This is a genomic window from Streptomyces sp. NPDC002057 (genome assembly GCF_040296665.1).
Classification (GTDB): domain Bacteria; phylum Actinomycetota; class Actinomycetes; order Streptomycetales; family Streptomycetaceae; genus Streptomyces.
The window spans coordinates 1-91,667 of the sequence record NZ_JBEOXR010000032.1; the positions used below are offsets into that span (position 1 = coordinate 1).

Annotated in this window: 87 protein-coding genes, 1 pseudogene and 1 riboswitch; of the genes and pseudogenes, 48 read left to right on the forward strand and 40 right to left on the reverse strand. The window is 73.6% G+C overall.

Annotated features, from left to right (window positions below):
* Together ABT129_RS23460 and ABT129_RS23465 are read left to right on the forward strand one after the other, a co-directional pair.
* Positions 1–719: VWA domain-containing protein (locus tag ABT129_RS23460; RefSeq protein WP_351904822.1), on the forward strand; the 719-nt coding region annotated here is incomplete at its 5' end.
* A gap of 122 nt (positions 720–841) precedes the next feature.
* Positions 842–1,426 (forward strand): nucleosidase, encoded by a 585-nt coding sequence (locus ABT129_RS23465; RefSeq protein WP_351904825.1) that lies wholly within the window; start codon positions 842–844, stop codon positions 1,424–1,426.
* A 23-nt stretch (positions 1,427–1,449) separates the two neighbouring features.
* On the opposite strand, the gene ABT129_RS23470 is transcribed toward ABT129_RS23465, so the two are convergent.
* The gene (locus tag ABT129_RS23470; RefSeq protein WP_351904828.1) at positions 1,450–2,712 is read right to left on the reverse strand and encodes an alpha/beta hydrolase family protein; all 1,263 of its coding nucleotides are present in this window, start codon (positions 2,710–2,712) and stop codon (positions 1,450–1,452) included.
* A 489-nt stretch (positions 2,713–3,201) separates the two neighbouring features.
* Between ABT129_RS23470 and ABT129_RS23475 the strand changes: the two genes are divergently transcribed.
* The gene (locus ABT129_RS23475) at positions 3,202–4,329 is read left to right on the forward strand and encodes an LLM class flavin-dependent oxidoreductase (protein WP_351904831.1); all 1,128 of its coding nucleotides are present in this window, start codon (positions 3,202–3,204) and stop codon (positions 4,327–4,329) included.
* Entirely contained in the window at positions 4,326–5,693 is a 1,368-nt protein-coding gene (locus ABT129_RS23480) for an NtaA/DmoA family FMN-dependent monooxygenase (RefSeq protein ID WP_351904834.1), read from the forward strand. The genes ABT129_RS23475 and ABT129_RS23480 overlap by 4 nt, the downstream gene beginning before the upstream one ends.
* Before the next feature lie 69 nt (positions 5,694–5,762).
* Here ABT129_RS23480 and ABT129_RS23485 read toward each other — a convergent pair whose 3' ends face one another.
* From ABT129_RS23485 to ABT129_RS23500, 4 genes are all read right to left on the reverse strand, one after another.
* Entirely contained in the window at positions 5,763–7,739 is a 1,977-nt protein-coding gene (locus ABT129_RS23485) for a CocE/NonD family hydrolase (protein WP_351904837.1), read from the reverse strand.
* Positions 7,740–7,916: 177 nt separating this feature from the next.
* The gene (locus ABT129_RS23490) at positions 7,917–9,020 is read right to left on the reverse strand and encodes a PP2C family protein-serine/threonine phosphatase (RefSeq protein WP_351904840.1); all 1,104 of its coding nucleotides are present in this window, start codon (positions 9,018–9,020) and stop codon (positions 7,917–7,919) included.
* 1 nt (position 9,021) lies between these two features.
* A complete protein-coding gene (locus tag ABT129_RS23495; RefSeq protein ID WP_351905061.1) occupies positions 9,022–10,704 on the reverse strand; it encodes an MFS transporter in 1,683 nt (560 codons plus the stop codon).
* Positions 10,705–10,715: 11 nt separating this feature from the next.
* Positions 10,716–11,324: a TetR/AcrR family transcriptional regulator gene (locus ABT129_RS23500; protein ID WP_351904843.1), complete on the reverse strand. Its 609-nt coding sequence runs from the start codon at positions 11,322–11,324 to the stop codon at positions 10,716–10,718.
* 400 nt (positions 11,325–11,724) lie between these two features.
* Between ABT129_RS23500 and ABT129_RS23505 the strand changes: the two genes are divergently transcribed.
* From ABT129_RS23505 to ABT129_RS23540, 8 genes are all read left to right on the forward strand, one after another.
* Positions 11,725–12,309 (forward strand): TMEM165/GDT1 family protein, encoded by a 585-nt coding sequence (locus ABT129_RS23505; RefSeq protein ID WP_351904846.1) that lies wholly within the window; start codon positions 11,725–11,727, stop codon positions 12,307–12,309.
* Positions 12,310–12,505: 196 nt separating this feature from the next.
* Positions 12,506–13,123 (forward strand): TetR/AcrR family transcriptional regulator, encoded by a 618-nt coding sequence (locus ABT129_RS23510; RefSeq protein WP_351904848.1) that lies wholly within the window; start codon positions 12,506–12,508, stop codon positions 13,121–13,123.
* A complete protein-coding gene (locus tag ABT129_RS23515; protein ID WP_351904851.1) occupies positions 13,107–14,762 on the forward strand; it encodes an acyl-CoA dehydrogenase family protein in 1,656 nt (551 codons plus the stop codon). Before ABT129_RS23510 ends, ABT129_RS23515 begins: the two co-directional genes overlap by 17 nt.
* Positions 14,763–14,817: 55 nt before the next feature.
* Positions 14,818–15,030 (forward strand): hypothetical protein, encoded by a 213-nt coding sequence (locus ABT129_RS23520; protein WP_351904854.1) that lies wholly within the window; start codon positions 14,818–14,820, stop codon positions 15,028–15,030.
* Positions 15,030–16,463 carry a hypothetical protein gene (locus ABT129_RS23525; protein WP_351904859.1) on the forward strand — a complete coding sequence of 478 codons (1,434 nt, stop codon included), beginning with the start codon at positions 15,030–15,032 and terminating at the stop codon, positions 16,461–16,463. Before ABT129_RS23520 ends, ABT129_RS23525 begins: the two co-directional genes overlap by 1 nt.
* 145 nt (positions 16,464–16,608) lie before the next feature.
* The gene (locus tag ABT129_RS23530) at positions 16,609–17,847 is read left to right on the forward strand and encodes an AAA family ATPase (protein WP_351904862.1); all 1,239 of its coding nucleotides are present in this window, start codon (positions 16,609–16,611) and stop codon (positions 17,845–17,847) included.
* Between the two features lie 32 nt (positions 17,848–17,879).
* Positions 17,880–19,157 (forward strand): vWA domain-containing protein, encoded by a 1,278-nt coding sequence (locus tag ABT129_RS23535; RefSeq protein WP_351905064.1) that lies wholly within the window; start codon positions 17,880–17,882, stop codon positions 19,155–19,157.
* Between the two features lie 184 nt (positions 19,158–19,341).
* Complete coding sequence (locus ABT129_RS23540; protein ID WP_351904865.1) at positions 19,342–20,637, forward strand: M20 metallopeptidase family protein; 1,296 nt, start codon at positions 19,342–19,344, stop codon at positions 20,635–20,637.
* A gap of 11 nt (positions 20,638–20,648) precedes the next feature.
* On the opposite strand, the gene ABT129_RS23545 is transcribed toward ABT129_RS23540, so the two are convergent.
* Positions 20,649–21,536 (reverse strand): LysR family transcriptional regulator, encoded by an 888-nt coding sequence (locus ABT129_RS23545; RefSeq protein WP_351904868.1) that lies wholly within the window; start codon positions 21,534–21,536, stop codon positions 20,649–20,651.
* Positions 21,537–21,662: 126 nt separating this feature from the next.
* On the opposite strand from ABT129_RS23545, the gene ABT129_RS23550 reads away from it, so the two are divergent.
* Both ABT129_RS23550 and ABT129_RS23555 read left to right on the forward strand, forming a co-directional pair.
* Positions 21,663–23,003 (forward strand): MFS transporter, encoded by a 1,341-nt coding sequence (locus tag ABT129_RS23550; RefSeq protein WP_351904871.1) that lies wholly within the window; start codon positions 21,663–21,665, stop codon positions 23,001–23,003.
* Complete coding sequence (locus ABT129_RS23555; RefSeq protein WP_351904874.1) at positions 22,993–23,313, forward strand: cupin domain-containing protein; 321 nt, start codon at positions 22,993–22,995, stop codon at positions 23,311–23,313. Before ABT129_RS23550 ends, ABT129_RS23555 begins: the two co-directional genes overlap by 11 nt.
* Before the next feature lie 9 nt (positions 23,314–23,322).
* Here the strand turns inward: ABT129_RS23555 and ABT129_RS23560 are convergent, their stop codons facing one another.
* Complete coding sequence (locus ABT129_RS23560) at positions 23,323–23,826, reverse strand: tetratricopeptide repeat protein (protein WP_351904877.1); 504 nt, start codon at positions 23,824–23,826, stop codon at positions 23,323–23,325.
* Between the two features lie 169 nt (positions 23,827–23,995).
* Between ABT129_RS23560 and ABT129_RS23565 the strand changes: the two genes are divergently transcribed.
* Positions 23,996–25,606 carry an extracellular catalytic domain type 2 short-chain-length polyhydroxyalkanoate depolymerase gene (locus tag ABT129_RS23565; protein WP_351904880.1) on the forward strand — a complete coding sequence of 537 codons (1,611 nt, stop codon included), beginning with the start codon at positions 23,996–23,998 and terminating at the stop codon, positions 25,604–25,606.
* Positions 25,607–25,839: 233 nt separating this feature from the next.
* Positions 25,840–27,246, forward strand: coding sequence for a threonine/serine exporter family protein (locus tag ABT129_RS23570; protein WP_351904883.1), 1,407 nt, complete (start codon positions 25,840–25,842; stop codon positions 27,244–27,246).
* A gap of 25 nt (positions 27,247–27,271) precedes the next feature.
* Here ABT129_RS23570 and ABT129_RS23575 read toward each other — a convergent pair whose 3' ends face one another.
* Positions 27,272–28,612: a L,D-transpeptidase gene (locus tag ABT129_RS23575; RefSeq protein WP_351904886.1), complete on the reverse strand. Its 1,341-nt coding sequence runs from the start codon at positions 28,610–28,612 to the stop codon at positions 27,272–27,274.
* A gap of 145 nt (positions 28,613–28,757) precedes the next feature.
* Positions 28,758–29,243 carry an SRPBCC family protein gene (locus ABT129_RS23580; protein ID WP_351904888.1) on the reverse strand — a complete coding sequence of 162 codons (486 nt, stop codon included), beginning with the start codon at positions 29,241–29,243 and terminating at the stop codon, positions 28,758–28,760.
* 179 nt (positions 29,244–29,422) lie between these two features.
* Between ABT129_RS23580 and ABT129_RS23585 the strand changes: the two genes are divergently transcribed.
* The gene (locus ABT129_RS23585; protein WP_351904891.1) at positions 29,423–30,031 is read left to right on the forward strand and encodes a PadR family transcriptional regulator; all 609 of its coding nucleotides are present in this window, start codon (positions 29,423–29,425) and stop codon (positions 30,029–30,031) included.
* A gap of 108 nt (positions 30,032–30,139) precedes the next feature.
* Positions 30,140–30,589: a peroxiredoxin gene (locus tag ABT129_RS23590; RefSeq protein WP_351904894.1), complete on the forward strand. Its 450-nt coding sequence runs from the start codon at positions 30,140–30,142 to the stop codon at positions 30,587–30,589.
* 6 nt (positions 30,590–30,595) lie between these two features.
* On the opposite strand, the gene ABT129_RS23595 is transcribed toward ABT129_RS23590, so the two are convergent.
* Entirely contained in the window at positions 30,596–30,796 is a 201-nt protein-coding gene (locus ABT129_RS23595; protein ID WP_351904897.1) for a hypothetical protein, read from the reverse strand.
* A gap of 201 nt (positions 30,797–30,997) precedes the next feature.
* Here ABT129_RS23595 and ABT129_RS23600 point away from each other — a divergent pair, with 201 nt between their 5' ends.
* The 5 genes from ABT129_RS23600 (at position 30,998) to ABT129_RS23620 (ending at position 34,995) form a co-directional block, all read left to right on the forward strand.
* Positions 30,998–31,399 (forward strand): SHOCT domain-containing protein, encoded by a 402-nt coding sequence (locus tag ABT129_RS23600; protein WP_351904900.1) that lies wholly within the window; start codon positions 30,998–31,000, stop codon positions 31,397–31,399.
* Positions 31,400–31,436: 37 nt separating this feature from the next.
* Positions 31,437–32,369 (forward strand): hypothetical protein, encoded by a 933-nt coding sequence (locus ABT129_RS23605; protein WP_351904903.1) that lies wholly within the window; start codon positions 31,437–31,439, stop codon positions 32,367–32,369.
* Positions 32,370–32,405: 36 nt separating this feature from the next.
* Positions 32,406–32,849: an RrF2 family transcriptional regulator gene (locus tag ABT129_RS23610; RefSeq protein ID WP_351904906.1), complete on the forward strand. Its 444-nt coding sequence runs from the start codon at positions 32,406–32,408 to the stop codon at positions 32,847–32,849.
* Positions 32,850–32,919: 70 nt separating this feature from the next.
* Positions 32,920–34,107: a globin domain-containing protein gene (locus ABT129_RS23615; RefSeq protein ID WP_351904909.1), complete on the forward strand. Its 1,188-nt coding sequence runs from the start codon at positions 32,920–32,922 to the stop codon at positions 34,105–34,107.
* 120 nt (positions 34,108–34,227) lie between these two features.
* The gene (locus tag ABT129_RS23620) at positions 34,228–34,995 is read left to right on the forward strand and encodes a rod shape-determining protein MreC (RefSeq protein ID WP_351904912.1); all 768 of its coding nucleotides are present in this window, start codon (positions 34,228–34,230) and stop codon (positions 34,993–34,995) included.
* A gap of 41 nt (positions 34,996–35,036) precedes the next feature.
* Here the strand turns inward: ABT129_RS23620 and ABT129_RS23625 are convergent, their stop codons facing one another.
* From ABT129_RS23625 to ABT129_RS23660, 8 genes are all read right to left on the reverse strand, one after another.
* Entirely contained in the window at positions 35,037–36,674 is a 1,638-nt protein-coding gene (locus ABT129_RS23625) for a helix-turn-helix domain-containing protein (protein WP_351904915.1), read from the reverse strand.
* 165 nt (positions 36,675–36,839) lie between these two features.
* Complete coding sequence (locus tag ABT129_RS23630; protein ID WP_351904918.1) at positions 36,840–37,211, reverse strand: peptidase inhibitor family I36 protein; 372 nt, start codon at positions 37,209–37,211, stop codon at positions 36,840–36,842.
* Positions 37,208–37,921 carry a hypothetical protein gene (locus ABT129_RS23635; RefSeq protein WP_351904921.1) on the reverse strand — a complete coding sequence of 238 codons (714 nt, stop codon included), beginning with the start codon at positions 37,919–37,921 and terminating at the stop codon, positions 37,208–37,210. The genes ABT129_RS23630 and ABT129_RS23635 overlap by 4 nt, the downstream gene beginning before the upstream one ends.
* A 376-nt stretch (positions 37,922–38,297) precedes the next feature.
* The gene (locus ABT129_RS23640; RefSeq protein ID WP_351904924.1) at positions 38,298–39,083 is read right to left on the reverse strand and encodes a polysaccharide deacetylase family protein; all 786 of its coding nucleotides are present in this window, start codon (positions 39,081–39,083) and stop codon (positions 38,298–38,300) included.
* 196 nt (positions 39,084–39,279) lie between these two features.
* Entirely contained in the window at positions 39,280–39,657 is a 378-nt protein-coding gene (locus tag ABT129_RS23645; RefSeq protein ID WP_351904927.1) for a hypothetical protein, read from the reverse strand.
* 344 nt (positions 39,658–40,001) lie between these two features.
* Complete coding sequence (locus tag ABT129_RS23650; RefSeq protein ID WP_351904930.1) at positions 40,002–41,549, reverse strand: ATP-dependent DNA ligase; 1,548 nt, start codon at positions 41,547–41,549, stop codon at positions 40,002–40,004.
* Positions 41,550–41,707: 158 nt separating this feature from the next.
* Entirely contained in the window at positions 41,708–42,877 is a 1,170-nt protein-coding gene (locus ABT129_RS23655) for a DUF6397 family protein (RefSeq protein WP_351904933.1), read from the reverse strand.
* 167 nt (positions 42,878–43,044) lie between these two features.
* Positions 43,045–43,458, reverse strand: coding sequence for a roadblock/LC7 domain-containing protein (locus ABT129_RS23660; RefSeq protein WP_351904936.1), 414 nt, complete (start codon positions 43,456–43,458; stop codon positions 43,045–43,047).
* 152 nt (positions 43,459–43,610) lie between these two features.
* Between ABT129_RS23660 and ABT129_RS23665 the strand changes: the two genes are divergently transcribed.
* Positions 43,611–44,036, forward strand: coding sequence for a PPOX class F420-dependent oxidoreductase (locus ABT129_RS23665; RefSeq protein WP_351904939.1), 426 nt, complete (start codon positions 43,611–43,613; stop codon positions 44,034–44,036).
* Positions 44,037–44,087: 51 nt separating this feature from the next.
* Here the strand turns inward: ABT129_RS23665 and ABT129_RS23670 are convergent, their stop codons facing one another.
* From ABT129_RS23670 to ABT129_RS23690, 5 genes are all read right to left on the reverse strand, one after another.
* Positions 44,088–44,705: a GTP-binding protein gene (locus ABT129_RS23670; RefSeq protein ID WP_351904942.1), complete on the reverse strand. Its 618-nt coding sequence runs from the start codon at positions 44,703–44,705 to the stop codon at positions 44,088–44,090.
* Positions 44,686–45,102 carry a DUF742 domain-containing protein gene (locus ABT129_RS23675; RefSeq protein ID WP_351904945.1) on the reverse strand — a complete coding sequence of 139 codons (417 nt, stop codon included), beginning with the start codon at positions 45,100–45,102 and terminating at the stop codon, positions 44,686–44,688. Before ABT129_RS23675 ends, ABT129_RS23670 begins: the two co-directional genes overlap by 20 nt.
* Positions 45,103–45,115: 13 nt before the next feature.
* Complete coding sequence (locus tag ABT129_RS23680) at positions 45,116–45,550, reverse strand: roadblock/LC7 domain-containing protein (protein ID WP_351904948.1); 435 nt, start codon at positions 45,548–45,550, stop codon at positions 45,116–45,118.
* Positions 45,547–48,621, reverse strand: coding sequence for a sensor histidine kinase (locus ABT129_RS23685; protein ID WP_351904951.1), 3,075 nt, complete (start codon positions 48,619–48,621; stop codon positions 45,547–45,549). Before ABT129_RS23685 ends, ABT129_RS23680 begins: the two co-directional genes overlap by 4 nt.
* Positions 48,622–48,920: 299 nt before the next feature.
* The gene (locus ABT129_RS23690) at positions 48,921–49,754 is read right to left on the reverse strand and encodes an MHYT domain-containing protein (RefSeq protein WP_351904953.1); all 834 of its coding nucleotides are present in this window, start codon (positions 49,752–49,754) and stop codon (positions 48,921–48,923) included.
* 172 nt (positions 49,755–49,926) lie between these two features.
* On the opposite strand from ABT129_RS23690, the gene ABT129_RS23695 reads away from it, so the two are divergent.
* The 4 genes from ABT129_RS23695 (at position 49,927) to ABT129_RS23710 (ending at position 54,123) form a co-directional block, all read left to right on the forward strand.
* Complete coding sequence (locus tag ABT129_RS23695; protein WP_351904956.1) at positions 49,927–50,535, forward strand: class I SAM-dependent methyltransferase; 609 nt, start codon at positions 49,927–49,929, stop codon at positions 50,533–50,535.
* 148 nt (positions 50,536–50,683) lie between these two features.
* Positions 50,684–52,582 (forward strand): bifunctional serine/threonine-protein kinase/glutamate ABC transporter substrate-binding protein, encoded by a 1,899-nt coding sequence (locus ABT129_RS23700; protein ID WP_502981881.1) that lies wholly within the window; start codon positions 50,684–50,686, stop codon positions 52,580–52,582.
* Positions 52,583–52,706: 124 nt separating this feature from the next.
* On the forward strand, positions 52,707–53,042 hold the full coding sequence (locus ABT129_RS23705) for a hypothetical protein (RefSeq protein WP_502981878.1): 336 nt from the start codon (positions 52,707–52,709) through the stop codon (positions 53,040–53,042).
* Positions 53,043–53,283: 241 nt separating this feature from the next.
* A complete protein-coding gene (locus ABT129_RS23710; RefSeq protein ID WP_351904959.1) occupies positions 53,284–54,123 on the forward strand; it encodes a hypothetical protein in 840 nt (279 codons plus the stop codon).
* Between the two features lie 60 nt (positions 54,124–54,183).
* On the opposite strand, the gene ABT129_RS23715 is transcribed toward ABT129_RS23710, so the two are convergent.
* Complete coding sequence (locus tag ABT129_RS23715) at positions 54,184–54,780, reverse strand: HD domain-containing protein (protein WP_351904962.1); 597 nt, start codon at positions 54,778–54,780, stop codon at positions 54,184–54,186.
* Positions 54,781–55,114: 334 nt separating this feature from the next.
* Here ABT129_RS23715 and ABT129_RS23720 point away from each other — a divergent pair, with 334 nt between their 5' ends.
* Entirely contained in the window at positions 55,115–56,491 is a 1,377-nt protein-coding gene (locus ABT129_RS23720) for a tannase/feruloyl esterase family alpha/beta hydrolase (protein ID WP_351904965.1), read from the forward strand.
* 52 nt (positions 56,492–56,543) lie between these two features.
* Here ABT129_RS23720 and ABT129_RS23725 read toward each other — a convergent pair whose 3' ends face one another.
* Positions 56,544–57,089 carry an MOSC domain-containing protein gene (locus ABT129_RS23725; protein WP_351904968.1) on the reverse strand — a complete coding sequence of 182 codons (546 nt, stop codon included), beginning with the start codon at positions 57,087–57,089 and terminating at the stop codon, positions 56,544–56,546.
* Between the two features lie 160 nt (positions 57,090–57,249).
* Positions 57,250–58,338 carry an acyl-CoA desaturase gene (locus ABT129_RS23730; protein ID WP_351904971.1) on the reverse strand — a complete coding sequence of 363 codons (1,089 nt, stop codon included), beginning with the start codon at positions 58,336–58,338 and terminating at the stop codon, positions 57,250–57,252.
* Between the two features lie 311 nt (positions 58,339–58,649).
* Here ABT129_RS23730 and ABT129_RS23735 point away from each other — a divergent pair, with 311 nt between their 5' ends.
* Together ABT129_RS23735 and ABT129_RS23740 are read left to right on the forward strand one after the other, a co-directional pair.
* On the forward strand, positions 58,650–61,544 hold the full coding sequence (locus tag ABT129_RS23735) for an SCO1167/SCO6262 family helicase (RefSeq protein WP_351904974.1): 2,895 nt from the start codon (positions 58,650–58,652) through the stop codon (positions 61,542–61,544).
* On the forward strand, positions 61,541–62,887 hold the full coding sequence (locus ABT129_RS23740) for an SWIM zinc finger family protein (RefSeq protein WP_351904977.1): 1,347 nt from the start codon (positions 61,541–61,543) through the stop codon (positions 62,885–62,887). Before ABT129_RS23735 ends, ABT129_RS23740 begins: the two co-directional genes overlap by 4 nt.
* Positions 62,888–62,909: 22 nt before the next feature.
* On the opposite strand, the gene ABT129_RS23745 is transcribed toward ABT129_RS23740, so the two are convergent.
* From ABT129_RS23745 to ABT129_RS23765, 5 genes are all read right to left on the reverse strand, one after another.
* A complete protein-coding gene (locus ABT129_RS23745) occupies positions 62,910–63,824 on the reverse strand; it encodes a hypothetical protein (protein WP_351904980.1) in 915 nt (304 codons plus the stop codon).
* A 513-nt stretch (positions 63,825–64,337) separates the two neighbouring features.
* Positions 64,338–65,192 (reverse strand): bifunctional 5,10-methylenetetrahydrofolate dehydrogenase/5,10-methenyltetrahydrofolate cyclohydrolase, encoded by an 855-nt coding sequence (locus ABT129_RS23750; RefSeq protein WP_351904983.1) that lies wholly within the window; start codon positions 65,190–65,192, stop codon positions 64,338–64,340.
* A 29-nt stretch (positions 65,193–65,221) separates the two neighbouring features.
* Positions 65,222–65,330, reverse strand: a riboswitch (ZMP/ZTP riboswitch).
* 132 nt (positions 65,331–65,462) lie between these two features.
* Positions 65,463–66,065 carry a GNAT family N-acetyltransferase gene (locus ABT129_RS23755; protein WP_351904986.1) on the reverse strand — a complete coding sequence of 201 codons (603 nt, stop codon included), beginning with the start codon at positions 66,063–66,065 and terminating at the stop codon, positions 65,463–65,465.
* Complete coding sequence (locus ABT129_RS23760) at positions 66,058–66,675, reverse strand: hypothetical protein (RefSeq protein ID WP_351904989.1); 618 nt, start codon at positions 66,673–66,675, stop codon at positions 66,058–66,060. The genes ABT129_RS23755 and ABT129_RS23760 overlap by 8 nt, the downstream gene beginning before the upstream one ends.
* Positions 66,665–67,303, reverse strand: coding sequence for a TetR/AcrR family transcriptional regulator (locus ABT129_RS23765; RefSeq protein WP_351904992.1), 639 nt, complete (start codon positions 67,301–67,303; stop codon positions 66,665–66,667). The genes ABT129_RS23760 and ABT129_RS23765 overlap by 11 nt, the downstream gene beginning before the upstream one ends.
* A gap of 184 nt (positions 67,304–67,487) precedes the next feature.
* On the opposite strand from ABT129_RS23765, the gene ABT129_RS23770 reads away from it, so the two are divergent.
* A complete protein-coding gene (locus tag ABT129_RS23770; protein WP_351904995.1) occupies positions 67,488–68,168 on the forward strand; it encodes a Rossmann-fold NAD(P)-binding domain-containing protein in 681 nt (226 codons plus the stop codon).
* A gap of 251 nt (positions 68,169–68,419) precedes the next feature.
* Here ABT129_RS23770 and ABT129_RS23775 read toward each other — a convergent pair whose 3' ends face one another.
* Positions 68,420–69,004, reverse strand: coding sequence for a TetR/AcrR family transcriptional regulator (locus ABT129_RS23775; RefSeq protein WP_351904998.1), 585 nt, complete (start codon positions 69,002–69,004; stop codon positions 68,420–68,422).
* Between the two features lie 115 nt (positions 69,005–69,119).
* On the opposite strand from ABT129_RS23775, the gene ABT129_RS23780 reads away from it, so the two are divergent.
* The 3 genes from ABT129_RS23780 (at position 69,120) to ABT129_RS38080 (ending at position 70,853) form a co-directional block, all read left to right on the forward strand.
* Entirely contained in the window at positions 69,120–69,995 is an 876-nt protein-coding gene (locus ABT129_RS23780) for an NAD(P)-dependent oxidoreductase (protein ID WP_351905001.1), read from the forward strand.
* Positions 69,996–70,028: 33 nt separating this feature from the next.
* Positions 70,029–70,514, forward strand: a complete 486-nt coding sequence (locus ABT129_RS38075) for a transposase (RefSeq protein WP_502981879.1) — start codon at positions 70,029–70,031, stop codon at positions 70,512–70,514.
* Between the two features lie 99 nt (positions 70,515–70,613).
* Positions 70,614–70,853 (forward strand): hypothetical protein, encoded by a 240-nt coding sequence (locus tag ABT129_RS38080; protein ID WP_502981880.1) that lies wholly within the window; start codon positions 70,614–70,616, stop codon positions 70,851–70,853.
* 15 nt (positions 70,854–70,868) lie between these two features.
* On the opposite strand, the gene ABT129_RS23790 is transcribed toward ABT129_RS38080, so the two are convergent.
* Positions 70,869–71,822, reverse strand: coding sequence for a nitrilase-related carbon-nitrogen hydrolase (locus tag ABT129_RS23790; RefSeq protein WP_351905004.1), 954 nt, complete (start codon positions 71,820–71,822; stop codon positions 70,869–70,871).
* Between the two features lie 280 nt (positions 71,823–72,102).
* Entirely contained in the window at positions 72,103–73,047 is a 945-nt protein-coding gene (locus ABT129_RS23795) for a carbon-nitrogen hydrolase (RefSeq protein ID WP_351905007.1), read from the reverse strand.
* A 127-nt stretch (positions 73,048–73,174) separates the two neighbouring features.
* On the opposite strand from ABT129_RS23795, the gene ABT129_RS23800 reads away from it, so the two are divergent.
* From ABT129_RS23800 to ABT129_RS23825, 6 genes are all read left to right on the forward strand, one after another.
* Positions 73,175–74,197: a LacI family DNA-binding transcriptional regulator gene (locus ABT129_RS23800; RefSeq protein ID WP_351905010.1), complete on the forward strand. Its 1,023-nt coding sequence runs from the start codon at positions 73,175–73,177 to the stop codon at positions 74,195–74,197.
* 73 nt (positions 74,198–74,270) lie between these two features.
* The gene (locus ABT129_RS23805; RefSeq protein ID WP_351905013.1) at positions 74,271–75,242 is read left to right on the forward strand and encodes a dimethylarginine dimethylaminohydrolase family protein; all 972 of its coding nucleotides are present in this window, start codon (positions 74,271–74,273) and stop codon (positions 75,240–75,242) included.
* 203 nt (positions 75,243–75,445) lie between these two features.
* Positions 75,446–75,784 carry a thioredoxin family protein gene (locus tag ABT129_RS23810; RefSeq protein ID WP_351905016.1) on the forward strand — a complete coding sequence of 113 codons (339 nt, stop codon included), beginning with the start codon at positions 75,446–75,448 and terminating at the stop codon, positions 75,782–75,784.
* 208 nt (positions 75,785–75,992) lie between these two features.
* On the forward strand, positions 75,993–76,556 hold the full coding sequence (locus ABT129_RS23815; protein WP_351905019.1) for a hypothetical protein: 564 nt from the start codon (positions 75,993–75,995) through the stop codon (positions 76,554–76,556).
* 217 nt (positions 76,557–76,773) lie between these two features.
* On the forward strand, positions 76,774–77,211 hold the full coding sequence (locus tag ABT129_RS23820) for a VOC family protein (RefSeq protein ID WP_351905022.1): 438 nt from the start codon (positions 76,774–76,776) through the stop codon (positions 77,209–77,211).
* A 158-nt stretch (positions 77,212–77,369) separates the two neighbouring features.
* Complete coding sequence (locus ABT129_RS23825) at positions 77,370–78,356, forward strand: endonuclease/exonuclease/phosphatase family protein (protein WP_351905025.1); 987 nt, start codon at positions 77,370–77,372, stop codon at positions 78,354–78,356.
* A gap of 50 nt (positions 78,357–78,406) precedes the next feature.
* Here the strand turns inward: ABT129_RS23825 and ABT129_RS23830 are convergent, their stop codons facing one another.
* On the reverse strand, positions 78,407–78,703 hold the full coding sequence (locus ABT129_RS23830; protein WP_351905028.1) for a DUF2188 domain-containing protein: 297 nt from the start codon (positions 78,701–78,703) through the stop codon (positions 78,407–78,409).
* Between the two features lie 155 nt (positions 78,704–78,858).
* Here ABT129_RS23830 and ABT129_RS23835 point away from each other — a divergent pair, with 155 nt between their 5' ends.
* Entirely contained in the window at positions 78,859–80,817 is a 1,959-nt protein-coding gene (locus tag ABT129_RS23835) for an acyl-CoA dehydrogenase family protein (protein ID WP_351905030.1), read from the forward strand.
* A gap of 39 nt (positions 80,818–80,856) precedes the next feature.
* Here the strand turns inward: ABT129_RS23835 and ABT129_RS23840 are convergent, their stop codons facing one another.
* Both ABT129_RS23840 and ABT129_RS23845 read right to left on the reverse strand, forming a co-directional pair.
* The gene (locus tag ABT129_RS23840) at positions 80,857–81,738 is read right to left on the reverse strand and encodes a diacylglycerol kinase family protein (RefSeq protein WP_351905032.1); all 882 of its coding nucleotides are present in this window, start codon (positions 81,736–81,738) and stop codon (positions 80,857–80,859) included.
* Positions 81,739–81,799: 61 nt separating this feature from the next.
* Complete coding sequence (locus ABT129_RS23845) at positions 81,800–83,398, reverse strand: FAD-binding oxidoreductase (RefSeq protein WP_351905034.1); 1,599 nt, start codon at positions 83,396–83,398, stop codon at positions 81,800–81,802.
* Between the two features lie 73 nt (positions 83,399–83,471).
* On the opposite strand from ABT129_RS23845, the gene ABT129_RS23850 reads away from it, so the two are divergent.
* The 5 genes from ABT129_RS23850 (at position 83,472) to ABT129_RS23870 (ending at position 89,366) form a co-directional block, all read left to right on the forward strand.
* Entirely contained in the window at positions 83,472–84,071 is a 600-nt protein-coding gene (locus tag ABT129_RS23850; protein ID WP_351905037.1) for a TetR/AcrR family transcriptional regulator, read from the forward strand.
* Positions 84,068–85,630, forward strand: coding sequence for a glycerol-3-phosphate dehydrogenase/oxidase (locus tag ABT129_RS23855; protein WP_351905040.1), 1,563 nt, complete (start codon positions 84,068–84,070; stop codon positions 85,628–85,630). Before ABT129_RS23850 ends, ABT129_RS23855 begins: the two co-directional genes overlap by 4 nt.
* Before the next feature lie 144 nt (positions 85,631–85,774).
* Positions 85,775–86,434, forward strand: coding sequence for a TetR/AcrR family transcriptional regulator (locus ABT129_RS23860; protein ID WP_351905043.1), 660 nt, complete (start codon positions 85,775–85,777; stop codon positions 86,432–86,434).
* 152 nt (positions 86,435–86,586) lie between these two features.
* Positions 86,587–87,960, forward strand: a complete 1,374-nt coding sequence (locus ABT129_RS23865) for a GH1 family beta-glucosidase (protein WP_351905046.1) — start codon at positions 86,587–86,589, stop codon at positions 87,958–87,960.
* Between the two features lie 14 nt (positions 87,961–87,974).
* Positions 87,975–89,366, forward strand: coding sequence for an MFS transporter (locus ABT129_RS23870; RefSeq protein ID WP_351905049.1), 1,392 nt, complete (start codon positions 87,975–87,977; stop codon positions 89,364–89,366).
* 100 nt (positions 89,367–89,466) lie between these two features.
* On the opposite strand, the gene ABT129_RS23875 is transcribed toward ABT129_RS23870, so the two are convergent.
* From ABT129_RS23875 to ABT129_RS23885, 3 genes and pseudogenes are all read right to left on the reverse strand, one after another.
* Positions 89,467–89,886 carry an ATP-binding protein gene (locus ABT129_RS23875; RefSeq protein ID WP_351905052.1) on the reverse strand — a complete coding sequence of 140 codons (420 nt, stop codon included), beginning with the start codon at positions 89,884–89,886 and terminating at the stop codon, positions 89,467–89,469.
* A gap of 127 nt (positions 89,887–90,013) precedes the next feature.
* Positions 90,014–90,442 (reverse strand): nucleoside deaminase, encoded by a 429-nt coding sequence (locus tag ABT129_RS23880; RefSeq protein ID WP_351905055.1) that lies wholly within the window; start codon positions 90,440–90,442, stop codon positions 90,014–90,016.
* Positions 90,439–91,024, reverse strand: a pseudogene (locus tag ABT129_RS23885) (LLM class oxidoreductase). The gene ABT129_RS23880 and the pseudogene ABT129_RS23885 overlap by 4 nt, the downstream one beginning before the upstream one ends.
* 94 nt (positions 91,025–91,118) lie before the next feature.
* Here ABT129_RS23885 and ABT129_RS23890 point away from each other — a divergent pair.
* The gene (locus tag ABT129_RS23890) at positions 91,119–91,589 is read left to right on the forward strand and encodes an Lrp/AsnC family transcriptional regulator (RefSeq protein ID WP_351905058.1); all 471 of its coding nucleotides are present in this window, start codon (positions 91,119–91,121) and stop codon (positions 91,587–91,589) included.
* Positions 91,590–91,667 lie beyond the last annotated feature (78 nt).

Genomic DNA, 91,667 nt, shown 5'->3' on the forward strand with positions numbered 1-91,667 from the left:
GTCGGCGAGGCGCTCAAGGCGGAGGCCGACGGGCTCGTCAAGGTCACCGGCCTCTGGTCGCACCTCGCGTGCTCGCGGCCCGGCGGCGCCGGGCCGCGCGGGGGGAGATCGATCTGCGGCGGACGCTGCGCCGCTCGCTGTCGACCGGGGGCGTGCCGGTGCGTCCGGTGCTGCGGCGGCGCCCTCCCCGACGGCCGGAGCTGGTCCTGCTCTGTGACGTGTCGGGGTCGGTGGCCGGGTTCGCCCAGTTCACGATGTTGCTGGTGCAGGCCCTGCACGACCAGTTCAGCCGGGTGCGGGTGTTCGCCTTCGTCAACCGGGTGGACGAGGTGACGGGGCTGATCGCCCGGGGCGCGGCGGACCCCGCCGGACTCGGTGACCGCATCCTCGCGGAGGCGGAGCTGACCGGCTGGCACGGGCAGAGCGACTACGGGACGGCGCTCGGCGAGTTCGCCGACCGGTACGCGGAGGCCCTCGGCCCGCGCACGGTGGTCTTCGTCCTCGGGGACGCCCGCACCAACGGCTCCGACCCGAACCTCGCGGCGCTGCGGCGGATCGCCGACCGGGCCCGCCGGGTCCACTGGCTCAACCCCGAGCAGCCCTCGCTGTGGGGCACGGGCGACTCGGTGGCTCCGGCCTACGCCGGGCTCGTCGAGATGCGCCCGTGCCGTAACGCCCGTCAGCTCGGGGCGCTGATCGGCAGGCTGCTGCCGGTGTGAGGCACCGCGCGTGCTCGGTGAGGCGCTCGTGGGGCGCGGACCGTCGCCGCGGTGCGCGCCTTCCGGCCTCGGCCGGGGACTCGGCTGTACGGCGGGCGGCGCCGCGAACTAGCGTGACCCCCATGGAACTCTTGGGAGCGATCACCGCCGACCGTCCACTGCTCGTCCTCGCCGTCAAGGAGGAGGCGCAGTTCCTGGACACGGATCTGCCGGTGCTGCTGACCGGCATGGGCAAGGTGAACGCGGCGACCGCGCTCGCGTCCGTTCTCGGACGGGGTCCGCGACCGTCCGGGATCGTGAACCTGGGGACGGCCGGAGCGCTGCGGCCCGGTATGACCGGGACCCATGTGATCGGCACCGTGGTCCAGCACGATTTCGACGGCCGACTGCTCGCCACGCTGACGGGCGAGTCGTACGGCGCTCCGCTGACGCTGCCGGACGGCGGTGACACGGTGCTGGCCACCGGGGACACGTTCATCTCCGACGAGACCGCCCGCGCCCGCCTCGCGGAGCAGGCGGCCCTCGTCGACATGGAGGGGTACGCCCTCGCACACGCCGCCGGGATCGCGGGGGTGCCGCTGCGGATCGTGAAGCACGTCAGCGACGAGGCCGGGGAGGGTGCCGCGCGCACCTGGCGTGAGTCGGTCGCCGAGTGCGCGCGGGTCCTGGCCGACTGGGCGGAGGCGAACACCCCGTACCGCTCCTGAGCACGGGGCCTCGCACGGCCCGGTCAGCGGTGCTGGAAGTGGACCTCCGGGTTCGCCGGGGACGGGCCGTCGAGCACCGGGCGGGAGAGGCCGCGCAGGTGCTGGTCGAAGAAGGCGGCCACGTACGTCCGGGTGACGCCGACGGCGCGGTCGGCGGGCAGTTCGGGCTCGGGCAGGCCGAAGTGCCGTGAGATCACGGGCCCGTCGGAGAACGAGAAGTGGTCGGACCCGGCCACCGTGACCCAGCGCTTCCACCCGTCGAGCGCGGTCCACGTCGCGTCCCAGGTGGTGTCGATCCCCCCGGGCTGGTGCATGTCGTCGTGGGTCCCGAGCATCATGAACGGGCGGCCGCGCAGGCCCTCCGCGGGGAGCTGCTCCCAGAAGGAGCCGTCCATGTTGATCCCGGCGTCGATGCGCCGGTCGGCCACCATCGCGCTCGCCGCGCTCGCCCCGCCGATGGAATGGCCGGCCATGCCGATCCGGCGCTCGTCGATCACCTCGGAGTACCGCCAGACGGGCCGGGGCCCGGTGAGGCGGTCCAGGACGTACCTCATGTCGGCGGCGCGGGTCGAGGTGACCACGCTGCCGTGCACCCCGTCCTCGTCGAGTGCCTTGCAGGCGACGCAGGTGAGGGTACGGCCGCCGGGGAGGCTGATCCCGTACGACTCGTAGGCGTGGTCGACGGAGGCGACGACGTAGCCGCGGGAGGCGAGGTCCTCGGCGAGATGGGTGAGCGTCCAGCGGGAGACGCTGAAGCCCGGCGAGAGCAGCACGAGGGGGCGCCGGCCCGGCGCGGGGCGCGCGTCGGTCCTGCTGTGGGTGCGCGTTCGGGCGAGTACGTCACCGGAGACGCCGGGCCCGAGCTGTTCGGCGAGCAGCCTCGCCTCCTCCCGCGTGGCGTACGGGGCGGTCCGTCCGCGGCCGTCGCGCGCGGCCGGGTAGTGGAGCGTGACCATGAGCGCGCGTCCGTCGGCGCTCGGAACCCACGGGTCGGTGCGGGACCGGTCGACCAGCGGCAGGATCGTGCTGCCGATCGCGTACGGCCCGGTGGGCGCGGGCAGCGAGGCCCGGGTGACGCCCGGTGTGACGGCCGGGGCCGGGGCGGTGTCGCGCACGAGGGCGAGGGGCGAGCGCGGGGCGGATTCCCAGGCCGTCGTGGCGCCGGGAGCCGAGACCGCGGCCGGTCCGGGGGCGGCGGAGGCCGGGCCCGCCGTCGCGAGGGCGGCGGGTAAAGCGAGGGAGCAGGCGAGGAGAACGGCCGCTGCCGCTCTGGTGTTTCGGATCATGAGGTCACGCTAGGGGCGGGGAACGGTCGACGCGTCCCACTGCGGGCCAATGTTCCGTCCGACCAGCGAGGGATGCGCACGACGGCTCCGCGGTGGTGAAATGTCGCCGCTCCGGGCCTCCTTGCGCGCCCCGGGGGTCAACTCCCGTGCCCTCTGGGTCCGTCCGCCCGACCACCCCCCGGAACGGCCTTGACAGCGCCGAAGGCCGCCTGCCTAAGCTGAGGCTCCCTCCGGACACGGACGGGACCGGGCAGGACCTGCGGGGAGGCGGACGTGCGCGTAGCGATCGCGGCGCCGCGTGGCCCCCGGACCGGCCTCCGGGTGGCCCGGCTGTTCTGCCGGCGGCACGTCGACCTCTGCCGCACCTGCTCGGCCATCTGTCCTTCCTTCCGCGCCTGACCCCGCCCCGCGTGGGTCCGCGCTCCTGCCGACATCCCGCAGCGGCCCCGTGGGCCCGCCGCGCGCTCCTGTCTTCCGGAAGGACCTCCCATGCCCCGCCCCGCCCTGCGCCTGGCCGTCGAGATCGACGGTGACGGCGCCCATCCGGCCGCGTGGCGCCGTGCCGCGCACTCCCCCGGCGAGCTGCTGACCCCGCGTCGCCTCGCCCGGGTCGCGGCCGTCGCCGAGAACGCCGGGTACACCCTGGTCACCCTGGACGACTCGATCCTGCCGCCCGGCCGGGGCGCCGATCCGGTGGGCCGGATCGGCGCGGTGGAACGGGCCGCCTTCGTGGCGGCGTCCACGAGCGTCATCGGGGTGGCTCCGGTGCTCGCGACCACCTACGCCGAGCCGTTCCACGTCTCCTCGCAGCTCTCCTCGCTCGACCACGTCTCGGCGGGCCGGGCCGGCTGGGTGGTGGGGGTCGAGGACGACGCCGAGGCCGCCCGGGCGTGGGGACGGCCCCGGGTCGAGGGATCCGAGGCGCTGGCCCGCGAGGCCCGCGACGGACTCCGGGTCGTACGGGATCTGTGGGACTCCTGGGAGGACGACGCGGTCATCCGGTCGGTGTCCACCAGCCGCTACCTGGACCGGTCCCGGCTCCACTCCATCGACTTCACCGGTGAGACGTACTCGGTGAAGGGCCCCTCGATCGTGCCGCGCCCGCCGCAGGGGCGGCCGGTGGTCCTCGCCCGCCCCGGTCTCGTACCGGCCGAGCTGACCGATGTGGCGCTGGTCGGCGGTGGCACCGCGGCCGAGGTCGTGGACGCCGCCGCGGCCGCCACGGCCGACGGCGCGTCACCGCTCGCCTTCGCCGAGATCGAGGTGGCCCTCGACACCCCGCGCGAGACGGCGCGGGAACGGATCACCGACCTGGAGCGGTACGCCCCGTGGGCGCCCCGCCCGGACCGGCTGCGGTACACCGGCTCCCCGGCCGGTCTGGTGGAGCTCCTGGCGGAGCTGAGCGGGCGGGTCGACGGGGTGCGGCTGCGTCCGCTCGTGCTCGACGAGGACCTCGCCGTGCTCTCCCGGCTCGTGCTGCCCGAGCTGTTCGTCCGGCGGCTCGCGGCCCGGCCGCTGCCCGCCACCACCCTGCGCACCTCCCTGGGCCTGGCCCGGCCCCTCAGCCGCTTCACGACCGACGGCGCCGCCGCGCTCGTCCGGGAGGAGAACCGATGACCCGCACCGATCCGGCCGACGTTCCCCGCCCGGACGCCCAGCTGCACTTCGGGGTCTTCTTCCAGGGCGTCAACCACTGGACGATCTGGTCGGACCCGTCGAGCGGCTCCCAGATCGACCCGGCCTCCTTCCTCCGGGTGGCGCGGACCGCCGAGCGCGGGCTCTTCGACGCCTTCTTCCTCGGGGACGGTCTGCGGCTGCGCGAGTCGGAGGGCGGCATCCACGAACTGGACGTCGCGGGCCGCCCGGACTCGATCACCCAGCTGTCGGCGCTCGCCGCCGCGACCGACCGCATCGGGCTCGTCTCCACCTCCAACACCACCTACAACGAGCCGGTCGATCTCGCCCGGCGGCTCGCCGGTCTCGACCTCCTCTCGGGCGGCCGGGCCGGCTGGAACGTGGTGACCACCCACAACGCCTGGACCGGGGAGAACTTCCGGCGCGGCGGCTACCTCGACCACGCGGACCGCTACCACCGCGCCGAGGAGTTCCTGTCGCTCGCCCGCGCCGTCTGGAACAGCTGGGCGGAGGAGGCGGCGGCCGATTCCGCCGACGCACGCTCCTGGTCGGTGCCGGAGGCGGTGGGACGCGTACGGCACCGGGGCGCCCAGTTCGACGTCGACCTGGCCCCGACCCTGCCGCGCAGCGCCCAGGGGCATCCGGTGATCTTCCAGGCGGGCGACTCGGGGGACGGCCGCGAGTTCGGGGCGCGCAACGCCGACGTCATCTTCTCCGCGCACGGTACGGACTTCGACGACGCGCTCGCCTTCGCCGAGGACATCCGGCGCCGGCTGCGCGCGGCGGGCCGCGCCGAGGACGCGCTGCGGATCCTGCCGGGGACGGAGATCATCATCGGAGTGACCGAGAAGGAGGCGGAGGAGAAGGCCCGCTGGGTCCGCCTCTCCCAGGTCACGCCCGCGGTGGCGCTGGGCATCGCGAGCCGGCTGTGGGGCTTCGACCTGTCCGGGCGCGACGCCGACGGGCCGCTGCCCACCGAGGATCCGGTGGTCGCCCAGGACAAGGGGACGTTCGGGACCCGTTGGGTGGAGGATCCCCGGGCGGTCGTGGCCAGGTGGCGGGCGAAGGCCGAGGCCAACGGCTGGTCGCTGCGCGAGACGGTGATCGAGCTCGGTCCGCAGCAGCGCGGGCACGTGGGCACCCCGGGCGCGCTCGCCGAGAAGTTCGCCCGGTTCGTGCGGCACGGGGCCGTCGACGGCTTCAACGTCACGCCGTACCTGGTTCCGGACGGGCTCGACGACATCGTGGAGCTGCTCGTGCCGGAGCTCCAGGAGCGGGGCGTGTACCGGTCCGCGTACACGGGCACGACGCTGCGGGAGCACCTGGGGCTCCCCCCGGCGGTGTGACACGACGGCGGACGGGTGCGCGGCCTGGGGGGGGGGCCGCGCACCCGTCCGCCGTCCGCTCGCGGGAGGTCAGCCGAGCGGCAGTTCCAGGAAGGACGGCTCGCCCTCCGGGGAACCCACGACGGTCTGCGTCCAGGTGACGGACGCGTCGCCGTACAGCGGGTCCTTGCTGTCGACGACCAGCATCAGCCGGTGCCCGTCGGCGATGTCGTACGCGGCGGCCTGGAGGTTCCAGGTGACGGTGGTGTCCTGTTCGGGCGTCAGGCCGTACACGTTGAGCGGCTCGTGGCTGATGATCCGGGCCGTGTCGTCCTCGGACACGTCCAGGAGGTGGGCGTAGAGGCTGGCGGAGGTGGCGGTGGAGCGGACGGTGAGCCGCAGCCGCGGGATGCCGCGGACCCGGCGGCCGGCGGCCCCCTCCCCGGCCGCCCTCTCACCGGCCGCGCTCTCCCCGGCCGGCCTCTCGGCGTCGGGCGAGACCAGCGGATCGGTCGTCCAGGCGACCGCGTGCCTGCGGTCGATCTTCCGGGTGTCGTAGATCTTGGGATTGCCCGCCCACTCCGCCTGACCGGTCTTCATGATCGCGTCCATGGCCGTGGCCTCGGTGTCCACGCCCGCGAGGAACGCCCGCCGCCAGCCGGTCACCTCCACCTCGGGCGCCGCGCCGCCGGTCGGGACGAGCCGCCCGTCGGCGCCGCCCGCGCCGTCGCCGGTGAGGCCGAACACCTCCGTGTCGCGGGTGACCTCGCTCCAGTCCGGACTGGTCTCCCGGCGGGCGGGCGTGACGATCCGGTTCTCGCCCGTCGGCTCGCCGGTCCCCGGGTCCAGGACCGGTTCCGTCCCGTACGTGAACATCACCTGGTTGCAGACCTGCGGCCACTCCTCCACCCCGTTGCGCTCGCCCTTGAGGTGGTGGTCGAGCCAGGCGTACGCCTCCGCCATGGGGAGGTTGACCTCGCCGGGCGTGGCGGGCGGGCCGATGAGCGCGGGCCCCTCGGGCGCGGCGTGGTCGCCGATCCACAGGTTGAGCCGCTTGGGCACGTCGAGGCCGATGAAGGTCTCCAGGGTCTGGTTGACCGCGAAGAGGCTCTCGTGCCAGGTGTTGGAGAAGAAGGTGGGCGTGCCGTTGTCGTTGGTCAGGTGGAGGTACGACTCGGGCGCGCGGAGCCGGCCCCACTCGACGACGGTGTCCAGGTTCCGGTCGGCCTGGAAGTCGGCGAGGATCCGCTGGTTGTCCTCGTCGAACTTGGTCTCCACCGGCCCGCCGGTCAGGGCGAGGAGGGCCTTCACGGCCGCGAGGTGGCGGGTGTTGTGGTCGTACAGGCTGGTCGCGAGGTTGCCCCAGGTGCTGAGGGCCACGACGGCGGCGACCCGGTCGTCGTGGGCGGCGACCAGCTGGCTGATGCCGGAGCCGTAGGACTCGCCCATGAAGCCGATGACGCTCGGGGCGAAGCGGTCGACGGCGAAGTCGACGACGGCCGAGCCGTCGGCCCAGTCGTGGGGTCCCGCGACGTCGACGAAGCCGCTGGAGGTGGACGGCAGACCGGGGATGCCGAGGCCACGGGGGGTGTAGGCGAGGACGTGGTAGCCCTTGCGGGCGAGGACCAGGTACGACCAGAGGAACAGCGGCCAGCCGAAGGGGGTCCAGCCGGCCGGGACGACGACGAGCGGGTGCGGGCCCGGGCCGAGCTGGCGGAGGCTGAAGGCGGAGAGCTCGACGCCTTCGGCGGCCCCCTCGACGCGGTGGTAGGCGGGCAGCGCCAAACCGCGCACCTCCCGGACGACCGCGGCGAGTTCGGCGGGGAGCAGCGCGTCGGCGCGGTCGGTGGCGTCGGTGCTGTCGGTGCCGCCGGTCGTGCCGCTCAGGAGCGCGTTGGCGAGGGTCTGGCCGAGCCGGACGGCGCCGGGATCCACCGTTCCGTCGGCGGCCCAGAGGCCGCGTCCGGCGATCCTGGAGGTCTCGGCGGCGGTCAGCGCCGTCGTGACGTCCGGGAAGCCGGGGAAGTGTTCGGACGAGCCGGCGGTGAAGGGGTTCTCCTGGGGCACGTGCACCCGTTCCTCTCGACTGGACTGGTGACTGTCCGCGATGCGGACGGTCGCAAGCCTCACGTATCCGGGACGGAGCGACCAGAGCGCACGAAGAGCGCACGTGTCACACAACCGGGCAGGAACGACACAAGACGCCCCGAACTCGATGTTTGGTGACGACGAGGACGGTTCAGGTCAGCGGGCTTCGGGCGGAAAGACCACGAACAGGGCGGCCACGTCGTCGTCCAGGCCGTCGGCGCCGTAATCGGCCAGGTCCTTGTGCAGGAGCTCCGGAAGCTCCTTGGCCGGTTCCCGCGCCCAGCCGCGCAGGCGCAGTTCGAGCGGGTAGAAGGTGCCGGTCCGGTCGCGGGTCTCGCTGACGCCGTCGGTGTAGAGGAGCATCCGGTCCCCCGGGCCGAAGGGCACCTCCTCGATCCGGTGACGGGGGTCGCAGAGTCCCGCCAGGTTGACGGGGAGCGAGGGGTCGGCGAAGTGCACGGGCTCGACCGCGGAGCCGCGCTGGACGAGCGGGGCGGGATGGCCGCAGCTGAGGAGCCGTGCGACGTCCCTGCCGTCGGGGAGTTCCACCAGGACCACGGTGGCGAAGCGTTCGGCGGCGTCGGAGTCCGGGTCCCAGGCGCCGTAACGGGCGAGGCCCTCCTCCAGCCGGTCGGCCAACGCCGCCAGGTCCGGTGCGTCGACGACGGCGGCGCGGAAGGAACCGAGCAGGACGGAGGCGGTCTCGACGGCGCCGAGACCCTTGCCCTGGACGTCGCCGAGCATGATCCGCACGGCGCCCGGGACCCGTACGGCCTCGTAGAAGTCGCCGCCGATCCTGGCCTTGGCCGCGGCCGCCACGTACAGCAGCCGCAGGTCGAAGCGGCCGAGGTGGGCGGGGAGCGGGCGCAGCACGACCCGCTGCACCACCTCCGCGACAGCGGTCAGCTCCCTCAGGTCCTGCTCGTACCGGGTGCGGACGCGGCTGACCCAGGCCGCGACGGCGGTGACGCCGGCGAGTACGGCCTCGTTCGCGAGGAGTTCGGCAGCACCGACGTCACCCCGGCTCAGCAGCGCACGGGCGGCCATGGCGAGCAGCCCGATGCCGACCGTCCCGCGCACGCTCCACGTGACGGCGGCGAGCGCGGGTGCGGCGACGAGGAGCCGGTCGAAGCGTTCGCGGTCCGGGGTGATCAGATCGGCGACGACGCACAGGACCAGGATCAGGAAGGGCAGGGCGCGACCGAGGTTGAACTGGGTGCGTCTGGCTGTGCCGGGACGGCTCCGGTTGCCTGCGGGCATTTCATGATCGTACGCAGGCTCCGCGGTCGGGCCCGGGTGACGTCGTCCCCGGGCGTGTCCGTCCCCGGTCCGCCGCGCCGGGGAGGGCGAGCGCGGCCGGGACGGCGAGGGCGGCGATCACGGCGAGCGCGGGTACGGCGACGCCCGCGGCCGGAACGAATCCACCGAGCGGGACGAGGGCCAGCAGCAGCGTCGCGACGGCGACCCCGAGGGCGGGTCCGATGTTCATGACGGTCTGCTGAAGGCCACCGGCGACCCCCGCGTGTGCCTCGGGGGCCCGGTGCACGACGACCGACGTCGCCGTGACCATCACAACGACGAACCCGGCGCCGAGCAGAGCGGCGCTGACGCCGACGGGGGCCGGGCCGGCCGTCGCGTCGAGCCGCGAGAGGAGCAGCACCCCGAGGCCGAGGAGGAGGGCGCCCGTGGTCGCCGTGCGCCGGGGGCCGAAGCGGCGCTGGAGCGGCGGGCAGAGCGGCGCGCCGAGCACCATCAGGACGGCGAGCGGCAGCACCCGCAGCGCGCAGTCGAGGGGGTCGAGCCCCTGGACGTCCTGGAGGAAGTACGTCACCACGAAGAGCGAGCCGAAGAGGGCGGCCGAGGCGGCGAGGAGGACGGCCAGGCCCGCGACGACGGGGACGCTCCGCAGCAGCTCGGCGGGGAGGAGGGGGCGCGCGGCCCGGCGCTCGTGCCGGGCGAGGACGACCCCGGTGACGGCGGCCCCGGCGCAGGCGAGCAGTCCGGGCACCGCGCCGCCGGGCCGGGCCGCCTCGACGAGGCCGTGCACGAGCAGACCGAGCGCGGCGGCGAGCAGCAGGGCACCGACGGGATCGAGCGCGGAGAGGCCGGCCGGGGTGGGGCGGGGGGCGGTCGCCGCCGGCCGGCGGGGAGCGCTTGGCGCGGGCGCGTGCGACCGCGCCGGGGCGTGCGACCGCGCCGGGGCGTGCGACCGGCTCGGCGCGTCCGACCGGCTCGGGACGTGCGACCGCTTCGACGCGTCCGACCGGCTCGGGACATGCGACCGCATCGACGCGTCCGACCGGCTCGGGACATGCGACCGCATCGACGCGTCGGTCCGGATCGGCTCGTGGGATCTGTTTCCCTCGGCGGGCGCGGCCGGGCGCCGTGTCCCGCGCTCCCCGGCGGCCAGGGCGAGCAGGCCGATCGCGAGGGTCGGGGGTACGCCGAGGAGGAACACCGAGCGCCAGCCGTACGCCGAGACCAGCGCGCCGCCGATCAGCGGTCCGGCCGCCGCGGCGAGGCCGATCGCGGCGGTGCGCACGGCGATCGGGGTCCCCAGCCGCTCGGGCGGGTAGGCCGTCCGCAGCATGCCGAGGGTGGCGGGCTGGAGGAGCGCGCCGCACACGCCCTGGAGCACGCGGAGCGCGATCACGGCGCCGATGCCGGGCGCCAGGGCCATGCCTGCGGACGTGGCGGCGAAGCCGAGGGCGCCGACGGCGAAGACCCGGCGGTGGCCGTAGCGGTCGCCGAGCCGGCCGGCGAAGACCAGCAGGCTCGCGACCGCGACCAGGTAGCCGGTGCTGGTCCACTGCACCTGGCCGAGGCCGGCGTGCAGGTCGCGCTGGAGGGCGGGTTGGGCGACGGTGAGCACGGTGCCGTCGAGGGCGACGACGGCGGCGCCCACGACGCTGCACGCGAGGACGGGACCGCGCCGGGCGGTCACGGGGCGGGCGGTCACGGGGCGGGCTGCGCGGGGCCGAGGTGGGCGTCGAGCGCGGCAGCTAGCAGCGGGGCGGGGTCGTCTCCGCCGGTGGCGAGCCGGAGGCTGCCCCAGTGCCGGAGCTGGGCGATGCCGTGGAGGTTGGCCCAGAGCGTTCCCGCGACGACGACCGGGTCGGCGGTGGGGCGGACGAGGGCGACGAGCCCTGTGAGGCGGGCGAAGAGGGGCAGGCTCGTCTCTCGCAGCCCCAGGCGGCCGCTCTCCAGCAGGTCGTGCCGGAACATCAGCTCGTACATTCCGCGCCGGGTGCCGGCGTAGTCGAGGTAGACGCGGGCCAGGAGCGCGATCCGTTCGCGCGGTGCGGCGGTCTCCCGATCCTCGGCCGCGACGCGGGCGGCCAGTTCGACGAAGCCCTGGCGGGCGATGGCCGACAGGAGGTCGAGGTGGGTCGGGAAGTGGCGGCGGGGGGCTCCGTGGGAGACGCCGGCGCGGCGGGCGATCTCGCGCAGGGAGAGCGCCTGGGCACCCTCGGCGTCGACGAGCTCGACGCCGGCGCGGACGAGCCGGCCGCGCAGCCCGCCGCCGTCCTCACCGTGCGCGACTCCTTCGCCGTCCGCGTGCACGGGACCCTCGCCGTCCGCATGGGCGGCGCCTTCGTCGACTGCGTGGACGGCACCTTCGTCGGCTGCGTCAGGTCCTTGACGATCTTCTGCTTCCTCATGCATAGACACTGTCTACCAAGAGGAAGTAGACAGTGTCTACCCGAGCTCGCGCCCTGGTCGGCTACACTGAGGGGCAGCGAAGGGGAGTAGCCCTGCGAACCGGTCGTCGACATACTGGAACCCTCGGGTTCCCGGTGACCGGGTCCACGCACGACGTGGACGGGCGAGACCTTCGGCCAGGCATCAACCGCGTCCGTGCTTCCGTGGGCGCGGTCCGTCATGCCGGGCCGAGTGGTCCTCCCGTCGCCCACCGAGGCGCCGTGCCGAGTCCACGGGCCCGGACCGAGCAGAGAGCCCCGGTATGCACCTCGACCCCTTGGCGATCCTCACCGCCTTCGGGCTGATCTTCCTCGCCGAGCTTCCCGACAAGACGATGTTCGCGTCCCTCGCCATGGGCACGCGCATGCGTCCGCTGTACGTATGGATCGGCACCTCGACCGCCTTCCTGGCCCATGTCGCCATCGCCGTGGGAGCCGGCAGCCTGCTCGGGCTGCTCCCCGGCTGGTCCGTGAAGCTGGTCTCGGCCCTGCTGTTCGGCTTCGGCGCGTTCATGCTGCTGCGCGGCGGGGGCGACGACGACGAGGCCGACGAGGGAGGCCGGACCGTCACCGGCTTCCTCCCCGTCTTCTCGACCGCCTTCATGGCCGTCTTCATCAGCGAGTGGGGTGACCTCACCCAGATCACCACCGCCAACCTGGCCGCCACGAACGGCACCTGGTCGACGGCGATCGGCTCGCTCGCCGCCCTGATGAGCGTCTCCGCGCTCGCCCTGGTCGCGGGCCGGTTCATCGCGAAGCGCGTTCCGCTCAAGACCGTCCAGCGCATCGGCGGTGTCTGCATGCTGGGGCTCGCGATCTGGTCCCTGACGGAGGTCTTCACCGGCTGACGCCGTTACACCCTCTGACGGCGCACGCCCCCACCCCTCCAGGTGGGGGCGTGCGCCGTTCCGCGGCCCCGTCCGAAAGCTGACTCCCCACCCCTTGCGGTCCCGTCCGGCAGCTCCTTCCCACCCCTTGCGGACTCGCCCGGAAGCCGCCTCCCCACCCCTTGATGAAGCAGTGAATCACTGCTTCACTCCTTCCATGCCCTACCGACGCACCCCCGCCGTCCAGGCCCGGCTCGACGCCCAGCGCGCCTCCGTCGTCGACGCGGCCAGGGAGCTGCTCGCCGAGCAGGGCTACGCGGGATGCACGGTGGCGGCCGTCGCCGCCCGGGCCGGAATCGCCACGGGCAGCGTGTACCGCCACTTCCCCAGCAAGGCCGAGCTCTCCGTGGTCCTCTTCCGGACCGTGGTGAGCCGGGAGGTCGCGGCCGTCTCCGAGGCGGCCGGGCACCCCGGGCACCGTTCGGCCGCCGAGCGGGTGGTCGCCGTCATCGAGACCTTCGCCCTGCGCGCCCTCAAGTCGCCGCGCCTCGCCTACGCGCTCCTCGCCGAGCCCGTCGACCCCGCCGTGGACGCCGAGCGGCTCGTCTTCCGGCGCGCGTTCCGGGACGTGTTCGCCGCGCGCGTCGAGGAGGGCGTCCGCTCGGGCGAGCTCCCGCCGCAGGACCCGGTCCTGACGGCCTCGGCGCTGGTCGGCGCGGGCGCGGAGGCGCTCGTCGGCCCGCTCGCGGAGGGGTCCGTCGGGCCCGGCACCGTACCCGCACTCGTCACCTTCACCCTGCGAGCACTGGGAGTTCCCGATGCCGACCACGCATGAGGTCACCAACCAGGCACCACCCCTGACCGGTTACGACGTCTCCGCCGACCCCGCGCTCCTGGAGGCGCTGCACCGGGAGGGCGCCGGCTGGGCCGAGGCCGAGGTCCGCGAACTGGGAGTGCGGGCCGGCGGTGCGGAGGCCCAGGAGTGGGGGCGGCTCGCCGAGCGCCACTCCCCCGTCCTGCACACCCACGACCGGCACGGCCACCGGATCGACGAGGTCGAGTTCCACCCGTACTGGCACCGGCTGATGGACGTGGCCGTCCGGCACGGGCTGCACGGAGCCCCCTGGCGCGACGAGCGGCCCGGAGCACACGTGGCCCGCGCGGCGAAGGTGTTCGTGTGGGGCCAGGCCGACGCGGGGCACCTGTGCCCGGTCTCCATGACGTACGCGGCGGTGCCCGCGCTGCGCGCCCAGCCGGAGCTCGCCGAGGTGTACGAGCCCCTGCTCACCTCGCCGTCGTACGACTTCGGGCTTCGGGTGCCGACGGAGAAGCGCGGGATCATCGCCGGGATGTCGATGACCGAGAAGCAGGGCGGTTCGGACGTCCGGGCGAACACGACCCGGGCGGTCCCGGCGGGCGAGCCGGGTCTGTACGCGCTCACCGGTCACAAGTGGTTCACGTCGGCGCCGATGTCGGACGTCTTCCTCACCCTCGCGCAGGCGCCGGGCGGTCTCTCCTGCTTCCTGGTGCCCCGGGTGCTCCCGGACGGCAGCCGCAACGCGATCCGCCTCCAGCGCCTCAAGGACAAACTGGGCAACCGGTCCAACGCCTCCTCCGAGATCGAGTACGAGGGCGCCCTCGGCCGGCTGGTCGGCGAGGAGGGGCGCGGAGTCGCCACCATCATCCGGATGGTCAACATGACGCGGCTCGACTGCGCCATCAGCTCGGCGTCCGGGATGCGTCTCGGGCTCGTCCAGGCCGTGCACCACGCCACGCACCGCGAGGCGTTCGGGGCGCGCCTCGTCGACCAGCCGCTGATGCGGAACGTCCTCGCCGACCTGGCGGTCGAGGCAGAGGCGGCCACGGTCGCGGCACTCCGGCTCGCGGGGGCGGTGGACCGGGCGACCCGCGGCGACGCGGAGGAGGATCAGCTGCGGCGGCTCGGCCTCGCGGCCACCAAGTACTGGGTGTGCAAGCGGGCGCCCGCGCACGCGGCGGAGGCGCTCGAATGCCTGGGCGGCAACGGCTACGTGGAGGACTCGGGCCTTCCGAGGCTCTACCGTGAGTCGCCGCTGCCGTCGATCTGGGAGGGCTCGGGGAACGTCGCCGCGCTCGACGTGCTGCGGGCGATGGCCCGTCAGCCGCAGGCGGTGGAGGCGTACTTCGCGGAGGTCGACCGGGGCGCGGGCGCCGACCGGCGCCTGGACGCGGCGGTCGCGGGTCTCCGCAAGGACCTGGCGGGGCTCGGCGACCCGGACGCGGCGGCCTACGGGGCGCGGCGGCTCGTCGAGCGGCTCGCCCTGGTGCTCCAGGGTTCGCTGCTCGTACGGCACGGGCACCCCGCGGTGGCGGACGCGTTCTGCGCGTCGCGGCTCGACGGCGACCGCGGGCTCGCCTTCGGCACGCTCCCCGCGGGCGTGGACACGGCGGCGATCATCGCGCGGAGCGGTCCGGACGCGGTGAGCGCGGGTTAGGAGCCTGCGGTGGTGGTCTCGCCGGAACTCCGGCGGGGCCACCGCTCGTGGCCGGGTGGCGGAGGTGCTGATCGGCTGGTCGGTTGATCGGCTGGGCGACCGATCGGCCGCTCGATGGCTCGGCGACGCGGCTGCGGCCGCAGGTGCGGCTGCGCACAGCGTCGCGAAAATCCCTTGGCTCCGCGACGTGCGCGTCGATAAGATCATCGCGATGAAGACCTACTCCGCGATCAGATCGGGGGTCCCGTCCGCGCAAGGTGAGTGCTGATGCTCACTTCCACCGCGAACGGCGATACCCGCCTTTCCCTCTGGCTGCGCGTGCGTGAGTTCGCCGTGCCGCCGTCCATGATCGAGACCGCTGCCCTCCGTCGCTCCGTCGGGGACTGGGCGGGCGCGTGCGCCGCCGCCGGCATCGACGTCGATCTCGACCTCGGCTCCACCGCCCGCTCGTACGGCCGGGAGTTCACCGCCCTGGTGAGGGCCGATCTCCGTCGGCTCGCTCCCGACCTGCTGCGCTGGCACATGCCACGGATCGCCCCCGACGGACTCCTGCGTCCGGGCCTGACCGTGCCCCTGGCGCGGTACGACGCCGCCGGGGACGGCACGTCCCGTCCGGTGCACCTCGTGGTGCGGACCCCGCCCGCGTGGGCGGACGCCGGCCAACGGATGAGCCTCGCCCTGTGGGACCGGTCCCGCGACGGGCCCGCCGAGCGCCGCCACCCGCACGCCCGCCCCGGCCCCCGGTACCGCCTGGACCTGCACCGCCATCTCTGGGACGCGGACCGCAGCGACGAGCTGCGCGTCCGCTCGGGAGCCGAGGGAGCTGCGGGAGTCGCGGTGACCGGGGAGGCCGAGGAGCCCGTCGCGGCCCCGTCCGTGGGGATCGAGCGGGTGCCGGGTCGTGCCGTCGACCGCTGGGCGTCGGAGGCGGGCATACTGCTCCGCTCCACGGGGCACTCCGTCGGACGCGTCCGCGTCCGGCTCGGGGCACGGGAGCAGATCCTCCTCGACGTGGACGCGCGCGGCGACGGCTCCTCGGCGACCGCACGGCTGCTCCACCCCGCCGCGACGGCGACACCGGTGTCGGTGTCCGGCGCGCGGACGCTGCCGCTCCTGCCGGACGCCGCCACCTGGGCGCTCCCTGACCTTGAGCTGCTGCGCGCCGGTCTGATCGAGGCCGGACGACTGCATCCGCTGGTCGCCTCCGCCCTCGTCCCCGACCGTCCACCGGGCGAACACCCGTCCGCGACGGCGGACCGGCCGGGACAGCCGCGTGTCGTGGAGTGCCGGGGGGCCCGGCACCGGATCGGCCTCTCCGACGGCGTCCTCGTCCCGCTCGACCACGGCTCCGCCGAACTCCGGCGCGAGGAGCTCCTGGTCGCGTTGGGCGGGCCGCCCCTGCCCTGTCTCCGGGTCATCGACGAGGCGCACCGCCGGCCGGACTGTCTCACCGGCGTCCGCGAACGCCTGGACCACGGCGACACCGCCGGCGCGCTGGCCGTCGTCGAGGGCCTGCTCGGTCCCGGCGCCGTCCTGCGCAACGGCGCGCTCCGGGACGCGCTGGAGACGGCCGCTCGGCGCCGGATCACGTACGGACTCTTCAGAGCGGGCCTCTACGGCCCGGGGCCCGGTCGTGCGCGGCCGGGTCCCGACCGTCCGCAGAACCACCGCAGCCACCCCCGCCACACTCTCGCCCGCTGACGCGCGCGGCCCGGGCCCGATCCCGGCCGCCCCGTCCCACCCCGCCCCTTGCCCTCACCGGACCCGGACCCGTACGTGGCCATGGCCATGGCCCTGGCTTTCTGCTGCCTTCCGCCGGTCCCCGCACACCCACAGGTGATCACTCATGCCCCTGCACACCCCGTCCGACTCCCCGCTCGACGTCGCCGGTGAACTCCTCTCCCTGCTGCGCGAGTCCACCACCGAGCCCCGCCCCGACATCCAGCTCGAGGCGCTGACCCTCGCCGTCGCCGCCGACCTGCCGGTCCTCCTGTGGGGTGAACCGGGCATCGGCAAGACCGCCGCCCTGACCCAGCTCGCCGAGTCCCTGGACCTCCCGCTTACCACGGTGATCGCCAGCGTGCACGAGCCGTCCGACTTCGCGGGGCTCCCCGTGGTCGGCGACGATCCCGCCGAACAGGGCGTCCCGATGGCCCCGCCGGACTGGGCGGTGCGGCTCGTGCGGGCCGGCCGGGGGCTGCTGTTCCTGGACGAGCTGTCCACCGCTCCGCCGGCGGTGCAGGCCGCCCTGCTCCGGCTGGTCCTTGAGCGGCGGATCGGCGCGCTGCGTCTGCCGTCGGGGGTGCGGATCGTGGCCGCAGCCAACCCGCGGGGCTCGGCTGCCGACGGCTGGGAGCTCAGCCCGCCCCTGGCCAACCGCTTCGTCCACCTCCGGTGGACCCACGACCACGACGTCGTCGTGCGGGGCCTCGGCGGGACCTGGCCGCGGGCGACGCTGCCGCACCTCGACCCGGAACGCCTGCCGCAGGCCGTGGAGTACGCCAGGCGAGCGGTGTGCGGACTCCTCTCCGTCCGCCCCAAGCTCGTGCACCAGCTGCCCAACGGCGAGGCCCGGCGGGGCGGCCCCTGGCCCTCTCCGCGCAGCTGGGAGATGAGCCTGTGCCTCATCGCCTTCGCCACGGCGGCCGGTTCCTCGCGGGAGGTGATCTCGCTCCTCGTCAGGGGGACCGTGGGGGACGGACCGGGGCTCGAACTCCTCGCCGGTCTGGACCGGATGGACCTCCCGGACCCCGAGACGCTGCTCGCCGACCCCGCGGGCGCCGCCCTTCCGGTACGGGGTGACCTGCGCCAGGCCGCGCTCGACGGCGTGGTGGCCGCGGTCGGGGCGCGCCCCGAGAAGGCGCGGTGGGACGCCGCCTGGGCCCTGCTGGCCAGGGCGGTGGAGACGGGCGCGCCGGATCTGGTCGTCGTCCCCGCGACCACGCTCGCCGCGCTCCGCCGTGAGGAGTGGGACGTGCCGCCCGCCATCGATCGGCTCGCCGGGGCCGTCTCGATGTCCCGGCGGGCCGACGAGGCGGCCGCCCTGGTCGCGAGCGCGTCGACCGCGACGTCGGCCGCGCGATGAGCACGGTGAGCGCCGTGACGGCGGTGAGCGCCATGAGCGCGGAGCGCGCTCCCGGCCCGGTGAGCGCCGCGAGCACGGACACCGAGGGGTCACTCGACCTCGACAAGCTCTTCGCCGCCCGGCTGGTCGCCGTGCGGGCCCGGCCCTATCTGGCGACGGCGTTGTTCGCCCTGCACGTCGTGGAGTCGCGGAGGGTGCCGACGATGGCCGTCGACCGGTACTGGCGGTGCTACGTGTCGCCGGGCTTCGTGCTCCGGACCCCGGTCGAGGAGCTGGCCGGGGTGTGGGTGCACGAGGTGTCGCATCTCCTGCGCGACCACCACGGGCGCGGTGACCGGGTGGCCCGGGAGCGCGGCCTCACCGGCCCGGGGGACAGGCTGCGGATGAACATCGCGGCGGACTGCGAGATCAACGACGACTCGTTCGGGGACGGCCTGGTCCTGCCCGACGGCGCGGTCACTCCGGACGCCCTCGGTCTTCCCTCCGGGCAGCTGATGGAGGACTACCTGCGTCAGTTCGGCCTCGGCCCCCGCACCCAGGACTTCGCCTGGCTGGACTGCGGCAGCGGCTCCGACGGGCTGGACCGGGAGTGGGATCTGGGTCCGGACGGCGCGGACGGACTCAGCGAGCAGCAGCGGGACGCCGTCCGCTTCCGGGTGGCGCAGGCCGTCAACGGCCGCCCCGGGCACACCTCCAAGGCCTGGAAGCGGTGGGCGGAGGAGGTGTTCCACCCGCCGCAGCCGTGGCGGGACCTGTTGGGGGCGGCGGTCCGTGCGGCGGCTTCCGGATCGGGCGCGGGCCAGGACTACAGCTACGGCCGGCCGTCGCGGCGCTCGGCGGGGGTGCCGGGCGCCGTGCTGCCGAGCCTGCGACGCCGACCGCCCCGGGTGTCCGTGATCGTGGACACCTCCGCGTCGGTGAGCGATGCCGAGCTGGGCAGCGCACTCCTGGAGGTGACCGCGATCTCCCGGGCCGTGGGCGGTCGCCGGGACCTGGTCACGGTGATGTCCTGCGACGCGGCAGCGCACACCGTGCATCCGCTGTGCCACGCCGAGGGCATCACGTTGGTGGGCGGGGGCGGTACGGATCTCCGTACGGGATTCGCGCGGGCCCTGCGTACGACGCCGCGGCCGGACGTCGTGGTGGTCCTGACGGACGGCCAGACGCCCTGGCCCGAGTCCAGGCCGTCCTGCCGGACGGTGGTGGGCCTGTTCCCCCGCGAGAGGTCGGCCGGTTCGTGGGACGAGGACGATCCGGACTACGTCCCGGACGCGCCGCCCGACTGGGCGCGGGTGGTGACCATCGGTTAGGGCGTGCGCGGCGGAGGGACGCGCCGCGGGCGTCCCCGCCCCGCCCGGGCGCCGCGCTCTCGCGTACGGGCGGTGCCGGCGGGCCGCGGATGGCAGCCTGAGGACACACGTGGCCGTGGTCGGGTCCGCGGCCACGTCCGTTTCCGAGTCCGTGGCCGTGGCGGCCGGAGGAGAAGGAGTCCCGTTGGGCAGCGAGGCGATCCACGACGAGTTGGACGAGCGGGCGGCCGGGGTGGCGGATCGGGTGGTGGCCTGGCGGCGCCATCTGCACCGGCATCCGGAGCTGTCCAACCGTGAGGTGAACACCGCCCGCCTGGTGGCGGACCAGCTGCGCGCCCTCGGCCTCGACGAGGTCCGCACGGGCATCGCGGGACACGGGGTGGTGGGTGTCCTGCGCGGCGGGGCCCCGGGTGAGCGGGTCGTGGCGCTGCGGGCCGACATGGACGCGCTGCCCGTCCAGGACCTGTGCGGGGTGGAGTTCGCCTCCGGGGTGGTCGACGCCGACTACCCGGGCGGCCCGTTCCCCGTCTCGCACGCCTGCGGACACGACTGCCACACGGCGGCGCTGCTGGGCGCGGCGACGGTGCTGGCCGGGGTGCGCGACCGCTTGCCGGGGACGGTGCTCTTCGTCTTCCAGCCCGCCGAGGAGGGCGCTCCGGTGACCGAGGAGGGCGGGGCGCGGGCGATGGTCGAGGCGGGCGCGTTCGCCGACCCGGTGCCGACGATGGCCTTCGGGCTGCACGTGACGCCGCATCCGAAGGGGTACGTGGGGTACCGGATCGGCAATCAGTACGGCGCCTCCACCCTCGTCCGTATCGTCGTCGCGGGCAGGCAGACCCACGGTTCCACGCCGTGGGAGGGAATCGACCCGATGCCGGCGGTCGGGGCGGTCCTGACGGGCATCGGGCAGCTGTACCGGCAGGTGTCGGCCTTCGACCCGGTCACGGTGTCCATCGGGCACGTCGAGGACGTCGGACGCTTCAACATCGTCGGGGAGACGGTGACGTTGTGGGGCACGGTCCGTACGGCCGTGGAGGCGGACATGGAGCGGGTCCAGCGCCGGCTGACGACGCTCGTGGAGCATTCGGCGGCGGCGTACGGGGCGGCGGCCACGGTGGAGTACCTCCAGTCCGTGCCGCCCGTGCACAACAGCGGGCCGTGGGTCGAGGCGGGGCTCCCGACCTTCCGCAGGGTGGTGGGCGAGGAGCGGGTGGTGGAGACGGGAGCGACCCTCGGGTACGACGACGTCTCCGAGTTCGTGAGCCGGTTCGGCGGCCTGTACGTGATGCTCGGCGTCCAGGACGCGACCCTGGACGCGGACGGCCGGCCGGTGCCCGTACCCGGTGGTCGTGGTCTGGTGACCAACCACAACCCGCACTTCTACGCGGACGACGACACCCTCGTCACCGGCGTCCGGCTCCACGCGCACGTGGCGTACGACCATCTGGCGGGGGCCCTCGTCCCCGGGGGCGGCGGCTGATCCGTCGACGGTCAGGTCCGCGGGGTGCCGACCGCCGTCACGAAGGCCCGGAGCAGGGCGGATTCGGCGGCGGTCGGCCAGACCAGGCCGTATTCGAGGGGCGGCGCGTCGCGCAGGGGAACGTACGCGATGCCGGGCCGGGGGTGGTAGCGGGCGCCCAGGGCGGCGCCGGGGGCGACGCCCCGGCCCGCCGTGACGTGGGAGAGGACCTCCTGCCAGGTGGCGGCGACGGGGCCCCTCCCGACGGCCGCTCCGGAGGGGGTGTGCCGGGGGTAGTGGTGGTCGAGCCAGTGGCGCGGGTTGTCGCCCCCGGTGGTGATCAGGGGCAGCCCGGCGAGGTCCTCTGCTCCGAGGGAGGGGCGGCCGGCCAGCGGGTGGGCGGCGGGCAGCAGCAGGACGCGGTCGTCGCGGAGGACGACGGGGCCGGTGGTGAGCTCCGGCTCGCGGACGGGGAGGGCGGTGAGCTGGATGTCGAGTTCGCCGTCCTGGAGGGGCCGTACGCCTCCGTCGAGCGGGACCTCGCGGACGGTGATCTCGCAGCCGGGGTGGCGGGTGAGGAGGGTGTCGGCGGCCGCGGTGAGGAGTTCGCCGCCCCAGGGGGTGGCGAAGCCGGTGCGCAGTCTGCCGTGGACTCCGCGTCCGGCCTCGGTGGCACGCTCCAGGGCCGCGCGGATCCGCCGGTGGGCGGGGAGGAGGTCCTCGTACAGGCGGCGTCCGACCGGGGTGAGGGCGACGCTGCGGCTGGTGCGTGCGAAGAGCGGGGTGCCGACGCGGCGCTCCAGCTTCTTCACGGTCTGGCTGACGCGGCCGGTGGAGACGCCGAGACGCTCGCCGGTGCGTCCGAAGTGGAGTTCCTCGGCGAGCGTGAGGAACGTTTCCAGCTCGTACCGTTCGAGCACCGGTCCTCCTGCGTCGTTCCGATTGTTGAGCGCGGCTCAACGCCGATTTCATGATGACAGCTTGTTCCGCCGGGGCGGCGGCGAGGAGCCTTGAGGCGTCCCCCTCCCCCGTACGGAAGAGCCTCCGTGGACCCACGCCGCCCGGCCGCCCCGCCAGTACCCACCACCGAGCCCGCGGCAAGCTCCGAGGCCGCCCGGCCCGTGAACGTTCCGCTCCTCGCCGTCGCGGGCGCGGTCACCGTCGCCAACATCTACTTTCCGCAACCGCTCCTCGCGGCCGTCGCCCGGGGGCTCGACGTGTCGGAGCGGACGGCGGGGCTCGTCGCCCCGGCCGCGCAGATCGGATACGCGCTCGGCATCCTGCTGCTCGTGCCCCTGGCCGACACCGCGCGGCTGCGCCGCCTCACCTCGGTCCTGCTCGCCCTCACCAGCGGCGCGCTGCTCCTCGCCGCGGCGGCGCCCGGCGTGGTCACCCTGACGCTCGCGACGCTCGCCCTCTCGACCACGACGGTGCTGCCGCAGATCCTCACCCCCGTGGCGGCCGTCCTCGCCGGTCCCGGGCGGCGGGGCCGGGTCGTGGGCCTGGTCGGACTCGGCCTCACGCTGGGCTCGACCCTCTCCCGTACGGTCTCGGGCGCCGTGACCGACGCGAGCGGCAGCTGGCGGGTCGCCTATGTCGTGGCCGCCGTGGCGACGGCGGCGCTGCTGTGTGTCCTGCCGCGCGGCCTGCCCGAGCGTCTCGGCGTGCCCGGCCGCACCTCGTACGGGGCTCTCCTGGCCGGACTCCCCGGGCTTCTGGCCGCGCACCGCGAGCTCCGGGTCGCGGCGCTGCTCGGGGCCAGTGTGTTCGCCGCGTTCAGCGTCTTCTGGACGGTGCTCGCCTTCCACCTGGCGGCGCCTCCGCTCGGGTACGGGCCGGGCGCCGCCGGACTCTTCGGGGTGCTGACCCTGCCCGCCGCGCTGCTCTCGGCGACCGCCGGGCCGCTCACGGACCGGTACGGGGCGCCCGTCGTGAGCGCCGTCGGGCTGGCGTCGGCGGGGCTCGGCCTCGGCGTGGCCGGCCTGGCCCCGGGCTCGCCGGCGGCCCTGGTGGCCGGGGCGAACCTGCTGGTGGCCGGGGTCAGCTCCTGCCAGGTGGCCAACCAGGCGCGGATCTTCGGGATCGGCGCGGCGGTGGCGGCCCGGGTCAACACGGTCTTCATGCTGGCCACGTTCGGCGGTGGGGCGCTCGGCTCCCTCGCCGGGTCCTGGCTGTACGCGGAGCACGGCTGGCCGGCGGCCCTGCTCGCCGCCGGGGTGTTCGTCGCCGTCGGCGGTCTCGTGGCGGCGTCCTCCGTGCGGCCGGTACGCCCTGTACGCCTGGTACGGGCCGTACGGGCGACGGTCCCGAGTTGCGTCCCGGACGGCACACGGGAGGCTGGTGGGGTATCCGCCCGCGCACCCCGCAGGGAGAGTCATGAAGCTTGACCTCGCCGCCCTCGCCGACGAGCACCTGGCCGCGGCCCGTGCGGCGCCGCACGGGCGCAGCGCCCATCGAGTGCTGCACGACGGGGTACTCCGGCAGACCGTCATCGCGCTGACCTCGGGCACGTCCCTGGACGAGCACAACGCGCCGCCGGCCGCGAGTCTCCAGGTGCTGAGGGGCCGGGTGGACCTGACGGCGTCCGGGCGGTCGGAGGAGCTCGCGGCGGGCACGCTGCGGATGATCCCCAAGGAGCGGCACGGGCTCACCGCCCTGGAGGACGCGGTGGTCCTCCTGACGGCGGTGAACGACTGACCACCCGCGTCACTCGGTCGCGTCGAGGTCCTCGGCGTAGTGCTCGATGGCCCGGCGGTACCGCTGTACGGACGGGTCGTCGCTGGTGGTGGCGAGCAGCCGGAGCAGCAGTCGGACCGACTCGTGGTGCCGGCCCGTGTTGTAGAGGGCCATCGCGAGGAAGGTCCGGAGGGAGCCTTCGTCCGGGAACTCCTCGACGGCCCCGGTCAGGAGGGTGACGGCGTCCTCGTGACGGCCGAGCACCCGGTAGGTGCTGCCGAGGCCGAGGAGCGCCCCGCGCCGTGCCTCGGGGCCGAGCCCGGCGCCCGCGAGAGCCCGTTCGTAGTGGGGCACGGCCTCCGACTCCAGACCGAGGACATCGTGCGCCCAGGCCGTCTGGTACGCGATCTCCGCGTCGTCCGGGTACCGGGCGGCGAGCGCGACGAGCCGCTCGCGGGCCTCCTCCGGCCTGCCCCCTTCGCGCAGCGCGACCGCCTCGGCCAGTGGCCCGTTCCTCACGTCGTGAATGTCCATGACAGCATCCTCGCAGCTCGCGCCGGACGCTCCCACGGCGGCTGCCAGGTGACGGGCCGCCATACCCGGCGGGCCGGATTGTGGCGTCCTCGCCCATGGAGGAGGACTCCGGACCGCCCGTAGCCTCCCGGCCGACCCTCCGTCAGGAACGAGCCAGCCGGGAGCCCCCATGCGTTCACCCCGTCCCACCCGCCGCCGAGGGCCACGCCGGTTCGCGGCGCTGCTGCTGTGCGCCGCCGCGGCCCTTCTGCCCGCCGCGCCTCCGGCCGGGGCGGCCGCTCCGCCGCCGGTGCCCGGCACCCTGCAGTCGTACGACATCGGCTCCGTGTTCAGTGCGGGGGTGTCGTCCGGCGGATACATGGCGACCCAGCTGCACGTGGCGTACTCGGGTACGTTCGAGGGCTCCGCCGCCTTCGCGTCGGGCCCGTACGACTGCGCCCGCGGCCAGCTCGCCACGGCGCTCAATGCCTGCATGGACACGACGCAGAACCTTCAGCTCGCCGCCCTGGAACAGGCCACCCGCGACCGGTCGGCGCAGGGTCAGGTGGACCCGGTGGCGAATCTGGCCGGTGACCCGGTGTACGTGTTCAGCGGCTCGAACGACTCGACGGTGAAGCGGCCGGTGGCGGACGCCCTGGCCGACTACTACGGGCGCTTCGGTGCCCGGGTCCGGTACGACCGCTCCACGGCGGCGGGCCACGCGTGGATCACCCCGCTCGGCCCCAACTCCTGCACCGTGACGCAGACCCCGTTCCTCAACAACTGCGGGATCGACGCGGAGGGAGCGCTCCTCGGGCACCTCTTCGGCTCGGTCGCGGCGCCCGGTGCCGGCACGGGCGGATCGCTGATCCGCTTCGACCAGAACGTGTACGCGCCCGGCGGCTCGGCGGCGGCCCTCTCGATGGGGGCGGAGGGCTTCGCGTACGTACCGGCGTCCTGCGCCGAGGGGGCGCGCTGCCGGCTGCTCGTCGCGCTGCACGGGTGCAAGCAGGGGTACGCGTACCAGGGGTTCGGGACCCGGTTCGTCGGGGGCGCGTACCTCAACGAGTACGCCGACACCAACGACATGATCGTGCTGTATCCGCAGGCGGCGCCCACCACGACCCTGGAGAACCCGAACGGCTGCTGGAACTGGTGGGGCTACCTCGGTGACACCGCCTACGCGCGCCACGGCGGGAAGCAGATCGAGGCGATCATGGGGATGGTGCGGGCCCTGCGGGGCACGGGGACCCCTCCGCCCGCCGCGGGCCGGACGGTCCTGGCGAGCACGGACGCCGAGGACGGGTACGTGAAGGCGGCGCCGGACGGATCGGGGGCCGCGGTCGGCACCCTGGAGGACGTGTCCGGGCTGGCGCTCGGCCGGGGCACGGACGGCAAGGTGAACCGGTCGGTGGTCTCCTTCGACACCTCGCGGGTTCCGGCGGGCAAGGAGATCACGCGTGCCTGGCTGACCGTCAGCAGGGCCAGTGGCTCCGGCGATCCCTGGACGTCCCCGGCGGGCAACCGGCTCCAGGTGGACCTGCGCACCGGCTGCTTCGGGGGTTGCGCGGTGGAGCCGGGTGACTGGTCGGCAGCGGCCTCGGTGGCGGGTGCGGCGCGGATCGATCCCTTCTCCTCCGGGAGCGCGGTGTCGACGGACCTGTCGGCGGAGGCCCTCGCGGCGCTGAACCGGGGCGGGGTCACCCAGTTCCGGCTCGGGTTCGCGTCGGCTCCGACGGGAACGGCGTACCTCTTCGTGAACCGGGACACGCCGGTGACCCTGACGGTCGAGTACCGGTAGCGGGACGGGCCCGGGGCTGTCGGCAGGGTCCGGTGGCGCGGGGGCTGCGGAGTCCCGGGCGCCCGGCCCTGCGGGGTCCCGGGTGCTCGGGCCCTGCGGAGTCCCGGGCGCCCGGCCCTGCCGAGTCCCGGGCACGGGGGCGGCGGGGGACTCCTCGGCGCCCGGCCCGCGGGCGGCCGGGGCCCCGTGGCGCACAGCCCGCAGGTGCTCGACAGCACTGCTATTTTTCCCGAATGCGCCTTTCCTCCCGTGTCGATGTGCGGGCTCTCGCCCGCAGGGCGGCCTCGCTGAGGCCACGGCGGCGCGGTGGCGACTCGGTCACCCTGCCGGAGGCGGAGGACGCCGGCCGGGAGCGGCTGCGGGACCTGGCCGCGCTGCTGTGCGAGCTCGGCGCCGAACTCCTGCGGGCCGGCGAGCAGACGGCCGAGGTGGAGCGGGTGCTGCACGACGTGGCCGCCCGCTACGGGATGCGGGTGCGGTCCTTCGTGGTGCCGACCGGGCTCTTCGTCCGGGTCGGGGGCGGCCCCGACGGCCGGGGCGGCGAGCTGGACTTCGCCCCGGTCGAAGGGCCCGACCTGCGCCTCGACCAGGTCGAGGCGCTGCAGTCGCTGGTGACGTCGATGCGCGCCGAGGAGATGCCGTTCGAGGACGTGTCCCGTGCGCTGCGGGAGCTCAGGGAGCGCCCGGAACGGTTCAGTCCGTCCGCGACCGTCCTCGGCTACGTCCTGCTCACCGTCGGCCTCGGCTCGATGCGGCACGCGACCGTCCCGGCCGTCGTCGGGTACGCGGTGCTCGGCCTGGGCGTCGGTCTGCTGCGCCTCTTCGGCGACCGGCTCCCGGCGGCCCGCACCGCCCTGCCGGTGGTCGCGGCGATCCTGGTCACGGCGGCGTCGCTGCGCTGGGCGGGGCCGCTGCTCCACGAGGCGCCGACGGTCCTGTACATCCCGCCGCTGATCGCGTTCCTGCCCGGTGCGGCGCTGACCCTCGGCGCCGTCGAACTCGCCACCGGGGCCGCCCTTTCGGGCATGGCCCGGCTGGCCGGCGCCGTGAACGTCCTGCTGCTCCTGGCCCTCGGCATCCTGGTCGGCACCGAACTGGTGCGGGCCCGCCCGTCGTCCGGGCCCGCCTCCGAAGCGCTGGGCAGCTGGGCGCCCTGGGTGGGCGTGCTGCTGCTCGGCTTCGGCTTCCTGCTGTACTTCTCCGCCCCGCCGCGGGTCACCGTCTGGCTCCTCGGCGCGCTGCTCGCCGAGCGGTTCGTGCAGTCGGTGGCCGCGGAGTTCGGCGGGGTGACCTTCGGCGCCTTCGCGGCCGGGATGCTGCTGCCCCCGATGACGCGCTGGATCTCGCGCCACTCGCACACCCCGGACCAGGTGGTCTTCCTGCCCTGCTTCTGGCTGCTCGTACCGGGTGCGATCGGGCTCACCGGCGTATCGGAGATCATCGTGGAGGGCGACACGGGCGGCGGCCTCGACAGTCTGGTGGGCACGGTGATCACCGTGGCGGCGATCGCCCTGGGCGTCCTCGTGGGCGCGGGGCTCCAGCGGCGCCCCCGGCTGAGCATCGGCGAGCCCGCCCCGGCGTCGACCCCGACCGCGCCGCCGGAGCGGCCGGAGCCGGAGGAGGCCGCGCCGGGCCGGTGAGCCGGGGTGCGGCGGGGTGCGGGGTTCAGAGTGCGGGGCGCAGGACGGCCGCGTCCGTTCCGCGGCGGGGTTCGGTCGCGGTCGGGTCGAAGGCGCTCCCCCGCAGCCACTCGGGCCAGCTGAGGTTCCAGTCGCCGAATCCGTTGTCGAAGGGGCTCATGGGCTCGCCGTACCCGTTGACCACCCGCACGAGGTCTCCCCGGCGGACGGTGTCGAACAGCCAGGCGGCGTCCGCGGTGCTCATGCCGGTGCAGCCGTGACTGACGTTCTCGCTGCCCTGGGCGTCGAGCGACCAGGGGGCCGCGTGCAGGTACTCGCCGCTCCAGGTCACCCGGGTGGCCCAGCGGACCTTCAGGTCGAAGTAGTCGCGGCTGCCACGGGCGATGCCGATCGAGTCGCCGCGCATCCGGACGAGCGGCTCCTTGCCGAGGACGACCTTGATGCCTCCCCGGGTGCGGTAGCCGGCCTTTCCGGTGGTGACCGGGATGGTGCGGAGCACGTGTCCGTCGCGGAGCACGGTCATCTCCAGGGCGGAGACGTCGGTGACGGCCTCGATCCGGGCCCCGGTGGTGAAGGTGAGGGGCGCTGAGCGGCCGCCGTGGAGGCCGCCGATCCGCGCCCCTTCGAGCCCGCTGCGGACCCTGACCGTGGTGCGGGCGGGCCAGTAGTCACGGGGCCGGTAGTGGAGGGTGGAAGGGCCGATCCAGTGCCAGGCGCCTTCGACCCGCGGTTCGGTGCCCACGTGGAGAGCGCGTTCGACGACACGGCGCGCCTCCGGGTCGTCCGCCGGTACGGGGTGGCTGAGTTCGGCGGTGACGGGCTGCCCCACACCGTACGTACCGCCGTCGTCCGGGCCGAAGGTGACGGTCAGCCGTTCCCCCGCGGGCGCCGGGACGGTGCGGAAGTCCAGCCGGACGCGGGAGCGGCGGGGTCGTTCGGCGCCGCCGCGTTCGACGACGAGGCGGGCGGTGTAGCCGGCGCCCGCCGGAAGGGGCGCGGCGCTGGTCCAGCGGCTGCCGTCGGCGCTCGGTCCCCCGGCGATCCGGCGGCCGCGACGGTCGGTGACTGTGACGTCGGCGAGGGCTCCCGGGGTGCGCAGCGCGAGTTCCACGGGCCCGGAGGCCCGGGGGTCGAGCGTGAACGGTCGCGCGGTCAGGACGGGTCCGCCGCTGAGCACGACGGTGTGGCGGGCGGCGGAGCACAGGCCGACGGGGCAGCCGTCCACCGTGACGACGGCGGTGGAGTCCGGCGCCGTGGCGGGTCGCACGTCGGGCTGGGCGGGCGACTGGGCCGCGGTGCCGACGAGGACGGTTCCGGCGGCCAGGGACAACGCTCCCCACCCCCGTACGTATCTGCGTGACGACACGTCGGACACCCTCCCCTTTCTGACGACGGTGTCGGCGGGCGATGCCGACCGCAGCATCAAAACTGATGAAAGGACAGAACGATGATCATGTCGACGGGCGTGGCGGCGGAGTGGCGGGCGAGACGACTCGAATGGGTCAGCCCGGTCAGCGGGGCGGCTCCGGCAGTTCCTCGCCCGTCTCCAGAAGGGACTTGAGACTGGAGATCAGCGCGGGCCAGCCCTCGGCGATCAGCCCCTTCATCATGCCGCCGGGCCGCAGCTCGCTGTGGGTGACCGTGAGCTTGACGGTGTCACCCGAGGGCTCGATCACGTAGGTCGCCGTGGACCGGGGCTCCTGGGCGAGGCGCTCGTAGACGTCCTGGTCGAGGCGTACGGCCTCGGCCCAGGCCGGGGTGAAGGTGTGCCAGGTGTACGAGAGGAGGCGGCCCGGCTCGGCCGCGAGCACGACCTGCTCGGGATCGGCGGTCCGGCGCCCGCCCTCGTCCCAGACCATGGGGGCGCCCGGAGTCCACTCGGTCTCGAAGGCCACGCCCCAGTAGCGGCGGGTGAACGCCGCGTCGGTGAGCGCTTTCCAGAGCTCGTCGGGGGTGGTCCGGATGTAGGTGGTGTAGACGAACGTGTCGCTGTCCATCGCGCTGCCCCTCGGATCTGCCGTCCCCTCCGTCCAGCCTAGGCAGGCGCCGGACGGACGTGCCAGCGAGGGAGCCCGTCCGGCCGGTGGATCGCGTGGACCACCGGCCGTTGGATCGTGCGCGCGTCGAGTTGATTAGGTGCGGAGGAAACTATTCAACGTGCTGCTAGCGTGTCCGGATGTCCCTCAAGCACGCCGTCCTCGCAGCTCTCCTGGAGGGCGAGGCCTCCGGATACGACCTGGCCAAGATCTTCGACGTGTCCGTCGCCAACTTCTGGGCAGCCACCCCGCAGCAGCTCTACCGCGAGCTGGACCGGCTCGCGGAGGCGGGCCTGATCACGGCTCGCGTGGTGGAGCAGGAACGGCGCCCCAACAAGCGGATGTTCAGCCTCACGGAGCCCGGACTCAGGGACCTGTCCACCTACACGTCGACGCCGCCGCGCCCCAGCGCCGTCCGGGACGAGCTGATGGTCCAGGTGCAGGCCTGCGACGAGGGCGACACCGCGGCCGTCCGCGGGTTCGTCGCCCAGCGGATGGAGACCGCCCGGGCGAAACTGGCCCGCTACGACCGGCTGCACGAGTGGATGCTCGCCGGCCGGGACGAGGAGACCTACCTCGCGGAGACGGATCGGGTGGGTCCGTACCTCACGCTGATGCGCGGCCGGTTCTTCGAGGAGGAGAATCTGCGCTGGGGCGAGCGGGCGCTCGACGTGCTCGACCGGCGCGCCGCCGCCCGCGGCGGGGTGAAGGAGGCGGAGGCGCGGGCACGGGCGGCACGCCAGGGATGACGGTGGCGCGTCCGAGAGGTGACGTCACCTCCTACGCTGCGGTAACGTCGCCGCCCGGCCATCGGAGGCTCCGGTGGCTCACCAGGTACGGATCGGGGACGGACTGCTGTGAACGTCGGTGACCTCGTCGAGGACTTCAGCCTTCCGGACGAGACGGGCGCTCCGCGCTCCCTGACCGGCCTGTTGGCCGAGGGTCCGGTCGTCCTCTTCTTCTACCCGGCCGCGCTCACCCCGGGCTGCACCGCCGAGGCCTGCCACTTCCGCGATCTCTCGGCCGAGTTCCGCTCCGTCGGCGCGCTGCCCGTCGGGATCAGCTCGGACGGGGTGGAACGGCAGCAGGAGTTCGCCGAGCGGCACTCCCTCGGCTACCCCCTGCTGTCCGACCCCGACGGCGCGGTGCGTGACCTGTTCGGCGTGAAGCGCGGGTTCTCGCTCGCGCCGACGAAGCGGGTCACCTTCGTGATCGGCCAGGACCGGCGGATACGGGAGGTCGTGCGCAGCGAGCTGCGGATGAGCGCCCACGCCGACCGCGCGCTCGCCGCGCTGCGCCGCGGCTGAGCCCCCTCAAACGCCGAACAGTTCGGCCTTGGCGGCCGCGAACTCCTCGGGGGTGAGCAGGCCTTCCTCAGCCGGTTCACCCAGTCGGACCAACCGGTCGGTCACCGTGGGCGCGCCGCCTGGAGCGGGAGCCGGAACGGCGGCCCGGGACGGTGGTGCGCTCGGCACGGGCGGCGGGGCGGGCACGACCCACTCCATCGGCCCCATGGCACTCCGTTCCTCACGTCCTCGTGCGGTGCGCGGCTCCGCCCGTGGTCCCGGTGCCGCGCGGTTCGCGGGATCCATCCGAACACGGCGGCGGCACGGTCGCACGCGGAGCGGTCACGACATGCGGCGGCGTCCGGGCTGGGTGAGACTCGCTCCAACGCACGGCCTCTCCCGGCCGGCGCCGGAACGGAGAGTGCCGGAATGGACGACTACCCCCTCCTCAACGTGTTCTGGACCATGCTGTGGTTCTTCCTCTGGATCATGTGGCTGTTCCTGCTCTTCAAGGTGATCACCGACATCTTCCGTGATCACGACATGAACGGCTGGGCCAAGGCCGGCTGGCTGATCTTCTGCATCCTGCTCCCCTACCTCGGCGTGCTGGTCTACGTCATCGCCCGGGGCAAGGGCATGAGCGCGCGTGATGTCAAGCAGGCCAAGGCGAGCGAGGCCGCCTTCCAGGACTACATCCGCAAGACCGCCGGCACCCAGGGGGCGGGCGGCGGCAGCTCCACCGATGAACTCGCCCGGCTCGTGGAGCTGAAGGAGAAGGGCGCGATCACGCCCGAGGAGTACGAGAAGGCGAAGGCCAAGGTCCTGGCCTGAGGCTCCGGAGGAGGACGGGAAGGAAGCGCACACGCCAGTGCGGAAGAGGACGCGGGCGGCTCCGGCCGCCGGGCTCGCCGGCTCCCTGCTGAGGGAGACCCTGGCGGAGCCCGGCAGGCTCCCGGAGTCGCTCGCGTCCTGCGCGCTGCGACGGCTGGGCCCGGGCGCCGGCGCCACGGTCGCCCGCCTCCGCAGCGCCCACCCCGACGCCGACCCGGCCGCACTGCGCGCCCTGCTCGTCACCCGTGGACGCCGGTCGGTGACGACGGAAGGGGCTTTCGTCGGCGGGCCGTTCCTGCTCCTCATCCCGGTGGCCTTCTGCGGAGCCCTCCTCTCCCAGGTGCGCACGGTGCTCGAACTCGCCGCGACCGAGGGGAAGGACACGACCGACCCCGAGCGGGCGGCCGAACTCCTCGTCATCCAGGGGGTGTACGGCGACACCGCGACCGCCCGGGCCGCCCTGGGCACGGCCGGAACCGGGGTGCGAGCCGAGGGTGGCCGGGGGCGGCCGGCGGCGTTCCGGTACCTGATCGTGCGGATGGCGCGGCTCCTCGGTCTGGTCACACCGGACGACGGTGCCGGCCGGTGGGTCCGCGTCGGCAGGTGGTCGCTCCTCGGCGCCGTGTTCCTGGTCGGCCTGGTGGTGCCGTTGGTCTGGCTGCCGTACATGGCCTTCCAGTACTACCGCGGCACCACGCGGCTGACGGACCGGGCCACCGTCTTCTACGTCGGCTCCCCCGATCTGCGCTCCTCGCGCGGTGTCCGGCTCGACCCCGCTGTGGCTCTGGCGGGGCTGCGCGCGGTCGGTTCCGCGCTGCTGCCGGCGGTCGCCCTCCTCCTGGTCGTCGTCACGGACACCCGGATCGCGGGCGCCCGGTGGCCGGTCGTGGGGATCGTCCTCACCACCGGTTGCCTGGTCTCGGGCGGCTGGTGGCTGTGGCGGCACCTGAGACGACACCCCACCCCTTAATACGCCTCTCGGATACGGCTTTGATACGGTCATGGCGTGAGGCTGACGAAGTTCACCGACCTGGCGCTCCGTGCCGTGATGCGCCTGGCGGTCACCGCTCCGGAGGAGTCCGTCACCACCCGCGAGGTGGCGGAGTCGATGGACGTGCCCTACGCGCACATGGCGAAGGCGGTCACCCGGCTCCAGCATCTGGGCGTGGTCGAGGCGCGACGGGGCCGCGGCGGCGGCCTGGCCCTCACCGAACGGGGCAGGCGCTCCTCGGTGGGATGGCTGGCCCGCACCCTGGAGGGCGAGGAGGAGGTCGTCGCCTGCGAGGGCGACCCGCCGTGCCCGCTGCGTAGCGGATGCCGTCTGCGGGGGGCGCTGCGGCAGGCGCAGGAGGCGTTCTACCGCGCACTCGACCCCCTGACCGTCGCCGAGCTCGTCGAGTCGCCGACCGGCCCGCTCCTCCTCTCCCTCACCCCACGCCCCACCCCCTGAACCCACCCGCCCCACGGGTACTCATCCACACCGTTAAATACGCAGATCATCTACCAGATTGCGAGTTCCCATGCTGTCCGAGCACGCCGTCCCGGTCGTCCGCGCCACCCTGCCCGCCGTCGGCGGCGCACTCGACCGGATCACCGCGCGGTTCTACGAGCGTCTCTTCGCCGCCCACCCCGAACTTCTGCGTGACCTGTTCAACCGGGGCAACCAGGCCGGCGGCGAGCAGCGGCAGGCGCTCGCGGGCTCCATAGCCGCCTTCGCCGTCGCCCTGGTCGAGAAGCCGGACGTGCGTCCCGATGTGATGCTGTCGCGGATCGCGCACAAGCACGCCTCGCTCGGCGTCACGGCCGCGCAGTACAAGACCGTCCACGAGCACCTCTTCGCCGCGATCGTGGAGGTCCTCGGCGACGCCGTGACCCCCGAGGTGGCACAGGCCTGGGACGAGGTGTACTGGCTGATGGCCAACGCGCTGATCGCCCTGGAGACCCGGCTCTACCAGGAGGCCGGCATCACCGAGGGCCAGGCCTGGCGGTCCATGGAGATCACCGAGCGACGGGACGAGACGTCCGACACGACCTCCTTCGTCCTGCGGCGCACCGACGGCACCCCCACGGAGGCGTTCCGGCCGGGCCAGTACGTCAGCGTCCGGGTCACCCTGCCCGACGGCGCCCGGCAGATCCGCCAGTACAGCCTGTCCGCCGCTCCGGGGCGCCCGGGCCGGCGGATCACCGTGAAGCGGGTCGACGGCGACCCGGCGGGCGAGGTCTCCTCCTGGCTGCACGCCCACGCACGCGCGGGAGACACCCTGGAGGTCTCCGCCCCCTTCGGCGACCTGGTCCTGCCCGAGGGGGAGACTCCCCTGCTGCTCGCCTCCGCCGGGATCGGCAGCACCCCGATGCTGGCCATGCTCGACCACCTGGCGGCCACCGGATCGACCCGTCCGGTCGTGGTCGTGCACGCCGACCGCGCCCCCGGCTCCCATGCGCACGCCGCCGAGCTCCGGGAGCTCGTGGACGCGCTGCCGCAGGGCACGCTGCACCTCTGGTACGAGGAGCCGGGCGACTCCGGGGCCCGTCCGGGCCGCGCGGACGTCACCGCGCTCGACCTGCCGGCCGGGGTGACCGCGTACCTGTGCGGGCCGCTGCCCTTCCTCCGCGCGGTCCGCGGCGACCTCGTCGGCCGGGGCGTCGCCGCCTCCGACATCCACTACGAGGTGTTCGGCCCCGACCTGTGGCTGGGCGGCGAGAACTGATCCGCCTTCATCGCTGCCCCTTCGATCCATAAGCTCCATAGCGTTCCTGCCAGGGATACTGCATAGTGAGGGCCCATATCGGCCTCGCAATCAGCGAGTCGCGGCGAATGGACGGAAGCGATGGGATCGTTCGGATCAGCAGGCGGCGGCCGGGGCACGGGGCGGCCGGTGCACGGGATCGCCCTCGACATCGGCAGCTCCCGTACCCGCGCCTGGTCGCCCGGGGCGGGCGTCTTCGCGGACGTGCCGAGCGGTCCGGTACGACGCGGCCGCGTGACCGACGCAGACTCCCAGCTCCGGCTGCTCCGCCGTCTCACCGCCGTCGCACCCGGCGACGGCGGGCACGACACCGTCGTCATGCTGACCCACCCGGTGCTCGCCGCTCCGGAGGAGCGCGCGGCGGCACGGCGGGTCGTGGACGCGCTGGGCCCGGCACGGGTCATCGCCGTGGACAGCGCACGCGCCGCGGCCGCCTACGCGGCGCCGCCCGGCGGCGGCCCGCTGCTCGTCGTCGACCTCGGCGCGCAGCTGACCGAGGTCACCCTCGTCGTCGACGGCCTCGTCCAGGACGCCCGGCTGGCCGAGGTGGGGGTCGACGACCTCCCGGAGTCGGGAGGCGGGCCCGACGCGGTGGTCGGCACGGCCGCCGACATGGTGAGCGACCTGTGGCGACAGGACCGCACCGGCGCCGTACGCGGTGCGCTGCGCCGCGGCGTCCTGGTGACGGGCGGCGGCGCCCTGTGCCTCGACGTGACCGGCCGACTGGCCCATCTCCTCCGCGCCCGGCTCCGCCTGGCGAACGACCCGTCGACCAGCGTCGTCCGCGGCGCCGGTCTGATGCTCGCCTCGGCCCTGCGCCACCCGGGGAGCGCCCTCACCCGGGCCTGACACGGCCCGGGACGAGGTCGGTCACAAGGCCGCCCGGACTCTCAGTCCTCGTCCTGCGCCGTGTAGACGTCCTTGACCTTCACCTCGGTGACGCCACGGCCCTCGGGGAAGACCCGGCGCCAGTCGCCGATGACGTGCAGCTCGTCGGTGCCCATGGCACGGACCACGGTCAGACCGGCGTCGTACGCCTTGTAGGCCTTCGTCCAGAGGTTGGCGAAGGCCTGGGAGCGGATGATGTGCATCCAGTCCGGGCGGTACAGCTCCCGGTTGAAGTTCGACTCCCCCATGGTGGCGACGAACTTGGAGTACATGGCCTTCACGTACTCCATCGTCACCTCGTCCTCGGCCACCAGGGCCTCGGCCCGGGCGTCACGGAGGGTGTTGCGGAACTTCTCCAGGAGGTTCTCGGTCGCACCGGAGGTGAACGACTCGTGGACGACGGGCGGTTCGCACAGTCCGTACGCCGGTGAGGAGAGCCGCAGCAGGAGCCGGAGGGTCGGCTCGGTGATCCACAGGGGACCCGGCTCGTCACGGGAACCGAGCGGATGGGGCAGGTGCTCGCCGTGCTCCCACTCGGGCGGGGTGACGAGGTGCACCCCCGCCCTGCGCCGGTCGTGCGCGCCGCCCGTGTGGTGTTCCAGGGCGCCGAGCGGCAGATGGGTCTTGAGGGCGCTGAGGTAGGCGCCGTTGATGTCGAGGGCCGTGATCTCCTGGGGGCCGGCCGGCAGCGCGGGGCGGGTCCACTTGGGCCGCGCCTCCCAGATCTCGTCGGCGCCGCGCGAGGTCTTCTTCCGGAGGACGGCGGGGATCGGCGGGTGACCGACGATCTCGTAGCGGGCGCCGGTGCGGCACATGTCCAGCAGGGCCATGGCGTCGGGAATGGCGGTGCGCACCAGGTCCGCGGTCGCGGCCTCGGTGTCACCACCGTGCTTCTCCAGCGCTCTGCGGACGGCTTCCTGGACGGTACCCAGCGGGGTGGGCGCGGGCTCCTGGAAGGCGCGCCGACTCGTCGTCGCGGGAGCACGCTCGGCTCCCCCGGGAGCCGCAGCGCTTCCGGCGCCCGAGGGAGCCTGGCGGGCCGGACGGGCGGACCTCTCGGCGGGGGCGGGGGCCTGACGGGCGGTCGTATCGACGGGGGCGGGCGTCTCGACGGGGGCGGGCGCGGCCGCCCGTGTGGGGGTCGGGGCCGGGGCCGACCGCTCGGGGCCGCCGCACTCCGCGGGGTCGAGGTGCTGGGCGAACCCCTCGACCTCGTGGCGGGCCGGGTACCCGCACAGGACACACGGCTGGGGTACGGCGAGCTCGGCGACGTCGTCGTCCGGCTCCGCCCCGGCAGCGGTTTCCGGCGCGGTCGACGACGGGGGTGGGACCGGCGCGTCCGGGGACCCCGGCGCCGGCGTCCGGGACTCCGGGGTGACGGTCGGCGTCGCGTCGGAGGTGTCGAGCCTGGCTCGGAGGCCGTCGAGCAGGTAGGCGTAGCGCGTCCGGGTCTCGCCGACCGGCTCGCGGCCCGATTCCCAGGCGGTCAGGGTCGCCGGGCTGATGCCCAGCGCTCTGGCCACCTGGACCTTGGTCAGCCGGGCGGTCTCCCGCAGTCGTACCCGTTCCTCGGGGGCGGGGAGTTCCGCCTCCGGTGCGACGCCCGCGAGGAGTGCGTCGACCGCGTCGAAGTGCTTCACTGCCGCCCTGCCTCCACAACCCGCTCCACGTCCGCCACCCTACCCGTCGCCCCGCGCCGTGGGCGGCTGCGGAGGCGGGCGGGTGGGGCGGCGGTCCGTGGAGGGGTCACGGAGTGGATCGCGGGGTGGGGGGCGGGATGGTGGGCGGGTCGGTCGTGGGGTGGGTCAGCAGCCCATCGACCACGTGTGGGAGTCGCCCCGGTCGTTGGCGGCGCCGTTGTAGCCGACCTCCTGGCCCGGAGCCAGACAGACGGTCACGCTGCCGCCCTGCCAGGCGCTCTCGTAGACCTTGACGTGGTCCTTGATTCCGGGTCCCGAGATGCCGTGGTTCGCCCAGGAGGAGTCGGTGTCGGAGATCCAGCTCTCCCACCAGCCGTCGTCCCCGCTCCAGTTGGCTCGCTGGCCGCCGAAGTTGGAGTTCTGCCAGACACAGAACTCGCCGCTGGGGCATTCGGCGGCCACCGCCGAGCCGGCGAGGGCGAAGCCGGCGGTGGCGGCGAACAGCGCTGCGGCGGTGGTGACGAGAAGTCGCTTCACGAGAGGGTGGGGCCTTTCTGCGGGTGAGTGGGCGCGGGCAGTTCGACTGCCCGCCGCAGCGCGCGGTCGCGCAGCTGCCGGTAGGTGGCGAGCTCCTCGCGGCGCAGGGCACGCACCGTGGCCAGCTCGGCGGTCTCCAGCCGCTCGCGCACCTCGTCGAGTCCGCTCTCGCGGGCGCAGCGGGTGGCGACGGCGGGATCGGGGCGGTCGGGGCGGGGGCTGCCCGGTGGGGTCACGCACCGCGTCCAGCGGGCGAGTGCAGCGCGGTGGACGGGGTCGTCGCTCATCCGGGCCTGTGCCTCGGCGCGGAGGTTGTCGACGACGACCTGGGCCCGGAACCATCGGCGCTGGTCGCCGTAGAGCCGGTGGCGGGCGGTGGCGAGGCAGCCGTCCTCGTGGGCGGTGACGGTGGCTCCCGTGGCGAGGGTGACGGAGAGTTCCCGGGGGCCGGCGCCGAAGAGCGCCGCCTGGAGGGTGCGGTCCTCGTCCGGGGCGCGGGGCCTGGACGCCAGGGAGAGGCCCCGGCCCTTCAGGCAGTCCACGACGAGCCGGTGCTCGGCCGTCTTGAGGAGCGCGTCCTGGGCCGCCGCGCCCGACGGGACGGCGGGGGCGTCGGGTGCTCCGGGACCGACGGCGGCGCAGCCGGAGAGCAGGAGCGCGGCAGCGGCGGTCAGAAGGGCGTGGCGGGTGCGCGGGGTGGGGCGGAGCATGGGTCCCCCTTCGATCGTCCCTGGTCGGAGCCGTCGACGGATGATCGACTCGACGGCTCGGGATGATCACTGCCCGAGGCTGGAGCCACCATGCCGGGGCTCACTCGAACGGGTCGAACGCGCCGGGGTACGCGCCCCTCGGGCGCCGTCGGCGTGCCGTGCGAGAGGGTGACCGGGAACGACAAAGCCCCGGTTGGACGGGGGATTCCAACCGGGGCCGATCGCCGTGACGCGAAGGGCGGTCACCTCTGGGGGGGACCTTGGGGACCGGGCCCCTTCGCAGTCACATAGGTAAGAACGGCGGACGGATCCCGAATGTTCCGAGCCTTCCCGCCTGGGCGGTGTGAGTCACCTCACCCGATTTCGGTAGGTCTTGTCAGTCCTTCTCGGGGCGGTAGACGGCGCCCGGCTCCGCCTTGCCCGGGGCGAGGAGTTCCGGCACCGACACGAAGGTGTAGCCCCGCCGCTTCAGCTCGTCGATGATCGGGGGAACGGCCGGGACCGTGCCGTCGTATATGTCGTGGAGCAGGATGATGCCGTCCCCGTGCGCCTGGTCGAGCACGCGCTGCCGTATGAGGTCCGAGTCGGTGGTGGAGTAGTCCTTGGCCGTGATGCTCCACAGGATCTGCGCGAGTCCGAGCTCCCGGCTGACGTCGGACACCGTGCCGTCGGTGCGGCCCTGCGGCGGGCGCATCAGGGTGGGCTTCCGGCCGGTGATCCTCTCGACGGCGTCCTGGGTGCGGGACAGTTCGTCACGGACCTCCGCCTCGTCGAGGTCGGTGAGGATCTGGTGCGTCCAGGTGTGGTTGGCGACCTCGTGCCCCTCGTCTGCTATGCGCTTGACCACCTGGGGGTAGCGGTCGACGTGCTTGCTGCCGAGCAGGAAGAAGGTGGCGGGGACCTGCTTCTCCTTGAGGATGTCCAGGAGCCGGGGGGTGTCCTTGCCCGGCCCCGCGTCGAAGGTCAGCGCGATGCACTTGACCTTGGCGCAGTCCACCCGACGGGCGGTGCCGCCCGCCTTGTCGTCCGATCCGCCCTCCCCCCGGGCGTCCTGCGGGGTGACGGTGTCGACTCCGCAGCCGCCGAGGGTCAGCATCAGCGCCGCCGCGGCAAGCAGGACAGTGGCCTTACCCGTGCGTCGGCCCAGCCTGGATCGGAACATGGTGGAACCCGCTTTCCCCGGTGGTGTCTTTGATGCGGCCGGAAAATCGCCTGGTCAGGGCGTTACTCAGGGCCGATCAAGCACTCTACATACGGTGTATACCGGGGGTGTCGGCGGGGTCCTTCAACCGTTCACGGGCACACGTCGACCCCGGACGGCGCCCGTCCGCTCCGTCCGGGGGGTTCGTGCCTCCCGCTCAGCGGGAGGCGAGCAGCAGCCGAGCCTCGGTCTCCTGGTCACCGGAGACGGACTGCAGGGACTGGATGTCGAAGCCGGCGGCGAGCACCTTCTCGACCTCGTCGACGGCGCGGTAGCCGCCGGTGAGCGTGGCGCCGACCGGGGAGGTCAGCGGGGTGGGACGCACCTCCTCGTGGCGTCCGCCCGCCGTGTCGAAGGTGGCCGTCCAGACGGTGGGGGAAGGCCCCGTGGCCGTCTGCGGGCTCGGGGTTCCCATGTCCTCCAGCTGGTAGACGCCGTCGAGGACGTCGAAGACGGCCTGGGCGTCCTCCCGGCAGCAGTCACTGAGCTGCACGGTGACGTCGGTGTCGATGTGCAAGTCGTACACGTCGCTCATCTCCTCGCGGCCCGCCGGTCGCTCGCGGTGCCCCCGCCCTGGTCGTGCCGGCGCTCGTGTGCCACGTCTCCAGCATCCCTCTCGGGGCGTCCTCCCGCGAGGCCCGGGAGCCCCACGAGGCCCGGGAGCCCTACACGGCTCGGGAGCCCCACGAGGCCCGGGAATCCTCTCGGGGAGCCCCGCGAGGCCCGGGAAGCCCGTCTACGGCCTGGGAGAACCCGCGTCGGCCTTGAGAGACACGCATCGGCCCGAGAGACCCGGCATCTGCCCACGGAGGCCACCAGGGCGCCGGAAAAGGCTGGCGAAGACGCACGAGAACCCGGTACTCCCCCGTGGCTCCGCCCTCACCCACCGCCGATGATCTCCTCGACGGTGGCGGCGTCCGCGGCCGACTTGTCGGGGCGATGGCGTACGACACGGGCGAAGCGGAGGGTGACACCGGCTGGGTAGCGCGTCGAGGCCTGGAGTCCGTCATAGGCGATCTCGACGACGAGTTCGGGCCGTACCCGCACGGTGAATCCGTCGTCCTCCACGGCCAGTTCGCCGAGCCGCTCGCTCTGCCACCGCAGCATCTCGTCGGTCAGTCCCTTGAAGGTCTTGCCCAGCATGGCGAAGCCGCCTTCGGCGGTGCGGGCGCCGAGGTGGAGGTTGGACAGCAGCCCGGTCCTGCGCCCGTGGCCCCGTTCGACGGCGAGAACGACGAGGTCGACGGTGTGCACGGGCTTCACCTTCAGCCACGTCCGTCCTCTGCGTCCGGCCACATAGGGCGCGTCCACCGCCTTGACCAGGACCCCTTCGTGACCGCGGGCCAGCGTGTCGGTGAAGAACCGCTCGGCGGCCGCGCCCTGCGCGGCATCGGCGGGATCGGTGACCGCCATCCGTCGGACGCGCTGGGACTCGGGGAGCAGCCGGGCCAGGACCTCGTGCCGCTCCCGGCCCGGCCGGTCGATCAGACCCACCCCGTCGACCGCGAGAACATCGAAGAAGACCGGTGTGAGGGGAAGGGTGGCGCGCGCGCCGGCCACGTCCGTGCGGGAGCCGACCCGGGAGGCGATCGACTGGAACGACACGGGACGACCGGTGCCCGGATCGAGGGCGATCACCTCGCCGTCCAGGATGAACGCGTCGGCCGGAACGGAGCGGGCGGTCGCGACCACCTCGGGGAGCCGGCCGGTGATGTCGTCGAGCGAACGCGTGTGGACACGGACCTCGTCCCCCTGCCGATGGACCTGGATGCGGATGCCGTCGAGCTTCTCCTCCACCACACAGGGCCCGAGGGCGGCGATCGCCTCGGTGACGGAGGCGGCGGTGTGCGCCAGCATGGGCTGCACGGGGTTGCCGACCCGGAGGGTGAAACGCCGCAACGCGGCGGCGCCCTCCGCCAGGACGGCCTGCGCGACCGGTGGCAGCGACCCTTCGAGCATCACGGCGCGACGCAGCTCCCCCGCGGGCACCGCGGCGGCCTTGGCGACGCCTTCCAGGGCGACGGCGTCCAGGGCGCCCTGGCGCACCTCCCCGGTGAGCAGCCGCAGCAGGAGCTGCTGCTCGTCGTGGGTGGCGGCGGCGAACAGGGCGTGGACGAGCCGGGTCCGCTCGGCCCGGGAGCCGGCCCCGCCCACGGCGGCGAGTTCCGTCATCACCTCGTCGGCCCGTCCGAGGGTGAGCTCCGGCCGCTCGGCGGGCGGGACGGCGGGAGGGGCCACCTCCTTGAGGACGCTCCACCCGACCCCGATCCTCCCCTGCGGGAGCCGGCCCGAGAGGTACGCGATCACGAGGGGGCTCTCCTCGGGCTCCGCCTCCACGAACAACTCGGCGAGGAGGCCGATCTTGCGCGAACGCGCGGAGGTCGCGGCCACCTCCCGGGACACCTCGGCGACACGGGCGAGCAGCATGGGCCCATCCTCCCCACACCCGTCCCACGCCGCACGCCGACGACGCTCCGACGTGAGGGCATGCGGTGGCGGGGCCGGGGACATCAGGCACGTCAGGGTCAGGACTGGCGGTGTCAGGCAGGTCAGGGGCGGGACCGGCGGTGTCAGACACGTCAGGGTCAGGGCCAGGAGACCGGGCGCCTCCGCCCCTTCGCCCGCCCGCCCTCCGTAGCCGCCCGGCGGCGGAACCGGTCGAGCAGCCTGGTGCGGCCCGGACGGGCCGGTGGGCGCCCGATCCCCTCCGATCGCTCCTCGGGGAGTGGCACCGCCGAAGGAACAGGTGACGCCGGGAGCACAGCAGGCACAGGTGGCGCAGGTGGCACAGGTGGCACAGGTGGCAGCAGCGCCACCTCGGGCGGCGGCGATGCCTCCGGTCCACCGCCGCCCCACGACGCCGGCACCGCCGCCCCGAGCGGCACCGGTGCTCCGGGCCGCCCGGTCCTCTGCCGCCGCACGGGTGAGACGGACGGCACGGGCGCCATCGTCAGGACGGGCGGCCGGGGCGACGCGAGGGCTCCGCCACCGCCCGGGTACGGCGCCGGCCGTTCCGCCCGGGCCTCGTCCACGGCGAGGGCCAGGCTCAACCGGTGCCAGAGGATCTCGTCCGGGTCGTCGGCCCGCGTGAGCCGCTCGGCGATGTCGTGCGCCGTCGCCCGGACCGGCATCCCCGGCGGCGGTGGCGGGCGCAGCCGGTCGAGGTGGGCGCGCTCGAACGGGTCGTCGACGACCTCGGCGACCTGGAGCGGATCGAGCAGGGAGGCGATGGCGGCGGCTCGCGCCCAGGGGTCGGCCGAGGCCCTGAGCAGCACGCCGAGCCTGCGGACCCGCCAGTTCCGGGGCCTCCGGTCCTCGTGCGCGGCGAGGCGTTCGCGGAGTTCCCCTGGCAGTCGGCCGGTGAGCAGGGCCGGGCAGGTGAGGCCGAACTCGGCGACGTCCTCCGCGAGATAGGTCCACACCACCGCCCGGTAGCGGTTGAGGGAGAAGCCCACCGGGCTGATATGGCCCGTCCGTGCCAGCCGGGTGAAACGCTCCGGGGTGATCTCCAGGAGCGCGGCGGCCTCCCCGGTGCCGACCGCGCGCACCCGGTCGCGCAGGCCGGCGGGAAAGTCCGGCGCGGCCCTGAGCCGGTCGAGCTCTCCCCGCTCGACCCGCCGCCGCCCGCCCTCTCCCACCGGCACCGTCCTCACCAGGCCGAGCTGCAGGGCCAGCCGGAACTCGTCGCGCCCCAGTTCCAGTTCCTGCGCCGCCCGCCCCGGTGTCACCGTGCGCGCCCCTTCGTCCGCCGTCATCCCGCGGCCCTCCCCCGTACGTCGTGTTCTCTCCGTGTCGTGGATCCCTCGGACCCACACCAAGAACGTAACGCAGAGTGACGGATCATGCGCGGCCTGTGGACAACCACCTGTGGACAACGCCCTCAGGGCGTCGACCACGAGATCACCGGGGCATCACCGCGCCGTCAGAGAACACCGCCGCCCGGAAACCCGGGCTGCCGCGCCTCCACGCCGAGGTGCTCGCCGACACGGTTGACCAGGAGCGTCATCTCGTACGCCACCTGACCGACGTCCGCCTCCGCCGCGCTCAGGACGCACAGGCAGCTGCCTTCGCCCGCCGCCGTCACGAAGAGGAGCGCCTCGTCGAACTCCACCATCGTCTGCCGCGCCCTTCCGGCCCGGAAGTGCCGGCCCGAGCCCCGGGCGAGACTGTGGAGTCCGGAGGAGACCGCCGCCAGGTGTTCGGCGTCCTCGCGCGCGAGTCCGCTGCTCGCGCCCGTCACCAGTCCGTCGTTCGAGAGCACGAGCGCGTGCCGTATGAACCCGACCCGGTGGGTCAGGTCGTCGAGAAGCCAGTCCAGTCCCTTGTCCAACGCCATCAGTGGTCCTCCCCCTGGGTGGTGCGTCCCCGTCGGTCCGGACTTCCGTGGTGTCCGTGCCGCCATGGTCCGCCGTATCGCCGCAAGCCTTACGCACTGTCGTGAACGGGGCAAGCACTGCACCTCGCCCGCGTGTGCCGCACGATGGGGGCATGACGAGGATGACCGATGACGAGTGGCGGACCTTCGTGTCCGCGGGGACCCGTACGGGCAAGCTGGCGACCGTGCGCGACGACGGCAGTCCGCACGTCGTGCCGATCTGGTTCCTCCTCGACGGCGACACGTTCGTCTTCAACACGGGCAAGGGAACGGTGAAGGGCCGCAACCTCGCCCGCGACGGCCGGGTTTCCCTGTGCGTCGACGACGACACCCCGCCGTTCGCCTTCGTGACGCTCAGCGGCCGGGCCGAACTCAGCGAGGATCCCGAGCAGTTGCGCCACTGGGCCGGCCGTATCGGCGCCCGGTACATGGGCGAGGACCGCGCGGAGGAGTTCGGGGAGCGGAACGGGGTCCCGGGCGAGCTCCTCGTCCGGGTACGCATCCACAAGGTGATCGCCGAGGGCGGCGTCGCCGACTGATCACGGCCGACCGAGCACACGGCCGCGACCACGCGGGCGCGGCCGGGCCGCTCAGCCGACCGTGTCCAGGAGCCGGGCGGTGTGCATGCGACCGGCGTACTCGACCAGGCGGATCAGCACCTCCTTCCCGGAGTCGCGGTCGCGCGCGTCGCACAGCACGACGGGCGTGCCCCGGTCCAGGTCCAGCGCCCGGGAGACGTCGGCCGCGCCGTAGGTACGCGCGCCCGTGAAGCAGTTGACGGCCACCACGAAGGGGATCTTCCGGTGTTCGAAGTAGTCGACCGCCGGGAAGCAGTCCTCGAGTCGTCGGGTGTCGGCGAGGACGACGGCTCCCAGAGCCCCCTGGGAGAGCTCGTCCCACAGGAACCAGAAGCGGTCCTGGCCGGGCGTCCCGAAGAGGTAGAGGGAGAGCCCGGAGCGGATCGTGATGCGGCCGAAGTCCATGGCGACGGTCGTGGTGGTCTTCTGGTCGACTCCCCCGGTGTCGTCGACCGACTCCCCGGCGCGGCTCAGCCGTTCCTCGGTGCGCAGCGGGCGGATCTCGCTGACCGCGCCGACGAGGGTGGTCTTGCCCACGCCGAATCCACCGGCGACCAGGATCTTCAGGGCGAGGGCGGTGGTGTCCGCGCCGTCGCCGTCGCCGGTGTTCTCAGAGCGCTCGTAGGCCATCGATTACTTCCCTCAGGATTCTTTCGTCAGGGAGCTGAGCGGGCGGAACGGGCCTGCTGACACGGACGAAGCCCGCTTCGAGCAGGTCGCCGAGGAGGACCCGGACGACGCCGACGGGCAGGTCGGCGTCGGCGGAGAGTTCGGCCACCGACTGCGTCTCGGCCCGGCACAGGGTGAGCAGGGACCGGTGCTCGGGACCGAGGAGGGACTCCTCGGCCGGCCCCGGCGGGTCGTCGTCCACGACGACGAGCGCGATGAGGTCGAACCGGACGTTGCTGGGCCCCGGCTTGGTCCGTCCGCCGGTCATCGCGTACGGGCGTACGAGCGGTCCGGCGTCGGCGTCGTACCACTGGCTGCCCGGTACGGACGGGCCGCCGCCGGTGCTGTCCTCGTTCATGGGTGTCTCCGGGTCAGCCTGCGGCCGGCGGGGTCACCGTGAGCCGCGGCGGGGTGTGCAGGTGCTCGCCGACACGCTTGACGAGGCGGGCCATCTCGTAGGCGATGAGGCCGATGTCCGCGGTCACGGAGCTGAGGACCGCGAGGCAGGAACCGTCGCCCGCCGCGGCGACGAAGAGGAACCCGTCGTCCATCTCGACCATCGTCTGGCGGACTCCGCCGGTGTGGAACTGGCGCCCGGCGCCCTTGGCGAGGCTGTGGAAGCCGGACGCGATGGCGGCCAGGTGCTCGGCGTCCTCGCGGCTGAGTCCGCTGGAGGCCCCTACGGCGAGTCCGTCGTTGGAGAGCACCACGGTGTGGCGGACCTCCCGGACCCGCGTGACGAGGTCGTCGAGGAGCCAGTCGAGTTCGCCGGACCGGTGATGAGAGATCCTCTCGTGGTCGATCATGCGTGGTCTCCTTCGGAGCGGTGGTCGTCGGGGGGAGTCGTGCCAGGTCCGGCTCCTTGGCCCTGGCCGGTACCAGAGCCGGTACCTGTGCCTGTGCCTTGGCTGATGCCGGTGCCTGCGCCTTCGCCGGTGCCGGAGCTGTGGGCCTGGCCGGTGCCGGTGGCAGTGCCGGTTCCGGTGCCGAGGGGGCGTCGGGCGCCCGGGGCGGCGCCGCCGCCCCGCTGCCAGCCGTCCTGGTAGGCCGCCATCCGGTCCCGTACCTGCTCCGGTGTGCGGGCGTCCGTCCCGGGCGCGGACGGCACGAACACCGGTGCCGGCGCGGGCGCCTCGCGCAGCTGCGGGACCAGACTCGCCTGCCGTACGCGTCGGGGCAGCTCGTCCTCCGGATCGCCGCGCCCCGCGGGACCGGCCGGATGGCCGGGCCGCTGTTCCCGTGCCGGTGGCGGTACGGAGGGTCCGCGACGGCGCAGTTCGGTGACGCCGGCGGGCGGCGGCCCGGACTGCGGCGGCGCCGCGAGAGCGGGCACGGCCGTCGGGCGCTGCCGGGACTGCGGGCGGGAGGTCGGTGGGGCCTGCGGCGGGACCGGCGGGCGAGGGCCCTGCGTCTCCTCGGGCGGGATGCCGGGCGGCGCGTCGGCCGGAGCCTGCGGGGCGGTCCGGCGGGGGGCCGGGACGGGCCCGGCCGGACCGCCCGCGAGCGTGTGGGCGCCGGGGGCGGGCGGTCCGGTGGTGCCCTGGGGGCGGGGTACCTGGGGCCGGCCGAAACGGCGGGCCTCGGCGCGGTGCGCCTCCTCGCGTTCGCGTGCGGCGCGCGCTTCGTCCGTACGGGGGTCGGCGCCGCGGCGGTCGGCCGTCGGGGGTTCACCGCGACCGCGCCGGTCGTCGGCGACGGGGCCGCCCGTGCCGGAGACGGGGGTACGCGGATCACGCGTCCGCGGGGTCCCCGCGGGGGGTGTGTCGGCTCCGCGGCCGGGCGGCAGCGCGCCCTGGAGCAGATCGGTCGGCAGCAGGACGACGGCCGTCGTGCCGCCGTACGGAGAGGTCCGCAGCTGCACCTTGATGTCGTGGCGGGAGGAGAGCCGGCTGACCACGAAGAGGCCCAGCCGGTCGCTGTCGAAGAGGTCGAGTGCCTCGGACTGGGCGATGCGGGCGTTGGCCTCCGCGAGGGTCTCCTGGCCCATGCCGAGTCCCCGGTCCTCGATCTCCAGGGCGTACCCGTTGCCGACGGGTTCGCCGCTGACGCGCACCTTGGTGTGGGGCGGGGAGAACTGGGCCGCGTTCTCGATGAGTTCGGCCAGGAGGTGGGTGAGGTCGGCGACGGCGCCGCCGACGACGGCCGTCTCGGGGAGTCGGCGGACCTCCACGCGCGCGTAGTCCTCGATTTCGGAGACGGCGGCGCGGACGACGTTGGTGAGGGGGACGGGCATGCGCCAGGCGCGGCCGGGAGCGGCACCCGACAGGATGATGAGGCTCTCGGCGTGGCGGCGCATCCGGGTGGTGAGGTGGTCGAGCCGGAAGAGGTCGCCGAGTTCGTTGGGGTCGTCGGCGCGCCGCTCCATGCTGTCCAGGAGGTTGAGCTGGCGGTGGACGAGGACCTGGCTGCGGCGGGCGAGGTTGACGAAGACGCCGGAGATGCCGCTGGCGAGTTCGGCGCGTTCGACGGCGGCGGAGAGAGCCGCGCGGTGGACGGTCGTGAGGGCGTCGCCGACCTGGCCGATCTCGTCCTGGGAGACCGCTCGCGGCGGGGCCTCGGCGTGGACGTCGATCTCCTCACCGGCGCGCAGTCGGCGCATGGCCGCGGGGAGTTTGCCGCGCGCGATGCCGAGGGCGGTGTTGCGGAGGCTGACGAGTTCGACGACGAGGCCGCGGCCGATGCGTACGGAGATGACGAGGGAGGCGACGACGGCCGCGAGGCCGAGGACCACCGCCGCGCCGCCCGTGCTGAGGACTCCGCCGGCGAAGGGGTCGGCGCGGTCGGCCGCCGCGGTGCGGGCGTCGGTCTCGATCGCGGTGAGTCCGTTCCGTACGGCGGTGAGGGTGTCGTCCCAGTCGGCGGAGGTGACCGCCTGGGCTGCGGGGCGGCCGGGGCTGGCGGCGCCGATCTTCTCCTCCGCGCGGGTGAGCCTGGTGTGGTCACCGCCGGCGGTGAGCCGGGTCCACGCGGCCCGGTCGGCGGCGGGCAGGTCCGCGGTGGCCGAGGCGAGAAGGGTGCGCCGGGTCTCGACGGCACCCGAGAAGGCGCGCAGCCGCTCGGCGGTGAGACGGCCGGTGAGGTGGGCGGAGGTGAGGAGGGCGTCCTCGCGGGAGAGCATCTCGCCGGCCCGGCCGAATTCCAGGAGTACGCGCGCGTCGGACCCCTGCTGGGCCTCCTGGACGCCGGTGAGGGCGCCGCCGACGGCGAAGGCCGCGGAGACCGCGGCGGTGTACTCCTCGTACACCTGGTCCCAGTCGGCCCGCCCGTCGACGGCGGCGGTACGGAGCCGGGCGAGGCCCTCGACCCTGCCGACGAACGCGCTCACCCGGTCGCCGACGTCGCCGGGCAGGTTCCCGGCGTCGCCGACGGTGTGGGTGTCGTCCAGCCGGAGTCGGTCGACGGCGGCGTCCGTGCGGCGCATCCGGTCCCTGAGCTCGGCGGCCCGGCCGGTGCCGGGGGCGGCGACCTGCCGTACGGCCGCACGCCGTTCGGCCTGGAGCGCGGCGAGGGCGGCCGTCACGGGCTCGCGGATCTCGGCGTCGACACGCTGGAGCTGGCGGAGCCGCGCGACGTCCTGGGCGGTGGTGACGGTGGCGAAGCCCCACAGCGCGAGGAGCGAGACGACGGGGACCATCAGGAGGGAGACGATCTTCGCGCGGACGGTACGGGGTCGCAGGCCGTGACGCGGGGGGTGGGGACGGCGGGCCCCGTCGGCCGTCGGCGGCGCCTTCGTGGTGGAGCGGTGTCCTGCGGTCGGAGCGGCCTCGGGGGCGTGCTCCCCCGGCTCGTCGGCGGGCGGCCCGGCGTGCGCGCGCCGCCCGCGCGCGGCCGCCGGCCGCGTCGCCTCGGCGTCCTGGGTCTTGCGGGGAGTTCGCATGGCCTCCTCGTTCCGGCTGCGACTGTTCTGGTGCGTGGGTCCTGCGAGGGGGGTGGGGCAGGAGGAGTGCGTTCGGCCGGCGTGAGAGGTTCGGTTCGCGTCGGGGTGCGGTTCGCGTCGGGGGTTCGGTTGGTGTCGGGCGTTCGGTTGGTGTCGGGGGTTCGGTTCGTGTCAGAGGTGCGGTTCGCGTCGAGGGTCCGGGCGGGGTCGGAGGTCCGGGCGGGGTCGGAGGTCCGGGCGGGGTCGGAGGTCCGGGCGGCGTGCGGATCGGTTCGTGCGTGTCTCGCCTCGCGTGCGGTTCAGCCGATGGGGGTACGGGCGGTCCCGGCGGCGCGGAAGCCGGGAGGTGCGACGTCCACCGCGCGCTCGTCCGGCTCGGTGAGGCGCCCGGCGGAGGCGTACGCGGCCCGTTCCTTGGCCGTCGGGGAGAGGGCGACGAAGGCGGAGGTGATGAAGAGGTAGGAGCCGAGGCCGACCGCGAGCGGGAAGATGAACTGCATGACGGTGGCCCCCGGGAGGGCGGCGGCGGACGGGACGACGTCGACCGTGACCGCGAGCATTCCGGTGTAGTGCATGCTGCTGACGGCCGCGCCCATCACGAGCGAGGCGACGGCCACGGCTACGGGCGAGTGGATGTTGAGGGCCGCCCACAGGGCCGCCGTGGCGGCGACGACGGCGATGAGCACCGAGAGCCCGACGAGTACGGGGTCGTACCTCACCTCGCCGTGGAGCCGGAGGGCGGCCATGCCCATGTAGTGCATGCTCGCCACTCCGACGCCCGTGGTCAGACCGCCGATCAGGAGCGAACGGACCCGGTCGCGCCCGTAGCCGACGGCGAACACTCCGACGCCGACGACGGCCATGGCGATGACGAGGCTGAGCATGGTGAGCGGTACGTCGTACCGGATGTCGGTGCCGGTCACCCCGAAGCCGAGCATCGCCACGAAGTGCATCGTCCAGATGCCGGTGCCGATCGCGGAGGCCGCCGTGAGCAACCAGTTCCGCCGTGAGCGGCCGGTCGCGTCGAGGGCGCGCACGGTGCAGCGCAGCCCGAGGGCGGCGCCGACGCAGGCCATCGCGTACGACAGTGCAGGTGTCAGCCAGCCGAAGGTGGCGTGGTCCAGGTGTCCCATGGCTCAGGGACGCTAGTGCGCATCGGGGGGCGCATCAGGGGCGCATTTCGAAAGCTGATGGAATATGACAGAGAGATGGTCCCGAACGATCACGCCGGGCTCGAACGTGCACACAGATCGTTCACCCCTCCGGGAGGGTCGTTCACCCCTGCGGGTAAGCGATCATGAGCGCATGAGCGATGACCCCACGCATGTCCGAGAGTTCTTCGGCGCTCGCGCCGCCGACTGGGACAGCCGGTTCCCCGACGACGGTCCCGCGTACGCGGCCGCCGTGCACGAGCTCGGTCTGCGGCCGGGCGACGCGGTACTCGACGCCGGCTGCGGCACGGGCCGCGCGCTCCCTCCGCTCCGCGCCGCCGTCGGCGCGGCCGGCACCGTGCTCGGCGCCGATCTCACCCCGGAGATGCTCGAACAGGCCGTCCGGTCCGGCCGCGGGAGCGCGGACGGCACCGCGACGCTGCTGCTCGCCGACGTCGGTCGCCTGCCGGTGCACGACGGCGCGCTCGACGCCGTCTTCGGGGCCGGACTCATCTCCCACCTCGCGGAACCCGTCGCCGGTCTGCGCGAACTCGCCCGTGTCGTACGGCCGGGCGGCCGGCTCGCGCTCTTCCACCCGATCGGCCGGGCCGCCCTCGCGGCCCGCCACGGACGCCAGATCACCCCTGACGACCTGCGGGCCGAACCCCGGCTGCGCCTCGTGCTCGCCGAGGCCGGATGGAGGCTCGTGGGGTACGTCGACGAGGACACCCGCTACCTGGCCACGGCGGTCCGCGAGGGCTGAGGCGCGCGGCTGAGTCCCTCTCCACGATCCGGCTCGCCCCCTCGGCCGGATGTGGCAGAGTCGGGGCGGGGTCGACGGTCCGGCGCCGCGGGGCTCATGACGTCCTGCCAGGGACCGCGTCGGGGTGAGGGGGCTGTGGGTGGCACGGGTGATCGACGGTCGGTTCGAGCTGGTGGCTCGGCTCGGCGGGGGCGGCATGGGAACCGTGTGGAGAGCGCGGGACCTGGCACTCCACCGTGAGGTGGCCCTCAAGGAGGTACGGCCGCCCGACCCGGCACTGGCCGAGTACGACCCCGAGGCCGCCCGCGAACTCCGCATCCGGGTTCTGCGCGAGGCGCGCGCACTCGCCCGCGTGGCCCACCCCCGGGTCGTGACGATCCATCACATCGTGGACGGCGGCGAGGGCACGTACCCGTGGCTCGTCATGGAACTGGTCCCCGGCGGCTCGCTCCACGACCGGCTCGCCCTGGGCACCCTCACGGCGGGCGAGGCGGCCACCCTGGGGCGCGGGATCCTCGCGGGCCTTCGGGCCGCCCACGCGACGGGCGTCCAGCACCGGGACATCAAGCCCGCGAACGTCCTGCTGCGGCCCGACGGGCGTCCGGTCCTCACCGACTTCGGCATCGCGGCGATGCACGGGGCCACCGCCCTCACCGCCGCAGGCTCGATCATCGGCACGCCCGACTACATGGCGCCCGAACGCGTCGGAGGCGAGGAGGGCGGACCGGCCGCCGACCTCTGGTCGCTCGCGATGACCCTGTACGTCGCGGTGGAGGGCCACCACCCGCTGCGCCGGGCCAACACGCTCGCCACCCTCGCGGCGGTGCTGGGTGAGGACGTGCCGCCGCCGCGCCGCGCCGGCCCGCTGACGCGGGTGCTGACGGCCGTGCTGGTACGGGACCCGGCGGCACGACCCGACGGCGAGGCGCTGGACCGCCTGCTCGCCGAGGTCGAAGCGGGAACGCCGGAGGATCAGAAGCCCCTCCAGGACGCCGGGCAGCCCCGGCCTCTTCCTCCACCTCAGCCCCACCCTCACCCTCGACTTCACGGTGAGGCTTCACCGGTCCCCGCCGCCCCTTCACCCACCGCCGACACCGCCACCGCCGCCTTCCGCCCCGTGCCCCCGGTCCCGACCCGGCCGCCCACGGCGCGGAAGCGGCGCGGCGGGGTGTACGCGGGAGTGGCGGGCGCCGTCGTGCTGAGCGGCGTGCTCCTCTGGAACCTCCTTCCGCTCGGTGGCGCGAAGGACGACGGCACCGGAGACCGCACCGCCGGCAAGCCCGGCGGCCAGAGCCCGTCCACCGCCGCGTCCGCCCCGCCGCCGACCGGAAACGGAATCAGGATCACCATCGGGGTCAAGTCCGACCAGCCCGGTCTCGGCTGGAAGAGGCCGGACGGCACGTACACGGGGCTCGACGTGGACGTGGCGACCTATCTCGCCCGCGCGCTCGGCCACGGCCCCGCCGACATCGCCTGGAAGGAGGTCCGGAGCTCCACCCGCGAGTCCCTCCTGGCCAACGGCGATGTCGACCTCGTCGTGGCCACGTACACGATGACCGCCCAGCGGAAGACGAGGGTCGGCTTCGCGGGCCCCTACTTCACGGCTCACCAGGACGTCCTGCTTGCGGCCGACGACACCTCCGTCAGGAACCCGGCGGATCTCAACGGCAAGAAGGTCTGCGGGGCCACCGGGAGCACCGGCGTGCTGGCGATCCGTACGAGACTCGCCCCCCGGGCGGAGGTCGTGACGTACGACAGTCACGCGCGCTGCGTCGACGCACTCGCCTCGGGCACCGTCGACGCCGTCACCACCGACGACGCGCTCCTCGCAGGCTACGCGGCGCAGGACGGGTACAAGGGCAGGTTCAGGCTCGCGGGCTTCCGCGTCAGCGAGGAGCCCTACGGCATCGGGGTCCCGAAGGGCAGCGCGATGGAGGGCAAGGTCCAGAAGGCACTCGACGAGATGATCTCCGACGGTTCCTGGAAGCGAGCCGTCGAGAAGAACCTCCCCCTCCTGCGGGCGGCCACACCGCCCGTCCGGGATTGATCACACCGACGCGTCCGCAGGCCCGCGTTCCCGCCCTCCAGCGGTCAACGCACCCTTCTTTCCAGGCACTTCACTGACTACCGTGGACGTACCGGGCAGTCCTGCCCGGGAAGGGCGGTGGAGCGTGACACGGATTCCGGAACGACTGCGCAAGCTCCTGCCCTCCGCCCGGAAGGCGCCCGAGGCCGCCGCTCCGGCGCCCCCACGCGTCCGGCAGGGACACAACCTCTTCGAGGCGGCGGCGGAGTACGTGGCCGCGTGCGCCGAGAACGACCCGGCCCGGGCGGAGGAGGCGGCGAGCCGGGTCTCCCCCGGGATGCTGTCGTTCGGCGTCAACGAACTGGCCTGCCGGGCCCTCCTCACCCTCGCCCGGGAGCGGAACGAGTCGCCGAGCACCGTGGCCCGCTCGCTCCTCGGTCTCCGGGAGGGCCCGTCGAGGCGCCCCGCGGGAGACGCGTAGGCGTCCGGACCCGGCACCGGCGTCCGGACCGGGACCGGCGTCGGGAACCGAGGCCTGCATAGGCACCGGCCCCCGCCCCGCTCCCACATCCGTCTCCCCTTCCTCTTCCGCATCCGCATCCGCATCCGCATCCGCATCCGCATCCGCATCCGCACGGCGATACAGGTCACTGCGCCAACCTCTGGACAGGTCTCCCTACTCACTGGTTAAGGTGCGCCGACAACCAGATGGGGAGGCCTGCGTGGCTGGGACGGACCCGATCGCCGAGGCAGCGGCCGAAGGCGATGCCGACGCGCTGTTCGTGCTGACCGCGGCGCTGCTGACACCCGCGCGCTTCCCGAGCGTGCTCGGCGACGACTACCCGGCGGCGTGCGCGGCGCTGGGACTGGAGCCGTACGCGGACGGATACGGGCTCGTCTTCGGTCAGGACGGCCTCGGCGCGCGCTGGACGGTCGTCATCGACGACGTGTCGCTGGTCGCCGTGGCCATCTCCTCCTGGGACTGCGGCATGGCCTACGACCTCTCCCCCGACGAGGAGTCTGTGGTCAGCGGGCTGCCCGGCTGGCCGCTCGACCTGATGAGCCGCGCCCCGGGTGTTCCGGCCCCGCACGACCCGGAGCCCGAGGAGGGTGATCCCGCACCGCTGGTACCGCCGTCGGGCGACGAGTGGGGCCCGGCCCAGCGCCGTCTGGGCGCCGACGAGGTGGCCCTCCAGTGGGCCGCCTGGCGGGCCAGGGTGGGCGACGACGGCACGTACACGGACGGCCCCGCGACCCCCGACGCCACCGCCGCGTCCCCCGTCGACGACCCGTACGACGGGGTCAGGAAGGCTCTGGACGAGCTGCGCGGCTACCTGGAGGACCCGCCGCCGGTGGGCCGGGTGCGGTCCGCGTCGGACGGGGAGGCGGGCGCCCGGATGCTGCGCGCGGACGGCCCCGGCTGGTCGCTCGTGGCCAAGGCCGACGACATGGCGTTCGTGCTGCTCGACGAGCTGCCGCGCGAGGTACTGCCCGTGGCCCGGGGGGCGAGGCTCCCGGCCCTCCTCGAAGCCCTCGACGCGATGGCCGTACGCCCGTCCTGAAAGCACGGGCGCCGGCCGTGGACGCAGGGCTCCGAAGGGTCTGGGGCGGGGGAAGAGCCGTCAGGTGAGGGCGTGCCCGTACGCGGCGGAGAGCCCGTCGAGCTCCGGCTCTCCGAACGCGGCGCGCAGTGCGCCGAACGAGGCGACCTTGTCCTGGCCGAACCGGCTCACGGACACCGCGTAGGTGTCCGGGGACAGGAACCTCGGCGGCGTGCTCTTGCTGTGGAACTTGTCCGCGTACATGACGAGCCGCTCCTCCTGGGTGACCGCCACATAGTCGGCGGGAGGCAGCGGCAGACCCTGCGTGAGCACGTCCTCCTTGGTCAGCCCGACCCCCGTGTGGCACGAACAGAACCGGCACAAGGCCTCCGGCAGTCCCTCGGCCGCGAGGATCTCGTGCCCCAGCAGCCCGTGGCGCAGGTAGTTCCGGCCGTCGAGCCGCCCTTCGGTGTCGTACAGGCGGTACACCCCGATGTCGTGCAGCAGGCATCCGGCCCGTACGAGTTCCGGGTCGACGTCCAGGCCCGAGCGTGACATCAGCCGCTCGGCCACCTGCCACACGATCTCGCAGTGGGTGAAGACGAGCTCGAACGCCTCCTCATGGGGAGCGTGCCTGATGTGCATCGCGCGTATCTCGTCCGCCGACGGAATGTCCACCCGCGCAGCGTAGTGACCCCGACGGGGGACGCCGACGACGGCTCCCGACGGACGGGCGCCGACGACCGGAAGCCGGGAGCCCCGACGACGACCGGAGGCCGGGAGCGCCGTCGACGACCGGAGGCCGGGAGCCCCGACGACGACCGGAGGCCGGGAGCGGCATCGACGACCGGAAGCCGGGAGCGCCGGCGACGGCCGGGGCGGACCCCGCCGCGCTCCGGCGCCCCCCCATAGGCCGACGGCCCGAGGTGTGGTCCCGGGACATGGCCTGCCGGGACGGGTGCGCCGCACGATGTGGCGCCCGTCCCTTCCCTTCGCCCCTCGGAGGCTCACCATGCGCCTGTTCCCAGGCGTCTCCCTGTTCGCCGCGCTCCTGACCGGGGTCACCGTCCTCGCCCCCACGGGCCCCGCCGTGGCCACCGGGACCGCCGCCGCGCACTGCGCGCGCCAGGACCGGCTCGAGGTGCCCGGCGCCGAGCACCAGCGGTCCGCCTGTCTGGACGACCTGACGACCGCCGGGCTGGCCGGCACGCCGTACACCGACATGGCGGACCAGGCCGGTCTGGCCGCGAAGGGGACCCGTAACCCCTCGGGGGTGCCGGGCGTCCAGATCGACGGCTACTTCCCCGACGACTCACGCCTGAACGCGACCCACGGCTGGGCCCATGACGCGCAGTTCGTCATCCGGCTGCCCGACGACTGGAACGGCGGGCTCGTCGTCACCGGCGCTCCGGGCACCAGGCGGCAGTACTCCACGGACGCCCTGATCTCCGACCAGGTCCTCGCCCGGGGCTTCGCGTACGCCGCCACCGACAAGGGCAACACCGGACCGGACTTCTTCACCGACGGACGGAAGCCGGGCGACGCGGTCGCCGAGTGGAACAGCCGCGTGACCGAGCTGACGCGAGCGGCCAAGAAGGCCGTACGGCAGCGTTACGGCCGGGCGCCGGAGCGCACGTACATGACCGGCATCTCCAACGGTGGCTATCTGACGCGCTGGCAGCTGGAGAACCGGCCCGAGCTGTACGACGGCGGCGTCGACTGGGAGGGCGTGCTGTGGACCGCGCGCGGCCCCAACCTCCTGACGAGCCTGCCCGTGACGGTCGCCCGCTCCCAGGGGCGCGCCACCGACGAGGACCTGATCCGGGCCGGCTTCGCGCCGGACTCGCGCTTCCTGTGGCCGTACCACGAGCAGGCGTACTGGGGGCTGACGCAGAAGATCTTCCGGGCCGAGTTCGACCCCTCGTACGATCCGGCCTGTCCCGGATCCACGGCCGGCGGGACCGTCGAGCAGATCTTCGCGCCCTGTGCCTCGGACGCCTCCTACGACTACGCGTCACGGCCCGCGTCCGTGCACCGCGCGGTCGCGAAGGTCGCGCTCACCGGGCGGATCGGCAAGCCCCTCGTCACGCTCCACGGCGACCTGGACACCCTGCTGCCCATCGCCACCGACTCCGATGTGTACGCGCGGATGATCGACGCGCGGGGCCGGGGCGGGATGCACCGCTACTACACGGTGCGGGGCGGGACGCACACCGACGGCCTGTACGACACGTATCCGGACCGGCTGCGGCCGATCCTGCCGTGCTACCGCTCCGCGTTCGACGCGCTGACGCGCTGGGTCGAGGACGGTACGGCACCGCCGTCGGACCGTACGATCGCGCGGCCCACGAGCGGTGACGTGGTCAACTCGTGCGAGCTGGAGGAGTGAGCCCCGTGGGCCGGTGAGGGCCCACGCGGACCGGCCCGCTCCGGCGGGACGGTCAGACCTTCTCCAGCGGGCGGTGCGGGCCCTCCGGCAGCTCGGCGCGGATCGGGTCGCCGGGCCTGACCTGCCCGCCGGTCAGGACGATGCCCATGATCCCGGCCTTGCGGACGACATCACCGCTCTCGTCGCGGCCGAGCACCTGCTTGAGCAGTCCGCGCTGGAAGGTGTCGATCTGCGCGCACGGGTTGCGCAGTCCGGTGATCTCGACGACGGCCTCGTCGCCCAGGTGCAGTCGGGTGCCGGTGGGCAGGCCGAGGAGGTCGATCCCCCGGGTGGTGACGTTCTCGCCGAGGTCGCCGGGGGTGACCTCGAAGCCGGCGCCGGCGACGTCGTCGAAGAGCTCGGCGTGGATGAGGTGGACCTGGCGGAGGTTGGGCTGGGTGGGGTCCTGGGCGACGCGGGACCGGTGCTTGACCGTGACGCCCGCGTGGACGTCGCCCTCCACACCGAGCCCGGCAAGGAGGGTGATGCCCTCCCTGTTGGGCTTGGTGAACGTGTACGTACCGTTGCTGCTGACCGTGGTGACCGTGCCGTCGCTCATGGCGAGGAGCTCCCCTTCTCCGCTCTTTCCCCGATTCCGGTGGCGGGAGTGCCGGCCACCGGCGGGTCGACGGTCGACCGCCGACCCGATGATCACATCACGCGTGACCGCGACCGACCCTACTCGGCCTCCTCGGAGCGCAGGGGTGACCGTCCCGGCCCTACTCCGCCGACTCGGAGCGGAGCGGTGCGCCCACCTCGTGGAGATGGCCGAGCGCCTGGCGGTACGAGTCCACGAAGCCGGTCTCGGTGTACGGGACCCCCAGGGCGGCGCAGTGGGCCCGGACGGCCGGCTGGGCGAGGCGCAGATGGGGGCGCGGCATGCTCGGGAAGAGGTGGTGCTCCACCTGGTAGTTGAGACCGCCGAGGAACCAATCGGTCAGGGCGCCGCCCCGGATGTTGCGCGAGGTGAGCACCTGGCGCCGCAGATGACCCCAGCTGTCGCCGTCCGCGTGCTCGTCCGGTCGCTCCATGCCCTTGTGGTTGGGGGCGAAGGCCATGCCCAGGTGCAGGCCCAGCAGCATCTGGTGGACGAGGGCGAAGACGAGCGCCTGCGCCGGGGTGAGGAGGGTGAGCAGGAGGGCGGCGTAGCCGGCGAAGTGGGCGAACAGCAGCGCGCCTTCGACGAGCCGCTCGCGCCGGGTGCGGCACGGGCCGTCCTCGGCGAGCAGGGACCGCACCCCGTACACCTTGAGGGCGATGCCCTCCAGGGTCGTCAGCGGGAAGAACAGCCAGGCCTGGTGACGGGTGAGGAACCCGCGCCATCCCTTGCGGCCGGCCGTCTGGTGTTCGGCGAAGACGAGGATGTCGGCCGCGACGTCGGGGTCCTTGTCGAGGTGGTTGGGGTGCGCGTGGTGACGGTTGTGCTTGTCGTTCCACCACTCGCGGCTCATGCCGAGCAGGAGGTTGGCGTGGACGAGCTGGATGATCCGGCCGGCCTTCCGGTTCCCGGTGATCTGGGCGTGGCCGGCGTCGTGGCCGACGAAGGCGGCGCGGGCGGAGAGCAGCGCGAGGGGGAGCGCCAGGAACAGGGCCCACCAGGAGGGTCCGATCAGGGCGAGTCCGGCGACCACCGCGGCGATGCCCAGCAGGTTGACCGCGATGCCCCGGGCGTACCAGCCGGGGCGGTGTTCGAGCAGGCCCTGCTCCCTGACCGTCCGCAGGAGCGGGGTGAACTCGCTGCCGCCCCTGGCGCGGGCGGGCGCCGCGGTGGGGGCGGCGGCCGGGGGCAGGACGGTGGCCTGGGACATGGCGGGCTCCGGTTCTCTGTCGGTCGGGGGCCGTGCTGGATCGGTCGGTGGACCGTGTCGGGTCGGTCGGTGGACCGTGTCGGGTCGGTCGGTGGGCGCCTACCAAGAAGCTACGGATCCGTGATCGTCCAGGGCCATGGCGTCACCACCCGTCCGCGTCGGGGGCGCGCCGGGGGCCGGGAGGTAGGGCGGGCCCCACCCTCCGTCAAAGTGACGCGGCTCACTCGAAAAGGGGGCGCGCACAGACGCGTCGTCAAGGTATCCTCGGCCGCTCAGTCGCCAGGTAGTCAAATTTGAGGAATGCGTTGTCGTTGTCGCACGGATCCGAAGATTCGGACCGCGAATCCGTTCAGGACCCCTCCCGCGAACTCACCTTCCACTCCGCCGTCTTCCTCCCCTCGGACCCGCCCCGCACCGGCCGGATCGCCTTCTGGTCACCGGACGGCGTCGAGCCCGCGGTCGCGGACGAGCCCGCTCCTGCCACCGTCGCGATCACCGTCGTGGACGGCGACAGCCTGCGGCCCGTGACCGTTCCCGCGGCCACGCTCTCCGTACGGGACGCCCTGCCCCTGCTCGCCCGCGCCCGCTTCTCCGAGACCGCGTCTCCCGCGAGCGCCTTCTGGGGTGCGGCCTCGCTCCTCGCCCTCGACCTCGTCGCGCGCGGGCTCCTGCTGCCCGGTCTCACCCCCGGCGGCTTCGACGCGTGGCGGGCCGGTCCGCTCGGTCCGGGGGAACTGGCCGAGCTGCGGACGCTCGCCGCGTCGATGCCGCCCACGGCCCATGCCGTACCGCTCTCACCGGCGCCCGAGGATGAGGAGCCCGTACTCCTGCCGGAGCCCGAGGCGTTGCTCCGCGCCTTCGTCGACGCCGTCGCGGACACCCTGCCCCGTACCCCTGCGGCGCCGCTCGCCGCCGGCGGGCCCGCCTTCGCGGCCGAGGAACCGCAGGCGATTCCCGAGCAACGGGCGTGGGCCGCCGACGTCGCCGCCGTGTACGACGCGGGCGTCCGGCTCTCGCTCCGGCTCGAACTGCCCGGCTTCACCACCGATGCGACGGAGGCACCTGACTTCCGCGCGGTCCTGCAACTCCACGCCGTCGCCGACCCGACCCTGGTGGCGGACGCGGCGGAGGTCTGGTCGGGCTCCGGCCGGACCGGGGCCGCCTTCGGCCCCCGGGTCCGTATGGACGCGCTCCTCGCCCTCCGGCGGGCCGCTCGCGCCTGGCCGCCGCTGGCCCCTCTGCTGACGGCGGCCGTACCCGACACCGTCGACCTCGCCGACGAGGAGGTCGCGGAGCTGCTGGGCCCGGCCGGCAGGGCGCTGGCCGCGGCCGATGTCCAGGTCCACTGGCCGCGCGAGCTCGCCGACCGGATGACCGCCGGCGCCGTGATCGGCCCGGTGGGCGAGGGCGGGGACACCCGTTCCTCCTCCGCGCTGCCCTCCTTCCTCTCCGCCGACGCCCTCCTCGGCTTCAACTGGCGCTTCGCCGTCGGCGATCAGGAGCTGACCCGGGCCGAGCTCGACCGGCTCGCCGAGGCCGGACGTCCCCTCGTGCGGCTGCGTGACCGCTGGGTGCTCGTCGACCCGGCCGAGGTACGCCGGGCCCGGTCCCACCAGGACCGGAAGGTGACCCCGGTGGACGCCCTCTCCGCCGTCCTCACCGGGACGACCGAGGTCGACGGACGCCCCGTCGACGTGGCGGCGACGGGGTGGCTGGAACGGCTGCGGGAGCGGCTCGCCGACCCCGAGGGAGGCCGCCCCGAGGTCGCCCAGCCGCCGGCGCTCGCCGCGACGCTCCGCGACTACCAGCTGCGCGGGCTCGACTGGCTGCACCGGATGACCTCGCTCGGCCTCGGTGGCTGCCTCGCCGACGACATGGGGCTCGGCAAGACCATCACGGTCATCGCCCTGCACCTGCACCGGCAGTCCGACCCGGCCTCCGCCGGACCCACGCTCGTCGTCTGCCCGACCTCCCTCATGGGCAACTGGCAGCGGGAGATCGAGAAGTTCGCGCCCGGCACCCCGGTGCGACGCTTCCACGGGGCCACCCGCGACCTGGAGGACCTCTCCGACGGCGGGTTCGTCCTCACCACGTACGGCACCATGCGGCTCGACGCGGCGCGACTCGCCGCACGGAGCTGGGGACTCGTCGTCGCCGACGAGGCGCAGCACGTCAAGAACCCGTACTCGGCGACGGCGAAGCAACTGCGGACGATCGGGGCACGCGCGCGCGTGGCGCTGTCCGGCACGCCGGTGGAGAACAACCTCTCCGAGCTGTGGGCGATCCTCGACTGGACCACGCCGGGGCTCCTCGGCAGCCTGGGCGCGTTCCGGACCCGGTTCGCCGCCGCCGTGGAGGGCGGCCGGGACCCGGCCGCCGCCGCGCGACTCGCCGCGTTGGTACGGCCGTTCCTGCTGCGCCGCCGCAAGTCGGACCCGGGGATCGCGCCCGAGCTGCCACCGAAGACGGAGACCGACCGGGCCGTCTCCCTGACCCCGGAACAGGCCGGTCTCTACGAGGCGGTCGTACGGGAGACCCTGGCGGCCATCGCCGAGGCCGACGGCATGGAGCGGCGCGGTCTGGTCGTGAAGCTGCTGACCGGGCTCAAGCAGATCTGCAACCACCCGGCCCAGTACCTCAAGGAGGAACGACCGAGGATCGAGGGCCGCTCGGGGAAGCTGGAGCTGCTCGACGAACTGCTCGACACGATCCTCGCCGAGGGCGCCCACACCCTGGTCTTCACCCAGTACGTGGGAATGGCGAGGCTCCTGGAGGCGCATCTCGCGGCGCGCGGCGTGCGGACGCAGTTCCTGCACGGCGGGACACCGGTCGCGGAACGCGAGGCGATGGTGGCCCGCTTCCAGAACGGGGAGGTACCGGTCTTCCTCCTCTCGCTGAAGGCCGCCGGCACGGGGCTCAACCTCACCCGCGCGGAACACGTCGTGCACTACGACCGCTGGTGGAACCCCGCCGTCGAGGCACAGGCCACCGACCGCGCCTACCGGATCGGCCAGGACCGGCCGGTGCAGGTGCACCGGCTGATCGCCGAGGGCACGATCGAGGACCGGATCGCGACCATGCTCGACCGGAAGCGGGAGCTGGCGGACACGGTCCTCGGGACCGGCGGGGACACACCGCCGGAGCTGACCGAGCTGACCGACGCCGAACTGGCGGAGCTCGTACGACTGCGAGGGGACGGACGATGAGCGGCTACGGACACGAGGGCGAGGAGCGGACGTTCGCGCCGCTCCCGCCCGCGCGGGGAGCGGCCTTCACCCGGACCTGGTGGGGGCACTCCTGGCTCAAGGCGCTGGAGGACACGGCGCTCGACGGCCAGCAGCTCAAGGCGGGACGGCGGCACGCGCGGGCGGGCGCGGTGGGTGCCGTTTCGGTGCGGCCCGGCCGGATCACCGCGGTGGTCAAGGACCGCGACGGCACGGCGTACCGCAGCGACGTCCTGGTGCGGGAGTTCTCGGAGGAGGAGTGGGAGCGGCTGCTCGACCTCGCCGTGGACAGCGCGGGCCACATCGCGGCGCTGCTCGACCGCGAGATGCCGCCGCACCTGGTGGAGGACGCCGCGGCGGCCGGACTCGATCTGCTGCCGGGCATCGGGGATCTGGACCCGGAGTGCGGCTGCGAGGCGTGGGACCACTGCCCGCACACGGCGGCGCTCTGCTACCAGGTGGCGCGGCTGCTCGACGAGGATCCCTTCGTCCTGCTCCTGATGCGGGGGCGCGGCGAACGCACCCTGCTGGACCAGTTGCAGGCCCGCAGCGCCTCGCGCGCCGCGCGCGGCGGAGGGGGACCGGACGACGCGCCGGAAGGTGACCGCTCCGAGGGGGCCGGCGGGATGCCCGGCGTGTCGGCGGCGGAGGCGTACGCGGCGGAGTTCCTCCTGCCGCCGCTGCCCGCGCCTCCGGCCGCCCCGGACGCGCCGGGCCGGTCACCGTCCCTGGACACGGAGACGGAACCGGGGCCGGGAGTCGATCCGGCGGCGCTGGAGTTCCTGGCGTCGGACGCGGCGGCGCGGGCGCGCCGCATGCTGGCCGACGTGCTCGCCGCGGGCGTGTCGACGTCTGCGGCTCCGCCGGGACCGCCCTCGGCGGCTGCTTCCCGGCCGGGGACCGTGCTGACGGTCGCTCAGGACGCGGTGCGGCTCGCCGCGCACTCCCCCGTGCCCTGGATCGCGGCGCGGCTCGCCTCCGGTGCGGGCCGGACGCGGGGCGAGATGGACCTGGCCACGCGCGCGTGGCGGTTCGGGGGCGCCGCCGGCCTCGCCGTACTGGAGGAGGAGTGGGTGCCGGACACCGAGGCCCTCGCTCGTGCCGGTGCCCGGCTCGCGGAGGCCTGGCAGGACGACGAGCCGCCGGTACTGCGGCGGGCGGGCGCACGGTGGACGGTGGTGGGTGCGGAGGCCCAGCTGCGGTTCGGGGAGGACGAACGCTGGTGGCCGTACCTGAAGTCCGGCGCTCGCTGGTCCCCGGCGGGACCGCCGGACCGCGACCCGGCGACGGCCCTGGCGACGGCCCTGGCCGCCGGAACCGCCTGAGGCGGGGCCGGAGAAGGCGTTGCTACTGGAGGCGGTGCCTGAGCTTGCCGCCGCTCGCGGAGGAGGCGGCGAGGCTGCAGGCCACGGTGTCCGAGCCGAGGAGATAGCTCGTGCGGTACGGGTACTGGACGAAGGTGGTCCAGCGCGTACCGGCCGGCTGCCGTGCGGCCTTCCGGCGCAGGGGCTCACGGCACAGCACCGTCGCCGCCTCACGGATCGCCAGGTCGGTGACGAGACGGCCGGTCAGGGCGAGCCGGGCCACGAGTTCGGCATAGTGCGGCGTGTCGCAGGGGCGCCGGAGGGCCGTGCCCGGCGCGGCGCGGTCGATGTCGAAGCAGTCGCCGACCCGTAGGGCCTCGAAGGAGACGGGCCGGGTGGAGCCGCCGCCGCGTGTCGGGGACGGGGTCGGCCGGGAGGGGGGAGCGCTGCTCTCCGTACGGGTGGGCGACGGCGAGCCGGTCCTCTCCGGGCGGGCGGACCGCTGCGGGTGCGCGGTACGGGTCGGCGCGCCGTCCTTGGTCGCGACCGCGTCGGAGGTCGGCGTGTCGTCCGTGCTCGTGTCCGCTTCCCCGGCGGTGTCGCCCATGGGCGTGTCGGTCGGCCCGTCGCCGGGGGACGGGGTGGCGTCGGCCGGGCCGTCTCCGGTGACGACGGGCGAGGGCGCTCCGATCGTGTCGCCGCCGGTGCGTCTGTCGGTGGTGAGGCCCTGGTCGGTACCGCGGGCGGCCAGGAAGGCGGTCGCCACGAGCGTGGCCACGAGCAGCGGGACGAGCGGCACGCCGAACCGGCGGACGCGCCGCACGTCCGGTACGGGCCGGGGCGCGCCGAGCCGGACGAGGCGGGGCGACCACCCGGACGCGGAGCCGACCCGGAGCGGCGCGGCGGGGCGGGACCCAGGGCTCGCGTCGGATGCGTCCCGCGCGACGGACCCACCCACGGACCCGTCAACGGGACCAGACGCCTGGGAAGGGACGGACCACGCGGGTGGGGCGGATGTCTCGGGCACGGGAGATGTCTCAGGCGCGGCAGACACCTCAGGCGCTGCGGACGCCTCAGGCACGGCAGACGCCTCAGGCACGGCAGACGCCTCAGGCAGAGCGGCCGCCTCGGCCGGAACAGACGCGTGCCGCAGAACTGACATCGCCGGTGGGGCTGACGCCTCCGGCGCAGTCGGCATCTCGTGCGAGCCCGTCGCGGCGGACGGGCCGGACAAGGCGGGCGAGCCGGATGAAGCGGACGGGCCGGACGCGGCGGGCGCGCCCGGTCGGCGGTTCGGGGGCGGCGGGGTGGCGGCGGACGGGTGTGGCACGGGGTCCAGATTCGCCCGTCGGCGTCGCCGCGGCCACCCTTTTTCGGGCGACGAGCCCTGCCCGTACAGAACCGTGACATTCGTCGACCGGGCTCCCGCCCGCCACCGCCACCACTCCCGCCGCCCCGTCACGAACCGTCCCTACAGACCGAGCTGACGCTCCGCGCCCTCGACCGTCTGGGCGAGGAGCACGGCGATGGTCATGGGGCCGACACCGCCGGGGACGGGGGTGATGAGGGAGGCGCGCTCGGCGGCGGAGGCGAAGTCGACGTCGCCGACGTTGCCCGGGTTGTAGCCGGCGTCGACGACGACGGCGCCCGGCTTGATGTCCGCGCCCTTGATGAACTCAGGCTTGCCGACGGCGGCAACGAGGATGTCGGCCTCGCGGACGACGGAGGAGAGGTCCTCGGTACGCGAGTGGCAGTAGGTGACGGTGGCGTCGCGGCCGAGGAGGAGCAGGCCGGCCGGCTTGCCGAGGATCGCGCTGCGGCCGACGACGACGGCGCGCTTGCCGCGCGGGTCGACGTCGTAGGCGTCGAGGAGACGCATGATGCCGCCCGGCGTGCAGGAGACGAAGCCGGGAAGGCCGAAGCCCATGGCGGCGAACGAGGCCATGGTGACGCCGTCGACGTCCTTGGCGGGGTCGATGGCCTCGAAGGCGGCGCGCTCGTCGATGTGCGGGCCGACGGGGTGCTGGAGCAGGATGCCGTGGACCTCGGGGTCCTGGGACAGGGCGGTGATCGCCGCGACCAGTTCCTCGGTCGTCGTGGTGGCGGGCAGCTCGACGTGCTTCGAGCGGATTCCGGCCTTCGCGCAGCGGTTCTGCTTCATCTTCACGTACGTCACGGAGGCGGGGTCCGCGCCGACGAGGACGGTCGCGAGACAGGGGGTGACGCCGGTGCGCCGGGTGATCTCGGCGGCGCGGGCGGCGGTCTCCTCGACGGTACGGCGGGCGAGGGCCGTGCCGTCCATGAGGGCGGCGGTGCTGGTGGACATGGCAACTCCTGGGCGTCGTCTGTGACCAAATGGTTCGCCCAGGCGCACGGCATCGGGGCGGGCGCGCCACCGGGGCGCGCTCCCGCCGGGCCGCTCCCCGGTGGTGATCCACCTCAAGCGCCAGTCACGGCCCGGGCACCACTCTACGTGAGGGGTCGGAGGCGGTTCCCTGACAGGGGCGCGACGACCGGTCCCGGGCAGGGCAAGGCGGGACAGGGCATGGCAGGGCAGGGCATCGCGGGGCGGGACGGAGCGCGGCAGGCAGGGCGGTCAGGCGGTGCCCGGTCGCGCCATCACCCTGACGTCCAGCGGCCCCAGCGCGGTCCTCCGCAGATCGGTGAAGCCGAAGCGGCGGTAGAGAGGAACGTTCGCCGGGTCGGCCGTGGTCAGGAAGAAGCCCGCCGGTGCGGCGGTGGTCGCCAGTACGTGGTCCAGGAGGAACCGTCCGGCGCCGCGCCCCACCGTGTCGGGACGTACCCCGATGAACTCCAGGGTCCACGCGCCCTCCGGCGCGGAGGCTTCGGCGTGGTGCAGATAGCGCAACGTCCTCCCCAGGGCGGCGGGTCCGCAGCGGAGGCCCGTCCGTGCCGCCCAGGCGGCACGCGCGGACGCCCCGGGCACCGCACCCGACGGCGTGAGGACCGCGGCGGCGACCGGCTGCCCGTCCGGAGTCGTCAGCGCGTACCGGAGAGAACCGGGAAGTGTGGCGTGGGTCCGCAGAGTGGCCTCGAACCAGCGCGTCCGTACGGTCTCCGAGTCACCGCAGATCCATGAGACGGCGGGCTCCCGGACGAAGGCGGCGGACAGGGTACGGGCGCAGGTGGCCGTCTCCGGAGGGGAGACGACCCTCCATCGCGGGGCGATCTCAGACACGGCGCCTCCGCTCCAGCGGCGCCTCCGGGACGAGGTGGCAGACGAGCAGCTTCAGAAAGAACAGCGGTGCGAACCAGCCGAGTAGGGCGGGCACCTCCAGCCAGAACAGATTGATCAGGACCGCGACCATCAGAACGCTCATCGAGACCGGGCGCTTGAGGTGGAGGGGTGCGAACTCGACCATGGCCGCCCCGGCGAGCAGCAGCGCCGCGTTGACCGACGTCCAACGCCAGTCCCCCGACAGGACGATGAGCCCCATGGCGACGAGATGGATCAGGTGGGCGGAGACGAACAGCATCCGTGCCCGTCCGACTCCCGGGCCCGGACGGTGGTACCAGCGCTTGGCCGCGTTGGTCGCGTTGGTGAGCACTCCGCCGATGAGATCCAGTCCCACCAGTGCCACCACCGCGCACTGCGCTCCCGACCATCCGCGCCAGGCTCCCGAGGCCCACAGCCCGGCGGCCAGGAGGAGGCCGCAGGCGATCAGGCCCGCGGTCTCCACCGCCGACTCGGAACGGGACTTGCCCGGTCCCATGAACCGTTCGACGCGGCCCGCGAGTCCGGGCGGGGTCTCGGGTATGTCCCAGACGATCTCGACGTCAGCGCGCATCGGTGTTCCCCTCGTCGAAGGACGAGCCGGTCCCGCTCCACAGTCCGCGCAGCAGGGCCCACACCTGCGCGCTCTCAGCGCCTTCCGCGGGAGCCGGGGGTGTCGGCGACGCCTTCATGCGGGCGAGCGCCCACGCGTCGGCGGCCCTGAAGACCGCCGCGGTCACCGTGACCAGCAGCCCGTGGTCCACGTCGGTACGGATCACTCCCAGCGCCTGCCCGTTCGAGACCAGTTCGTCGAACCAGGCCAGCCACGGCCCGTCCCCCTCGCTCGTGCGCCCGATGGCCGCGTCGGCGAGGGCCAGATCGTCCGGGTGGCCCTGCAGATGGGCCGCGAGCGCGCCGGCGCTCGCGTCGAGGCGGGACCAGAACTCCACCTCGTCGCGGGCCGCGGGCCAGGGCTCCAGGGCGCCGAGCAGCCGCCGCAGCACGCCGTCGAGCACCGCGGAGAGGAGGTCCTCGCGCCCGTCGAAGTAGTGGTAGGCCGCGGTCTTCGAGAAGCCGGCGGCCTCGATGATCTTGTTGTAGGAGGCGCCTTCGGCCCCCTGTTCGGCGAAGTGGCGGCGCGCCACGGCCAGGATCAGTTCCTGACGCTCGGCGGGAAGGCGTTCAAAGCGAGGGAGAGGCATGTACCGACTCTACACACCAGTGGTGTGTACCGGTAGTACACGCTCCTGGTTCCATCGGACGCGCGGCGCCTCCCGGCCGGTGGTCGGCACCCCCGGAACCGGTCCGGGGCACCATGGACACCACCGCGTACCGGCGACCCGTCGGTCACCCCTCACCCCACCCACCTCAGCGAGAGGCACACCCATGAAGGTGATCATCTTCGGCGCGACCGGCATGGTCGGCCAAGGAGTACTGCGCGAGTGTCTGCGCGACGAGACGGTGCGCGAAGTCCTGGTGGTCGGCCGCACGAAGCTCGGCGTCACCCACCCGAAGCTGCGCGAGATCACCCACCCCGACGTGGCCGAGCTGATCACCCGACCGGGCACCGAGGAGGAGCTGACCGGGTACGACGCCTGCTTCTACTGCCTCGGCGTCTCCTCCCTCGGCATGTCCGAGGAGGAGTACCGGCGCGTCACCTACGACCTCACCCTGACCGTGGCACGCGCCCTCTCGGCCTGGAACCCCCGCCTCACCTTCGTCTACGTCTCCGGACAGGGAACCGACAGCACCGAACAGGGGCGCGTCATGTGGGCCCGCGTCAAGGGCAGGACCGAGAACCACCTGCTCGCCCTTCCCATGGACACCTATCTCTTCCGGCCCGGGTTCATCCAGCCCCTGCACGGCATCACCTCGCGCACCCGGCTGTACCGAGCCGGCTACGCCGCCCTCGGGTTCCTCTATCCGTTGATCAACAGGCTCGCGCCCCACCAGGTCACCACCACCGAGCGCCTGGGCCGCGCGATGATCACCGTCGCCACCACCGGCGCGCCCCGCCGCATCCTCGACAACCGGCAGATCAACGACACCGCGACCCACAGCATGTGAGCTGCCACCCGCCCGAAGAAAAGCGGACGCGAACGGCCGCCCGGCCACCGGAATCCACTCCCGGCGGCCTCCGCGCCCCACGAGGGCTCCGCCCCGACGGTGACCGCGCGGGCCTGCGGATCCCCGCCGACCCGGCGGCTGTCACGTCGGCAGCACGACACCTGCACGCCGGGCGGCCTCCGGCCTGGAAAGGAACACCCGGCGGGCCGTCCGCTCGACCTAGGTCCCGTCTCCCCGATCACAAGTGGTCCTCACGAGTGGGATGCTCTGTATGAACCGATCAAACGGGCCAGTTGTCGGCTCGTCGCCCGCAGTGGTTCCTCGCTGCGGTTGACCTGCGCCGTCACTTCGGCGCCTTCCAGGGCGCTGATGACGGTGGTCGCCAACTCCCGGGCGTCGTGGGCCTGGAAGCCGGAGCGCAGGAGCTTGTCGGTGACCGTCTGCTCCCAGCTGCGCAGTGCATCGGCACATGCCTGCTGGATTTCGGAGTCGGTTCCCAAGGTTTCCAGTGCCGCTGCCGTGACCGGGCAGCCGTCGGTCCAACCCGACACGCGCAGTCCTTCGGCGAGCTGCTGGGCACAGGCCCGAACGCCCGCGCCCGGGTCCTCCTCGCTGTCCAGCGCGTCGCGGAGGACAGCGGCAAACTCCTGGCCGCTGTACTTGATGGCGGCGACCGCAACGGCCTCTTTACCGCCCGGGAAGAAGTGATAGACGGAGCCCAGTGTGGCCTCCGCCTCCTGGGCGATCTGCTTGATGCCCGTGCCGACATAGCCCTGGCGCTGCAGGAGGCGCGCTGCGGCGATGACGATCCGGTCCCGGGTGCTGGCTTGTCCCATGTGCACACCCTACTGGTTAGAGCGTTCGTTTTAGAGCCGTGTTATATTGCCTCCACGCTCTGGATAGAGCGTTCGTTTTAGTCGCCTCGTCACTCGTACCGCGGAGGTCTTCCCAATGGACACCAAGCAGCCTGTGACCGTCATCGGACTCGGCCCCATGGGGCAGGCGATGGTCCACGCCTTACTCGGGCAGGGACACCATGTCACCGTCTGGAATCGCACCGCGTCCCGTGGCGATGCCCTCGTCGCGCGCGGCGCCATACGCGCAAAGAGCGCCGAAGACGCCCTGACCGCCAATGAGCTGGTCGTCCTGAGCCTCACCGACTACGATGCGATGTACGCCTTGCTGGAGCCGGCTTCCCACGCCCTGGCCGGCCGCGTGCTCGTCAACCTCAGCTCCGACACCCCGGAGAAGACGCGCGCCGGGGCGCGGTGGGTGTCCGAGCACGGCGGGGTCCACCTCACCGGTGGCGTCAACGCCTCACCTTCGGGCATCGGGCAGCCAGGGTCGTCCACCTTCTACAGCGGGCCGCGCGAGGTGTTCGAGGCGCACCGGTCGACTCTCGAAGTCCTGACCGACACGGACTACCGGGGCGGCGATCCCGGGCTGGCCGCGCTTCTGTACCAGATCGTCGTGGGCATGTTCTGGACGTCCGTGCTCGGATACTGGCAGGCCATCGCGCTCGCCGACGCCAACGGACTCACGGCGACGGACGTCCTCCCGCACGCCACCGAGCTGCTGACCGGGATGCCGGGCTTCCTATCCTTGTACGCCGAACGCATCGACGCCGGGGAGCACGGCGGCGACGCGGAGCGGCTCGCCATGGGCATGGCCAGCGTCGAACACGTTCTGCACACCAACGCCGACGCGGGCGTCGACACCACTCTTCCGGCCGCCGTGGCCGCTCTGTTCCGGCGCGGCATGGACGCCGGACACGGGGCGGACAGCGCCTCCCGCCTGACGGAGCTGATGAAGACGGCCAAGGCATAGTTCCAGGTCGGCAAGATATCTATTGGTCTGGACATGATCAGCAGGGGTGACTTGACCGACGTTGAGTGGGCCGTGCTGGAACCACTGCTGCCGGTGACCAACAATCGGTGCGACCGGTGGCGGGACCAACGCCAGGTGATCAACAGGATCCTCCACCGGCTCAGCATCGGGGCGCAGTGGAGAGAGTTGCCCGAACGCTTCGGCCGTGGAAGACCGTGCACAAGCGGCACTTACTGTGGTCGGCCGATGGCACCTGGGAGAGGCTCCTCCAGCACGTCCAGGCCCAGGCCGACGCCGAGGGTGACATCGATGGGGACATCAACGTCGACTCCACCTCAGTCCGTGCCCACCAGCACGCCGCTGGGGAGCCCAGGGCGGCACCGTCCGCACTGCCGGGTTCTTCAGGAAAGGGGGCTCCGCGAAGATCAGTTCGCGGAGCCGACACCGGCGAGTCCGCGGCTCCTCCTGGAGGAGGCGGTGCGGCGGGCGAGGCTCTCGGCCGGTCCCGTAGCGGACTGACCTGCAAGATTCATCTCAGCGCGGAGGGCCGCTGCCGTCCGCTGTCCTTGCTCAAACCGCAAGACCCGCGCTTATCTACGGAAGCGCGGGATCCGGCACGTGATCCCGGAGAAGAACGACCACAAGGCCGCCCGTCTCCGGCGTGGTTCACGTGGCGGACGGCCATCGGGTTTCGACAAGGACCGCTACAAGAAGCGCAACACGGTCGAGAAGGCGATCAATAAGCTCAAGTTGTTCAGAGCTGTGGCCACCCGCTATGACAAGCGCGGATACATTTACCTGGGCACCGTCACCGCCGCGGCACTCCTCATCTGGCTCCGGATCTGGCTCCGGTCGTGATCGGAGGGACAGGACCTAGACCGTCCGCGTGTCGAGTCGTTCGGTGAGACGGCCGTACAGCTCGGGGCGACGGGTCCGCATGAGGCCGAACTCCAGCCAGTCGCGGCGCTGGTCGAGGTCGAGGTCGGCGACGAGGACGGCCTCCCGGTCGCGCGGGGCGCGCAGCATCACGCGGCCGTAGGGGTCGGAGACGAACGAGGAGCCGTAGAAGGTCGAGCGGCCCTCGGTGCCGACCCGGTTCGGCACGATCATGAAGAGGGCGTTGGCGAGGCCGTTGGCGCTGATGGCCTGTTCCCACATGGGGCGGGTGTCGAAGTCGGGCAGATCCACCTCGGAGCCGATCGCGGTGGGGTGGACGAGGATCTCGGCGCCCGCCAGGGAGTAGGCCCGGGCCAGCTCGGGGAACCACTCGTCCCAGCAGGTGGGGAAGCCGAACCGGGCCCCGGCGTGCTCGACGACCGGGAACCCGCTGTCGCCCGGCCGGAAGCACAGGTCCTCGCGGTAGCCGGGGAAGGCGGGGATGTGGTTCTTGCGGGTCCGGGCGATCAGCGTGCCGTCGGAGTCGACGCAGACGGCGGTGTTGTAGCCGAGGCCGCCGTCCTGGGCCCGCTCGTAGAGGGAGGCGTGGACGGTGATGCCCAGCGCGGTGGCGAGTTCGCCGGCCAGGGCGACGGTGGGGCCGGTCTCGACGTCTTCGAGGTAGCGGGCCGCCCCCTCGGCCATCGGGTCCTCGGTGTTGCAGAAGTAGGGGCTGCGGGTCAGTTCGGGCAGGCAGACGACCGTGGCACCCTGCGCGGCGGCGAGGGCCACGCCCTCGCGGAGCCGGTCGTCGTGCTCCGCCGGGTCGGCGTACCAGCGCATCTGGACGAGTCCGACACGCAGCGGTTCGCGTTCGGCGGGTGCGGTCCGGCCCGGTGAGCCGAGGGGGGATCCGAAGGAGGTGAGGAGCGCGTACGGGGAGGAGGACATGGTGAGCTGCTTTCGGGAGACGGACGAGGACGGAGACCTAACTGAATATTCAGTCAAGTCGAGAAGCGTGAAAAGAGCCCCGTCATGGGGCGTTCATCGCGATCATGGGCGGGCATCACGGGCGAACATCGCGAACATCGCGAACGTCATGGCGACCTGGCGACCTGTCGACCCGCGACCCGGCGACCCGGCGACCCGGCGACCCGTGAGCTTCGTCGGCCGCCGTGGTCCCCCGAGGCGCCCGGGAAGGGCGGCTCGGGCGGGACCACCTGGTGGGGGCTCAGCTCGTGGCGGTGAGCGGGGCGTAGGCGTCGGGTCGGCGGGTGGTGAGGAAGGGGAACAGCTCCAGCCAGTCGCGGCGGGCGTCGAGGTCGAGGTCGGCCACCAGGACGGCGGGCTCGTCGCGCGGGGCCTGGGCGAGGACCCGGCCGTAGGGGTCGACGATGAACGAACTGCCGTAGAAGACGAGGCCGTTCTCGGCGCCGATGCGGTTGGGCACCACCATGAAGGTGGCGTTCGCGACGGCGTTGCCGGTGATGACCTTCTGCCAGAGCGGCTGGGTGTCGAAGCCCGGGTGGCCGGGCTCGGAGCCGATGGCGGTCGGGTAGACGAGGATGTCGGCGCCGGCGAGGGAGTAGGCGCGGGCCAGCTCCGGGAACCACTGGTCCCAGCAGGTCGGCAGGCCGAGGTTCGCCTCGTCGACCGTGACCAGCGGGAAGGCGTCGTCACCGGCGGGGCCCTGCCGGAACCACTGGTCCTCGTAGTACCCCTCGGTCACCGGGATGTGGGTCTTGCGCGTGCGCTGGGCGAGCGTGCCGTCCGGGGCGACGAGGATCGCCGTGTTGTAGCCGAGGCCGTCGTCCTCCCCGCCGGGCGCCGGCGCCTTCTCGTACAGCGAGGCGTGTACGTGGAGGCCGAACTCCCGGGCCGCCTCGGCGGCGAAGGTGAAGGTCGGGCCGGTCAGCAGGTCCTCGGGCTCGGCCGGGGCCGGGTGGTCGGCCTTGCGTACGACCGCGAAGTACGGCGACAGGGTCAGCTCCTGCAGACACACCACCCGCGCGCCCTCGGCCGCCGCGAGACGGATGCCCTCCCGGAGGGCCGCGCGGTGCTCGGCCGGGCCGCGGTGCCAGCGCTGCTGGACGGCGGCGACGCGCAGCGGCGCCCGGTCCGAGGGGCGGGTCCTGGCCGGCGACGCGGGCGGGGTGTACGCGGTGATCAGACGCATGGCGAATCCAGACGGGTACGGGGGCGGTCGGCTTGCCGGAACGTTCCGGCAAGGGCGGATGAAGGGAATGTAGACCCTGCCGGAACGTTCCGGCAAGACGGCGGCCGAACGTCTAGACTTCCGGACCGTGACCGCCCGAACCGTGACCCTCCTCGACGTCGCCCGCGCCGCCGGGGTCTCCAAGAGCACCGTCTCCGACGCCCTCCAGGGCTCGGGGCGCGTCGCCGAGGCCACCCGTGACCACGTCAGGGAAGTCGCCGAACGGCTCGGCTACCGCCCCAACAGCGCCGCTCGCCGTCTCCGCCGCGCCAGCGCGGGGGCCATCGGGCTGCACCTCCCCCAGACCGCGACACGGCTCGACTACTACATGAACCTCGCCTTCGGAGCTGTCGCCCGCGCCCAGGAGGAAGGTCTCGACGTCGTGCTGCTCGCCCCCGCCACCGGCACCCACGGCCGGCTCGCCTCGCGCGTCGACGGACTCCTCGTCATCGACCCCGAGGTCGGCGACGCCGCCGTGCCCGCGCTCCTCGACGCGGGCGTCCCGGTCGTCACCGGCGAGCGCTACCTCGGCCCCGCGCCCACCCCGACCGGCGCCGTCGTCTGCGACAACTCGGCCTCCCTCACCACGCTCCTCGACCACGTCCACGAGCGCGGCGCCCGCCGTCCCGCCCTGCTCGCCCCCGCCGACACGTCCGCCTGGGCCGCCGCCCTCCACACCGCCGCCGCCGACTGGGGCCGAACACACGGGACACCCGTCGAGATCCGTACGGTCTCCTTCGCCGCCACCGCGCGCGAGGCCGAGCAGGCGACGCTCACCCTGCTCGCCGCGGACCCGGAGATCGACGCCGTCGTCTGCGCCCCCGACGGCGCGGCACCCGGCGTCGTCCACGCGGCCACCGCTCTCGGACGCGTCGTGGGCCAGGACCTCCTCGTCGCCTCCTGCGTCGACGGCACCGCCATGCGCAGCGGTGTCCCGTCCATCACGGCCGTCGACCTCCGCCCCGCCGCATACGGGCGCGCCTGCGCGGAACTCCTGTGCGACATCCTCGCCGACCGCGCGAGCCCGGACTCGGCGCGCGGACACGAGTGGGCCCTGGAGATCCGCACGTCCACGCTCGGGCCGGCAAGGGGCGGCTCGCACGCTCTGTAGCGACACGCGGGCTTAAAGTAGCGCTGAGGGTCGGGGCGCTGGTGGGGTGCATGCCTACGCAAGGACGGGCGACGTGACCGAGGTTTTCGTGGAGAGCGAGTTCGCCCCCTTGCGGGTGGTGGTGCTCGCGCAGAGCGAGGTGGCGATTCCGAGGAGCGCGCCGGACTCGGCCGACCTTCGCTTTCTGCCGGAGGAATCGCTGCGGCTCAATCCCGTGGGCGTGGACATGCGCGAGGGGGCGCCCGAGAGGCAGGCCGCCTGGGAACGGGAGCGCGACAGCTTCCGCGCGCTCCTGGAGAGCTACGGCGTGCGCGTGCTGAGGCCGAGGATGCTCACCGGGCCGGAGAAGGGCGAAGCCGGTGAGGACGGCTATGCCAACTTCTTCGCCCGCGACCCGTTCTTCACCGTCGGCCATCAGGTGATCGAGGGGTCGATGCGCTTCCGCCACCGGCGTCACGAAGTGCTGCCCGCGCGCGAGATCATGCGTGCGGAGGTCTATCCGGCGGACTGCGGCTACGTCGCCGTACCCGCCCCCGAGGTCCCCGTGCCCGGCGACCCGACCCTGGGGCCCGGGCCGTTCCTGGAGGGCGGTGACGTACTCGTACTCGGCAGGCACGTCTTCGTCGGCAGCTCCGGCCTGGCGTCCAACGCGCTCGGTGCGCGCTGGTTGGCCAAACACCTCGGGCCGTACGGATACACCGTCGAGCTCGTCCGCCTGCACGAGCGCGTCCTGCACCTGGACTGCGCGCTCGGCCTCGTCCGGGACGGGCTGCTGGTCGTCTGCGAGGAAGCCCTGCCCGACGGCGTGCCCGAGGTCCTGCGCGGGTGGGACCGGGTGGGCGTCGACTTCGAGGCCGCCACTCGGCTGGCGACCAACGGGCTGCCGATCTCACCGGGGGTGTACGTGACCGACCCGGCGTTCTCCTTCGTCGGCGACGCGCTGGAGCGGCGCGGAACGAAGGTCGAGTACGTCGACTTCTCCATCACGCGGTCGCTCGGCGGCTCGTTCCGGTGCAGCACCCAGCCCCTTCTCCGCCGCACCTGATACCGCCTGCCCCGGAGCCGCTCCGCTTCTCGCCGGTGGAGGGCGAGACGCGTATCCGTGCGGGCGGCCCCCGGCCTGGGCGGGCCGGCCGGTCGCGGCGCGGTGGGCCGACTGGTCGCCGGCGTTCCTGGGCCGGGCCGGCCTGCCGCGTCGGGCGGGGGATGATGGGGAGGGAACGACGGAACGCGAGGTCAGGAGCTTTTATGGCGAAGCGGGTTCACCAACCCCGTGAGGACGCGGAATTCGATTTCATCCTCAGGATGAGCGCGGTACCGGTCCTCGCCTACTTCACCGGGACATGGCCCAAGGCGATCGAGCCCTGCCGGGCGATGGACCTCGTCGTGGGTGGCATCGCCGACGAGTACACGGGCCGCCTGACGGCCGTCCGCACCGACATCACGCGCTGTCCGGCCGCGACCGAGCGATACGGGGTCACCGGAGCCCCGTCCTACGTCCTGGTGAAGGAGGGCGAGGCGGTCGCGCACGGGACGGGCCCCATGACCACCGCCGAGGTACGGGAGTTCCTCGACGGTCACCTCTGAGCGACCGCACCGCGAGCGCCGACGGCAGGGACTCCCGCCGAGCCCCGTGTCTCGCACGTTTGCACGTGAGGCGCGGTGGAAGAGTTGAATCCGACGACCGGTCGGCCGCGTCGGGGCTGGGGCGGCCGGGCCACCTCGACGTCCTGACCCGAACGGGAGCCCGCTCTTGCGCTTCTACGCCCAGACACCCGCACGTCGGAATCGCCAGGTGCTCTTCGACCTGATCGCCGCGGCCCTCATCGCGGTCGCGGTGTGGGCGGCCCTCGTCGTCCGCGAGACGATCATGCTGCTGGCCGAACCGGGGCGGAAGGTCGAGAGTTCGGGCGACAGCCTCGCCGAGGAGCTCGGGAACGCGGGAGACGCGGCGTCGGACGTGCCGTTGATCGGCGGTGTCCTGAAGAAGCCGCTCCAGTCCGCGGCGGACGCCAGTGCCGGCTTCGCCGACGCGGGCGTGTCGCTCCAGGAGACCGTCAGCCAGGTCGCCAACGTGATCACGACGGCCCTCATCGTCATTCCGGTGCTCTTCGTCCTGCTGCTGTGGCTGCCGCCGCGCCTGCTCTGGATCCGGCGCAGCAGCACCCTGCGCCGCCTCGCGGAGGCTCCGGGAGGCGGCGACCTGCTCGCCCTGCGCGCCCTCACCGGCCCCCCGGGCGCCCTCGCCAAACTGCCGGCTCCGCCCGGCGGATGGGCGGAGGCCTGGCGTCGGGGCGATCCGCAGGCCATCACCGACCTCAGCAGGGTCGCCCTCAAACACATCGGGCTCCGGCCCTGACTCCGGGCGGCGTCCACCCTCCCCGGAGTCACCGCGAGGTCGTACGGCGGGGCCGGACCTCCGTACCCGCGCGCCTGCTCCGGTCCGGCCCTTTCACCAGGCGGGCGGTGACGGGCGGGCGCACCCGCCCGGGACCCAAGTGGACGTCCACGGTGTCCTCGTACCTGGCCGCGTTGCCTCAAGGGACCGATCGCCCCGACTCGGTAGCATGCGGCGCATGGCCATCAAACTCGAGAACGTCGGCATCGCCGTGCGCGACCTCGAAGCAACGATCTCCTTCTTCACGGACCTCGGTCTCACGGTGGTCGGCCGCGACACGGTCAGCGGCGAGTGGACCGACACCGCCGTCGGCCTCGACGGCAATCACGCCAAGATCGCGATGCTCCGGACGCCGGACGGTCACGGTCGCCTCGAACTCTTCGAGTACATCCACCCCGAGGCGATCGAGACACAGCCCACTCGCCCCCACGAGATCGGCATGCACCGTGTCGCCTTCTCGGTCGACGACATCGACGAAGCCCTCGAGACGGCGGCGAAGCACGGCTGCCACCCGCTTCGCGGTGTGGCGACCTATGAGGACGTCTACAAGCTCACGTACGTCCGCGGTCCCAGCGGCATCCTCGTGATGCTCGCCGAAGAGCTGAAGAAGGACTGACGGCCGGTCATCGACGCCCGCGGCCCGCACGCGCGTCACGGAAGGCAGCACCTCGACGGGACCGGAGGCGCCGGCTCTGCCGTCCTGGCCGGGTGGGTGGGGTGGGTGGGGTGTGGGACGATGCACGGTCCTCTCACCGATCATGAAAAGGACCTGCTGTGCGCGCATCACTCAGAGCGCTGCTCGCCGCGCTCTTCTCCCTCGGGCTCCTGCTCGCCGCCGGAACCGCCCCCGCCCAGGCGGACATCGTCGACAAGGACACCGCGCCCCGGCCGCGCTTCATCACCTACAACGTGTGCGGCGCCTCCTCCACCTGCGAGGACCGGGTGGACACCACGGCGCAGACGGAGTGGCGGAAGGCCGTCGTCCACGCCATCGACTACTGGGAGACGGACCTGGTCATGCTCCAGGAGGTCTGTTACGAGCAGTGGAACCTGCTGCGCGACCACCTGGCGAACCGGTCCGGCACGAAGTACGACACCGTCTGGGGAGCGGCGCTCCCGTCCGCAGCCGGCTGCGCCCGGTGGGACCCCGACCCGAACGACGGCGTAGCTCCCGACCTGCGCTTCGGCCTGGCCATCTTCGCGAAGGGCGAACCTGGCACGATCGACCGGACCACCCGGACCGTCGACTTCCTCCCCGAGCCGGTCACGGCCGAGAACCGCATCCTCCTCTGCGCCAGGACGACGGTCACGGGGCGCTCCGTCCGCGCCTGCAACACCCACATCGACTTCAGGGCGGCCAACACCAAGGCACAGATCCGCCACGTCGCCGACCTCACCCGAGGCTTCGCCGCCAAGGGCGATCCGGTGGTGCTCGCCGGAGACTTCAACGAGGTACCCAAGCACGACGACCTGAACCCCCTCTACAGCCACGGGACGGGCTCGACCGGCGTGTTCCAGGAGGTCGACGAGAACGACAAGGACCGGTTCGCGGGCGCGGACTGCCCCCAGACGGCCGACCGTTGCCGCAGCGGCGAGCCCACCGCCAGCACGGCCTGCTCCGAACACACCACGTCGGACAAGAAGATCGACTACATCTTCCTGAGCGACGACTGGTTCACCACGGTGCGCGGTGACGCCGTGGCCTGCTCGGGCGTGGCCGACCACCACCTGCTGCGCGGCGCCGCCGCGTGGGAGAAGTAGGACCGGGACGCCGCGCGGCCGCAGCGCTTCCCAGAAGACCGAAGCGCTTCCTAGAAGACGCCTCCGTGCTCCCCCGCCCTGCGGCCCCGCTCGTCGGGGGAGGACGCCGGCGGGCTCCCGTAGGCGTACGCGCTGCGGACGTGGCCGTCGCGGGCGTGGACGACGACCTGTGCGGGGGTGTGCTCCCTGGCACGCCGCCGTGCGGAGTCGATCGCGTCCTGCTGCGTCCGGTGCGGCTCGTGCAGCACCCGGCGGCCTTCCCTGCCCTCGACCTGCCACTTCACGCCCGCGGCCGCCGCCCGGTCGCCGGACGGTGTGACGTGGTAGACGGTCTGTTTCGCTGTCATGATCCTGCTCCTCGCCTGCCAGGCGGGCCTCCGGCGGCGGGGCGTCGCCGTCCCCGTCTCCGCAGGAGTGCTCCCAGGCTACGCGGACCGCTTCCGTGATCGCACCCTCCCGCCGCTCGGTGCTTGATCCTTCCGCGCCGGGGTAGCGAGTCACCATGGCCCCCGACAACGCATCCACCACCCCGACCGGCTACGTACAACCCGACATCGACGTCCGGGCACTGACCGAGATCCTCGACGGCAAGTACGGCGAGATCCGGAGGCTCGTCCGGACCAACCTGGCGACGTACGCCTCCGTCCTCGAAGAGGCCGACGAGCTCGGCATCGACGCGTTCCGCGAGCGGGTGCGGGAGATCGTGGTCGACATGGCCGCGACGGGCCAGACCGGCATGGGCTTCCCGACCGTGTACGGCGGGGGCGGCGACGTCGGAGCCTCGATCGCGGCCTTCGAGACGCTGGCCTTCGGCGACCTCTCCGTCCTGGTGAAGGTCGGCGTGCAGTTCGGGCTCTTCGGCGGCGCGATCCTGCACCTGGGCACCGAACGCCACCACGACGCCTACCTGCCGGACCTGATCACCGGCGAGCTGCTGGGCTGCTTCGCGATGACGGAGACGGGGCACGGCTCCAACGTCCAGGCCCTCGGCACCGTCGCGCGGTACGACGCCGCACACCAGGAGTTCGTCGTCACCACCCACGGCGACCAGGCGCGCAAGGACTACATCGGCAACGCGGCCCGCCACGCCGAGTTCGCGGTCGTCTTCGCCCAGCTGGAGGTGGGCGGGAAGTCCGAGGGCGTGCACGCCTTCGTCGTGCCCGTCCGGGTCGGTGGCGCGCCGGCGCCCGGTGTCCGCATCGAGGACGACGGCCGCAAGATGGGGCTCAACGGCGTGGACAACGGGCGCATCAGCTTCGACGGCGTACGGGTGCCCCGCGAGGCGCTGCTCAACAGGTTCGCCGACGTCAGCCCCGAAGGCGTCTACGAGAGCCCGATCGAGAACCCCAACCGACGCTTCTTCACCATGCTCGGCACGCTCGTACAGGGCCGGGTCAGTGTGGGCGGTGCCGGGATCAACGTCGCCAAGGTCGCCCTGGCGGTCGCGACGAAGTACGCGGTGCGGCGCCGGCAGTTCGCGACGTCGCAGGCCGAGGAGCAGCTGCTCCTCGACTACGGGCTGCATCAGCGCCGGTTGCTGCCGCTGATCGCCCGGACGTACGCCCTGCACTTCGCGCAGGACGTGGTGCGCTCCCAGCTGCACGACGTCTTCTCCGGCGTCGAGGACGACGAGCGGGCGCGGCGCGGGCTCGAGTCACGGGCCGCGGGCCTCAAGGCGCTCGGCACCTGGCACGCCACCCGGGTCGTCCAGGAGTGCCGTGAGGCGTGCGGCGGCGCGGGGTATCTCGCCGTCAACCGGTTCGCCGCGCTGAAGGCCGACAGCGACGTCTTCACCACCTTCGAGGGCGACAACCACGTCCTGCTCCAGCTCGTGGCCAAGGGGCTGCTGACCGACCACGCGAGCGAGTTCGAGGACCTGGACCAGCTCGGCATGGTCCGCTACGTCACCAACCTCGCCGTCGAGACCGTCATCGAACGGGCCTCCGTCCACAAGCTGCTGGAGCGGGTGCGCGACCTGCTGCCCGGCGGCGACGAGTGGGACCGGGAGGCCGGTCTGCTCGACTCCGAGTACCAGCTCGCCATGGTCCGCTTCCGGGAGGAGCACATGCTGGTCGGGGTGGCCCGCCGGATCAAGCGCGGGATCGACCAGAAGCGCGATCCCGGTGCCGTGTTCTCGCAGGTGCAGGACCATGTCATCGCGCTCGCCCGCGCCCATGTCGAGCGGCTCGTGACGGAGGCCTTCGTCGAGAAGGTGCGCGCGTTGCCCGAGGGCGACGAGAAGGAGGCGCTGGCCCTGCTGTGCGACCTGTTCGCCCTGTCGACGATCGAGGCGGACCGGGCCTGGTTCATGGAGCACGGCCGGCTGACCGTGCAGCGGTCCAAGGCGATCAGCCGTGAGGTGAACGACCTCTGCCGCAAGGTCCGCCCCCTCGCGGTCGACCTCGTCGACGCGTGGGGCATCCCGTCCGAGATGCTGCGCGCGCCCGACCTGGTGGGCTGACCGGGCGCGCGCCGGGAGGCGTACCGGCGGGTCCCGCCGTCAGGCCAGCACGTTGAGGGCGGCGGGGCGCACTCTCAGGGTCACCGGCAGGACCGCGTCGACCTCGCCGTCCGCTCCGTAGGGCAGGGGGCGGTCGGCCTCGATCCGGATCTCCTTGCCCCGCAGGATCTCGACCTCGGGACGGTGCACGTGCGCGCCGGTCTTCAGCTCGTTCATCATCGCGAAGAAGAGTCGTTTCGGCGCCTGCCGGATCACCACGACGTCCAGGATCCCGTCGTCGACCCGGGCGCCGGGCGCGACGTTCCTCCCGAAGCCGTAGAAGCCGGAGTTCGCGGCGATCACCGTGTAGCCGGTGCGCTCGTGCAGCACCCCGTCGACCGTGATGCGGTAGGCGGCGGGCTTCCAGGCGAGGACCGCCCGCAGGCCGCCCGCGTAGTACGACGCGGCGCCCCGCAGGACCCGGGAGGCGTTGGCGTGGCGGTTGGCCACGGCGTCCACGCCCGCGTACACGCTCCCCAGGACGCAGATCCGGCCGTGCGCCGCGGACTCCACCTCGATGGTGTCGACGGCCCGCGGCGCGCCGTCGAGCAGTATCCCGGCGAGCCGGGGGGCGTCGGTGGGCAGCCCGAGCGCGCGGGCGAAGTCGTTGCCGCGGCCCGCGGGCACCAGGCCGAGCACCGTGTCCGTACCGCTGAGCGCGCCGCCGACGCCGCCCGCCATCCCGTCGCCGCCGACCGCCAGCACGACGTGTCCCTGCGCTCCGGCCTCCTGGGCGAGCTCCTGGGCGTGCTGGAGGCTGCGGCTGTAGACGGTGTCGATCCGCGCGCCCGCCTCCCGCAGCAGCCGGGCCAGCGGAAGCAGACCGGCCGTGCCGCTGGAGCCCCCTGCGGTGGGGTTGACGACTGCGGTGAACTGTCGCATGGATCTGGCCTCCGGGCGGCGGGAAGGTGCGGCGGGACGGGCGGGCGGCGCGGGCGGGGGTTCAGCGGAGGGGGACGAGGACTCCGGGGTTCAGCACGCCGGACGGGTCGACCTCGGCCTTGACGGCCTGCAGCATACGGATGCCGAGGGGGCCGATCTCGCGGGCGTACCAGTCGCGGTGGTCGGTGCCGACGCCGTGGTGGTGGCTGATGGTGCCGCCCGCCGCCAGGATGGCGTCGTTGGCCGCCCGCTTCGCCGGTGCCCAGTGCGCGACGGCGTCCTCGCCCTGTGCGGAGACGACGGTGAAGTACAGGGACGCGCCGTTCTCGTACGTGTGCGAGATGTGGCACATGACGAGCGGGGGTGTGCCGGCCTCGGTGAGGGTGCTGGTCAGCGCGGTGCGCACCGCCGTGTAGAGGCCGGGGATCGCCGACCAGAAGGCCGCCGTCTCCAGCGTCTCGGCGAACGCGCCGGCGTCGAGCAGCGCGTCGCGCAGATAGGGCGCGTTGTACCGGCCGTGCTCCCAGCGGTCGCCGGGCTCCTCGCCGAGGAACTCGCCGTCGCAGGCGAGGAGGACCTCGCGGGCGGTGGCCCGCCGGACGGCCGTCTCCTCGTCGGTGCCCTCGAACCCGACGATGGCCATGCAGCCCGGGTTCTGGGGGAGTTCGGTGCTGCCGATGGCGTCGGGCTGCGCCAGTCCGACGAAGGTCTCCGTCTCGTCGGACAGCCGCAGCACCGTGGGGCGGGGGCCGTCCTGGGCGAGTCGGCGCAGCGCTTCCGTGCCCGCCTCGAAGGAGGTGAAGCGCCAGCCCTCGTAGACCCGGCTGGTCGGCAGGGGGCGGATGCGGACGGTCACCGCGGTGATCACTCCGAGGGCGCCTTCGGAGCCGAGGATCAGCTGGCGCAGGTCGGGGCCGGCGGCCGAGCGCGGGGCCCGGCCGGTCTCCAGGGTGCCTTCGGGGGTGGCGACGGTGAGGGCGAGGACCATCTCGTCGAAGCGGCCGTATCCGGCGGACGCCTGGCCGCTGGAGCGGGCCGCGGCGAAGCCTCCGACGGTCGCCCATTCGAAGGACTGCGGGAAGTGTCCGAGCGTCCAGCCCCGCTCGTTGAGCAGCGCCTCGCACTGCGGGCCGCGCAGCCCGGGCTGGAGCGTCGCGGTGCGCGACACCTCGTCGAGGGCGAGGAGCCCGTCGAGGCGTCGCAGGTCGAGCGCGACGAACGACCGCTTCGTGGTCGGGGCGAGGCCGCCGACGACGGAGGTTCCGCCGCCGAACGGGACGGCGGCGAGGCCGTGGGCGACGCACGCGCGCAGGACGGCGAGGACCTCGTCGTGGCCGCTCGGCAGTACGACGGCGGCGGGGATGTCGTCGTCGACCTCGCCCGCGCGGATGCGCAGCAGGTCGGGGGTGGACTTGCCCCGGGTGTGGCGGAGGCGGCTCTCCGCGTCCTCCCGCAGGCCGTCCGGCGCGGCGACCGCCGTGCGCAGCGCGGCTCGGGCCTCGTCGGTGAGTGTCGGGGCGGGCGTCTCGATGCCGTCGAGTGCGGCCGGGCCGCTGTCGCGCGGGGTGACGCCGAGCAGGTCCCGCAGCAGGCCGGTCACCGATTCGGGCAGCGGCGCCGCCTTGGCCGGGTCGCCCCAGCCGCTCCACAACATGTCCACGTTGAAAGGTTCCTCACGGTCTGTTTCACGGACGGCGCTGCCGCTCGGCCGTACTGGCATTACACTGTGACAGATGACGCCCATTCGTCACAACCATGCGGACGCAGATCCCGTACTCGACGCCGCACGCGACTGCGTGCTCGCCGTCGGCGTGCGGCGCACCACCCTCACCGATGTCGCCCGGCGCGCGGGCGTCTCCCGGATGACGCTGTACCGGCGGTGGCCCGACGTGCGCAGCCTCGTCGGCGACCTGATGACCCGTGAGTGGATCGGCGTCGCGGCAGACGCCATGCCGTCCTCCGACGAGGACCGGCCCGAACGGGAGCGGATCGTCGAAGGGCTCGTCGCGGGAGCCGCGGCGTTCAGGACCCACCCGCTGTTCCTCAAGATCCTGGACGTGGACCCCGAGCTGCTGCTGCCGTACGTCCTCGACCGGCGGGGCGCCAGCCAGGACGCCCTGCTCGGGCTCCTCCACACGGCGCTGGAGGAGGGCCACGAGGACGGCTCCGTACGCCGCATCCGGCCGGAGCTGCAGGCCCGGTCCCTGCTCCTCATCGTCCAGTCCTTCACGCTCTCCCTGCGCACCATGACCGACGAGACCGATCCCGACCTGAGCGAGGCCGCCTTCCTCGGCGAGCTGCGCACCCTGCTGGAGAGGGCCCTGACGCCATGACCACCACGAGCAACACCGCTCTGCCCGGCTCCTCGCTGAACGCCGAGCGCCGCCGCGCCGAACTGGACCGGCTCGCCGACGGCGCCGTCGTCGACGTACTCGTCGTCGGACTCGGCGCCACCGGAGCCGGCGCCGCGCTCGACGCCGCCACCCGCGGACTCACCGTCGCCGCGATCGACGCCCACGACCTCGCGTTCGGCACCTCCCGGTGGAGCTCCAAGCTGATCCACGGCGGCCTGCGCTATCTCGCCTCCGGGCAGCTCGACGTGGCCCATGAGAGCGCCGTCGAACGCGGCATCCTGATGGAGCGCACCGCCCCCCATCTCGTACGCGCCCAGCCCTTCGTGCTGCCCCTCACCCCGCTCGTCAGCCGCGGCCAGGCCGCCCTCGCCCGCGCCGGGTTCCTCGCGGGCGACCTGCTGCGCGTCGGCGCCCGCACCTCGCGCGGCACGCTCCCCCGACCTCGTACGCTGACCGCCGTCGAGACCCGCCACCTCGCCCCCGCCCTGCGCCCCACCGGACTGCGCGGCGGACTGCTCTCCTGGGACGGCAGGCTCTCCGACGACGCCCGTCTGGTGACCGCCATCGCCCGGACCGCCGCCGCCCACGGCGCCCGCGTCCTCACCCGCACCCGGGCCCTCGAACTCCACCGCGACGGCGCGACGGCCCGCGACGAGACCACCGGCGAGCAGCTGCGCATCCGCGCGCGCACCGTCATCAACGCGGCCGGGGTGTGGGCGGGCGGCCTCGTCGACGACGTACGCCTGCGGCCCTCCCGCGGCACCCATCTCGTCCTGCGCTCCGAGGACCTGGGCCGGCTCTCGGCCGGTCTGCACATCCCGATCCCCGGCGAGGCCAACCGTTTCGTCCTGGTCCTGCCCCAGGGCGACGGACGCGTGTACGTCGGCCTCACGGACGAGCCCGTCGACGGCGACATCCCCGACGTGCCGGAGGTTCCCGAGACCGACATCGGTTTCCTGCTCGACGTGCTGGGCTCCGCGCTCGACGTCACCGTCCACCGCGCCGACGTGGTCGGGGCCTTCGCGGGTCTGCGCCCCCTTCTCGACACCCGGGACGCCGGTGGCCGCACCGCCGACATCTCCCGCAGGCACGCCGTTCTCACCTCGCCCGACGGCGTCGTCACGGTCGTCGGCGGCAAGCTGACCACCTACCGCCGCATGGCCCAGGACGCCGTCGACGCGGCCGTGGCGGCCGGCGGCGTCGCCGCAGGACCGTGCCGCACCGCGTCCGTGCCCCTCGTCGGGGCGGCCCGGCCCCGGACCCTCGCCGCTCTGGACGTCCCGCCGCGCCTCGTCCACCGCTACGGCTCCGAGGCACCGGCCGTCCACGCCCTCGGTCTCGACGACCCCGCGCTCGCCGCACCCGTCGTCCCCGGCCACCCCGTCACCGGCGCCGAACTGCTGTGGGCCGTGCGCCACGAAGGCGCCCTCGACACCGGCGACCTCCTCGACCGCCGCACCCGCGTCGGACTCGTCCCCGAGGACCGCGCGAAGGCCGAACAGGCCGCGCGTGACGCCCTCGCCGCCCCCGTCTCCTGACCTGAGGAGCGGGAACGCGAGGACCGGCGGGACGGGCCTCGCGGCGACGACGTGCCCCGGCCCGGGTGCCGGGGCCGCGCCGTCCCCGCGAGGGCGGTCCGGCCGCGTGCTACGTTCGCGTCGTCGGACGACCGGGAGCGTGGGGTGACGGAAGCGACGGGACCGGGGCCGAAGCCTCGGCCACGACTGCCCAGGCAGCCGCAGCAGGCACGCGGCCGCGCCCGGGCCGAGGCCATCCTCGCCGCGGCCGACCGGATCCTCTCCTTGGAGGGGTACGAGGCGCTGACGATGCGGCGGATCGCCGAGGAGGCGGGCACCCCGGTCGGCAGCATCTACCAGTTCTACCCCGACAAGAGCGCTGTCGTGGACGCCCTCGGACAGCGGTACCTGGACGCCTTCGCGACCGCCATCGACGCACTCGTCGCGCGGGCGATCGGCGGTGAACTGACCGACCTGGTCGGCACGATGGTCGATGTCTACGCCGAGCTCTTCCGGTCCCAGCCGGGCGGAATGACGCTGTGGGCCGGACGGCACCTCAGCCCCGAGCTCGCGCGGGCCGACGAGGCGAGCAACACCCTCATCGCCGAGGGCCTGCGGACCATCGTGGAGCACCTGACGGGCGGACCCGGCGGTGAGCGCGCGGAGCGGGCGACGCGCATGGTGGTCTGGGCCGCCAACGCCGTGCTGCACGAGGTGTTCAAGGGGGACGGCGAGCCGGACCTGGAGACCGTGGACGAGCTCAAGCGGATGCTGAACTCCTACTGGGAGGACCTCAGCGAGCGGCTCTCGACCGCGCGGGGGTGAGTCGGGCGGCTCCGGCGCGCGTACGGCCCGGGGCGGCGATCGGCGACGGGGCGGCGCGTCCGACCCATAGAACATGAACAGATGTTCATGTTACGGTGCGGCCCACCTCGGCGGCGGAACGTGAGCGACTCTCACGTCAGCAACGAAGGCAGGTGCCTGTGATCACGAGCCCCATCGATGCCACCCCACTCCCCCGGCTGCCGGCCGGATTCGTCTGGGGCGCCTCGACCGCCGCGTACCAGATCGAGGGCGCGGCCGACGAGGACGGCAAGGGCCCGTCCGTCTGGGACACCTTCGTACGGCGCGCCGGGGCCGTCCGCGACGGCCACACCGGCGACGTCGCCTGCGACCACTACCACCGCCTCGACGAGGACGTCGAGCTGATGCGCCGCCTCGGGCTCGACGCGTACCGGTTCTCGATCTCCTGGCCGCGCGTCCTGCCGAGCGGTACGGGCAAGGTCGAGCCGCGCGGACTCGACTTCTACGACCGCCTCGTCGACGCGCTGCTCGGCGCCGGGATCGAGCCCACACCCACCCTGTTCCACTGGGACCTGCCCCAGGCCCTGGAGGACGAGGGCGGATGGCTGAACCGCGACACCGCCCACCGGTTCGCCGAGTACGCCGCCGTGACCGGGGAACGGATCGGCGACCGGGTGAAGCGGTGGATCACCCTCAACGAACCCTTCGTGCACATGACGTACGGCTACGCCTTCGGGGTCCACGCCCCTGGGCGCGCCCTGATGCTGGACGCGCTGCCCGTCGCCCACCACCAACTGCTCGGCCACGGCCTCGCGACGGCGGCGCTGCGGGCCGCCGTTCCGGACGGGCAGGTGCTGATCGCGAACAACTGCTCGCCCGTCCGGCTGCGTTCCGATGCCCGGTCGGACCAGGACTCGGCGGCGGCGTCGGCCTACGACGTCCTGCACAACCGGCTCTTCAACGATCCGCTCCTGAGCGGGAGTTACCCCGATCTGTCGGCCTACGGCATGCCCGACCGGAGCTGGGGAGGAGTGGTCCGCGACGGTGATCTGGCCGCCATCGCCGCCCCGCTGGACGGGCTGGGCATCAACTACTACAACCCCACCTGGGTCACCGCCCCGAACGATCCGGCCGCGCTGCTGCCCTTCGACCTGGCCGAGCCCGAGGAGCCGTACCAGCGGACCACGTTCGACTGGCCGGTCGTTCCGGACGGTCTCACCGAGCTGCTCACCGGCCTCAAGGACCGCTACGGCGACGCCCTTCCCCCGGTGACGATCACCGAGAACGGCTGCGCCCAGCCGACGGGACTCGACGACCGGGCGCGCGTCGACTACCTCTCGGGGCACATCGACGCCATCGCGCGCGCCGTGGCCCTCGGGGTGGACGTACGCGGCTACTTCACCTGGTCGCTGCTCGACAACTTCGAGTGGGCCGAGGGCTACCACCAGCGTTTCGGGCTGGTCGAGGTCGACTTCGCGACCGGGCTGCGCACGCCCAGGGCGAGCTTCGAGTGGTACCGGGGCCTCATCGCCTCCCAGCGGCCCTGAGCGGGGGAGGCATCGTGCCCGACTCCCCCGCGGCGGACGCGGCTGACGCGGCGGACCTGGCCGGCGCGGTCGATGCGGCCGGCCCGGCCGATCCGGCTGACCCGATGGGCCCGGCCGGCGCGGCCGACCCGGCCGGCACGGCTGGTGCGGCGGACGCGGCTGGCACGGCTGGTGCGGCCGTCGTCTTCGCCGAGCCCGGCGTGCCGGTCGGGACCCGCTGGACGGCGCACCTCTCGCTGGCCACGCTCGCCGTGTTCATGGCCTTCATGACGCCGATCCAGATCCTGCTGCCCCTCCAGCTGGAGCACATCGACCCGGCCGACAAGAACACCGCGCTCTCGCTCGTCACCGGCCTCGGCGCCTTCGTCGCGGTCGTGGTCAACCCGCTCGCCGGTGCCTGGTCGGACCGGACCACGAGCCGGTTCGGCCGCCGCCGGCCCTGGATCCTCGGCGGCGCCCTCACCGGAGCGGCCGGGCTGGCGGTCACCGCCTCCCAGCACACCGTGGCCGGTGTGGCCGTCGGCTGGTGTCTCGCGCAGGCGGGCCTGAACGCGATGCTGGCCGGGGTCACCGCCCCCATCGCCGACCGCGTGCCGGTCACCCAGCGCGCGGTGGTCTCCGGCTGGACGGGCCTCATGCAGTCCTTCGGCCTGGTCCTGGGCGCGCTGATCACCACTCTGCTGGTCACCGGGGTCGGGTCCGGCTACGGCGTCCTCGCCGTCCTGACCGTCGTCCTCGCCCTGCCCTTCGTCCTGCGCCATGCCGAGCCGCCCCTCGCCCGGGCCCTGCGTCCCGCCTTCGACGCCCGCGCCTTCGCCCGCTCGTTGTGGGTGAGCCCCCGGCTGCACCCCGACTTCGGCTGGGCGTGGCTCACCCGGTTCCTGGTCAACCTCGGCAACGCCCTCGGCACCCTCTACCTGTTCTACTTCCTCGCCGACGCCGTCCACCACGACGATCCCGGCACGGGCGTACTGATCCTCACGGTGGTCTACACGCTCTGCGCCGCGCTCACCGCGATCCCCGTGGGCGTGCTGTCCGACCGCCTCGGACGCCGCAAGAACTTCGTCGTCCTCTGCTCCCTGGTCATGGCCGCCGCAGCACTGCTGCTCGCGCTGGTCCACACCTGGCCGGCCGCCCTCGCGGCGGCGGCCGTACTCGGCGCCGGATACGGCGTCTACCTCGCCGTCGACCAGGCCCTGGTCACCCAGGTCCTGCCCAGGGCGGCGGACCGCGCCAAGGACCTCGGCGTCATCAACATCGCCAACTCCGGCCCCCAGGTGCTGGCTCCGGCGCTCGCCGCACCGATCATCGCCCACCTCGGTGGTTACACGGGCCTCTACGCCACCGCGGCCCTGGTCACCCTGGCCGGCGGCATCCTCGTCCGCCATATCCGAGGCGTGGCCTGACGGCGGACGCCCGGGCGACGGCCCGCCCGCCCGGGCGAGGTCGCCCGGGGGATGTCGTGTCGAGCACGCCGCGAGCCCGGCCCGATCGACAAGGCACCTCCTAGCCCTTCGTCGACCGGGGCGGCTGGAAGCACGCGGTGACGTCCTTGCCTCGGGGGCACGGGCGTGTCTCCCAGTCGTCGGCCAGCGCGTCGATCAGGAGCAGCCCCCGCCCGCCGAGGGCCGTGTCACCCGCGTCCCGCTGTTCGGGCAGCAGGGGCGAGGAGTCGTGCACGGTCACGTGCAGGCACTGCTCGTCCCAGGCGAGGATGAGCTGGGCGTCGCTGCGGGCGTGGACGTGGGCGTTGGTGACCATCTCGGACACGGCCAGCACGACCGAGTCCATCAGGTCGGGTGCCGTCCGTTCCCAGCCGAGGGTCTCCAGATGCTCACGCGTCCAGTCCCTCGCCGTCTTCACGCCGTTGCTGATGGGCAGCGAACGCGCCCACCCGACTGCTTTCATTGATGGGTCCCGCGCCATCGCCCCTCCTCGGCCGCCGGCCACGCCTGTCGCTCCGGCCTGTCTTCCGTCTGCCCGGCAACGGTGGACACAAGCCGTATCGACGGCACCGTGTCCTCGCGGCTTCGACGCGGGCGTGGCGGTCCGGTCAGCGGTAGTAGGGCTCGACCGCCGCCCGTACCTCGTCGAGCAGCGCGGGGCCGTCCTGCGGCACGGGCGGCCGGCCGCTGCCCGGCCTGATGTCCAGGAGCTGGTCGTTGGAGAGGGCGAACACCACCCGCCGCAGACCCGCCTGCCGGATGACCGCCTCGCACATCCCGCACGGCTGGCAGCTGGTGTACAGGGTGGTGCCCGCCGCCGTGTCCGCGTCCAGTTCCCGTGCGGCCCACCTCGCCAGCTTCAGCTCCGGGTGCGCGGTGACGTCCCTGTCGGTGAGGGTCGTGTTGTGCTCCTCGGCCAGGACCGTCCCGTCCGGTCCCGCCAGCAGCGATCCGAACGGCGGGTCGCCGCTCTCGCGCGCCGTGACGGCGAGCGCGATGGCCCGGCGCAGGAGGACGTGGTCGTCGGGTGCGGTCATGACTGCTCCTTCGTGGTGCGGGACGGTGAGATGTGCGCGGCCACCGTGGCGAGGGCCCGCCAGGCCTCCTGCGGGTGGCAGGTCGTGCGGGGATCGCCGTGGTAGGGGTCGAGGACGACGGACTCCGCGCCGAGGAGCCGGAGTTGGTCGAGGTCGTCCATGATCTGGTCGATGGTGCCCTCGCCGGCGAGCCGGTCCGGTCCGTCGACCGGTGCCTCGGTGAGCCGGAGCGCGATCCGGGGGGCCAGGGCGGGAACGGGGAGCCGTTGCCCGTCCGCGTACGCCGCGATCCTGGTGACGGCTTCGCGCAGCCACGGCAGGGTGGGGCGGAGCGGGTGCCACGCGTCGCCGAACCGTACGGCCCGGCGGAGCCCCGCGTCGCTGTTGCCGCCGACCCAGACCGGGGTCCTGTGGTCCCCGTAGGAGGCGGTGTCGGCCCAGACCGACATCGGGCGTGATGGCCACGTGGTCCGAGACCATGAGGAGGTCGAAGCCCAGGTCCTCCACTGTCCGGGCCCAGTTCCGCAGGACTCCGGGGTCGGTTCCGGGGCCGAAGTCGAGGACGTTCACGCCGATCTTCATGCTGCCGAGCCTAGCCAGGGCGTACGGGCCCACAGAAGGGATTCCTGCCTGTGCCACGGCTGTTCCTCCGTGGATCCACCGGTAATCTGGCCGGATGACCGAGAGTCTTGATGCCACGGACTGGGCGATCCTGGATGAGCTTCAGGGGGACGGCCGGATGGCCTTCACGGAGCTGGCCCGGCGGGTGAACCTGAGCACCTCGGCGACGACGGAGCGGGTACGGCGGCTCGAAGCGGCCGGGGTGATCACGGGATACCGGGCGGAGGTGGACCTGGGGCGGACGGGGTACCCGGTGATGGCGGTGGTCCGGCTCAAGTACCCGGGGCCGGGGACCCGGCACGAGCCGCTGCGCCGGCTGCTCGGGGAGCGCCCCGAGATCCTGGAGTGCCTGCGTACCACCGGAGACGACTGTTACGTCATGAAGGTGGCGACGACGTCGATGGAGCACCTGGAGGAGATCGTGGACGAGCTGGCCGCGTTCGGGAGCACGACCACCCATCTCGTCCTCAGCCGGACGCTGCCGTTCCGTGGCCCGCGGGCGCACCGGAGGGGTACCGCCGGATAGGTGCCCGGCGCGGCATCACCCGGCGCTCCGGAGAGAGACCGGCACAGGGGTGTGGGGCCCGAACGTCCCGTTCGGGCC

What these genes read in the sequence shown, in the direction of transcription:
- ABT129_RS23765 (WP_351904992.1), bottom strand. Translation starts at nt 67,303, where the DNA reads ATGCCTCTCCCTCGCTTTGAACGCCTTCCCGCCGAGCGTCAGGAACTG.
- ABT129_RS23470 (WP_351904828.1), bottom strand. Translation starts at nt 2,712, where the DNA reads ATGATCCGAAACACCAGAGCGGCAGCGGCCGTTCTCCTCGCCTGCTCC.
- ABT129_RS23620 (WP_351904912.1), top strand. Translation starts at nt 34,228, where the DNA reads ATGGGATCGTTCGGATCAGCAGGCGGCGGCCGGGGCACGGGGCGGCCG.
- ABT129_RS23675 (WP_351904945.1), bottom strand. Translation starts at nt 45,102, where the DNA reads ATGAACGAGGACAGCACCGGCGGCGGCCCGTCCGTACCGGGCAGCCAG.
- ABT129_RS23695 (WP_351904956.1), top strand. Translation starts at nt 49,927, where the DNA reads ATGAGCGATGACCCCACGCATGTCCGAGAGTTCTTCGGCGCTCGCGCC.
- ABT129_RS23585 (WP_351904891.1), top strand. Translation starts at nt 29,423, where the DNA reads ATGTCCCTCAAGCACGCCGTCCTCGCAGCTCTCCTGGAGGGCGAGGCC.
- ABT129_RS23890 (WP_351905058.1), top strand. Translation starts at nt 91,119, where the DNA reads ATGACCGAGAGTCTTGATGCCACGGACTGGGCGATCCTGGATGAGCTT.
- ABT129_RS23635 (WP_351904921.1), bottom strand. Translation starts at nt 37,921, where the DNA reads ATGCTCCGCCCCACCCCGCGCACCCGCCACGCCCTTCTGACCGCCGCT.
- ABT129_RS23875 (WP_351905052.1), bottom strand. Translation starts at nt 89,886, where the DNA reads ATGGCGCGGGACCCATCAATGAAAGCAGTCGGGTGGGCGCGTTCGCTG.
- ABT129_RS23510 (WP_351904848.1), top strand. Translation starts at nt 12,506, where the DNA reads ATGCCCTACCGACGCACCCCCGCCGTCCAGGCCCGGCTCGACGCCCAG.
- ABT129_RS23505 (WP_351904846.1), top strand. Translation starts at nt 11,725, where the DNA reads ATGCACCTCGACCCCTTGGCGATCCTCACCGCCTTCGGGCTGATCTTC.
- ABT129_RS23750 (WP_351904983.1), bottom strand. Translation starts at nt 65,192, where the DNA reads ATGTCCACCAGCACCGCCGCCCTCATGGACGGCACGGCCCTCGCCCGC.
- ABT129_RS23525 (WP_351904859.1), top strand. Translation starts at nt 15,030, where the DNA reads ATGCTCACTTCCACCGCGAACGGCGATACCCGCCTTTCCCTCTGGCTG.
- ABT129_RS23720 (WP_351904965.1), top strand. Translation starts at nt 55,115, where the DNA reads ATGCGCCTGTTCCCAGGCGTCTCCCTGTTCGCCGCGCTCCTGACCGGG.
- ABT129_RS23645 (WP_351904927.1), bottom strand. Translation starts at nt 39,657, where the DNA reads ATGAGCGACGTGTACGACTTGCACATCGACACCGACGTCACCGTGCAG.
- ABT129_RS23680 (WP_351904948.1), bottom strand. Translation starts at nt 45,550, where the DNA reads ATGATCGACCACGAGAGGATCTCTCATCACCGGTCCGGCGAACTCGAC.
- ABT129_RS23475 (WP_351904831.1), top strand. Translation starts at nt 3,202, where the DNA reads ATGCCCCGCCCCGCCCTGCGCCTGGCCGTCGAGATCGACGGTGACGGC.
- ABT129_RS23840 (WP_351905032.1), bottom strand. Translation starts at nt 81,738, where the DNA reads ATGCGACAGTTCACCGCAGTCGTCAACCCCACCGCAGGGGGCTCCAGC.
- ABT129_RS23740 (WP_351904977.1), top strand. Translation starts at nt 61,541, where the DNA reads ATGAGCGGCTACGGACACGAGGGCGAGGAGCGGACGTTCGCGCCGCTC.
- ABT129_RS23570 (WP_351904883.1), top strand. Translation starts at nt 25,840, where the DNA reads ATGCGCCTTTCCTCCCGTGTCGATGTGCGGGCTCTCGCCCGCAGGGCG.
- ABT129_RS23490 (WP_351904840.1), bottom strand. Translation starts at nt 9,020, where the DNA reads ATGCCCGCAGGCAACCGGAGCCGTCCCGGCACAGCCAGACGCACCCAG.
- ABT129_RS23615 (WP_351904909.1), top strand. Translation starts at nt 32,920, where the DNA reads ATGCTGTCCGAGCACGCCGTCCCGGTCGTCCGCGCCACCCTGCCCGCC.
- ABT129_RS23600 (WP_351904900.1), top strand. Translation starts at nt 30,998, where the DNA reads ATGGACGACTACCCCCTCCTCAACGTGTTCTGGACCATGCTGTGGTTC.
- ABT129_RS23880 (WP_351905055.1), bottom strand. Translation starts at nt 90,442, where the DNA reads ATGACCGCACCCGACGACCACGTCCTCCTGCGCCGGGCCATCGCGCTC.
- ABT129_RS23670 (WP_351904942.1), bottom strand. Translation starts at nt 44,705, where the DNA reads ATGGCCTACGAGCGCTCTGAGAACACCGGCGACGGCGACGGCGCGGAC.
- ABT129_RS23795 (WP_351905007.1), bottom strand. Translation starts at nt 73,047, where the DNA reads ATGCGTCTGATCACCGCGTACACCCCGCCCGCGTCGCCGGCCAGGACC.
- ABT129_RS23810 (WP_351905016.1), top strand. Translation starts at nt 75,446, where the DNA reads ATGGCGAAGCGGGTTCACCAACCCCGTGAGGACGCGGAATTCGATTTC.
- ABT129_RS23530 (WP_351904862.1), top strand. Translation starts at nt 16,609, where the DNA reads ATGCCCCTGCACACCCCGTCCGACTCCCCGCTCGACGTCGCCGGTGAA.
- ABT129_RS23660 (WP_351904936.1), bottom strand. Translation starts at nt 43,458, where the DNA reads ATGGCGTTGGACAAGGGACTGGACTGGCTTCTCGACGACCTGACCCAC.
- ABT129_RS23690 (WP_351904953.1), bottom strand. Translation starts at nt 49,754, where the DNA reads ATGGGACACCTGGACCACGCCACCTTCGGCTGGCTGACACCTGCACTG.
- ABT129_RS23595 (WP_351904897.1), bottom strand. Translation starts at nt 30,796, where the DNA reads ATGGGGCCGATGGAGTGGGTCGTGCCCGCCCCGCCGCCCGTGCCGAGC.
- ABT129_RS23465 (WP_351904825.1), top strand. Translation starts at nt 842, where the DNA reads ATGGAACTCTTGGGAGCGATCACCGCCGACCGTCCACTGCTCGTCCTC.
- ABT129_RS23685 (WP_351904951.1), bottom strand. Translation starts at nt 48,621, where the DNA reads ATGCGAACTCCCCGCAAGACCCAGGACGCCGAGGCGACGCGGCCGGCG.
- ABT129_RS23650 (WP_351904930.1), bottom strand. Translation starts at nt 41,549, where the DNA reads ATGCTGCTCGCCCGTGTCGCCGAGGTGTCCCGGGAGGTGGCCGCGACC.
- ABT129_RS23515 (WP_351904851.1), top strand. Translation starts at nt 13,107, where the DNA reads ATGCCGACCACGCATGAGGTCACCAACCAGGCACCACCCCTGACCGGT.
- ABT129_RS23790 (WP_351905004.1), bottom strand. Translation starts at nt 71,822, where the DNA reads ATGTCCTCCTCCCCGTACGCGCTCCTCACCTCCTTCGGATCCCCCCTC.
- ABT129_RS38075 (WP_502981879.1), top strand. Translation starts at nt 70,029, where the DNA reads ATGATCAGCAGGGGTGACTTGACCGACGTTGAGTGGGCCGTGCTGGAA.
- ABT129_RS23560 (WP_351904877.1), bottom strand. Translation starts at nt 23,826, where the DNA reads ATGGACATTCACGACGTGAGGAACGGGCCACTGGCCGAGGCGGTCGCG.
- ABT129_RS23580 (WP_351904888.1), bottom strand. Translation starts at nt 29,243, where the DNA reads ATGGACAGCGACACGTTCGTCTACACCACCTACATCCGGACCACCCCC.
- ABT129_RS23725 (WP_351904968.1), bottom strand. Translation starts at nt 57,089, where the DNA reads ATGAGCGACGGCACGGTCACCACGGTCAGCAGCAACGGTACGTACACG.
- ABT129_RS23855 (WP_351905040.1), top strand. Translation starts at nt 84,068, where the DNA reads ATGACCACCACGAGCAACACCGCTCTGCCCGGCTCCTCGCTGAACGCC.
- ABT129_RS23535 (WP_351905064.1), top strand. Translation starts at nt 17,880, where the DNA reads ATGAGCGCGGAGCGCGCTCCCGGCCCGGTGAGCGCCGCGAGCACGGAC.
- ABT129_RS23770 (WP_351904995.1), top strand. Translation starts at nt 67,488, where the DNA reads ATGAAGGTGATCATCTTCGGCGCGACCGGCATGGTCGGCCAAGGAGTA.
- ABT129_RS23655 (WP_351904933.1), bottom strand. Translation starts at nt 42,877, where the DNA reads ATGACGGCGGACGAAGGGGCGCGCACGGTGACACCGGGGCGGGCGGCG.
- ABT129_RS23820 (WP_351905022.1), top strand. Translation starts at nt 76,774, where the DNA reads ATGGCCATCAAACTCGAGAACGTCGGCATCGCCGTGCGCGACCTCGAA.
- ABT129_RS23565 (WP_351904880.1), top strand. Translation starts at nt 23,996, where the DNA reads ATGCGTTCACCCCGTCCCACCCGCCGCCGAGGGCCACGCCGGTTCGCG.
- ABT129_RS23835 (WP_351905030.1), top strand. Translation starts at nt 78,859, where the DNA reads ATGGCCCCCGACAACGCATCCACCACCCCGACCGGCTACGTACAACCC.
- ABT129_RS23730 (WP_351904971.1), bottom strand. Translation starts at nt 58,338, where the DNA reads ATGTCCCAGGCCACCGTCCTGCCCCCGGCCGCCGCCCCCACCGCGGCG.
- ABT129_RS23640 (WP_351904924.1), bottom strand. Translation starts at nt 39,083, where the DNA reads ATGTTCCGATCCAGGCTGGGCCGACGCACGGGTAAGGCCACTGTCCTG.
- ABT129_RS23780 (WP_351905001.1), top strand. Translation starts at nt 69,120, where the DNA reads ATGGACACCAAGCAGCCTGTGACCGTCATCGGACTCGGCCCCATGGGG.
- ABT129_RS23555 (WP_351904874.1), top strand. Translation starts at nt 22,993, where the DNA reads ATGAAGCTTGACCTCGCCGCCCTCGCCGACGAGCACCTGGCCGCGGCC.
- ABT129_RS23775 (WP_351904998.1), bottom strand. Translation starts at nt 69,004, where the DNA reads ATGGGACAAGCCAGCACCCGGGACCGGATCGTCATCGCCGCAGCGCGC.
- ABT129_RS23850 (WP_351905037.1), top strand. Translation starts at nt 83,472, where the DNA reads ATGACGCCCATTCGTCACAACCATGCGGACGCAGATCCCGTACTCGAC.
- ABT129_RS23665 (WP_351904939.1), top strand. Translation starts at nt 43,611, where the DNA reads ATGACGAGGATGACCGATGACGAGTGGCGGACCTTCGTGTCCGCGGGG.
- ABT129_RS23830 (WP_351905028.1), bottom strand. Translation starts at nt 78,703, where the DNA reads ATGACAGCGAAACAGACCGTCTACCACGTCACACCGTCCGGCGACCGG.
- ABT129_RS23760 (WP_351904989.1), bottom strand. Translation starts at nt 66,675, where the DNA reads ATGCGCGCTGACGTCGAGATCGTCTGGGACATACCCGAGACCCCGCCC.
- ABT129_RS23480 (WP_351904834.1), top strand. Translation starts at nt 4,326, where the DNA reads ATGACCCGCACCGATCCGGCCGACGTTCCCCGCCCGGACGCCCAGCTG.